The following is a 115,343-nucleotide window of genomic DNA, read 5'->3' on the forward strand; positions in this document are numbered from 1 at the left end:
CCCGATAATCATCTCGAAGGCTCCTCTCTTGAAGAGTAGAGTCGTTGCTAACGCGACGGGCTCATCCACTTTAACCGAGGAGGTTGCGATGATGTGTTATGCGGGCATTGATCTCCATGCCACGAATAGTGTGCTGGTCGTGATTGATGAAGCGGATCGAGTGCTGTATCAGAAACGCCTCCGCAATGACCTGGCCGTGATCTTCACGGCCTTAACACCGTATCAGACCACGCTGCAGGGCGTGGTCGTTGAGTCCACCTATAATTGGTACTGGTTAGTCGACGGGCTCATGGAAGCAGGGTACCGGGTCCACCTCGCTCATGCACCAGCCCTGCCGCAGTATAGTGGGCTCAAGCATGTTGACGATCAACACGATGCGCAGTGGTTAGCCCATTTACTCCGGCTAGGTTTGCTCCCTACCGGGTACATTTACCCCAAAGCGGAACGGGCCGTGCGGGACTTGTTGCGGAAGCGCAGTCAGTTGGTTCGGCACAAGACCATGGTCGTGCTGAGCCTACAAAGCCTGCTGACACGACTGACTGGCAATCGGCTCTCCCTCCCTCGGCTTCGACAGCTCACCCCAGAGGGCATTCAGGCACTTGTGCCATTTCCCGAACATGTGCAATCGGTCAGCAGTTCGTTGGCTGTGCTGCAATGTCTGGAGCACGAGATTCACACGATTGAGGGCACGGTTCGGGAAGCGGGGCGGACTCAGCCGGGCTATGTGCTCTTACAGACCGTCCCCGGAATCGGGCCGATCTTGGCGGGCACCATTCTCCTGGAAGCCGGTGACCTGCGGCGGTTTGCGACCGTGGGACACTTCGCCTCCTACTGTCGCTGTGTCGGCAGCGAACATGTGAGTAACGGCAAACGCAAAGGGGCTGGCAACACGAAGAACGGCAACAAGTATTTAAGCTGGGCGTTCATCGAGGCGGCGCACTTCGCCATTCGCTATGAGGCCGTGATTCGCCCGTCTTATCAGCGCAAGCAGGCACGGACGCATCCCCTTGTGGCGCTGAAGGCCGTGGCCCATAAATTGGCGCGGGCCTGCTATCACATGCTCCGTGCGCAGGTGCCATTCGATCTGTCCCGCGCTTTTGGCTAGGCGCGGCAGAGCTGGGGGGAGCTGGGAGCTCGCAAAGGGGTTGAGGCCACACCTCGCACTCCCGATTAGCCCCGGTCTTCCCCCTTCAACTCCCTCGCCACTGGCGTGGGGACTGAGACGCCTCGACCGTGAGCCATGATGGGGTTGGCGCCAGCCCGCTGGTAGCCAGACGTCCTGTGCGTAGGTATGCTGGACACGGCCGGGAACCGACGGTTGTCTGGGGCACGAGGTGCCAGGGGCTGGAGTGGATCCCCGACGGGGCTCGCTCCCACGCCTTGATCCTGATGGGTGACTGGTGCGGCTCAAATCCGAGCTGACACTGCTGACGACGACAACCGGGATGCGACGGAGTCACGCGACCACCATGGCGAGGGAAGACGTCGTCGGAGACCTCGCCCCGTTTGTAGGATACGGAGGGCATGATCGGCTGTGCCCTCTTGACCGGAGCCTTCGAGATGGGCGGCCCGTTTAAGTCCCCCCACGCACGGGCGTCCTCACAACAACCGGAGAACCATCATGCATTCACACCATACAAAGCATTTGTCTTCAGTCTTGGCCGTCCTACTCGGGTTTGCACTGGTCTGTGGCGTAACCACAATAACCCCGGCAACGAGTCACGCGATTCCCGTCGCTGGCGACTACACATTCACCAGCGGGTTCACCGGTACCTTCACATCCAACGGGAATGCGTTAACTGTCTGGTCATTCAGCGTACCATCGACAATCGTACTCTGGACTGATTCTGATCCATCAGTGCGTCCAGCCACCAATGGCAACACAATATTTTTTGCCGCGACGCAAGCTGGGGATGTCAGGATTGATTGGAGTAACACTTCATTCACCGCACGCCTAAACCTGACGGCTGGGGGCATAGGTAGTTTCGATGGACCGTTCAATTATCAGCCAGCAATAAATGGGACAGTGCCGGAATCCAGCAGTGCCGCCTTAACAGGCGTAGGTCTCTTGTTGCTGCTGGGCTATGGGTGGCGGCAGCGGCGTCATGCAGGGTTGCAAGTCGGATAAGCCACCTATGGCCCAGCGCTACCATCGCGACACGTAGTTACCTAAGAATGAGGCCTAGATGAGGTCTCGATCATGTTGCTCTTGAAGTCAGTGCGTAGGCTGCCTTTGCTGTTTTGACGTAGAACGGTCACAGCCGATCACGTAATAGATTGCTTGCCCATGAGCTACGGAGGGAGATGGTTCTGTTGGACATGTCCAACAGAATGCCCTCGCCCTAGAGAGTCAGGGTCTGGTTCAAGTACATCGAACTCCGACCTCTTTGAGCTTTGACGAAGACCTCTGCTTAAGCCTGGTCGGATAGCCATGGCCGATCGAGGTATCAGTTGTTGGACATGTCCAACAACCTCTCGATCCGGCTCGCGCGGTTCAAGCGAGATCTTGGCGAGATATGAGCGTGTAGAAAAACTGGTGCTGCGAGTGAAAGAGTTGTGGTGGGTGAGGATGTTCAGATTGTCCCTCTCCCCAGTTTGGATTGAAGAGAGGGACGAATTGATGAAGGACTACGGGAAAATAATCTGTTCGATGTGACAGTGCCGAGCCGGTACTTCCTCCTGCTTCCCATCCGAAAAATTGACGATCAGGTGGTTTGCTTGTTGTGGGGCACGCCGCAGATCTACAGTGCCTGATCGATCCTGAAACATGACGATCAAAGACGGCAGCGCTGGTACCGGACTATTCCTCTGTTTCTCACCACTACGTTCACTCTTTGAAGGGGCGACGGGTGTTTTCTGTGTGCCCCTCAGTTTGGCGGATAAGGCCGACACGGTTGCACGGGTGATCTCCTGATCGGTCGCACACCACCGTTCGACGTCTTTAGGAAACTCCTTATGCAGGTTCCGCAAGTCATAGAGTGTCTTGGCGGAGGAACATTTCCCTGACGTGTAAATCTCTTCGATACAAGCCGGTGGGTCAATGAGCGCCAAGTGATTCGTGACCATGGATCGGTTCACGCCGAGGAGCTCGGCAATGTGAGCCTGTTTTTCTCCTTCGTCCATCTTCTTCTTGATGAACATCGCGAGCTCACGCGGCTTCAGATCTTCCCGCTGCAAGTTTTCGATTACTTGTTGATAGTCCGTATGCGAACGATCGATGAAGGCGGGGATCGTAGTTTTTCCAACGGCTCTGGAGGCTCTGAGGCGACGCGCTCCAAAATTCAAAATCCATCGTTTCGGCTCCGTGGGATGGGGACGAATCGATATCGGTGTTTTGACTCCATGGATCCTAACGCTCTGTTCCAGTTCTTCCATGCTCGCTGCATCGAATTCCTGGCGCGGCTGTCCGGGGTCTTCGTCGATGTCCTTCAACGGAATATGAAGCGGGCGTCCCAAGACTTCAGCCGTCACGGTCCGTTCTTTGGCGATCGGATCCGGTGTCGGTGCGGGAGTCGTCCGATCAAGGGCCGTGAGATCCAACGTCGCGATTAGTGGTTTTTTCATTCCATCACCCCCATCGTATGAGCCACCTTTTGAAAGATCGGCTTCAGATGCAGCCATGCCTCTCGAGAACTGGTTTTCTGCAATGTCCAGATCGGTGCTCCCATCGCCTGTGCTTCCGCCACCGCTGTGCGTGAGGGAATGGCGGCCATTCGGCCGTCCTCTAGTCGAATGAACAGCGAGGCAAAGGCCTTACAGAGTTGGTCGAAATTCGCGCGTTGAAAGGGCGTGGGTTCCACCAGATTCGGCAGCAGGCCGATGAATCGAAGATCTTTATTTAGCGTGCTCTGTATCTTGAGGACCTGCGCCCGGAGTGCTGCGATGCCATCGACCGCTTCTTGATTCAGTTGAATAGGCGACAGCACAAAATCACCCACCACGAGTGATGCGAGCACGCGGATATCCGGGTTCGGATTCGTATCAATGATGGCCACATCGAACCGGTCGTCCATTTCGTTGAGGAACAGCCGGAGATTGTTGGCGAACTGGTTGTGATCCTCTTCTCGTCGCTCGAGTTTAAGTAGGTCGGCATGCGAGGGAATCACCACAAACGTTCCACCCTCAATGGTGGTGACCGGCTCCGTCAACAGTTGGTTGGCTGTGATGGAGGAGATGGTGGCCAGCCTGGAAGTGCCGATATTTTTCGACGTGTTTCCCTGATGGTCCAAGTCAATGATCAAGACCCGTTTCTTGAGCATTTCGACGAGGAAGTACCCCAGTTGGCAGGCAATCGCCGTTTTCCCTACGCCGCCCTTCTGATTGGCTAAGACCAATGTTTTCATCGATCGCTCTCCTTTGTCACGAGCCAGGACGTTGTCTGCTTTCTCACGACAGGCGTTCACGAATGACCAGCATGATGCCTCCCTTTATGGTTAGGTCTGCGTCATGTTTGAGAGAATGCGAGAGGCCGCTCCTGGTCGATCGATTCCATCAAGATAGAGTTGGTTCCTAATCATCTAATGGATTGCTCTCGCGAGTCGAGCACGTCATGGAGCGTGCGGCATTCTGAATCAGGCCTGCTGAACGGGACTGAGTATTTCTGCGAGTCTGTGTGGAAGGTTCTTCTCCCTTACGGTTCTCATGGGAGCAGTATCCTAGGTGAAAGAAATTGTCAATCCTCTTGCCCTAAAACCGTACAGATCGGTCATTGAATTGGGCATGACTCCGAGATGAATGTCCGGGTTGCCTTAGCGTACGCATGATTCCAGCTGAGGTTGAAAGTCGCGGCGACGCTCGAGTTCGACGAGATGGGTTGGATGACAAATTGGGTGAACCAAGCATTCTGTCATGCTCCACGTGCAGTACTGCTTGTAGCTACGGGTGCCGGCCGGCTACCGGCTACGCGTCGATAGTGTTGCCGTCCCTACGCAGCGTGGGGGGCATGGGAAAGAGCGGGATGAGATTGAGACAAGTATGGTCGTACGGTCGCTGACTGTCCTGTGAAGCAGTCTCGTGCGGCACTGGCTGATCTTTGCACGATCGACGGATTCAATAAATATTTTGTACTCCGTCCCGTTCCATCGTACCGTCACAGGTATGCCGGAACCATCGTTGTCGTTCCCGTGCGTCGCGGCCTCCGCTCGTCCCGAATGTGAACACGAACGGGAGGGTGAGCTGGAATAGCGGAGGTGTGGGGTCATCAAGCCTTCAGTTCTGGCGTTTGAAACAGATCAAATTTGAGTATCGAGGGGATGGAGGTGCCTATGACCATCGGATATCAGCGAGTCTTTCTGCTGTTGATACTCGTCCTCATGATTGGATTGGCTGGTTGTCAGCGTGAGACGCCAGTCGAGAAGTCGCAGGCTTCACAGTCGCCGTCGGTCGTTGATCAAGCGGTTCGTCAGTCTGTCGATGCGATCCAGACACCGATGGACAAGGCTCGCGGGGTGGAACGGACGCTGAGTGATGCGGCGGGTCGTACGGCTGATCGAGTTCAGGAAGGCACGCCGTAGCGGGAAGACAGAGGGCTCCTTTCCCGGTCTGGTCGATCTCAGTAGCGGGCTCTTGGGGCTCTGCGTACTCCATCTTGCAGGTTTCGTCATGACCCGTGCGGGCTCAGTGCCTTACTTCGCTCAGCACGAAACTCTTTCTGTCACATGCGCTCATTGCGTTCTTCCCACCGCGAGCATAGACTCTTTACCTAACCTTGAGCCGCGCGGGTCTTTGCGTCGGTGAATGGCACAGACCACGGTCGCGTGGCCACCCCCGAACCGTCGCATGCTATTTCCTCAGGAAGGAGAAGGTGGATGGATTTTGTTGTATTTCGTTGTATAGGGCGTGTCGTATTGTGCCTGATCCCGGTGATGGCCGTGAGTCTTCCGGTCGGCGCTGCCCCGCCTGGTCTGAATCCCTGCGCATTAGTGACAACCGCAGAGGTCGAGCAGGTCATCGGTAAGCTGAGGGGGACACCCAAAGGGGAAACACTGGCTGATGCTAAGTCGTGTACGTACGAATTTACCAATGGCCAGGATGAGTTCGAAGTCTGGATTGGCCCAGGTGATGCCTTCGCACTTATGCGGAAGGATGCGAAAAAGCCGGTGTCGGTGGGTGGCTTCGGGGAGGAGGCCTATATGGAGCGAGGCAGACTCGACCTCGGTTCGCTGGAACTCACCATGAGGAAAGGGGCGGTGTTGGCGCAACTTTCGATCAGGGAAGGCGCAGGCGACGAAGCGAAGCTGAAGGCCTTAGCGCAGAAGGCTGTGGGGCGAATGTGACGGATTGGAAGGTCATGAGGTAGCTATGGTTAGAAACTGCTCGTGGGTTTTGGTTTGGAGGGAATCGGTGCGTTACATCAAGTCATGACGGGATTCACTTCTTACTAGGAGTCTCACGATCATGAGGTATTGTGGGTATTCTTCTGCAGATGCTCACCGGGCTGATGCTCGGTTATGTCACGACCACGCTACTTGAGTCCACGCTTCATCGGGTGATCTATCATGCGGGACCACGAATCCGCCGGCTCTGGGCGCGCTATCCGAGGCTCAGTGGACCATTCAGGCGTGCCTATTTCTCCCATGGCATCGTCCATCATCGGTGGACCTTTCGAAAAGATTTTGTGACCCAATTTTCAAGCCAACAGGAAAAGGAACGGCTTGATGTGAAGCTCGGGTCTCATCAGGCTTCGTTGATTCGGCAAGAACACTATGGCATGAGCTTGAGAGGGGTTGGGATTGCCTGGTTCAATCTGCCGATCTTGCCCTGCATCCTGCTGATCGGTCTGGTATGTGGTCCATGGGGCCTGGTTGGAGCCCTTCCTGCCCTTGTGGCCTATTCCTGCTTGGCGATGTTCGTGCATCCCTATTTGCATCGACCCGCTGAAGGGGATATGACAGGTGTCTCTCCTGCCCTGCGATGGATTCTGAAGACCGAATATGTTCGGTTCTTGAGGCGTCATCATTTCCTTCACCATCGATATACAGACTGCAATTTCAACTTACTGCTGGGCGGAGATGTGGTGCTTGGTCGCTCTCGTCCACCGACGGTACAGGATTGGGATGAGATGCGTCGGCTTGGTCTTGTCGTGGATGGCGACAGAAGGCGGATGTCGTCGACCCTCATCCGCCGTGGTTCTTAATACCCTGTTCCCATCCGTAGAGAATCGCCTGCTGATGTTGATTCCACGGTCCCATGATGCCTTCATTCCAGTTTTGTCGCGCGAGCGGTTCAAGGCGCTTCCAGTCCATCTTCTGATTGTCTCGATCCTGGGCGAGGTCAAAGCCATATTTATAGGCTAGTCGATAATGTTGGTAGGTCTGCCCTGAGGTCGCATAGTGCGACCGGTAATGAGTTTCGAAAAGGGACTCGTGACGTAAGAATAGGTCGGTTTCTTCATGGGATTTATACTCTTCGGCGGACTGCATGACTCCTCGGAGATGGCTGGATCGCGAGTGGTCAGCAGGCAAGAGACGAAGCATCACCCAGGTGAGAGGAATGATCAGGATGAGGAGTCGAAATATGCTGCTAGCGCCCATGGAGACCTCCAGGCAGGGTGCGGGGCACATGATAAGTGAGATCGATTCCAACTTCCAGCCCAAGTTTTAGGCACATTGATCATGCGCCATCGGGAAGCCCCAGCGGGACACGTGGGAAGGGCATGACGTGCGTACGCGACAGTCTCGTTCATGTGCATCGTGCTTGTGTCGCGGAAGTTGCCACCTCCAGGGGCTTACTTTCTCTGACCTCCGTGTAGTACACAAGGGGTCAATCGAGATGTGGTGAAGGGGGTGCACGTATGGGACAACAAACGACTCATTTGACCAAGCCCCAGCTGTTTCTTTCGACCCTACAGGTCATCGTGCTTCTGGCAGGTGTGCTTCTGAGCGGAGGAGTGGCGTTCCCCTTCGGTGGCCAAGTGGTAACCGTGCTTGATGGTGGCACGATTGAAGTAGTGCGAAGCGGAAAGGCGCAACGAGTTCGCTTGAACGGGATTGCCTGTCCGAGGAGTGGCCAACCCTACAGCGAGCAGGCCAAACAAGCGACATCGGACCTGGGATTTAGTATGGACGTGACGCTTCAGATCTATGGTAAGGACAAGCAGGGACGTGTTGTGGCTGAGGTGCTTCTTCCCGATGACAGGAACATGAGCCAGTTGTTGGTACAGCAGGGCTGGTGTTGGTGGGATCGGAAGCAGGCCCCTGATGATACCCAGCTGGAAGCGCTGGAGAAAGAGGCACGAGAGTCCCAAAGGGGATTGTGGGCTGATCCAGATCCGGTCCCACCATGGGAATGGCGGAAGAATGCTCGGGCTACGACGCCATAGTCAGAAAATACACATGAATGGCAGGTTGTGCCGATGATTCTGCGCGAGGGGTTATATTTGCCGCGAGTAGTCAGCGGCCTGGTCGGTAAGAAGTCTTCGAGGGGGAGCGGCGGATCGAGCTGGTGCCGGTGGAGGTTGGATTGGGCTGATCGGTCTTCCCGCATGGGCATGGCCCATGCGGGAAGGAACACTGTTCAGAAGGTGTGGCGTACCCCGAACAACAATCCGATAGTGGAAGCATCCCCATTTGCATGATTCCGCTTCCAGGCCGTTTCCACATTCAGTTTCATTCCTTGTGGGGCTCCTGGGATTAAATTGGTCAAGGCATAGTCCACGCCTCCGCCAACCCGCCATGCAAAACTGTCGGACACGTTGTGTGTATTAATGTTTACACCGATTCCGGTTGTGACATAGGGAATCAGATTTCCAAAATGCCCAGGACGATACTCCAAGTTGACAGGCAGCAAGGTGACGGTATTGACGGAGCCGGTCCCAGGATCATCGACACCATGATTTTCCCATTCCAGCATCATCCCGGCCCGGAACCATTTATTGAGGCCATACATGCCTTGGAAGTTCACCAAGGGGCCGACGGTAGATACGCCGGAGCCTTGTGTGGTGAAGCTCGGTCCGACACGAAACCCTCCTGTGATTCTCCCTTCTTCAGCCATGCCTTCATGGACCCATCCCCCATCGGCGGCATCGGAAGGATGATCATCAGGGGGATGAGCCTGAGCGACGTGAGGAGTCATGCCGAGCAAGAGTGTAGCGGTCAGTATCCCCTTTAATAAGGATGGAGTAAAGCTTGTATGCATGGTGTTCTCCTAAGGTAAGCCAATGATGGAGCGAACTGTAACGGACTCCTCCCGCAGTTTCAATAGAAAGCGTGTATTGGTCAAGAGGAATCCAATCCATTTTGAATGTGAGAGCCACCACGTCATGGGATTCTACGGCGGTCGGGCATCATCATGCGTCATCCTTCTGCGCGAGGCTTGGTGAGTTCCTCCAGGAGAAACGTTCGCACTCGTTCTCGCGCGTCACGCGAGGCCTGTCCGGACTGAGCTCGCTCTTTCCACGAGCCGATCAGCGTGCTATGGGCGTGCGTCGGTTTGCCATCGATCTGATAGGCACCGGCCGGGATGGCGCCGTCGATGAAGCGATGGCCAAACATGTCGCTCAGGGTCTTGTGTTTCTCAGAAGGAGCCATGCAGTCTGTTTCGAACCGCAATCCGTACACCTTGGCGGTGCTTGTTTTGGCGATCGTGAGATCGTCTTCGGATATCCCAAGGGATGCCTTGTCATTGTCCGTGTACCACCAGAAGCGTAAGGGAAGCGCTGGTTGGGCGACCACTGCTGCAGTGACCCGAGGATGATCCAACAGAGCAAGGGGGAAGGGACCGGTCAGGCAATTGCCGATGAGACCGATCCGCTGCCCCGCATGTCGGTTTCCCATCGTCTGGACCACGCCGCGCAGCCAGTTGACGATCGGTGCGCTTCCGTGGGATGGCGTTCCCCATTCCCCACCAGGAAGAAATTCCACGACGCCTCCAAGCCAGTACGCCTCCAAGCCATGTATCGGCGAGAACTTGCCTTTCTCGCCGAACAGCAATGGGACGTAGACGGTGAAATCTTTCGAGAGCTCCTCGGCATAGGCCAATGTTCCGGGGGATAGTCCGGTCATCTCGTGGAGTAAGAGGACCGGAGGTTTGGCCGTGTCGTCATTGAGGCAGAACACGGAATGGGTGATTCCAGCGTGCGAGAAGGGTTGCTCAAAACATTCGGTCCAATTCCCAGCAGGCCTCCCCTCTTCTTTTACGTGTGGTGCGCACATCCCGAGCTGTGTGGCCCCACAGCCCGACAGGAGCATCGACAACACCACGCCATGGAAAAGCGGACTTCGGGATCTCTCCCGTGTCGTTCTGTCTCTCAAACTGGGGCAGTCCGTCTTGCGCATATGGTGTCGATTCAGTCTCATTCGCCGGCGCTAAGGCGCATCGGACGTTGTCGAAGTCGTTGTGGCATCGTGCGCAAGGTCCCTGATCAGACGCTGAAATTCTGAATTGTTCCGCAATAGACGCGATCCGGCTTGAAGCAGATGATCGACTTCTTCGTTGGTCAAGGCGAGGTTGGTGGCAATATTCATGAGGCGCGCCTCTTCCTCCGGATCGGTCATTTCTGTCAGGCTCGCGTTGATGAAGTAGATATCCGCGTCCGGCGCGAAAATGCTGGGAGCACTATCGGGCCTCTGCCTGAGCTGTAGGCGCCATTGCTGCACGGCCTGATCCAGGAGTTGCATGGTGTCTGTGGAATAGCGGTTGATCGGGATATCAATTAATGCGTGGCTTACTCGCGAAAGACCCGGGATATCGTTGAGCTGGTATTGAGTCAGATCCGGAGCGGTTTCCGCGCTCACCATGAGGTAGACCAGCTTTCGAATGTTCTTGGCTCCGAGCATCTGGAACGTTGACTCCAGATCTCCGACGAGGGCCGTCGTTTCCAAGACGGTGCGCATCCCAATATTGTCGGAAAGCCCGCCATCCAAAAGATGAATGTACGGACGTTTCTTGGCGTCGAGATAGGACCGGAGTTCCCTGGCGCGCTGGCGGCCCCATGCGGTGGGCCGCTCTTCCACCAATCTGGTCGGCGGCTGAAATCCACATTCGCCGGCATAGTTTTTAATTGAAATCGGGCTGAGCAGCAGTGGGAGTGCACTCGTGGAGGCGGCGGCGACCGACAAGGGGAGTTGGCTGAGGTCCGAACAGATGATGTTGAATTGCCGCTGGTTGAACTCGAAGCGTGAAAGAGAGGCCATGTCGGAGGCATGCAAATTAATGATGGGGCGCTGGCGCTTGGCAAGGAGATCACCAAAAGTATGGCCATTGAATAGGGCCTCGTCCAATAACTCGGCGAAGATATGGGCGCGACCGAAATATGGAGACCAGAGTCGAAGCCAGTTGGACGGAGAACGAAAAATCCTGGACCGAAGTTCGGTCTCCCAATCCTTCCGGAGAAATTGAGTCTCGAAATCCTGGAAGATACGGTCACCATAGAGCGCGTAATACACCGCAGTGAAGCTTCCGCCCGAAACGGCATTGATAATGTTCAGCTCATCGACCAGTCGTTCTTGACGTCCCTCCCAGACGATCAGAGTTCGAGCCAGCTCTTGCAACACGCCGTAGGAGAGGGCCGATGCGCGCGCACCGCCACCTGAGAACGATGCGACGATGAACAGACCGTCCGAGCTGCCGATCTTGGATGGAGGCAGGTTCGTCGATCGGTAGCCATAGGCTGGGTCCCAGTGGGACAAGGGCGCGTTCATGGTCGGGCGGACGTATTCGCAGCCGAGCAACAGCATGGCGCAGCCGATCACCATCCAGGTAACCAGCGGACGTGTAAGAGCTGTTAGGAGAGCGTGAACGGCCTTCATGAACGGGGGAGGGTACGCAGGCGGATGGATTGTGTCAACTCTATTGGGCCGGATCGTCGACAATCGAAGACTATGGCACTGTCGTTCATGACCCTGTCGGCAGTTGTCTGCTCAGCGACATTGAATCGGCGACGCTCATGGAGTATTGTTTGTGCTCAGTGCTAATACGGAGAGCCCTCAGCGCATCCGACTCTCCTGGATGGTACATACAACCGGGTGCAGTTCGCATCGGATGAAGAAGGAGCCTGTGATGAGTCACATCGGCATCCTCTGCCCCAATACCTCAGGGCATGTGAATGCCATGTTGGCGTTGGCCGATGCGACCCGTGGCCGCGGGCACCGGGTCACCTTTTTTTTATTGGGCAAACCGCCTGCATCGATCGCGGGAGCCGGGTTCGAGACCGTCCCTCTTGGCGGGACCGTCTTCCCTGCTGATGTATACCAAGCCGAGTTTCAGAAGCTCGGCTCGCTTCAGGACCGGGCAGCGCTCAAGCACACGCTTGCGATCGGTGCACGTGCGGCTGATACCGTGCTAGAAATCGGGCCAACCGTCGTACGCGATGCTGGTGTCTCGGCTTTGGTGGTCGATCAAGTCTCGTTTCCTGGTGGGACGGTTGCCGATCAGCTAGGGCTTCCCTTTGCAACGGTCTGTAATGCGCTTCTCCTGAACCCGGACCCTGCCGTCCCGCCCTACTTTACGCACTGGCAACCTCGGGATGCGTGGTGGTCGCGGACTCGCAACCGAATCGCTTGGATGGGACTGAATCGACTGTATGCGCCCATCGTGACACGCATTCAAGATCACCGCCGAAAGCTGGGGCTTCCGGTTCCAACCGGTATCCCACAGGTCTGGTCCGACAAACTCCAAATCAGCCAGCAACCTGAACTCTTTGAATTCCCTCGGCGTGAGTTGCCGATACAGGTCCGGTTCGTCGGCCCTCTCCATCGACCGGCCGGCTCTCAGCCCGTCCCGTTTCCCTGGGATCGTCTTGATGGACGTCCGTTGATCTATGCCTCGCTGGGAACACTGGTCAACCGTGTCGCAGGTATGTTCCGTGTGATTGCGGAGGCCTGTGATGGACTTGATGCCCAATTGGTTATCTCAACCGGGAATGGGGTGTCTCCAGAGACGCTCGGCAACCTCCCTGGGGATCCGATCGTGGTCTCCTATGCTCCTCAGCTGGACCTGCTCCGTCGGGCTACCCTTGCGGTGACCCATGCAGGCCTCAACACCGTACTCGAAGCGCTCAGTACCGGGCTTCCGATGGTGGCGATCCCCATAACAAATGATCAACCAGGAGTTGCTGCCCGCATCGCCTGGATCGGGGCCGGTGAGGCCGTTCCAATCAAGAACGTGACGGTTCAGGTACTGCGCTCAGCGGTGGTCCGTGTGCGGTCGGACCCATCCTACCGTGCGGCCGCCGAAAGGGTTCGTGACGCGATTGAAGTTGCTGGCGGTGCACCATGTGCGGCAGAGCTGATTGAACAGCGTTTGGCACTCAAGACCTGATGACCATGTAGCGAAGTCATGAGTCCAGGCTGCTTGTCCTCATCTTTGTAATCCTTTAGTATCGGCACCATATGCGCAGCATTCACCGTCTAAGTCATTCCACTCTCCACGACTACCTCGCTTCTCTTCTCAATGAGTAATCAGTCCGAGCGATCGACAACGGCGGGCCTGGCACTGGCTGCGCTCGGCGTCGTCTATGGTGATATCGGCACCAGTCCTCTGTATGCACTACGGGAATGTTTCCATGCCTCGCATGGATTACCCGTTGTCTTGGCAACGATCACAGGCCTGCTCTCCCTCATCATCTGGGCGCTGTTATTGGTCGTCACGGTCAAGTACTTGCTCTTTGTCATGCGGGCTGACAACCAAGGTGAAGGAGGCATTTTGGCGTTGATGGCGCTGGGGCAGCGCCATCGGGAAGAATCTGCGTTTCCCTTGAGAATTGGCCCAGTGATCGCACTGGGTTTGCTCGGAGCCTCGTTGGTCTACGGCGATGGCATCATCACGCCGGCCATCTCGATTTTGAGTGCCGTGGAAGGCATCGAAGTCGAGACGACCGCCTATCAACCGTATACATTGCCGATCGCCATTGCCGTCTTGCTCGTCTTCTTTGCGATCCAGTCGCATGGAACGGGACGGCTCGGTGGATGGTTTGGTCCGATCATGTTGCTCTGGTTCCTCACACTCGCGGCCTTGGGGATTCGGAGTGCTGTGCAGACTCCCGAGGTATTTACGGCGTTCAGTCCCACCCATGCCGTGCAGTTTCTGCTGGACCATCCCACGCAGGGGTTTGCGGTGTTGGGCAGTGTGTTTCTCGTTCTGACCGGTGCGGAAGCCTTGTATGCCGATATGGGACACTTCGGCAAAGGGCCCATTCGCCTCGGATGGTACAGCGTGGTGCTGCCGTCGCTCGTCTTGCAATACCTTGGACAAGGGGCCCTGCTGGTTCGCCAACCGGATGCGGTCGCCAATCCTTTCTACTTGCTGGCGCCCGGATGGCTGCTGCTCCCGCTGGTCGTGCTCGCGACCATGGCGACGATCATCGCGTCGCAAGCGATGCTGAGCGGTGCTTTTTCGCTCACGCAGCAGGCGATTCAGTTAGGCTACTTGCCGCGTATGGATATTCGGTACACATCCGCCTCCCAGATCGGGCAGATTTACGTGCCTGCCGTGAATGTCCTGATGCTGATTGGGACCATCAGTTTGGTGCTGTTTTTTCGCACCTCCAGCAACCTGGCTGCTGCCTACGGTATCGCCGTGGCCGGCACGATGGTCATTTCTACGCTCCTGATTTTCGTCGTGGTGCGGCGGCAGTGGAAATGGAGTTGGCCGTTGGCGGCCCTTGTCACTGGGTTCTTCCTGACCCTTGATCTTTCATTCTTCGGTGCGAATGCCTTAAAGATTCCGCATGGTGGCTGGTTGCCGCTTGCCTTTGGTGCTGGTCTGTTCCTCTTGATGGCGACGTGGAATGGCGGGCGTCGGCTCGTCGCGAAGCACCTCTGGAGTAAGATGCCGCAGCTGACCGCCTACCTGAAGGAGGTGTTGGATCAGTCGCTGACTCGCGTGCCAGGGACTGCTGTCTATTTAACGCAGTTTCCTGACCTGACGCCACCTTCGTTTGTGCAGAACGTCCGGCATAACAAGGTGCTCCATGAGCAGCTGGTTTTTCTGACGACCACGACTTCCCGTGTCCCGACCGTGACCGGGAGCCATCACGTGCGCATCGAACCCCTTGCGCCGGGTGTGCGTCGAGTTGTGGTGCAATACGGATTCATGGAGACGCCGGACATTACGCGCCTACTCACGGCATGTCGGTCACAGGGACTGGAGGTGGATCTTGAGGGAGCGACCTTCTTTCTCAGTCGTGTAAACTCCATTGCGACACCGAAGCCTGGTATGGCGCTGTGGCGAGAACGGCTCTTCGTCTTTCTCAGCCGTAACTCCCAGCGCGCGAGTTCGTTCTTCCACATTCCCGCCGACCAAGTCGTCGAGATCGGTGTGGTGGTGGAGATCTGACAGGATGTTGGGAAAATCATCGGGTTTCATTCTCGCATCGCTCAGAGGCTTAATAAATGCGGGATGCAGTGCGCCTCGCCTGTTCACTTGCTGCGGTCTTAGCTAGCGTCCTTTACTCAGTCTGCGATCTTCAGTGGGGCGAGAGTGATCAGGAATCAACATAGTTTTTCGATACTCTGGAGCTCTCAGAGACTGTCTGATAGTACAGTGCTTTCGATCGACCACTGAGGCTTTCAGGTCACGACTCTCTATGAGGTTAAGGCTTCGACCGTCCGAGTCAGAACGGCGACATGTGCTCTGGCAGTTTGACCATTGAGCGTAGAGCCTTCATGGCTCCGAACTCACCGGCGTCTGTTGCACCGAGCAGGACCAGCAGTCGGTCAAAGTCCTTCATCATCGACAGCGGGAGTGCGTATTGGTCTAGGAGTTGTCCGTCCTGGTTCACCACACGCAGTTCAATCCAGGCTAAGGCACGACCTAGCAGCACATGCTCATTTCCTTCACCCAACTGTCTCGTTCGTCTTTTTGTGCGAAGCGGACGCACCGTCCGTTGACCGGTGGCATTGAAGAGCGCGACGGCTTCTCGTTTTTTGAAGCCACGAGCCTTCAATACAGAGGCGTGGCAGGCAAGCAAGACCTCTTGGGCTGCGGCCGCATCTGAAAAATCCGGTTCAATCAGCTTCGGAGCGAACGCATCGGAAAATTGAGCCAGAATCGGACAGATCACGATGCGATAGCCAAAACGTAACAGCCGGATTGCCCAAGGCAGGAGGATGATGCAGGGAACCAAGAGCAAGATGCCCAGAATTGCCGCCACCAGGGGGCTCAGTAGGAAGTAAATGGCCAGGAAGGCCAGAGAGAACACGACCTTGCAGGTCTCGAACAGCAGATCGATGAATGGGATTGGGCTGAGCCAGATGAGCACATCCAGGGCCAACCTGGTGAGCATCATCGTGCCCAGTGAGATGAGCGCGGCCAGAATCAGGATGGCCGTGCTGGATTCAAAGCCCGAGAATAGACCTGCCTGCACGATTGAAGCATGCAGCTCCGACGAAGATGCCGTCAGACCGTTTGGCGTCAGGGCATCCGCGCCAATCATGAGGTAGATGAGGCCGACGGCGATATCCTCGGCGATACGAACGAATTTCCCAAAGGCTCCTCGAATTTTTCCTGAGTTGACCAGCCAGGTGAGCCCAGCGAGGAGGGCGAACGTGCCAAACACCCACCAATTCACATATTGTTTGGCCTGACGGACCAACGAATTTTGTCGAATCTGTTGGAGGAGCCGCAATTCCGATTTGGCAAACACCGGCTCATCCACGAGCAACGCCGTTCCGGTTAAGACCGCGAGGCCCAGAAACGGGGTGGAGGCGATGGCCGGCAGTGGCCCAAAGACCTCAATGAGCTTCTTATTCAGGTAATCCACTTGTGGACTCTGCCCATTCGGTGAACTCGTCGTGTCGTCGGCCCCATGCGACTGTGACGCTCCACAGCCTGTGACAAAAATTACAGCGAGTATCAGTCCAAACAGCTTTGACCAACGAGACAGGTCCCGCATCGCGACCCTCCCACTATTCACATCCGAAAGAAGCCTTCCAGCGAGGCTACGAGTAGTTGATAGACCTCGAAGCGGAAATGGACGTCATGATACCAAGAAAATGGACACGTGTGGTCCTCTCCCAATTGGCTTGCTGCGCCCGCATCGGATGGAGGTCGTGTATCTGATTCGATACGGCATGCTATCCAAATTGATACAGTTCAATCCTCTGTCAAAGGCGGTAATCCGTAAACACCGCGGAGATATTGACTTCCATCGATGTGGCTCACAACTTGCTGCAAGAGGTCCTCATGGGGATGAGTTGATGAGTAAGGTTGGAGCATGCTTCGAACGCACGACATGAAACTAGAGTGACCGGTCGGCATCTTGTCGATGCCCCAGAAGCCAAAGACGGAGGTGATACATGCCGCTAAAACGATACGGAGTATTGAAAGGAAGAGTGATTGCCGCCAAGCGGGAAGAAGACCAATCCTCTCCTCATTATCAGATTCATATCCAGGCTGGCTCGACGCACTACCGCATCGCGGTCAATGTGAAGTCTCAGCTCAGCCCCTCCGAGCTGCTGTTTCTGGTCGATGACCGTTTCCACCATCCCATCACCGCCGACCTACCAAGCCTGGAGGATGAGTTTACCCTGCTGTCGAGCAAGCCCGGTGGACAGGCCGTGGACTTCATTCGCGGCAATCTCTTCGATCGATCGGATATGCGGTTGCTTCCCCCGAATCTTCCCGGCCCGGATAACGATCTGAGTGATCGAATTGAACATTACGTCAAGCGTGCCATGCAGGAAGAGGATGCCCGTGTCTATGCGTTTGGGGAGCGCTGGGGGCCGGAGGGCGGGAAAGCGGACAAGATTTTTGGATTTCGACCAGGGAATGGGATTCATGACATTCATATGAATCAGGGAAATGACATGTCCCACAAAAGTGACGATGGCGTGTGGCAAGACGGAGCCCTGATGTTTCACTTCCCTTCTTCTCAACAATGGGTTGCAGTGTTTCTGGCGTTTCAGTCTCAAGCCTGGCATACCGATGATCATACCGGCCACGCCATTGTCGATGTGCCGACCGAGCTGGATCATGTCATCCGAATCGTCGGTGCGCTGGTGAACCCGGGTGGTCCCTCTCCAGAACGGGAAACGGTGACGCTGCTCAATGCGTCACCGACTGCCATTGATCTCTCAGGCTGGCAGATCGCAGACCGGTTGAAAAACAAAATGACGCTATCCGGTACGATTCACTCCGGTGCCGCGATCACGGTCAAGCTGTCACAAGATGTACAACTCGGGAATAAGGGAGGCATGATCACGCTGCTCAGTCGCAAAGGATTGAAAGTGGACGGGGTGTCGTACACGGCGCAGCAGGCGCAGCAGGAAGGCTGGACGATTGTGTTCTAGCCATAGGTGCAACGTTGGGCTCCACTGCTCAAGAGGTGGGGCCCAGGTCGGATTTGAGAGTCGGTGTTGGTCTGGACAGGCTTATTGTGTGGTAGGGAGCGTTGCAGCTTTTGCTAACACCTCCTTGGCATCAAGCAGATCCGGAACCCCCACGGGTTTTGGGTTCTTGTACAGTGTCACCGTCATGGCTGTTCGGCGCCAGAGCCCCAACACGTCTAATCGTCCACCTTGGTAAAAGTAGTCGTACCCCTCGCGGAGTGTCAGCTCTGCACAACGGCGGCGGAGATACGCGTCCAGCTGTGCTTGCGCCGTGAAGGCGCTCGTCCGATATTCCACCCGGTACGCGTTCTCTTTGAGCTGCTCAATGACATCATCTCCAGCCTCACCAAGCGGTGTGTAGTGCCCGGTGGCACATCCAGGTAGAGTGGCAACCAGCACCAACAATAGGAACTCTGTTTTCCATGGATAGGTTCGCATGAAGTAACATCGTAGCGAGACGAGTCGGCGAGATCAATGGCAGCTTTACAGCACTGCCGACTCAGCGGTGGATCCATGAGTCAGAAGTAGAGGGGACAATGAAGGTACTGAGCAAGGCGTGACTCCATGTTGCTTGGTTTCATTGCGTTGCCGAATCCCAATAATGTCCAATATCTTTGCCATTGGAGCCAAAATTATCTCTTGCTCTTTAGCGTCTCGTCGTTCCTCGGATTCGGGGAGAACTCATTCTTGTCTGGTTTATCCTGCTCGTTCCCTCTGACCCAGTCAGACTTCAAGAAGTTTGACAACCCTTCGGCCCGGTATGTGTGCTTGGGTAGCAATAAAGCATAGCGTGTTTTTTCAGGCTCTTTCTCCTCTTTCTGAACAACAACGATTTCAAGATCTTGCAGGCCTTCATCTCGACCACTATAGGCTCGTAGAAACATCGACCGGATGGCCACATCTTCGGGAGGGAACGAATATCCGACAATGAACCACTGGCTAGCTCGACGTAAGACATCCAGCGCATTACGCCAGATTTCAAGTAAGATCGGATCACGCACATCTCGCACGAATGATGGCGAGACAATCACCGCCCGGAGAGGCGAATTGCCACAATGGCATTGAGTGGCACCATTCTCTTCCAATGCCTTAAGGAAGAGCGTTTGGGCAGGATCTTGCTTCCCATCGTCAGCGGAAAGAAAGGAAAGGTATGCGATAGGTCCCACGGGATTGACGTAGATCGTGTCACAGAGGTCACACCGAAGCCAGTTCAGGGAGCCGTGCAGTTTGTACACTCCGATGTGCGCTCTTGTCGGACGGTGATAGATCTTCCCTTCAACAGGCTCTCGGACGCCCGTGCCGAAATCAACTTCACTGAATACTTGGTGGTAGCCTAATCGTTTGTAGATTTCCTGTTCTACCTCTATATCATAATTGGTTGAAATCAGAGTGACTCGTCCTTTACGTGCGATCCCCATGACCCAATCAACAATCCCCTGTACCTCTGACTCAGATTCAGGTAGTCGCTGGGACAGCAGATTGAGCTTCGTTGTTGTGTCCCATTCAGTGCGAACGCGGTCTGGCATATCCTTCATCCGCAGCCTGGTGGGTTCTTCGTTGCGTACGAGAAGTTCAAAAATAGCACGTTCCAGGAGTGTCCGCCCCTGTGATAGATCTTCCAGCCCAAATTTCGGGATTGGTGCATTAGTAGACCGAAGGAGAAAATCAATGCTGGAGAGAAGATCCGTCACTGGAGGAATGGGTTTGTGTAGTAATTCCTCGTCAGAAGCGCTGTTCATCATCTCGCTGAGACCAGGAAGAACGGCCTGAAGGCATCTATTCAGTTGCTCAATCGCAGTGACATTTCCAGCGAAGAGAGTATTCTTGCGCAGGCGAGTGAGTATCTTGGGAATAATCTCGTTTGCCAGGGGGAGGCCAATCGCTTTCGACGCTCCCGCTCCAAGGAAAACGACAGCTTCTTCCATAGTTAGATCTTCCCCTTCCCTTAGCTGACAGTGGTCTTTTGATATCCGTGCTAAGGAATTGCCGATCAAGTATTTGGTGTTTTCCCCTGGCCAATCTTATCTTTCGCGGGCTGTTCTGCCGTCCTAAAGATCGTGCTGAATACTTCGCTCAGCTTGTCTGTCGCAGTTTTTGCGAACATCCCGGTTAAAGCTGAGAAGGCGTAGATTCCCACGAGATTAAGGCTGGCAGTGCTTGAGGGACTATTCGCAATTCCGGATGGACTCAGGATGCCAACTCGGAGGAGCATATAGACAATCGGTGCGAGCGCAGCGCCAGCGATGGGAAGTGACAAGTAATACGGCAGCCATCGACGCTTGAGCTGACCATTTCCAATGTACATAACGAGTGAGAGTACAAGATGGAGTGATCCTCCTAGCGCTCCAAGGAGGATCACCATGTGGATGACGGTCCTTTCTGACGCCCCTCCTTGACCAAGTGCTGTAAATGCTTTGTCCGCATCGTCTTGGGCTGTCGCGACCTGAGTTTTCAGCTTTTCGAATCCGTTCGGCTCGGAAAGAGGGATCTTCTGGGCCTCTGTTTCATTCTGACTATTGGCGGAAGCTTGTGGGGCAGGACGAGAGGCCTTTTTTACCTCCTCTGCTAGAAGTGCCGTCCCCGTCCTCTGCACTTCAGCTAGTTTCTTGAGTGCTGCATCCGCCCTCTGAAGCTTGACTGTAAAATCAGAAGCGGTTGCCTCTTCCCAGTGGTTAACGATCGTGCCTAACAGTGTTCCGGCTATGAGAAACGAAATGAACAACCATGTAAAAATGAAGAAATTCGAGGCATAGCCTCCATACATCAGGTGCCCTTCATCAGTAGGCCCGTCGAGACCTGCAACAGATCTCAATGAGTCTCTAACCAGGATGAGGCGAGTGTAGGCAATATTCCGGTCCTTTTCGTCCATCTTCATCCATACGGCATCGTCAAGTTTTTCTGCGGGAGATGGGAGAAGGGGTTTCAGTATGTCCGCTTCTATGCTCTCAATGTCTTTTAGTTTGGTGCGAGCAACCTCGCCAAACGAGTTGATGGTGGATTTAAGCCTTATGATTTCATCCAGAATCTGCTGCGTTGTTGTGCTCGCGACGGCGGGCATGGTTTCCTCCAAAGTTGCACGTATTCAGATTGAAAAGGTATGGTCCAAATACATCATGAGGTGTCTAACCGGCGGATCTCCGCTCGTCTTTATTGGCGATAGGTCACTCGCCAACCTTTTGAGCTGCCGATTTCAATGCGCCGAATTTCAACAATGGACAGATCGTTCCAAGCTCCACTCAGTAAATCCGAGAGCTCGGAATTCTTGTCCTCATCACTTGTAAACTCTTCCGGGTCCTCGCTGTACCATTCCTTCTCTTTCAGGACTGCTTTTGATGGCATTAGTCACCTCCTGCCTGTTCAAGATCGCTTGCAAAATCGATTGCATCGCGGAGCAGCAGTTGATGGTCATGAAGCCCCTGCTCAAGCTCGGCGAGCGTCTGCGTGCTACACTGAAGTTGTTCCGCCTGGTCTGTTGGGCGTGGGTTCGGTTCGGCCTGCAAGGCAGCGATAGAGTGGCGGAGCTTTTCTCTGAAAGTCGTTACGACCGAAAAATTGCGAGGTTCTACACCTATGGGTGAGCCAGCCTGAAATTGGTCGCTTAAGGCACCATCCGGTCCTGTCTTCCCATAGATTGTGCAGGGGTACACAGCTGGAACCAGAGAAGCCAGAGCGTCTAATTCCTTCAAGAAAGTCATGGCTTTGGGGTTCTGGCCCTTTGCGGCCTCTTCCTTTATTGTCTTGTAACTACGCTTTGATACCACGCTTTTGGGGGTCCGTTGGCCGTCCGGTGAAATCTGTTGAGTGAGGATGGCGTGGGTCGGGATGGGTGGACCCAGGAACCCGTATTGATCGATTGGGAAATCAAACCCCAAGTACCCGATGACCAGTGGCCGAGGAAAGGTCTCCACTAAAGAAATAGTGTTCGCAGATGCGGCGACAACTTTGACGGTCCCTCCTGGGATCAAAGTATCCCCAGCTTTCGACAGGATGCCCTCAACCATTCGGTTGAGCTTTTCGAGATTGGTGTTGTATGCCTCCATGGAAACCTGCTGAACATCTCCACCGGCGTGTGGCATGAGTAGATCAACTGGCTTGCGAGCACCACCCCAGACCTCTCCTGCCGAGGACTTTGATGATTGCAAGGACACGTTGACACGGCTCGTGAGGTAGACCCGGCTGACAACCCGGACGAAATTCTGTTTGATCTTCTTCTGCCCATCTATTGATGGAGCAAAATTGGAGAGGAAGGACCGGTGACTGGACGCCCACTTTTGTGTGTCTTCCTCCAAAGAGATTGTGTCGATGCCATAAGTCTTCGCGTCTGCGATGACGATGCTTCCTTGCGCTGCATCGCTTGCGAGCAAGCTTAATCCCACAGGAACACCCTGGACTGGCACAGCGAGATTGAGACCGGCACCGCGGCGTACTGCAAAGGAATAGGTGGGAAAGCTTGAATTGGGAGCTGATGTGCCTGGTACACCTTGGCCAGGTGCAAACCAGTCCCGCGGGAGGATCAAATTGTTCGCGGCATGTACAGTCCTCTCATAAAATTTCCCAAAGCCGCTAGGCAGAATGCGGCCAATGTGGTTATCAAGAGGAAGAAACCCGCTCCGGTTGAAGATTTCCTGTTGCCTGTCAATTGGAATTTGCACCAGAAAAATGTCTCCAGGCTGTAAATCCTCCGTGAGCGGATAGACTGGCATGATCTGGCTTGCGCGTATAGTCAGCGACCAGTCCTTGGCTACCTGTTCCAACTCGTTCTGCTTCCCTTTCCATGAACAACCTGAAACTACGATGAGTAGAGATAGAAATAAACTCGTGTACGGGGACGCCCCGTTCGAATGTCTATTCTTTCTTGGCACCACCTTCATACGTGTCTCCCCTGCATGACTGATATGTAATCAGATCATTTAATTTCAATGCTGTACATTGCCGGGTCTTGAATTTGGCACTCACTTGCATGCTAACGCACACAGATCGATGCAACTTTCTACATGAAGTGATCTATGGAACGATCTCATCCATGACCCTGAAACTAAAATGCTTCCAGTATTGGCAGGAGCAAAGAATAGGCCACGAGGAAGATCGCGAGAACTACGTAAATCAGGAAGAATTGTGAAGTTGGTTAGGAAGAACGATCGCTAGAGGTGAATCTCTTTCGATTCAGGGTGTATCTAAATAGATTCATGGTTAGTTCTTCTGGATGGGTGGCAAGTGAGAATACCATGGGAGCCAGTAACGCTCCTACCTATCCTTTCTCGATAGCCATGAACTGACAGATGGTTCGGCACTACCACTCCCGAATTATCTTCCCCTCAGCGGTGAATAGCTGTGAGCCGGCTTCTTTGAAGACGACTTCATCTGGGGCATAGATGACCTTCCGGCCGTCTTTCACCATCTGTTCGATCTGGAACGGAATTGCAGCCAAGAATCCCTCATCATGCATGCTGGCCCTTTCGAAGAACACATCATCCGGGAACAGGCTGAGATAGGTGTCGAAGCCACCTTTGAATGTGCCAAGTTTTCGATAGGCCCACCAGGTACATTGGCGACGGTAGAGCTTGGGGTGGAGAAACCGTTTGGTCTTTTCCGGTTTGAGTGTGGCGGTTGCCGGCGGCTGGTACAGGAGTTGAGAATCAAACTCACCAATCGTACGGGTTTGATATTGTGCTACACCGTCGGTGGCAGTTTCCCCGATCGCCCACGCCTCCAGGCAGGCCTCCATTTCGGCCGGTTGCATGGAATTATACAACGCCACGATCGCGAGACCCTGTCGGAGAATTTCCAGATTGATGTCGATCTCGTTGACGAGCACATTGCCGACGAATCGCCCGTATTTATCTACGGCATCCGCCGGACCTTCATGATCCGTCACCTCTGTCTGAAATCGACAGGGGAGAGGAGACGTGCCGAACGTGCTGAGATAGCGGCCCAGTCGAACCGTGGCGGTTTCTGCCTGACGCTGGCGATATTTTTTGACCAGTCCGGATCCTCTGAGGCTGCCAAACGGCTGACCTTTGTAGGTCTTCCCCTTCATGGATTGCGGTTGATAGTGCAGTTCTGGTGCGTCGACTCCCTGTAGCCGCACGGTGATTTTCCCATTTTTAATGACCGGCTTCAGTTGGCCGAACGATTTGACACAGGCACCGGCATACTTCGTGGTGGGGCGTGGAACGTCATCGGCTGGTTGGTATTGGACGGCACTAGGAGAGACCGTCAGCACAATCTTCGTCGTATCGGCATCAGATTCTCCTATCGGCCAGAACTGTGACAGGTCTAACGTTCCATCGATCGTCAGCTTGCCCATGTCGTCTGTCTCCTTTCAGCCGGAGGGGTTGAGCCATTGAATTCCGTTGCGTAAGCGTCACCGTCTGCTTCGACCGCACGAGTGATTCCTGGTGGCAGGCTTGTGAGCTCAGGGGACTAGTCGGTGCTAGATCTTCGCAGCGGCCGCCTGGTCTGGTCTTTGATCTCATGTCAGTATCGTGAACTTGGCTCAAGACAGGGGGCAGGCCTGAAGGCTGACGGATTGCTGCATTTACTGGTGCGTTTTGCCGCAAGGAGTTTTTATCGGCGATCAGACTCACTACGAGCAATAGTAATAACCATCCAGCGCTCAACCACAATGATGTACGCATAGAAATAGTCCTTTCATTCCTTGGCTTAGCAAGGAGTAGTCTAGCAAGGAACGGGCCAATCGGGATGCAGAGAGAATCGGAACAATTGATAAAGAATGATGACGGTGGCGTATATCAAGAACCGTGCGCGGTGTATCTCTTTTGACTCAGAGTGTATCTGAATAGATTCAGTATGAGTTCAGTGAGAAGTGGGGACTCAGTTTGAGCTGTTGATACCAGGATGGCCGGTGATTGTGAGGTTGTGCCAGCCAATCATGTGTAGCGCCTGTCACATGGCGGTAAGGCTGCGTCAAGTTGGGCATGTTGCATTCGTAAGAGACGTTGAGCTTGGGCCACGGTGCACAGAATAAATCGAATGCGGTCGCCAGGAGCCAATTGTGCGGCAAGGGGAAGGTCGGCTGAAATCACGACAGCGATTTTGGGATAGCCTCCGGTGGTCTGTCGGTCAGCCATCAAGAGGATTGGCTGCCCGTCGGAGGGCACTTGCAGGGATCCCGTGGCTGTGCCGTCCGAGATAAAAGCAACAGTGTCTTTCTGGACAATCTTGGGGCCGGCCAAGCGATAACCCATGCGATTGGATTGAGGAGAGACGGTATAGGGGCTCTGCGTCAAGGTCGTGAGCGAATGCTTTTCAAAAAACATCTGCTGTGGACCAGGAATGATGCGCAGGGTTGCAGCGCGTTCATAGCGAGGACGGAGTGGGGCTGGGAATTCTGTACCGATTGGCTGGGTAATGAGTAGGGCTGGTTTTCCACCTCGCAAAACATCCCCTTGTGTCAGTGGCCTTCCATGCAGCCCTCCTGTTTCGCTTGCATAGTGGGTTGCGCGGCTGCCCAGTACCAAAGGGACGTCGATGCCGCCAGCGATCGCGAGGTATGCACGAGCTCCAGCCCGTGGCATGCCGAAGCGCAATTGACCACCACGCGGAATCAGCATACTTCTCCACATCGGCATGTTACGACCATCAAGGGTAGGGGAGATGTCCGCTCCGGTGATGGCGATGACCGTGTCCTGCTTGAACAGGAGTTCCGGCCCTTTTAGGGTGAGCTCAAGTACCGCCGCCTGGTCTGGATTCCCAACCTGCCGATTTGCAACGATCATGGAGAAGGAGTCCATTGCTCCTGAGACGGATACGCCATAGTGTTGATGGCCGTGGCGCCCCAGGTCTTGTATGGTGGTCAGCCAGCCGCTTTTCAGGACAAGGATCTCGGCTGGCTGGAGTTTCATCATGTCTGAAGCGGCTTCGCAATGCGAACTCCAGCCGATTGAATCTCTTGTCCAATAAGCTGGAGGAATTCAACTGCCTGGGGAGTGTCTAGGTGAACGCACAGGCTCTCGGCCTGGATCGCTATTTGCTGTCCATCAATGCTGGTGACAGAGCCGTTGAGGATCTCGCGCAATTGCCGACGAATGTGTTGCTTAGGCTGTAACAGCGCATGAGGGTGTGAGCGAGGAACCAAGGTGCCGTCGGACTGATACGCTCGGTCGGCGAATGCTTCCTGAATCACAGTCAGTCCAGCCGTTCTCCCGCTTGTTACCAGTTCCAATCCTGCAAGGGCAAACAGTAGCAGGTGAGCATCGAATGATGCCACGGCTCGTGCAACGGCATCGGCCACTCTACGATCTCGTGCCGCCAAGTTATAGAGAGCCCCATGAAGCTTGACGTGGCTGAGTGTCAGTTGCTCCGACTCCAGTACTTCGGCCAACGTTTTCAGCTGTGCAGATAGGAGCCATTCAACTTCGTCTGCAGACGTCCGGCGATCCCGGCGTCCGAAGTCTTGTGCATCGGGAAATCCTGGATGGGCGCCGATTGCCGTTCCGGATTGTGCGGCAAGCTTCGCAGTGCGGAGCATAAGTGAGGGATTACCGGCATGTACGCCGCAGGCAATATTCACCGAGGTGATCAGCGGCATGAGCTGAGCTTCAAGAGCGTGATACGTTTCACCCTCGTACTCGCCCATGTCACTGTTTAAATCAATCGTTGCCATGCAAGCTCTCATGGTTGAGACGATCGAACTCATGACGGTCGATTGGATTGAATTGAACGATGTCCCCTGGCTTCAGTAGGAAGGGATCGGCTCTGCCCTTGCGGTACATGGCGATCGGTGTTCGACCAATCAGTTGCCAGCCGCCTGGTGTGGCGATGGGGTAAATTCCCGTCTGGTGATCAGCAATGCCGACTGATCCAGCCGGGACTGTCGTCCTCGGGGTTGAACGGCGAGGCATGGCCAACCGCTCAGAGACGAGCCCAAGATAGGGAAACCCGGGACTGAATCCGAGCATATACACGCGGTACTGAATGGACGCGTGCAATGCGCTGGCCTCATCCGGTTGTAGACCGGCAAAGGCTGCCACCGCTTCCAAGTCAGGCCCCCATTCGCCGCCGTACAAGACGGGAATTTCGTGGAGAATGCCTTGTGGGTCAGCCTGGCCTGGTTCTCGTCGCGGTAAGGTCTTGAGTCTCTTGGCCAACGTGGCCGAATCCCATCGGAGCGGATCAAAGTGAACGGTGACCGATCGATAGGTGGGGACGATGTCGTGGATGCCTTGCCAATGTTGGTTGAAGACCGTCTTCGCGAATGCCACGACTCGGGAGTTGATTTCCGAATTGATCATGTTCCCGAACTCAATTGTGAGTGCGGAGTCGCCAAGCGGCAGAATACGGAAGCTCTCTTTCTTTGGATGATGCGGGCGTCTGGTATGAGATCGAGAAGGCACTGGACTTACCGTTGGAGCGTTACCGAGGCTTAGCCGTTGTGAGAATTGATTGGGCTGCTGCAATGCCGGAAAGGGCCGCTCCCTCCATGAAACCCTGCCATTCATAGAACGAGTTGGTGTGTTCGCCGGCGAACAAGAGATTGCCTGCCGGGAGGCCTTCCAAACCTGCCATTGTCGTGAATTGGCCTGGACGATAACAGGTATAGCTGCCTTTCATCAGAGGGTTTGACGGCCAATGTTCGAGATGTGCGCGGTACTGTCCCTGTCTATCCTTGGACGCAGCTCCAAGTGTGCCGGGGTAGACTCGATTCAAATCCTGTAAGAACTGCGCGGCGTTTGTTTGGACTGCACCTGGGTCCAGTCCAGCCCCACGAGGCCCGCTTGAATAGTCGGTGAGAATTCCGCGGTTGTCTGATCCCAACGTCGGATTGGTTTCCCATGTCGTTTGGACGTTGAGGAGATCCGCATAAGCCGTTCCGTTACTCCCCAATGTATGCCAGGGTCGGCTTGAAAAACCGATCATCATTTTGGCATTCGTTCCATACCCGAGTCCCTGAATCGCAGCACGTTGTGCGGGAGGGAGACCAAGCCCAGCATCCAAGTTCACCTGGCGGAGCGTCGTAAAGGGGATGGCCAGCACGGCGACATCATGCGAGAAGGTCACGGTACGGGAATCTTGCTGAACCGTGAGTTCGATCCGTTCATCGCTCAACTGGCGGACTCGCATGAGTCTTGAGCCATACACAATCTGTCCTGAAAGTTCGCGTGTCAGTCCTTCGGTGATTCGATCATTGCCGTCGACTAGATGATACCGTTCGTCACTGAATACGCCGAAGGGAGTGAAGTGCGAGCGCTGGTCAGCATGAATGAAGAGGAGAAACGTAAGACAGCTTTGTTCGTCCGCTGTGAGTCCATACTCAGCCTCATAGGCGGCAACAATTGCGGCCTTGGCGAGCGGCCCTGCCGAGACACCGGCTCCATTTTCTCCCTCCAGGTAGGCCAATAGGCTGATCCGGTCCAAGGCCACATCGTCCATGGTATGGGATGTAGCCGTGACTTTTCGTGATAGGTGGTTCAGGTCAATCCGCATCACCGAGATGAAATCTCGAAACTCCGCTACGACTGCTGCTTCTGAATACCGTTGTCCATAGAAGTGGTAGAAGACCTCTCCCGGCTCCTTGTTCATATCCTCCAGGCTCAGACGAAATCGCTTAGCGTAGCTCAGCATCGTCTTATGCAGCGTGTCGATGAGTTCGCCGCCGCGTTCGACCACTTGGCCTGGAAAATAACCACGTAACGTCCAACAACGGCCACCTGCTCGATTGGCCGCCTCGTAGATGGTGGCTTGAACGCCTCCGCTCTTGAGCGCATCGGCACAAGCCAGTCCGGCGAGCCCCGCACCGACAATCCCTACGGAGAGCGAGGAAGGCGATGGCTTGGCGGCGGCCGCGCATCGTGGAAGCCCCGGCATCGCCCCCAGGGCAAGCGCGACACTCGTTGTCCCGGCACTAAGCAGAAAGTCGCGGCGCGAAATCGAATGCGCAGCCCTTCGTGGAAGCCACTCTTGGATCGCTCCAAGTGCATCGACAGCAGAACAGTGCCGGCGTTCAGCCAAGAAGGCGGCTGTCGTTAAGCGGACCAACGAACGGAATGATGGAGTTCGGAACATGAGCACGTCTCCCGGTTGGACAACGATCAGGCACGGTATCTTACAGAAATGATAAGAGCTGCGGAAAGAGGGGAGCAAGGGAGTGGCGATCAATGGGCGACACGAACCGCCGTTAGAACATAGCGCAGACTATATCTGGGGCTAAAAGCGCAGGAAGAGCTGTCCAACTATTGGACAGTTGTGGGCGAAGGTTGGCTGCCATGAAAAGAGTGGGGTGATTTTATTTCTGCTTAAGTGTTAGATTCGATTTCCACGACAGAGAGATGTGACTCATTCAGTCTTCTACATGGAGGGATGGACGATGGGACTCTTTGGCACGATTATGGAGAAACTCGGATTTGGTTCCGCTGCCCACGCAGCCCCCCCGCCGCCGGCTGCGGCTCCGGTATCAAGTGCTCCGTCAGCTCCCGATGCGGCGCAGGCTGCTCCCAAGCCCGCTGCGATATCGGCGGTCGATGTCGTGGGAAAGCTTGAAGGGCTTGCTGCGCAGAATTCGCAGAAGCTGAATTGGAAGACGTCGATCGTCGATTTGATGAAGCTCTTGAATTTGGACAGCAGTCTCACGGCACGCAAAGAACTGGCGACTGAACTCGGATGCCCCGCAGACAAGATGGGCGACTCCGCCCAAATGAACATGTGGCTCCACAAAGCGGTGTTGCAGAAGTTGGCGGCGAATGGTGGGAATATTCCCAAGGAACTCTTGCACTGACAGAATGCAGAGCGAGAGGACTATGAGCTCTCTTGCTCGCTCTCGATCAAAATCGGGCGGGAGAGGCTCAGCCTTTGCGGCGCTTCGGTCAGGACCAAAGGGGTCTGCTGGAACTCATCGACCACCGGATGTGAGCCCATGTCGATCGAGCCTTTAAAAAAGGCGCCCTCTTCCATCGAGAACGACGGCGCAGAGATATCCCCAAGGACAACTGCGGGTTTGAGCAGTTGGATTTTGCTGGTCGCAGTCACGTTGCCATGGATCTTTCCTCTGGTGACGATGGTTTCAGCGACAATCGTTCCTCGGATCGTGGCATTTTCGCCGATCACCAACATCCCTTTTGCATGGATCTCGCCCTCGATGGAGCTGTCAAGCTGAACCGTGCTGTGAAAGTGGACGATGCCCTTGAAGGTGACGTCCTTTCCAAGCACGGTGAAGTGTCCATTGTCGGAATCACTCTCTCTTTTTTTGTCCCACATGATGCCCCTCTTTTCAAAGTGAGTTCAAAAAAATAGGTAGTAACCATACAGGAGTTGGAAGGAAGAATCAAAGGCTGATTTGTGGGCGGTGTGAGGATGGACGGAGTACTACCGCTTGTCGGATGGCTGATTCCGAGATGGTTTCTGTTCCGAACCATGCCCTGCCATGGATTTGGCGGTCTTGCCGATCGCCGATCCGATTTTTGGGATTTCCTTTTCGATGTTCTGTGCGGCGCTCCGCAACCCACGTGTGAGATCGTCGACGGTGAGACCTTTCTGTTGGTCGCCTCGCTGTGAGTCGGCCGCTTCGACCACGGTTCCAGTTGGGAAACCCATGCAGAGCCACAGAAGCCATCCGGTGATCCATCGGTGCTGCATACCTCAACTATATCAGATAAAGTAACGGCATCTCGGCTCCATGTCGATGGCGTATTCGCCTGGGATCGCGTATGATCGCGCCGGTTGGTCACGAGACTATTGTTGAGGAGCACTCGAGGATGGATATCGACATCTCAGCTCGTCGGTTGGTGGTCATCGGCGCTCTCAGTGCCGGGTTGGGCGTCGTCGCCGGTGCCTTTGGGGCGCATATGCTGAAGGATATGTTGGATCAACATCTGCTGGATGTGTATGAAAAGGCGACCCGCTATCAGATGTATCATGCCTTTGGTCTGGTCCTGAGTGGATTTGCTGTGCAAATCTGGCGCGATACCGGAATGGCCAAAGCTGGGTGGTTGTTTGCCGCTGGGACAATCCTGTTCTCTGGAAGTCTCTATGGAGTCTCTCTACTGGGGATTCGATGGTTAGGAGCCGTGACGCCGATTGGAGGCCTCCTCTTTATCGCGGGATGGACGGTACTCGCGTGGCGTGCGTGGCGTGAGGTCGCTTGATTATGGTTTGCAGGGCGCGAGGCGTTTACCGCTGATGGGACCCCATCCGCCGGTATTGCTCACAAATGACCCTTCGATCCTCTGATCGTCCTTGGTAAACAGCAGACTGTCTTCTTGAATGTGCCCGTTCTGCTCCCAGCGCAAGTACATGGCATCTCCGAGAAAGATGCTTTCTGCCGGCGTTGCGGCATTGGCGGATGTGGCTCCAGGTGGGGGAAAGACGATGGTGGATTTCTGTTCACCATGCTGCTGGTGATTATGAATGATCCACTGCCAGGTTCCGCAGAGTCGTGACTGGCCTTTGGTTTGTCTGATCCGATTCTTCCACCCATGGATGTTCCACCAGGCTGTGATGGCCTGGTGACTCGCTTCAAACGCCGTACGCTCTGCCGCCAAGCGCAATTCGATGTTCCGTGGCTGTGATGTTCCTTGGGCCGTCCGAGAGTCCAGTTCTTCCTTGGTCAGACGGAGCAGGTCGGAGAATGCTGCTATCTGGTTTCTGGTCCGTAACCAGTCTTGTCGTGCTGTCGGTAATGGAAGGACGGGAGTGGATAGGCCGGTTTCTTGACGAAGGGAATTGGCAAACTGCCATGTCCCCAGTGCGCTCATCAATTCAGAGACAGACTGTGACAACTCCGGCACCCCGAGTTCCTTGACCATTTTGCTGGGGAGTCTGGCACCCAAGACTCCGGCTGCATCCTTCAGTCCAAGGGCAGGTCCAATCGAGGTCGTAAACAACCGCAGTGCCCCCTCGTCTGACTCGAGTAATGCGAATTGGTCGGCTCGTTGTGTCACTACGTCGGTCAACAAGCGCGGAGAGTCCTGCCCCTCTGCCATGGCCAACGATGGGAGGAGGAGCACACCCAACAGGATGAGGAGGAAGCTGACTCTGTCCTGCCGGTGTCCGCGACCAAGTTGATGCTGATTCAGCTCATTTACCATATTGACTAGTCTGTGTGGAGAATCGTCAAAGAGAGAGCGGCGCCGACTCATGTTCCCTGGAAGCACGATTTCAGAAAGTTCGCCGTGCGTTCCCATGCGAGGGAGGTACTCTCGGCATCATAGGCACTTGGCTTCATCTCGTTGCAGAATGCGTGCGAGGCGTTGGGGTAACAATGGATGTCGACCCGCTTGCCGTACGCTGCGGAGGCGCTCCGTAGTTGCTCAACAACATCCGGTGTGGCCCAGGTGTCCTTCCCCGCCTGATGGTATAACACCGGGGGAAAGAGGTCTTTCATTGCCTCGTTTGACGTGATTATCTTGCCATAGTACGAGACGGCTGCGCGCAACCGTTTCCGGTGGCAGGCGAACCGCAGCGCATAGGATCCTCCCATGCCGTATCCGACGACTCCATGGATGTTCTTCTTGGCCATGGTACGAGTATTGAGGTATTCACAACAGGAATTGATGTCGGTGATGACCTGGTCATCATTCTGTCGTTCCAACAACGCGGCCGCCACGTCGTCGTTGGCCGTCACCATGCCTCCTAATCGACCGTAGAGATTCGGAAGAATCACCATGTAGCCTTCACAGGCCAGGCGAGCTCCCAGATCCTTCATCTGGCCGGTCAGTCCCCACCAATCATGTAAAAGGACAATCCCTGGATAGGTTCCGGCTTGCTGCGGCCAGAAGAGCAGGCAATCGACTTGGTGTTCCTTCGGCATTTTACTTTTGAAGTAGGGGTCCACCATCTGGTCGGTATGGGTGGGGATCGGAACGCCGCTTGGGAAACGGGCGGTTCCCGTACCGATTTGTTCTAAGGTGAAAGGAGTCGCTGGTGCCGTAGGCATGGTTGAGATCCTGTTACCGGATCGCTGTTGCGCTGGACATGACGGTACTATATGAAGCCGTTTGTGGGAATGTCAATTGACTGCCGGATGATGTGGTTCTACAGTGCGGGGGGGAGCGACGTATCATGAACAGAGACCGCATTGGAGTGGGACTGATCGGGGTGGGCCGGCATGGAGCCCGGTATGCCCAGCACCTTATTCATGATCTGCCGTTGGCGTCTCTCCGGGCCGTGTGTCGACGACATCCTGAGCAAGGGTTTCAGTTTCCTGGTGCCGAGTCCGTCACGGTGTACGGTGAGGCCGCTGCACTCATCGCTGATCCGTCGGTCGACGTGGTGGTGGTGGTGACTCCCCCGCTGTACTCTCCTGAGATCTGTCGCCTTGCAGTGCAAGCCCGAAAACCCCTGTTGATTGAGAAGCCGCTGGCTACAACCGCCATCGATGCCAGGACAATGGTGGCTCTGGCTCGCGAGGCGGGGATCCCGCTGATGACGGCGCAGACCCTCCGGTTCGACAAGACGATTCAGTACGTGAAGAGTTTCCACCCCTCTCTCGGGCGTTCTCAGGAACTCGACGCGGTCTTTCAGATCGAGATTCGGAACACGGCCCCCGACCATGTTGTGGGCTATGGGAAGCGAGGAGCCTTACTGGAAATCGGTGTACACATGCTTGATCTGGTTCGGTTCCTGACAGGAGAGGAGGCACAAGCCGTGCGCTGTACGATGGATCACATGCCACCGATGGCGCCGGAACGAACGGCTTCAATTTACCTTACCACCACAGGGGGAACGGTCTGTCGCATAGAAATTTCACGAGTTGTGGGCGAACGTGCGGGACGAGCCATCTGGGTCGGGTCACAGGGGCGGGTGGAGGCCGACTGGATGCGCCGGCTGATCCACTATGAAACGAGTACCGAAGCAAGGACCGGGGATATCGACATCCCTCCATCCCTGACAGTCCTCGACACCCTCTCAGCATTCCTCCAAGCGGTGCGCGACGGCACACCCATGCCGATCACGGGAGAGGACGGATGCCGAGCCGTGGAAATCGCCGAAGCCTGCTACCAGTCGGCACAGGCCGGTGGCGCACCGGTTACCGTCGATCGTCGTTCGTGAAGCGTGTTTCGCCCGCCACGATGAGACGTGCGCTCTTTCCGTCCTGCCCTTCACGCGTCACGAGGGGCACGCGTTTCGTGACGTGGGCTACGACTCCGCCACGATATGGGTGTCCGTCTCTTCGATCCCGTCGATCGAATGGATTTTCGTAATCACCACATCGGAGAGCGAGCGCTCGTCCTGGACGCTGATAAAGACAAAAATATCCGGACGGCCGAAGCAGGAGTGAGCCTGTTCAACACCCGGTATGCGCTTCAGTGCGCCGACCACGTCTTTTGTTTTCCCTGCTTTGACCTTGATGAGGATGTACGCTCTCGTTGCCATGTGATTCTCCTTCGATTAGGGTGCGAGATGTTTATAACGTCGTTCGCGTGATGCCGCTTGGTGATATGAGTTTCGTGTTGCAAGTTTCGGGTTTGAGATTTCATGTTCTTCTCCGAAGCCATCACAACAGACGAGAAACTCGAAACCAGAAACGGCGCGCTAGCGCGCCGCGCCCGGCATTGTACTCCGATGATGGGTATAGACCTCTTGAAAGGCCAATCCTTGTGCCGTGAGGGCTGATCGGCCGTCCCTCACGAGTTGCATGAATCGTCGAAAATCATCCACCGACAGATTAAATTGTCCGAGTCCCGTGGCCAGTGTCTTCCGCTCGTCAGGTGAGGCGTTGGAGTCGGCATCCGCAAGCGCTTCCAACATGTCAGCCGTCCATCCACCGGCTCGAAAGTGCTCCAGACTGGTTGCGGCGTCCGCTCCGCGCTTGTTGGTTAACGCACGTCGGGCGAATTCTTGTATTGAGGGATCTGTTCCCTTGGCAAAGATGGATTGGAGCTGGATGACGGCCTGGATGATGCGATCAGCTTCACGTGTGCCCTCCGGCGGAAGTACCGCAGCCTGCTGAAGGGTGGCCAGTACAGCCATGGCTGACCCGATGTAGGGCGATGCCGCTTTTGCTTGTTGTGCCAGTGTTGAAGAAATTTCGCTCGCGGTGATGGCCCATGCACCGTCGACCGGGAGCACGATCAGCCATAGCGCGACCGTAGGGCTCAAGATGGGGTGAGGTTGCCAGCGGAATGATGATCGACCCGAAGGAACCACTCCCTCTGGGGATGACCAGAGGCGCATGGGGAGATTATACAGAGTCGCGCGCAGAGGTTCCAGCGAGGAGCGGGCATCGGTGTGATCTATTGAAACCCTTAGAGAGACTTCCTATAATGAACACATTTTCTTTCGGTTCGGTTGGAGAAAGGCACTGAGACGTGCTTGCTAGGGTGACAAGTGCGGCGTTGATCGGTCTTGACGCACATCTGGTGGATGTCGAAGTCGATATCTCCGGTGGGCTCCCTCAGTTTTCGGTCGTGGGGTTGCCGGACGCCACGGTGAAGGAAAGTCGAGACCGTGTTCGAGCTGCGCTGAAGAACACAGGGTTTCATTTCCCCGCCAAACGCATCACCGTGAATCTCGCTCCCGCCGGGGTCAAAAAAGAAGGCTCGGGGCTCGACCTCGCGATTGCCGTCGGCATTCTCGTCGCCGAAGAAGTGATCCCACAGTCGATGCTGGATCATCGCGTCCTTGTCGGGGAGTTGTCGCTGGACGGCCGAGTGAAGCCGATTGCCGGAGCCCTTTCCTTTGCGCTGGCCTGCCGAACCGGTTACGACTTACTGCTCCCGGCAGACAATGGAGCTGAAGCGGCATGGGTCAAAGGCGTGCAGGCCTATCCGGTCCATACTCTTCCCGAAGCGGTAGAGTTTTTGAAGGGAAGCCAGGTTCTTCTTCCAAGCCCTTCACATCAGGATGTTCGGGGGGCACTCAGCTCGACGGACGATGAGGACTATGCCGATGTTCGCGGGCAGGACCATGCCAAGCGAGCCCTCGAAGTCGCGGCGGCAGGGGGACACAATGTGTTGATGGTCGGTCCTCCTGGATCCGGCAAAACCATGTTGGCGCGCCGCTTGCCGTCTATCCTGCCGTTGTTGGAATTGGATGAGGCGATTGAAACGACCAGGGTTCACAGTGTGGCTGGATTGCTCACTCCGGAACGACCGTTGCTCGCTGTTCGGCCGTTTCGAGCTCCGCATCACAGTATCTCGGACGCTGGCCTGGTCGGGGGCGGGACTATTCCTAAGCCTGGGGAGGTCTCGCTGGCGCATAATGGGGTGTTATTTTTGGATGAATCACTTGAATTTAAGCGAGGGGCGCTCGAAGGGTTGCGGCAACCGTTAGAGGACGGGTATGTCATCCTGACGCGGGCAAGTGGGACGCTCAAGTATCCGGCGCAGTTCATGCTGATCGCGGCGATGAATCCCTGTCCTTGTGGGTACTATGGAGATCGCACTCGGTCTTGTATCTGTTCCGGCATCCAGATCCGCCGGTATCGTGCGAAACTCTCTGGTCCCTTGCTGGATCGACTGGATATCCATCTGGATGTGCCGCCGGTGCCGGTTCGAGAGCTTCGTGCGGAACTTCCTCCCTCGGAAGGTTCAGCGGCGATTCGATTGCGTGTCGTCACGGCGCGTGATCGACAGCGGCAGCGATACCGATCCGAGGGGATTTATACAAATGCGCAGTTGAAGCCGCGGCTGGTAAAACGGTATTGTGGGCTCGAACAGTCGGCTCAAGAGTTGCTTGAGCAAGCGATGGCAAGGCTTCGACTCTCTGCGAGAGCGCATGGGCGTATCCTGCGTGTCGCACGGACGATCGCGGATCTGGCCGACGCTGAGAGGATTGAGGCTGTGCATATTGCAGAGGCCATACAGTATCGTTCATTTGACCGTAACCCTGACGTGTGAGGTTTCAGTGTCATCGGTACGCGTGTTTGTCTGGTGGTTTATTGTGGGTGCCACGATGGCGTTGTCTGTCATCATGGTGCAAGGGGGCATCAGAGAAGTCATGCAGGCCCAAGGGTCTGTATGGGAGCTGAAGCTTGTTGAGCTGCTGACGACGGTGATGGGGGGAGGCCTGTTGGGCGGTTGCATCGCGCTGATCCTGGATCGAATTAAGAAGTCGTAAGTGTGCCTAGTTTTCGTGCGATTCTACACGTCTCATATTTATCAACATATCTTTATCCCTTCCCGGTATCTGCGCTCAATACTCAGGACTTCTTCCCTTTTAGGGGGCGTGATTTCTCGTAAATACACAGGTAAGCCTCGGCGACTTCTCTCCTGCTTCGATAGCGGGGCTCACTATGCTGTCTTGGCGGTATGAGCTATAACGAAGCCGAAACCCGCTTCTATCTGATCGATCCGGTTCTTCGCGGAAAAAATTACAACGAGCACTGGAAGCTCAAGCTCGAAACGCCGGCCCCGGTTGAACCCACCGGAGCCAAAGGCCGCCGCCGTCCAGGAGGTGGTCTATCGTGAACAAGACAACGATGGCTTTATCATTACGGCGTTTCTGACCCGCCGCATTCGGTCTCTGGAGAAGAGGAGGCAGGTATGGCCATAGTGGATATTCAGGAGTATTTGAAGCTGATTCCAGCCGTCAATCGAGCTCCGCAGCACGCTGTCTGGCTGACGTACGACGCTGAGGCCGACACATTGTATGTCAACTACAAGAAACCTAGTCATGCCACCGACAGCGAGATGACCGACGAAGACGTGATCATCCGCTATGAGGGTGACGATATCATCGGGTTTACCGTGTTGCATGCGAGCAAGCGACTCAAAAAATCGGCTTAAATCTTCACAGATACCAGATACATTGTTATGGCAGTCATCAGAGGGTTAGGAACGACGCCCGGATCAGGTCAGGTTCTGAATCAGCGTCAATATTACGTGGTATCTGCATAGGCACCCAGACGTGTATTCCATACTCTGCCGCAGGTCAGCTTGAGCCGAGCCTTCCCCACCTACTCGTTTGACCACAAGCGATTGACTCAGTCTGTGCTCCGAATCCAGAGCGGTCTTCATTCCCCAGACGGCGAGGATTGCAAAATGGCAGAACTTGGCGATACAAGTGATGAGAACGGTAGGACTGCTGCGCTATAACCCGACAGAGGACTATGGATATCGAAATCGGTTCAAATCTCTATAAGAATTTCAACGGGACGATTGAAGTCGAGGGGGTGCCGCAACTTCAAGTAGCTCGCCATCCCTCAACTGGGGCGTTGCTGGTCAATTTTGCGCTGTTCGACTTGAATGGCCGGATGTTGGCCAAGGTGGTGGACAGCACGCTGATGTTTAACGAGCGGCGCGCCTATGAGTTAGCGAAGACCGACAAGCGTCTGACAATGAAGGAAGTGGATTCCGGAAAAGTGGTCCTCCAGCTTGATGTGAAGGAACCTCAGCCTGTCTCCCTGACTCAGGCCGAGTTCTATACAATGAAAGGCCATCTCCTGCAAGTCACCGCGACGGAGTGGAAGATCGAGAAACAGCACAAGAGCGGTCTGACACAAGACACCCAGGGCGGTGTGGTTTCTATCGGCTAGGGGCCGGTGTCTGCTCTCCCTCCGCGACTGTCGTCACAAGCGAGGCCCCATTTTTCATCTCGACTGAAGCGGTATTCCCATCCCGTAGCTCTCCCTTGACCAACAACTTGGCGATCGGTGTTTCCAGCTCCTGCTGAATGAGGCGCTTCAGTGGTCGTGCTCCGTACACCGGATCGTAGCCGCGTTCACCCAGATGCTGGAGTGCGGCGGGGGAGATGGCCAACGTGATCCGACGTTCTGCGAGTCTGTGGCGGAGCCGTTCCAGCTGGATCTCCACGATCTTGATCAAGTGTTCGGTTCCCAGTGGATGGAACACGACGAGTTCATCGACTCGATTCAAGAACTCCGGGCGGAAATGTTGTCGGAGTTCCCCCATCACGACGGTTCTGACTTGATCATAGGACGCGCCACGTTGTTGAGCCTCGAGAATGTGAGGACTGCCGATGTTGGAGGTCATGATCAGGACGGTATTCTTGAAGTCGACCGTACGACCTTGTGAATCGGTCAGCCGTCCATCATCTAGCACTTGCAGTAAAACATTGAAGACATCGTGATGCGCCTTCTCGATTTCATCGAACAAGATCACTGAAAATGGGCGTCGCCGAACTGCTTCGGTCAGCTGACCGCCTTCTTCATAGCCGATGTACCCGGGAGGCGCGCCGATCAGGCGGGCGACGGTGTGCTTTTCCATGTACTCGGACATGTCGATTCTTACCAAATTCCCTTCGTCATCAAAGAGAATGGCGGCGAGCGCTCTGGCCAATTCAGTTTTTCCGACCCCGGTTGGGCCCAGGAACAGAAACGAGCCAATCGGACGATTGGGATCCTTGATGCCGGATCGTGCACGAAGCACCGCGTCTGCCACGGCCCGGACTCCTTCTTCTTGGCCGACGACCCGTTCGTGCAGGAGATCCTCGAGCTTCAACAGCTTGTCGGTTTCGCCTTCGAGTAACCGCGAGACCGGAACACCGGTCCAACGACTGACGACCGCGGCAATCTCGTCTTCATCGACTTCTTCCTTGAGCAACCGGGTCTCGTCCTGTTTCTTCCCCAACTGTTGCTGTTCTAGCTCCAGTTCTCGTTCCAACCGCGGCAGGTCACCGTAGCGGAGTTCAGCCACGCGATTCAGGTCATACGCTCGCTCCGCCTGCTCGATCTTGAGCTTCAGCTCCTCGATGGCTTCTCGGGTCTTGCGAAGCCGAGACACAGAGGTTTTCTCCGATTCCCATCTGGTTTTCAGTACCTGCATGTCACGCTGCTTTTCGTTCAACTCCGTTTCGAGCGCAGTCAGCCGAGCGGCGCTCGCGGCGTCCTTCTCCTTCTTCAACGCCTCGCGCTCAATTTCCAGCTGGAGTACTTTGCGAGAGACTTCATCAAGTTCGGCCGGCAGGCTGTCGATCTCGGTTCTGAGCCGTGCCGCGGCTTCGTCGACTAAGTCGATGGCTTTGTCCGGAAGAAACCGATCGGCAATATAACGATGGGATAGTTTGGCTGCAGCCACCAGCGCGCTGTCTTTGATGCGCACGCCATGGTGGACTTCATAGCGTTCCTTGAGGCCACGTAGGATGGAAATGGTGTTTTCCACCGATGGCTGGTCAACCAACACTGTTTGGAAGCGGCGTTCCAAGGCGGCATCTTTTTCGATATGCTTTCGGTATTCGTCCAGTGTCGTGGCGCCGATCAAGTGCAACTCGCCTCGCGCCAGCATCGGTTTCAGGAGATTGGCGGCATCCATCGCCCCTTCTGCTGCTCCGGCTCCAACGACCGTGTGCAATTCATCGATGAAGAGGAGAATCTGACCTTGGGACGATTGGATTTCTTTCAGGACGGCTTTCAAGCGCTCTTCAAACTCACCCCGAAATTTGGCCCCGGCAACGAGTGAGCCCATATCCAGTGCGAAGAGTTTCTTATGCTTGAGGCTTTCCGGCACGTCGCCTTTCACGATGCGAATAGCCAGTCCTTCCACGATTGCGGTTTTCCCGACCCCCGGTTCACCGATGAGGACCGGGTTATTCTTTGTCCGACGAGACAAGATTTGAATGACACGCCTAATTTCATCGTCCCGCCCAATGACGGGATCGACTTTGCCCTGTCCGGCCAATTGAGTCAGATCTCGACCGTACTTCACCAACGACTGGTAGGTGCTTTCAGGATCTTGACTGGTGACCCGTTGATTCCCCCGTACCTGTTGCAATCCCGCTAAGAGCCGGTCACGAGTCAGGCCGAGCTTCTTGAAGACCCCTCCCTCCTGAACCATGGCGAGGAGGACATGCTCGACGCTCAAAAAGTCATCCTTCATCGACTTCTGCTCGTCTTCTGCACGGTTCAGCACCTGAGTGAGTCGACTCGCAATATGAACTTGACCGGGGGCTGCTCCCGAACCTTGTACTTGAGGTAGCTTTGTCAGTGCCTGTTCAGCGGCTTGCCGCACGGCAGGAAGTGCGAGTCCGGCACCTTCAAGAAGGGCCGGAGTTGTCCCTCCCTCTTGTTCGAGGAGTGCTAAAAGGACATGTTCCACATCGATGCCTTGATGACTTCTCCGCTGGGCGTGTCCCGAAGCGGACTGCAGGGCCTCCTGCAACTTGACCGTCATACGATTCATGTCCATGGTGATCCACCTCTAACTGGTGATATTCATCCTGCTGATACGACCAGTGATAATCATTTGGTTGGATAAGTCAACCTGGAAGCTCCATCGTTATTGCGACGGCGTGACTAGTGCTTGACCTCTCGCCCGATCCCGACTAGGGTACGCATCAGCATGAGCAATCTTACTTCGGCTACGGTTCAACTTTATCGACATGTGCTGCGTGTGACCTGGCGTTCGCTGACCAAAAGTTGGATAGCAATGGTCGCGCTTGTCCTCTTCGGGCTGCTATTTGTGGGTATTGCACGGATTGCTGCTCCGTTGGGTATGGCCGGCGGTTTTTTACTCGGGATGGTGAATGCCCTCCTGGTGGGAGCCACGCTCCGGTTGATCGAGCAGTCGCTGAGCGCGTCACGAACCCTTGGGTTCAAGGATGTGACGGAAAGCTTTGGGCATTACTTTTGGGATGTGATTGGTGTTGGTTTTGTATTATGGCTGCCGACGCTGTTGCTTGATTTGGGGTTACAAGCTAATCCTGCGTACGGTCAATTTCTTCTCTCCGCATTCTTGCTTTTGGTCTTCATCCTGTTGAACCCAACGCCGGAAGTGATTTATCAGGTACGACACGACTCAACCCTTGATGTATTCAAGACATCCTACGAATTTGTGGTGGAACATTGGATCGAATGGTTTCTCCCATTCGTCCTGCTGATCTTGCCGGTGGTGCTTTCTCCGAGCGGGCTGCAAGAATTTTTTTCGCTGTCCGGCCGTGCCGGTCGAGGAGCAGGGTTAGACTTCCTTCAAATTCTGATGCTGCCACTGACGGCAATCGGAGGATGGTTGTCGTACATTGGGCTCGATTCGGAGGGGCAGGAGATCGTCCTTCTCCTCCTCACTCCCCCAGTAGCCATGGCCATCTTGTTGTTCCGTGGCCACCTGTTTGCCGCACTTCACGGGTCATCCAGGAGACAGCGGCTCTTTTCTGACCAATTCGGTACTAGACAGTAACTGTCTGGGTAGATTCTTTTCTGGAGTGTCCGGTTGGTCCGAGACATTTTTATCTCCAGGCACGGGTATGCCCTTGTGGTTGGAAGCTGAAATAGTGTATGGAATAGCCTACACCTAAATTCTGCCCACCTAGAATCGAGTCCGAACGAGGCACGGACTGATGCGACTTTCAATATTTTCAAGGCTGGTTTTGACCTCCCTGGTCATTATTGCAGTGATGGGGGGAGTGAATCTCTACGCACTCTTTCAACTTCGACAACTGACGGCCATGAGTACTCAAATGGCGTCGTATCACTACCCCGCCGTCGAATCTGCTAAGAGGCTGTTAGGGTCACTGTATGCCCAACAGAATAATGAGAAGAAGTTTCTTGCCACGAAAGATCCCACATTCCGTACCAACGTGACGGAAGAAGTTGAAGAGTTTCAGCGGGTGCTTCATGTGTTGCGAGGGCAGGAAAGTTCCACACGAGGACTGACGCTTTTGCAAGAGACGGGTGAGTTATTGAAAGAGCGCGAGCGATTGTTTGACAGTGCCTTTCAGGTGGCAACGCGATCGATCCCTCCTGCGATCCCAGACTATGAAAGTAAGCGTGACAGCCTCACGGACCGCATGTCGTTCACGTTGCAGAATTATATCGATCTTCATGAAGCGAGAGTCAGCGTCGGGGTGACTGAATCGCGTGCAAGTGCCGCCCAAGCCGAGGCGGTGACGGAGCAGCTTGTTCTTGTGGCGTTGATGTTCGGATTGGGGCTGGCCGGGGTAGCGAGCTATACGATTCTGCGCCCTCTCCGCGAGCTGCAGGGACATATCAAGCAAATCGGACAGGGGAATTTTGGGGCATCCCTCAACATCAAGGCTCCGGCCGAGCTCCGTGAGTTAGTGGATTCTGTGAACTGGATGGGGCAAAAGCTCCAAGAAATCGACGAGATGAAAACGGATTTTCTCGCACATGTGTCCCATGAATTACGAACACCTATGGCCTCAATTCAGGAGGGGACAAATCTCTTGCTTGATGAGATTCCGGGGCCGCTGATGCCGGAGCAACGTATGACGCTTCGGATCATGGCTGACAGCAGTAAACGCCTGATGCATCTCATCGCCACGATTCTAGATTTATCGAAAATGGAAGCCGGGATGATGGAGTATCGGTTTGTCCCGGTCGATCTCCAGCGGATTGTCGACATCTCCATCAATAAGATTCGTCTTCTTGCCGACTCCAAGCACGTCCAATTGGTCTTGGAGCATGCAGGACAGCGGGCTTGGGTCAAAGCGGATGCATCTCGGTTGGAACAGGTCTTCGACAATCTTTTGTCCAATGCACTGAAGTTCAGTCCCGAAGGGGGCGTAGTGAAGGTATATCTGAAGCCAGATCTGCAGGCCGGTGTGCTGGAGGTTGCCGTCTCAGATACGGGGCCTGGTATTGCACCCGAGGACCTGCCCCATATCTTTGAGCGCTTTTACCAGGGCCGTACCAAGGTCAAGCAGACGGCAGGAAGTGGGTTAGGGTTGGCATTGGTCAAGAATGTTGTCGAAGCTCATGGAGGAAGAATCTGGATTGAGAGTGAGAGGGGGAAGGGGGCAACTGTACGGTTTATCCTACGGTTGACGAAGTCGGAAGCGAAAGGGAAATCGTGAAAACGAAGACATCTCTTATGCCAATCAGTTGCGGTATGCTGTCTTTCTTGCTTGCTGGATGTGCAGCGTGGACGACGTCCGTCCCGGCCTCTCATCCTTATTTCGTAACGAATCCACTAGAAGAGACTAGTTTTCAAGCGCTTGCAAAGAAACAGAAGGAATTAGTCTCGCGATGTGCTCAATCACACTCGTGTAGGGAGGTGTATTTTACGCTTGGACTCCTTAACCTCTATCAAAGTCGCGAAGTTGCAGCGAAATATTTTGAAAAAGTTCTCACTGTCGCTCCAACAGGACCGGTTGCGGAGACGAGTAAAGCCTGGCTGCAAGTCATCCAGAAATCCGTTGTTCCCGAGAAGAAGGGATGGTCTGAATCCGTATTAACTGCTCCTGCGATTGCAGAAGCACACACCTCATTAGCGATGGTGACGGATCGTCTGGTTCGGAACTTGCTTGACGAGCAGGTGTTGATACAACAATTCCATGCGTCGAAGAATGATGAGTCGGAGGCGATGGAGGCGTTACAGCGGGAACTGGCAGAGCGAGATCGAAGAATTGAAACTCTCCTTTCCAAGAAAGATTCGACAAAGGGATCGGCAGATCCAGTCGCGATGCAAAAACAACTGGCTGAACGAGAGAAGAAGATTGAAGAGCTCTCTTCTCAACTTGAGGCATTGAAACGAATTGATCAAGAGATGCGCGAAAAGGTTCGTCCGATCCGTCCCCCGCTGACGACGGTTCCTATGCCGGGCCCAGAAACGACACCCTAAATGAAAGCCAGAAGGATAAGGTGATCATGGAGTCGAAAGACATGGAGCGAGAGAACATTCTTGTCATTGATGATGATGAAGGGTTGTTGCATTTACTGAAAATGCGGTTGTCCGCGATGGGATTTTCCGTTACGCCCTGTACAACGGGACAGGAGGCTGGTGAGGCAGCGAAGCAAACGACGTTTGACTTGGCGATTACGGATCTCCGTCTCCGAAATGAAAATGGGTTGGACGTGACCGAAGCGTTGGTGCAAAACCAACCAGGGCTTCCGGTCATCATTTTAACGGCTCATGGCAGCATTCCCAACGCTGTCGAGGCGATGCAGCGTGGGGCGTTCGGGTATCTGACAAAACCGTTCGATGATAAAGAACTCAAGGAGACGATCGATAAAGCGCTCGCTCAACGGCGGATGAGTCGTGAGATTGATCGACTCAAATCGTTAGTCAAGGAGCTATACGGGCTGGAAAATGTTGTGGCGAGAAGTTCGGCGATGCAACAGCTTTTTCAGCAAATTGGTCAAGTTGCTGAATCAGATGCGACCATTCTGCTCTTTGGAGAGACCGGCACCGGTAAGGAAGTCATGGCTCGCGTCATTCATGCGAACAGTCGACGCAGTAAAGGAGCGTTTGTGGCTCTCAACTGTGCTGCCATTCCTGAAACACTGTTCGAGAGTGAATTGTTTGGGCATGTGAAGGGTGCGTTTACGAGCGCCCATGGCGCAAAGCGAGGACTCTTTCAAATGGCCCATGGGGGGACGCTTTTTCTGGATGAAATCGGAGAAATGCCGCTTTCGATGCAGGTGAAGTTGTTGCGTGCCGTTCAGGAACGGGAGATAAGAGAGGTTGGATCGGAGACGTCGGTCAAGGTCGATGTGCGCATTCTTGCTGCGACGAACAAAGATCTTGGTGAGGCAGTGAAGAACGGGACATTCCGCAACGACCTCTACTATCGGATTTCGGTGGTTCCTCTATTCATTCCCCCGTTGCGTGAGCGGCGAGATGATATCCCGTTGCTCGCTCAGTATTTCTTGAAGCAGAGCATGAAGCGATCCAACAAGGAGATCAAAGGGTTTACGCCTGCTGCGCTTCATCGCCTGATGATCAATCCATGGCCGGGTAATGTGCGTGAGTTGGAAAATGCTGTCGAAAAGGCGGTGGTGATGTCGCAGCAAGAAATGTTGACGCCGGATTTGTTTCCGGCAGTCAGTGCATCGGCTGAGTCCCCACTCAAACCCCTCACGGAGGCGAAGGAGGAATTTGAACGCACCTACCTGAAGAATGTGCTTCATTTGACCGGTGGCAACATCTCACGTGCTGCTCAGTTTGCCGGGCGATATAGGGCCGACTTCTATAAAATGCTCAGGAAGTATGGACTCCATCCGTCAACGACGAAGGGAAGACCCGACTCAGAGGTGGATGAGCTAGAGGGCGAGGAGCATTTGACGGAAGCAGAACGATAAGGTGGGTATAGCTGCGATAAGGTTTGATTTCTTCGCAGTTCTGAGCAGAAGTCAGGCCTGCGTTCATATGAATGATAGGGCGGTCTTGAAGAAGACCGCCCTATGCAATGCTCTCTCAGGATCAGTAGACGCTCTTGCTCACCTCGTTTGAATATCCACTTTCATTTCCCGCGATGTCAAAAGCCGTCACGACAAAGAAATACGTTGTCCGGGATTGAAGACCTGTCGCTTGGTACGTTGTCATATTTTTTGGAAGCAGAGCGATCAAATTGCTTTGCTCATATTTTCCAGGTACGGTTGATCGATAAACCTTGTATCCTGCCAGATCTGTTTCGCTGTTGGCCTTCCATGTCAATGTTGCGGATGAACTCGATGGCGCATTGAGCGTCAGCGTGATCGTGACGGTCTTGATGATGCTTCCACTGGCCACTGTAATTGTAGCCTGGTTCTCTCCTTGTGTTGCCTTTGAGGTGTCCACATTGGCGGTAATGGTTCCATTGGCGGACCCGGAGGTTTGACTGAGCACAAGCCAAGGGGCGGCCTTCGTTGCCGTCCAAGATCCAGCGGACTGTACGGTGATGGTCTTGCTCGACGGGTTTGCCAAACCTTGTGTTGCCGTAAAGGCGAGGCTATTTGATGAGAGGGTTAAGGAACCATCTGAGAGCGTCAGGGTCACCCCGAGAGTTCTCGTCGTGTTTCCGGCAGTCACGGAGAGGCTGGCAGTATTGGTCCTAGCCGACACACTTCCGAGATCGACGCTCGCGATGATCGTGCCGTTGCCTGAACCAGAGGTTGTGCTCAACTTGAGCCAAGGAGCGTTGACGCTGGCAGTCCAGTTGCCATTTGCGGTGACCGTCACGGATTGGTTGGCTGGATTGGATCCCCCTGATACGCCTGTATAGGTCAGTGATGACGGGCTTAGCGTGATGGAGATTGGTGCAGGCGTTACGACGAAGGTGATCGGTACAGAAACCGGCTGTGCGCCGGGCGCGCTAAGCGTGATGATGCCAGTATGAGTGCCGACGCCAAGGGATCCGAGGACGGGGGTAATGGTCACGGTGCCGTTACCGGTGCCGGCTGCGGGCGAGAGAGTGAGCCAGGCAACATTGTCACGTGCAGTCCAACTGAGTGTGCCACCGCCGGTGTTGCGAATACTCAACGGTTGGGCAGCTGGGTTGCTTCCACCCTGTTGGGCAGTAAATGACAAGCTGGGGGAGGTCACGCCAATGGCTGGAGGAACAGGCGCAGCCGTCACGGTGAGCGTAATCGGCACAGAAACAGGCTGCGCGCCAGGTGCGTTGACGGTGACTAGTCCTGTGTGAGTGCCGACCTCAAGGGAACCACTGGCAAGGCTGATGGTCACCGTGCCATTGCCGGTACCTGAAGCAGGGCTTAGGATTAACCATGATGTGTTTGTTGTGGCATTCCAGTTCAATGTTCCCCTACCTCGGTTGCTGACGATCAAGACGTGTGGAGAAGGGGGTGGACTACCCTGCTGACTAGTAAACGAAAGGCCAAGAGAGTTCAGTGCGATAGCAGGTATTGGATGGGGTGGTGTGGCAAGCCGTTTCAATGCCGGCATTCCAGACATCAGTCTTGACTTGGGTGTCGGTGACGTCGTGGTGACAGAGGGATCACCGGCTGCTGCGAAAGCACTGGGGATTGGTACATTCGTTGGTTCGAATAGAGTGGAAACCATGCAGAATCCAATAGGGAACATCAACAATTGCCGAATAGTCTGGCGCATTGCTTGGATCCTCCTTGCGAGTCAATCGTGAAGCGAACGATTCACGATGAGGCTGGATCTGGAGCAAATCGGGTGCCGTGCTTAATGGGCAAATCGGTTCAGTTGGGTTGCCACGCGTATTCGGAGTATTTTCAAGTGTTTGGATAAAAAGAGTCGTTCATGTCGTATTCAGGAGATCTATGTAGCGATACTGAGGATCAAAAAAGCGCGGTCTCAACGATTGTACAGGTAATAAAATGATTCATGTGTAAGCTGTAACTGATTGTTAATGTTTATGAATAAGTCCATGCGCACAATCATCCTCTTCTGATCGCATTGATATATCTAAGGCATCGTTCTCTGTTATATAGGGGGCAATGTGGAATTTTATGGTATGTAAGAAAGAAGAGGGACAGCGACTGCAAGAGGAAGACTTCTTAATAAAAGGCGATACAATTCTTGACGACCCACGCATCTTCTGCCATTGTTATCACCGTTCCCATCATGATTGACGCCTGGGAGAATGTGAGAAGGATATGAATAAACGGCAAGCACGCTCTATTGCAGTGGTCGGATTGGGTTATGTCGGCCTTCCGATCGCTGTGGCATTCGGGAAAATTGGCCCGGTTGTTGGGTTTGATGTTAACAAGAAGAAAATTGAGGAATTGCAGAAGGGAATTGATCGGACCGGCGAAGTGTCAAAAGAGGATCTTGGTCTCGCTCAGGTCCGGTATACTTCGGAGCCAGCTGATCTGAAATCCGCGAACTTCATTATTGTCGCTGTACCCACACCGATCAACGATGCGTTGCAGCCGGATCTGACAGCGTTGCAGAAGGCCTCGGAGCTGATTGGGCGAAACTTGTCTTCGGGTGCCATCGTGGTCTACGAGTCAACGGTCTATCCTGGGGCAACAGAGGAAATCTGTTTGCCTATTTTGGAAAAGGCTTCGGGTATGAAGGCTGGGGTTGATTTTAAATTGGGGTATTCGCCGGAGCGAATCAACCCAGGAGATAAAGAACATACGCTCGCCAAGATTATCAAGGTTGTATCAGCACAGGATCAAGACTCTCTGGACATCGTAGCTGATACCTATGCACTCGTTGTCACAGCAGGTATTCATCGAGCATCAGGCATCAAAGTAGCTGAAGCCGCCAAGGTCATTGAAAATACGCAGCGAGATTTGAATATTGCACTGATGAATGAGTTGTCGTTGATCTTTCACCGGCTGGGGATCGATACCAGATCAGTTCTCGAGGCTGCAGGAACGAAGTGGAACTTTCTCAAGTTTTCCCCCGGCCTCGTTGGTGGGCATTGTATCGGTGTGGATCCATATTATTTGACCTCAAAAGCGGAATCAGTGGGCTATCATCCGGAAGTGATTCTTGCCGGCCGTCGTATCAACAACGGGATGGGCAAGTTCGTGGCCGAGCAGACTATGAAATTGCTCAGTCAGTTATCGCGACCGGCTAATGAATTGCGAGTCGGAGTACTTGGTTTGACATTCAAGGAAAATGTGCCGGATCTTCGTAATAGCAAGGTGCCTGATATCATCCGTGAACTTCATGAATATGGCGTGCAGGTCCTGGTCCATGATCCCATCGCTGAAGAGGAAGAAGCGCTGGCAGAGTATGGCCTTCATTTGGTTGGGTGGGGTCAGCTGAAGGATCTTGATGGACTGATCGTTGCTGTCGCGCATAAGCGGTTTTCTGATATGAGCCTCCAAGACTTGTTGAGGCCGCTTCGGATCAAGAACCAGGGTGTTCTGATTGATGTCAAGAGCATCCTTGATCCAGTTCAGATCCCTACTTCCCTAAAATATTGGCGATTGTAAGTGCTAACCTGACTGGTCTGCGCTAAGGTAATTCTGTACGCACCCACGAAACTTCCTGCTCGCATCGAATGCGAGGGGACAGTTCATCTCGTCTTCAACTTCTGGCCTTTTCCTTTGAGCCCATTTTGATCCGTAGTATAAGAAAATGATGGAGGGGTGAGGGCACCCTTCGCTTCTACCTCATGGCATCCCGTATGAGAGAGGTATTGTGGCTTCTCATCGGAAAGCGTGTCGCTATCGTCACCTCGTAGGCAATGTACTGGGCGTCGGCGTCTTGTGGATCACGGGCTGTTCGTTCTTTGTCTCGCCGGACATCAAGCGTGGAGATCAACACCTCGCATCAGAGCGATGGGAGGAGGCGAGTCTTGCCTACAAGCAAGCATTAAAAGACGAGCCATTTAATGTTGCGCTTCAAGGCAAGTATGCGCTGGCTCGCGAGCGTGCCGCAGCGGGGCACGCGGAGCGCGGGCGTATACTTCTCAAGGAGAAACAGGTTGCACTCGCGTTGGAGGAATTCGAGCGTGCCCTTGCGATCGAACCATCGCGAGCCGAATATCAGGCTGGATTTCAGGACGCGACTCGCGTGAAAGAGTCTCGGTCTCAGTATCGTGAAGCTGAACGATTGGCACAACTTGGACGAACTGAGGAAGCATTGAATAGACTTTCACGCGCTGCGGAGCTCGACCCCACATACCAAGAGCCGTTAGAGAGCATCAGTCGTCTTACCGAAGAGCAACAAGCTCGTGCGAGGGCTGAGCGTTCGAGACAACCCGTCACTCTGAAGTTCAAAAACGCCGGTATCAGGGAAGTCCTGGAGGGGGTGGCGAAGACGGGTGGATTCACCCTGGTTTTTGATAAGGATGTTCGGAACGACCCGATATCCATCTCTATTCAGGAGACACCGTTTGAAGATGCCTTACAGCTGATTCTTAATAGTAACAGCCTCTTTTCAAGACAGGTCTCGCCGACGGTCTTAGTCGTCAGTCCAGATACCAGGCAGAAACAAGAACAGTATCAGGATCTGATGATCAGAACATTCTATTTGTCCACGGCCAAGGCGAAGGATATGGTGCTGTTGCTCAAGAGCATGTTGGATTCAAAGCGGATGCATGCGAACGAACAGCTGAATGCCATCGTCATGCGTGATCAGCCAGAGAAATTGGAACTTGCCGAGAAGATTATTTTGGCCAACGACCGATCCGAACCAGAGGTGCTCTTTGAGTTGGAGGTGCTAGAGGTTAATCGGACAAAAGATCAGAAGTACGGCTTAAGTTACCCCAAACAAGCCGGGGCCGGGTTGGTGGCTGCTGGGTTTGCAGGACCATTGGCGGCTGAAGCCGTGCAGATGACGTATCGGCAACTGGCTGACCTCGGTCCCAGTAACTATCTTTTTAAGTTACCGACCACGGTGTTGCTGGATTTCTTTAAACAGCAATCCGATGCCAAGACGCTCGCGTCACCGAAGGTCCGCGTCCTGAATAATAAAAAAGCCGAGATCAATATCGGCGATAAGCAACCAATTCTTCTTTCAACCACCAATGTATTGCCCGGACAAGCCACGACCGGAGCAGTTCCGACGACATCGACCGTCACATCAATAGAGTTTCGAGATACAGGCGTAAAACTGACTGTTGAACCGTCGATCCGACTTGGAAATGAACTGTCGCTCAAGATGAAAGTCGAGGTTATTCGAGTTGGAGAGAAGGAGATCCTCCAAGATGCTCCCCGTATTCAGCAATTTAAGTTTGGTAACCGTTCAGCAGAAACGACGCTGAGTATGCGTGATGGGGAGACGATTGTTCTCGGTGGGCTCCTGCAAGAAGAGGACAAACGAACAAGGGTCACGATTCCATGGATCGGAGATTTGCCGCTGATTGGAAATATGTTGAGCTCATTTGAAACAAAACGTGTCACAACCGAAGTGATTCTCACCATTACTCCTCACATCGCGCAGCCGACCTTTCCTGTCGGGTCACACAATCAGGCCTTTTGGTCTGGTACGGAATTCAACTATGCGACCCGCCCGGTCTTTTCTCGCACGTTTCCAAGGCCATCGACGTTGACGGGAGGAGATGCTGGGAAACGTATTGTTCGGGCTGAGGTGATGAGTAAAGGGAATGGAGAGGTGAACGCGGGTCGATCGTTTGCCCAGTTAGCGAGCCCCGGTCCTCAGTTGGCTATCAAGCCGGAGGACTCGATCGTGCAATTTGGCAAGGAGGTCACACTTTCCCTCATTGACGGGCAAGTTCGTCCATCTGATGAAAACGTGTACAGGTTGGAATACGACGCCACTATTCTGGAATTTAAGCGATTGGACGATGCCGAGTTGAACAGAAGCAGTGACTCTCTTGGAGCGGGTGGGGAAAGTGCTGCAGGGACGATTATGTTCCGTTTGGCTCGTCCTGCGGGACGAGCGCCAGGGGCCGTGGGGGTCACCTTCCTCGCAAAGGCGGCAGGAGTCTCCCCGGTTCGTGTGGAACTGTTGGATTCCAGTAGTCCCGCGCAGGCATTACCTGGAGTCGTGGGGGCGGGTGTGGTGCGCGTCCGGTGAAAGGGGATGGGTTCACCCTGGTTGAGATCCTCGTTGCCATGACGATTCTTGCCATTCTGGCGTCAGTGGCGATGCCACTGAGTAAGGTCTCGACGAAACGGACACAGGAAATTGAATTGCGTCAACAGCTTCGAACAATTCGAAGCGCCATTGACTCATTTAAATTGGAATGGAACCGTGACGGGGACGTGTTACTGGGACCTGCCTGTGTGAAAAATAGGTTGGTATGTAAGGAAGTTTCTGGCCCGTACGGTTATCCCAAGACCGTTGAGACGTTGTTGGGAGTCAAACTGACCGGGGAAGAGGCCACCGTTAGGGGTACGACGATGAGACGCTACCTACGGAGCATGCCGATTGATCCACTGACTGGGAAGGCGGATTGGCTACTGCGGTGTTACAAGGATCAGCCCAAGCCAATCAGTTGGTGTGGTGAAGACGTCTATGATGTCATGACGCAAAGTGAGGCGGTCGCAATTGATGGCTCCAAATATCAGGATTGGTAGAGCAGGCAGATGGAATGCAAAAGGATTCACGCTGGTCGAACTCATGATTGTCGTGTCCATCATCGGCATTCTCGCTACCATCGCGGCTCCGTCCTATCAGTCCTCGTTGGTCAAGGCGAGGGAAACGGTCTTGCGACAGGATCTATTCACGATGCGTGACCTGTTGGACCATCACCGTGCGGACCAGGGAAAGTATCCGCCATCATTGGAGGGCTTGGTGGCGACGGGGTATTTGCGGGCTCTTCCCAAAGATCCGTTCACGAATTCTTCGAGTTCTTGGCAGGAGATGAGCGATCCGGCCGAGGGTGGTATTTTTGATGTGTATTCAGGGTCGGATCTCGTTGGGACCAACGGGGTTCCCTATAACAAGTGGTAACTCAGGTATGAACTTCAACTGTCGTCCATTGTGCTGCCAATGCAAGGCGTTCCGATGGAACCAGGTATGGAGAAACTTGGGCATTGGGCTGATTCTACTTAATCTTGTAGCCTGTCGTTCTCTTGGTGCTCCAGGGCTGTCGGATCTTCAGCTCACGGTCGATGTGCTCAACGTATCGTTGAAAGATGCGCAGCAGGCAATGGCAGAATTGCGTGCAGAAGTCGAGGTGCGGAACCAGGAGTTGGCTGAGACGCAGGTGATGCGCGCGCAGCTCGAAGGGCGGGTTCGAGAAGCGGAGAGCCGGTTGAGCGAGGCTCGCCATGTGATTGCTTTGCAACGGGAAGAGCTAGCCGAATCCAGGGCTGATCGGGAGCGAATTGCCCGGACGAGAGCAGCACTTCAGAGTCAGCTCAAACAGCTGCGAAAACAACTATCAAGAATCGAGAAGCAGGCATCTGGAAGTATTTCTCCAGCCATCATGGATTTTCAGGAAGAGAGGCTGCTGAGGCCAGTGCCGGCAGGTATGAAAGAGGCTGTAACGTTTGGTGATTCGCTAGAAGATCGTCGAGCCTTTCCGCCATCGGATGAGGTGATGTCTGGGGTAATGTCGGTTGATCGAGGGGAGGGACTGGCTCAATCGTCGATACTCGTCACACCATCACGAGTCATGATCAAATCTGGAGATACGCTGTGGAGTCTTGCCCAACGATATCGTACCTCTGTGCATCAGCTCATGGCCGTCAACGCGCTCTCCACAGATTATATTCAAGCGGGGCAGAGTCTCTGGTTGACGGAGTCGGTGGTAGACGGATCAGAACTCAAACAACGGTAGTCATGTCGAAGGGCCTGAGCTATGGCTGTATTTGCATACAGAGTTGCACGATCTGACGGATCCATGATCCAAGGCTCTTTGGAAGGAGAAGGGGAAGCGGCCGTTCGCGCGAAACTCGAATCGCAAGGACTGCTGGTTTTTTCCCTCAACCGACGTGGTGCGCACTCAATGCCAAGCCCACGATCTTGGTCATTCGGTGGGCTTCCTCTCGGGCAGTTCATGATTTTTAATCAGGAATTATTGGCGCTTATCAAGTCTGGGTTGCCGATCTTACGAGTCTGGGACTTGCTGATTGATCGCGCAGGGCATCCAGGGTTTCGGCAAGTGTTACGCGACGTAAAAGAAGACATCCGAAGTGGTGCCTCCGCATCGGAGGCGTTGGCAAAACATACCGCCTATTTTCCGGATCTGTATGTGGCGACCATCAAGGCTGGTGAGCAGTCGGGCAATCTTTCAGAGGTGCTGCAGCGGTATGTTGTGTATCTGAAGCTGATGATCGGGCTTCGTCAAAAAATGACGAAGGCGATTTCTTATCCGATTTTCCTTGTTGTAATCGGCGTGGCCGTGATCGGTTTCTTGGTGGCCTATGTCATGCCCACGTTTGTGTCTGTGTATGGAGAAACGGGGAAGACCTTACCATGGGCGACACAGCTGTTGTTGCAGCTGGTTGCACATGCAGAGGCATGGGGCTTGGCTGCGACGATCATCCTGGTTGGGTTAATACTCGGTATTCGTACCTATTATGCCACTTCCGCCGGGCAGCTGATGATTGACCGTTTCATACTGCATCTTCCACTGGTGGGAACAATAGCGGTTAAACATAACACCGTGCAGTTCACGAGAACATTGGGGACTATTCTTGCCGGAGGAACCCCACTTGTGGATGCCTTGCAGGGGGCACGGGCAGCTGTCTCAAATCGTTTTGTCTCCTCTCGTCTGGCTGGAGCCGTTGAGGAGATTCGGGAAGGAACAACCTTAGCAGATGCCTTGGAGCGCTGTCAGGTGCTGCCCAAGCTGGTGATTGAGATGCTGTCGGTCGGTGAGGAGACGGGGTCGCTCGAAGCGATGCTGAAGGATGTGGCGGAATTTTACGAAGCGGATATGGATACGCAACTCAGCCAGCTTACAACCTGGATGGAGCCAGCGTTGTTGCTTGTGATGGGAGTTCTGGTGGGCGGGATTGTGATCGTGATGTACCTTCCCGTTTTTCAAATGGCTGGAACAGTGGGCGGGTAGACTGCGAGGAATCTATGAGGCTTTGGGAGTCTGTATATGTTGCGTAGCCTAGCGCGGCCCAGCTTGGCGGAGGTCTTGGTCAGTCAGGGTGTGCTGACAAGGCATAAGGTGGACGAGGTGTTCCGTCGTGTGAAGGGAGTGCCGGCTGCTTTAGGGAAGGCCTTGACCGATGAGGGACTTCTGTCGGAAGACCAGCTCGCTCAGGCGTTGGCCAGTCAATACGGGCTGACGTACGATCCATTGACGAACTTTCGGATCAATCCTCAGTACTATGAGTCTATCTCGATTAAATGGATGCAGCGCGCTCCTTTTGTGCCTCTGAACGAGCAGGCCGGGGTGTTGACGATTGCCGTTGCGGAACCCCACAACCTGCTGGGCCTGGACGAATTGGAACTGTTGGTTGGAAAACCGTTGGAGCTTGTTGTCAGTCCCAGAAGCGCCATCATGGCGGCACTGGAACGCAGTGAAGGGTCGAGCCAAGTACTCCGCGAGTTTGAAGCAGAATATCGATCAGTCTTGGTCAAAGAAGATGAGCGAGGGGAAGAGATACTTGCGCTGGATCATGCCGGAGAAGACCAGAGCCCGACGGTCAAACTGCTGGACTCAATCTTACTGAACGCCATGCAACGCCGAGCGAGCGATATCCACATCGAGGCGGCGGATCGTACGACCAACGTCAAATTGCGTGTCGATGGGATTCTTGTTCCAGCCATGGAGCCGTTGGACATTCGATTACACGCTCCCCTAGTGTCCCGCCTCAAAGTCATGTCTGAGCTCGACATTGCAGAGCGTCGCGTTCCTCAAGATGGAAGTTTCCGCATGAGACTGGATCGAAAAACGGTAGATTTCCGTGTGTCCATCTTGCCGAGCGTCTTTGGGGAGTCCGTGGTGATCAGAATCTTGGATCGAGATTCCATTGCGACCGGAGTCTCAGACTTGAAGCTTGAGCGTCTTGGTTTTAATCCGGAAGATCTGAAACGATTTCGAAAATCGATCACACGCCCGCATGGCATGGTGTTGGTGACCGGGCCGACCGGAAGTGGGAAGACGACGACATTGTACGCCGCCATCTCGGAAATGAACACGCTGGAAGACAAGCTGATCACGATCGAAGATCCAGTCGAATACCAGTTGTCGGGCGTGGTGCAGATTCCGGTGAATGAAAAGAAGGGGCTCACCTTTGCCCGAGGTCTTCGGTCTATTCTCCGTCATGATCCGGATAAGATTATGGTTGGCGAAATTCGTGATGCTGAGACCGCACAGATCGCTATTCAGTCTGCGCTAACAGGACATCTGGTCCTTACGACGGTTCATGCCAACAACGTCTTTGATGTCATTGGACGGTTCGCCTCGATGGGGATTGACGCCTATAATTTTCTGGCTGCGCTCAATTGCGTGTTGGCTCAACGACTGGTTCGAATCCTGTGCCCATCCTGTCGGACCCCGGGAAAAGCACCACAGGCTCTGATTGAAGAATCAGGGTTGGGCTATGAGCAGTACAAGGATACGTTATTTTACGAGGGGCCAGGCTGTCCGCAATGTCATGGAACTGGATATCGAGGGAGAAAGTGCATTACGGAATTTCTGGATTTGACAGATGAGATTAAGGAGATGATTCATGCGGAACGACCACTCTCCGAGATCAGGTATCGAGCCGTAACCGGTGGAATGATTACGCTTCGGCAGTCGGCTCTCAACAAGGTGTTGAACGGCGAGACATCACTTCGTGAGATCAATCGTGTCACGTTCAGCGAGGAAGGGTAGCGAGATGTGGGATTGGGCCAGGCGTCGCCCACAACGGTGTTTGAAATTCGGCACTGACTGCCTCGGATGGGCGGAGTGTGAGCGAAGCTGGTATGGGCGTCTTCGCCAGAGATACGGCATGTCTCCCCTCGAAGTAGGCGCGATGAGGTCTTCACCCACAGTTGACAATGTGTCACAGCCATCGACCTTGGCTTCACAGGTTTGTGCATTAGCCGGTGTAGACGGGAAGCGTTCTTTCATGAGAGGAGCCTTTTTCTCAGAACTTCCTCGGCGCATTGCGGTCTTGCTTCCTGACACAGCGGTGCGAACAGCGGTTTTATACCTCGATGAGATTCCGATCAGACGTGAAGAGCGCGATGCGTTGATTCGGTGGCGATTGGGACAAGAGCAGATCTTCCCGCTGAATAGCGCGAAGATTGTGTCGCAGGTTTTTGGGGGTCATGGAGAAGGTCTGGAGCGTAGGTACACGGTCCTGGCGGTGGCCGTTCAAGAGTCGATTCTCAGTCAATACGAATCACTCTGTGAATCTGTTGGCTTAATTCCTTCCGAGGTGGGAATCACGAGCTTGCGGCTGTTTGACCTCTGGAAGAGAATGTCACGGACGGCGGGTTGGTTACGCCACGATGTCTTGTGGATCACGCTAGCCGACCGATCGCTGACGATCATGGTCTTTCAACGGGGGCAGATCGTGTTCTACCGTTGCAAGCTATTGGGGGGGGACGCTTTAGAGGTTCTGGCTACAGCCGATTTACAGAATAGAATTCTTGATGAGTGTCGTGCTTCCCTTGAGGTTTGTCAACAGCAGCATCCCTCCGTCGAGATACATGACGCGGTGATCTGTGGCGATGGGGAGATGGCCTCGTTGCAGGCGGAGCTTCAGGGGCAACTTCAGCTTGCTGTGCAACAATTCGGTTGGAAATCAGTCGAAAAGCTTGGATGGGGAGCGAAGGGGAGCCAGCAAGGCATGGCCGCACTAGCCGCAATAGCAGGGGTTTCATAGCATGGCAGCGAATAGTGCGTGGAGCAAATGGCCCGTTGAATTCCTTGCTCAGATTCAATCAGGGAATCGTACCGGTCGGCAGTTCCAGATCAACTTATCCAGCCGGTATCGGGCGGGGATGACAACGTATCGGACATGGTTGATCAGCGCATGTATTGGACTGTTTTTGAGTATCGTCTGGAGCCTCTGGCAAGGAGTCTTGCTCTATGAGCAAAGTCAGATCATCGAGGCTGAACTGGAGCGAGTTCGCCAACTCGATCAGACGGTGATGGCTGAAGCCAGGAGGGAGGGGATTGATCTGTCCGAAGGTGCGTTGAAACGATTGTCCTCCGAAGTTGACCTGGCGAATCAGCTGCTTGAAAAGCGGACATTCTCTTGGACCACGTTTTTAGGGGAATTGGAGCAAACAATCCCTCCACGTCTTGCGCTCACGAGCATTCGCCTTGATCAGGCCGGCAAGACTGTTCAACTCACCGGAATGGCAACGGACTTAGAAGAGATCACGGCGTTTACGGTTGGGTTGCAAAATCATGCCACATTCAAGGATCCAGTCTTGGCTCAGCATCGAGTGGGATCTGGCGGGCTGGTTGAATTTGACGTGACCGTGCGGTATCGACAAACCGGAGCATGACGGATGAGAAAGCGTCTGATCGCATTGCTGCAGCATCCCTTTGCTCCATTACTTCCCTGGGGCGGCATCGCGATTGGGCTTTTTGTGGCACTGATCTTTGTACAGTCTATTGGGCTCGCAGATCTGCAAGCCAAGCGTCAACGGGTAGAGGCAGAATGGGAAACTGTTCGCCAGTCGTTGGTGCATCACCGAGAAGCGAGGAATGCCGCCAAGGATCTAACTCAGGTATGGGCGTTGCTTCCTGGTGAGCGAGACTTTGGCCCACTGGCATTGGGGATTTCGGATGAGGCCAAGCGTGAGGGGGTTGTTCTACCGGCGTTGTCCTACAAGACGGAACCTACCACTGTCGCCCATACGACCAAAGGGCTATTACAGGGGTCGATGAGTGGGCGATACGAGGATCTCCGGCGATTCATCCATGATCTGGAGACTGCAGACGAGTTATTGTTCATTGAGGATCTGGAGTTGAATCGAGCCGGGAGTCTACAGAATGCAGCTCTGACCTTTAACATAAAAATCGCAACCTATTTAAGAGCGGATCACGAGAAACGGAACATCCAGGAGATAATTCACTAGCCATGGATGCAACGAAGAAGGTGATGATGGCAGGCTCGCTGATCCTCGTATGGGCTGCGTTGGCAGTTTGGCAGTGGAATTTGCTGGAAGCGCCAGTTCGTGTTCCCCTGACCAATGTCACAGGTCCCGGGACAGGAGGTCGTCAGTCGGACGGAAGAGGGGCGGGGTTGCATGTCAATCTGAGCCTGCTTAAGGCCACAGCGATGGAACGTGATGCCACCCATATGATGCCTCGGAATATTTTCTCAATGACATCTGTCGAGGGAACACTCCCGGTGAATTCTGATGTGGTCGTGCCTGATCAGGAAGAGACACATGCAACGGAGACTCTCACGGATCAGGGTGGTGTCGCAGAGTCGGGGCCGATCAAATATTTGGGGTTCCTGCGCATGGGGGAGGGGGTAACGACCAGTCCGTCTGTGGCGGTACTTCGCAAGGATGACGATGTCTTGGTGCTCAAGGCCGGTGATCGTATTGACAATCGGCTGGTGCTCAAAAAGATCACGCCTGAGAATGTAACCGTGCGGGATTCTGGTACACAAGTAGACCAGATGGTTGGGTTGTCGGACGAGGCAGAAGCCCAGGAGTGACACAATGATGCGGCGTTCTGCAGCATGGTCGAGAGGGACTGAGACAGGGTTTTCCTACCTCATGGTCATGCTGGCCGTGACCCTCATGGGGCTGCTGATGACCGTCGCCGCGAAGCAGTGGAAGACGATAATCCAACGGGAACTCGAGATGGACTTACTGGCCAAGGGCATGGAGATTCAAGCGGCGTTGGCCCTGTATTCGGCGACAGCGAAGGCAGGCAGGGTCATGCCAGGCGAGATCTATCCTCACACGCTCGCTGAGCTGACACGGCCCCCCAAACCGTTTCTCAGGAAGGTGTATCTTGATCCGATAGGACATGGCGAATGGGAACTGTTGCGAGCCCCGACGGGAGGAATCATGGGGGTTCGAAGCACGAGTAAGCTCAGGCCCATCAAACAGAACAACTTTCCATTGGTCGTTCGTCATTTTCAGGGTAAACCGACTCACCATGACTGGGTCTTTCAACATCCCAGTCCCTCTCAGGGAGGGGTGCTGGGGCCACCCATGCCTGCGGGTGCGGGACCAGGACGGATACCCACAGTGAACTAGGTTTTTGTTTGGATACAGATAGGACGTTCCCGATCTCGATCGTTTGCTACATCGGTGGTGACATAGGTACAATCATGTGCTGTCGAGTGTGACCATGCAGAAAGTTTCTCGTGTCTTTATGGGGGATAGCCACGTAGTGGGAGGAATGTAAGATATGCGTATATTGATCACAGGCGGGGCAGGATTCTTGGGGAGCCATTTGGCCGAGTCGCTCGTTGGGCAAGGGCATCAGGTTATCAGTATGGACAATCTCAGCACCGGCAAAGTGGAGAACGTCGCCCATTTGATGGGGAATGAGCTGTTTTCGTTCGTGAAGTATAACGTCTGTGATTATATTCATGTCGAGGGCCATCTTGATGCGGTAATGCATTTTGCCTCGCCTGCGAGTCCTCAAGATTATCTCGACATGCCGATTGCGACGATGAAGGTCGGTGGATTGGGAACACATAAGGCCTTGGGGTTGGCGAAAGCAAAAGGGGCGCGCTTTCTTATCGCAAGCACATCGGAAGTCTATGGGGATCCTCTGGTCAACCCGCAACCCGAGTCCTACTGGGGGAACGTCAATCCCATTAGCCCCCGGGGCGTCTATGATGAAGCGAAGCGTTTCGCCGAGGCAATGACCATGGCGTATCAACGCTATCATGGTCTCGATACAAGGATCGTCCGTATTTTTAATACGTTCGGCCCAAGGATGAGACCGAACGATGGACGGGTGGTCTCGAATTTCATCGTGCAAGCTATTCAGGGGAAGCCGCTCACGGTGTATGGCGACGGCAATCAAACCAGAAGTTTTTGTTATGTCGATGACCTCGTGCGTGGGATCATTGCCCTGCTCCTTGTGGATTCCGACAAGACGGTCGAGCAGCGGACCGACCGAAAATCGTTTTTCATTAAGCAGGAGTCCAACCAAGTCAGCAGTGTTCATGACCCGGTCAATATCGGGAATCCTAGGGAACTGACGGTGCTGCAGATCGCCAAGGAAATTCTGAAACTTACTCGCTCGTCGAGTCAGATTACCCATCATCCCTTGCCGGCCGATGATCCGAAAGTGAGACGACCGGATATTACTCGGGCGAAGATGTTTCTGAAGTGGGAACCTCAGGTCGAGCTAGAGGATGCGTTAGTGAAAACCATCCAATACTTCAAAAAGGCTTTGGCAGGTTGCTGAAAACCTCCATGGTCGCGCATTCTGCCTCGATAGCTTGATTCAAAAGGCTCGCAAGGGGGGAGCGTTCAGGAAATCGAGACCATTTAATAAGGTCGCATGCTCGCACCCGATTATTGGTATCATTGCAAATGAACAAGGTCACCGGACAGTTCAATATTCTGCTAAGGTGGCGGACATCAATGGGCTGAATGTCTTCTCCGATACCACGCAGTGGTCGAACTCTTGACCTCTTTCTTATCCACGCGGTATTGTCTGCATCCTTCCCAATTGTGAGTCGCCGGGGAGAACTATGGAAGCGCTGAGTCAAGCCGTTTCAGAACCAGGTAGTGAACCATCGAAGCCATTGCCTACGATGGAATATGTCGTTGACCTAGTGTCCAACGCGAAACGGGCAGCCAGACGACTTGCCGCGCTACCGACATTAACCAAGAACCAAGCATTGTTGGCGATGGCGGATGCGTTGGAAGCCAAATCGGACGAATTGATCACGGCAAATGAGCGCGATCTCGAGGCCTTTGGGGCTGCCAATGACAAGAAGGCCATGGCGGATCGCTTGCGGTTGACCGACAAACGGATCAAGGAGATGGCAGCGGGGATCCGCGAGGTGGCGCAGTTGCCGGATCCTGTGGGGATGATGTCTGCCATGTGGACAAGACCCAACGGGATGCAGGTGGGGCGGGTTCGCGTGCCGATCGGGGTGATCGGAATCATTTATGAGTCGCGTCCGAATGTGACAGCTGATTCCGCTGCGCTTTGCCTCAAGTCGGGGAATGTCTGTGTGTTGAGAGGCGGCAGCGAAGCGATTCATTCCAATACGGCGATCGCGTCCATTCTCTCCGACGCGTCACAAAAAGCCGGTATCCCACCGGGTGCGATCACGTTCGTCGATCGCGCGGATCGTGAGATCGTACAGGTCTTGCTCAAGCAGGATCAGTGCATCGACTTGATCATTCCCCGTGGTGGCGAATCGTTGATGAAACTCATTGCCGAACACTCGACCATTCCCGTAGTCAAGCATGATGCGGGTGTCTGTCATATCTATGTCGATGCTGCAGCCGATGTCGCCATGGCGGAAGCGATTTGCCTCAATGCGAAGGTGCAGCGCCCATCAACCTGCAACGCTATGGAAACACTGCTGGTGCACCAGTCGATTGCGCGCACGTTCTTGCCGGCGCTGGCGGCTGGTCTCCGGGCAGCCCATGTTGAAATCCGAGGCTGCGCCAAGACCTGTCAGTTGATCTCGGAGGCCAAGCCGGCCAGTGAGAACGATTACGGGAAAGAATTTTTGGATCTCGTCCTGGCCGTGAAAGTCGTGAAGAACATGGATGAGGCCATGGAGCATATCGCGCAGTATGGCTCGCGACATACGGAAGCGATCGTGACGTCGGACTATGGGCGCTCGATGCGATTTCTTAAAGAGGTTGATGCCGGTGCGGTGATAGTGAACGCTTCTACGCGCCTCAATGACGGATATCAGTTCGGTCTCGGGGCTGAGATCGGGATCAGCACGTCGAGGATTCATGCTCGGGGCCCGATGGGATTAGAAGAACTGACCTGCTCAAAGTTTATGGTTTTAGGGAGCGGCCAGCTCCGCGAGTGAATGTCCTCGGATCCCATTGCATGTGCCCTGTTCGCTCCAGGCCATCTCCGATTTCCTTCCACCCGTGCGCTTGCTGAATCCTTCCACAAGGTCGGCGGACACGTTAGAACGTTACCGACCGGGCACCTCGTCTTTTATCGACCTGATGGCAGACGGTTCCTTGCCACCGATCCTACAGGCCACCCGCTCCATGAGTGCGAATGGGACGTGAGTGAACTGGGGGTCGTGTCCCTCAAGCGCGCCCGGGTCAAGCTGGATTGGGGGGGCTGGGTCGGAATAGTACCTGCCGGCTTGGTAAATGAAACCCGAGTGAATCTTGCCACGAGGTCCAACTGGCAGCGGACTACTCCCGAGGATCTTCGTAGTTTGGCGGCAAAGGCCTTACGGGTGCCAATTGAAGAGGTGCGGTGGTTTTATCGGGATGAGGATTTTTCCATTGAGCCCACCGGGCTGGCGACGATCCGCCAACGAAAAGATGCGTTCTATCTGTTGGACGATGGCGGGTTTGAAACCGCACGCTTTATGTCCTGCATGGGTGCGATGCACTGGGAGGCGATTGATTTCCTCCCGGTCGTTGAGCTGTTCAAATCGCTGCTACCCGGGACGGGTTCAGCGGTGTTGGAACTCATTCGCGGACTGTATGACGATCAACAACAAGGGCATTCGGCGCCACGACCGTTACGGTATCGTGGCATCCCTCCCTATCCATCTGAGGCGGCGTTTCGGCTGTTCAGCACCTTTTTCACGCCTCACTCATCAGGGACCGGGGATCCCTTTGTCGACTTCATGAATCCCTCGAAATCGCACGTCGTCGCCTGGCTGCCTGCCGATCATCCACCGGTACGCTATTTTGACGAACGCCAGGGGGTATGTATCACGATGAAAGATGGGGTCGCGCAGAAGGCAACCCTTGCGACGGATACGGGAGGCTTGGCCTACGTCAATCCACTGGGTCGTCGCGTGCTTCCCCTTGATCGCAGTATGCGAATAGAAGGCCAGCAGATGATTCTCAAGGATCGTGAACAAGAAACGATCATCTCTTTGCCGGTCGGTCTTCATGTTCGGACGGCCCCATCGTTTGAACGACCGATGAGCCCTGTCGACTGGCGGACGGTCTTTGTGCCGGAGCCTCCTGCCCTTCATCCGCGTGAAGCGTTTGGCGCTGTGCTGTTGTATCCGGAAGGCCACGAGGAGATCAGTGAGCTTGCGGCACAACCCTTTGTCGCCGACTATCTGGATGATCTCGGAGAGCAGGACCGTGAGATCGGCAGACTGCGATCGCTGGCGGAACGCGTGCTCATTGTGAACGGAGATGCCGTCATTTCGACATGCGTGCTCTTCGACCGACCACGCGACTATACGGTGAGAGTCCACTATGGAGCGTATGCCCAGCGGCAGGCGCAACAGCTCTGGACTCAGTGTGCAGAAATCAATCGATGGGACTGGCTGCCACGAATACGTATGGGCGCCGAAGATGTGGTGCAGGAGTCAATAGCTCGTCATGGGCTGTATGATCTCCTGTATCTCTGGCTCTCCTACGACACGTTTGGGTCGCTGACGGCAATAAAGACAACTCTCGCCAATGCAGGCCAAGCGTTGAGGCGGGGAGGTGATGCATTTGTCGTCGGCCCCGTCGATATACCGGCGGTCCTGGCATCGGAGCTATGGCAGCTCTGTTGGAGCGAGTCAGTAGCGGCGCTGCCCACGTTTGCCATGCATAAAACGATCTTGCCGAAGGCCAGAGTCAAAACAGGGCTGACGCTGTTCCATCTCAGGCGGGTGTAACTTCATCCGAGAAAGAGTTCCCGGAGTGACTGGGTAGAGTGGTTTTCTTCACGAGAAGCCTGGCTTGTCGGGGACGAGTCTTGTAGAATCCGAATCGTCTGCCCCGTACTCGTTCGTGCAACACTGTAGGTAGGATGAGCGTGTAGATAATGGATGGAGGAGGAAGATTATGCCAAGTGTGTTGGATAAGGTGATTGAGAGAGAATTGAGAAAAGAGCTACGGGATGCCTTAGTCAGGTTTGAACAGCAACTTCGGCAATCCGGTGTGAGTGATGACAATATCAAGAGCAGACTCCGGGGAGCCAAACAGTTTGTCGCGTTTCTGTATGGGCGATACCTCGGATAGTCGCAGTTCGGTCGCTTTGATCGCGGATGAGGCCTGCCCATGAGAAGCGTGCAACATCACCTGCCATTACATCGTAACCGTTAAGGTGCGAATGCCTGCTAACAACAAGATGCGCACTCATGGGCAATGCGAAAATGAAATGAGAACCGGATCCTGCGATTACGGAAGCGGCACCTCTGTGCTAATCCTTGAAAGTATTTGGCCATCGCCAACCTGTCCCCTAAGATGGCTGCATGTCAGCTGCTTCGGAGACAACCTCTTCCCAGCAATCTGATCCGATACTGTCATCGCTCGAGTCGGATGAGTCCGATACCGGATTGCGATGCCTTCTGATTATCGCGCGGTACTATGACCTTCCGGTCAATGGCGCGCAGCTTCGACATCAGTTTGCCCAGCCTGGACAGAAACTGTCCGACAGTGAACTGCTCCGCACCGCCAAGAATCTTGGATTGAACGCCGGTCTCGTCACAAGTGAGTGGCACAAGCTGCAAGGAGCCTCTCTTCCCGCCATGGCCAAGCTCCTGGATGGAGGCTATGTGGTGGTGTCCAAGATCGAAGGCGAGCAGGTGCTGGTTCAGAATCCTGTGGAAGGTTATTCGCTCGTCCTCTCTCGTGACCGATTCGAACTGATCTGGACGGGAGAGTTGGTGCTCGTGACGAAGCGAGTCACGATTCGTCTTCATGATCTCAAGTTCGATCTGACCTGGGTGATCCCGGGGATCGTCAAGTATCGGAAGTTGTTCGGTGAGATCTTGATCGCATCGGCGTTTCTCCAATTCGCGGCCCTCCTCACGCCGTTCTTGACACAACTGGTGATCGATACGATTCTTGTGCACCAGGAGTTGAGCACGCTTTCGTTGATGGCCGGCGGCCTCATCGCACTGACTATCTTTGAGGGCATCCTGGGTGGGCTCCGCACCTATCTGTTTGCTCATACAACCAATCGCATGACGGTCACTCTGGGAGCTCGACTCTTTCGCCATATTCTGTCGCTCCCTGCGACGTATTTTGATGCCAAGCGCGCGGGTGATACGGTCGCTCTGGTGCATGAGTGGGAACAGCTGCGCCAATTCGTCGGGAGCCACTCCATGACGATGCTCTTGGATGTTCCCTTTGCCGTGGTCTTTCTGGCCTGCATGTGGCTCTTGAGCCCCCCGCTCACGCTGGTGGTCATGGTCACATTGCCGATCTATGCGCTGTTGTACTCCTCTATGGCCCCGTCAATACGGGCCTGTCTACGCGATCTCTTCAATCGTGAAACGGACAATCAGGCATTCGTGGTCGAGGCCGTCAGCGGCATCCAAACGGTGAAGGCCATGGCGGGTGAGCCGTCGCTCTGGCGGAAGTGGGACGCACAGCTGGCCGGTTATGTGCAGGCGAGTGTTCGTGCCACCAGCCTGATCACGATCGCACGGTACATTGCGACGGGGGTGTACCACGTCACCATGGCGGTGGTCTTTTGGCTCGGGGCCTCTCGCGTCATTGAAGGGCAGTTGAGTATCGGGCAGTTGATCGCGTTTGTCCTGTTGTCGGCTCACGTGATGGGCCTCCTTCTGAGATGGGTCACTCTTTGGCAGGAGTTCCAGCAAGTGGGTATTTCGGTCCAGCGGTTGGGGGACGTACTGAACAGGCCGCCAGAGCCCTCCTATCACCCGAATCGGATCACGATTCCACAGGTCCAGGGGCGGGTGTGTTTTGAAATGGTCACGTTTCGCTACAGGCCGGATGAGCCATCGGTCATCCGCAAGCTGTCGTGTTCAGTGGAGCCGGGTCAGATTGTTGGGATCGTGGGGCGTTCAGGGTCCGGCAAAAGCACGATTGCCAAGTTGCTCCAGTGTCTCTATAGGCCTGAACAGGGACGAATTCTGGTGGATGGTGTGGATCTCGTACAGGTCGATCCGGCTTGGCTGCGTAGGCACGTGGGTGTCGTGCTGCACGAGAATGTCCTCTTCAATGGTTCGGTTCGGGACAACATCGAGATGAGCAATCCCGCCATGCCGAGAGAGCAGATTATACAGGCGGCAACGTTGTCCGGAGCGCACCAGTTTATCGTCGAATTAGAGAACGGGTATGACACGCAGATCGGCGAGCGCGGCTGTCTGCTCTCGAGTGGGCAGCGTCAACAGATCGCGATTGCCCGTGCCCTTGCCGCGAATCCCCGCCTGCTGATATTCGACGAAGCCTTGAGTGCGTTGGACGAGGAATCCGAAACGGTGTTTCAACAGAATATGGGTCAGATCGCTCAGGGCCGTACTGTATTCATCATGACCACTCGGTTGAGTTCACTGCGCCAGGCCCATCGCCTTTTTGTCCTGGATAAAGGTGGGATTATTGAACAGGGCACCTATGAGGAACTGCGCGAGCAGGAAGGGACTTCCTCACGCCCCTTGGTCTCTCACGTTGGAAATCAATCATGAGGCGTCGATGGCCTTCGGTACAATAGAACGACAGTGGATGGTCTGGAAGGCGGCCTGGCAGGCTGAATCAGGACAGCCTCCCAATAGAGCCGTTCCGGAGGGACCGGCCGCAGAGTTTCTTCCTGAGGCGTTGGACATTCAGGAGACGCCTCCCTCTCCGCTCGGCCGAGCGTTGTTCTGGACCATCCTGATCGCCTGTGTGGCCGGAGCGGTATGGACCACGGTCGTGAAGATTGATACCGTGACGATGGCGCAAGGGAGGGTCGTACTGGGTGGGGACTCAAGGGTCCTTCACCCGCATGAAGCAGGGGTCATTACAGCCATTCACGTCCATGATGGACAAGTGGTGAAGTCGGGCGAGGTCTTGATCGAACTGGATCTGACCAGGAAACTCACGGAAGCCGAGCCGCAGTCTCACATCCTGGCCTCAGATGCTCAGCAGACGACACAGACGAAGCCACCCGCGCTCGAAGCCAACGCCGCATCCGTTTCGCAAGCGATCACGAAAGTCGAACAGAACGCGGGAGTTCAGCGAGTGCTCTCACCGATTGATGGGGTAGTGCGGCAACTTGCGGTTCAGGCAGTGGGCAGGGTGGTGACGCCGGCACAGCCGCTGCTTACCGTTGTGCCTCTGAAGCACTCACTGGAGGTCGAGGCGCGGATCGAGAGTAGGGATGTGGGGATCGTCCACAAGGGACAGTCGGTTGCGATCACGCTCGCCACGATTCAGCCGGTGTATCAGGAGACCATTCCCGGTTATGTAACGAGGGGGCCTAACAAGAGCACGTCGAACACACACGTCGGGCTTGTTTCGTCTATCAGGGTCGGTCTGGATCATTCGACGACTCGCGTCGGGAGCGCAGAGGTCAAGCTTGTTCCCGGTATGGCGGTGGCGGTTGAGATCAAGACCGGTCAGCGCCGCATGATCGAGTACCTCCTGGAGCCCGTCCACCAGCTCATGAACGAACGCATGCGGGAATGGACCGCGCTCATTCAGGCTGTGCGCAGTTTCATCGAGCGCCGGAATCTCTCGTGAGATCTGCTGAGAGAGGCGTTCCAACCGGCAAACAGGCGAATGAGGTAGGGGTGAGAGGACGCGCGTCAGAGATGAAACTCAAGATTGGCACGGGGATCGTGCTGCTGATGGTGGTGAACGGATGGGCTGCTGAGCCGGTGACGGGGATCGGTTCTCTCTTAATCAATCCCAGTGCTGTGCATCGAAAGATCGTCAAGCTGGAAGGGGTGGCGAAGAACGTCGTGGTCCATGCCGGAAGCGAACTGGCGACCAAGCAGTCGTTGTGCGGAGCTGAATTCGAACTCGAAGATAGCAGTGGAACCATTGCCGTGTTGTATCGCTCCCGATGTCAAGTCGGAGCGTTGCGCGCAACCGTGGTGACAGAACGAATGCCGTGCGTGGTGGAAGGGTATATGGAAGCACCGCCGCCGGTGCTACGAACGCCGGATGGAAAAGACCTCGGTGTTCGCATTATCGCCCATATGGTGACCCCGGTACAGTAGCAGAGAGAAGCACAGGCGATGTGGTGATCGCCCCAAAGCAAGTCACTGGGGGCAAATGGGCGTGTTGGCGGGTAGTAAGCGTGAGACGGCAAGTGCTGAAGAGTCTTGTCAAAGACCACCTCGCTTGCTCAGTCGTCGCCAGAAAAGACGCGGCAAACTAGGAAATCGAAGGTCAAGGCTCCCTATGCAGTAAGCGGTTGGTCCTTGTGATCGATGGTTTCATGATCTCTTCACAGAACGCCTAACCTACATCTCTGCTATTCTACTCCCCCGGCTTTTGTGGGATGGCGCGGTCTACGGATCAGACCGTATCCTGACCCGCATGACACCTCAGCACGAGCCCCTTCCATGGAGAGCCATCGCACGCGGGATAGTCATTGTCTACGGTGTGATCTTTCTCGCGGGTATGTTGCTCGCCGCTCTTGGGATTACACCTCAGATTGATCCTGGGATGTATCCGCTGCTTGCCCTGCTGGTGGGGGCGATCAGTGTCGCGGTGGCACTCCGTATGACAGACACCACCAGACCCGCCTGCCTTGTCGTCATGGGTGGAGGAATCTGGCTCCTCAGTGGGACAGCCGTGCTCCTGGATGCGCAGTCACTTGCGGGCTGGTTCCAGAGCAGTCTGTCCATCGCTGCGACAATGTTTCTCGGGCGGCTGTTACTGGGGACCCTGCACGAGACTCCCGTTCAATCGTCTTATGCGCCCATCGTGCGGAGCATGACGCAGCCCCGTCGATAGCTGTAAGACAGTCATCACCCGATGTTACGGAGGGTGTACATCTTTTCCATCTCGTCGAGCCGCGTGAGTCCATCACCTCGCCACAGTATTCATGATGGTCTCCTTACGAACCGTGATGAATCATGCGGGCCAGAAAACTGCAGATTTGAATTCAGCGACCTCTGAGCCGCTCTGACTCCAGGGAGTTCACTCTTATAAGCCAGTGACGTTAGGAATACTTGTAATAAGTTATGCGGAACCGAATACTATCATTATTACGTCTTGTACTTTGCCGGCATTGCTCTTAAGATGCGGCCATCCTCCATTTCAAACCTGACTCCAGAGCCTGACGGTGTACTGACGCCACTGCAAACCACCTTTAGTTGGTGTTTCATGTCAACGAAGCCAATCAGGCTTGGTGATAAGGAACAGAAACGGAAGAGGAGTCTCCAGCGCCGAGTCTTACAACACCTCAAGCACCATGGACCGAAACATTATGATAATCTTTTCCTTCTCTTTGACCCACACAGAACGGGAGAGACCGGTCTCGCAGTAGAGGCGCTCAAGAAACGGCACTATCTCAAGATAGGCCAAGACGGAATGGTTCAGATTACAGGATCAGGATTACGATTTCTTGAGGAGCAGATCTAGCTTCAATCTTGTAATCACCTCATATGTCTCGTCGTCCCCCTCCCCCCCTGCAATACGTCCCACTTCCACTACAGGATTGTCAGCATGTCTCCGGTGTCGTGAATGTTCAGGTGGCCGATGCGGTAGCCCTTGAAAATACCGTTGACCATCAGGCTGTACGTGTCTAACTCTTCCGCCCTTCATGTTCAGGGAGCGACTCGACCGTTTCCCCCTCTTTGGAATACTGTTCGGAATGGTTCGCCTTCCTGTAGATTTCGGCAACGATGCCTCGCAATGACCAGGCTGTTCGGCAGCTCATGGTACTCAAGCGGTTAGAATCCGCACGCCATGGACTGACGCTGGAACAACTGTCCGAGGGGCTTGACCCTGCGGCGACCCGACATCCCCGAACGCTGCGCCGTGATCTCGAGGCGATTGAATCGGCCGGGTACCCGCTACTGACGGAACGGGTTGATGGGCGGACACGGTGGAAACTGCTCGATGGGGTACGGCAGGCGCCGGCGTTGCGTCTGTCGCCCACTGAGCTGATGGCCCTCACCCTCAGTCGTCGCCTCATTGCCCCACTCGAAGGCACAGCCCTGCATGCCTCGTTGCAATCAGCGTTGAGCAAGGCTGCTGCAGCGCTTCCGCAGGAAGGGCTCACGCTGGTCCAGCAGCTTGAATGCACGTTCTCCATTGGGCTTGGTCCGCATAAGCGATACAAGCGGCACCGCGAAGTCATCGAGCGTGTCACGCACGCCATCGCCGACAAGACGCGGATCCAAATGCGCTACGATTCGGCTGCACGTGGGCGGGTCACCCGGCGTGAGGTCGATCCCTACCGGCTCTGGTATGCCTCCGGCGGCCTGTACCTGATCGGCTATTGCCATCTTCGCAACGAACCGCGCATGTTTGCCGTCGAGCGTATTAAATCCGTGACGCCGACCGACCTCCCGTACCAAATCCCACTGCATTTCGACTTTGATACCTTCGTGGAAGACTCGCTGACGGTCATGAGGGGACCGCGCATCGAGGTGGAACTGGTCTTTGAGAAAGGGACGGCTGCCTGGGCGAAGGATCGTGTCTGGCATCCCAGCCAACAATTGAAACGGCTGCCTGGTGGGAGGCTGCGGATGATCAGCACGGTCGCCGACAGCCGCGAACTCGTCGGCTGGATTCTCAGTTTTGGAAGCGGCGTCCGGGTCGTGCGGCCGGAGTCGTTGTGCGCGACAGTTAAGCAGGAGGCGGCCAAGATATCCGCCAATCCGTGACCTCGGATGTCCGGAGTGTGTGTGACGCGTTGGTCTGGGGAACGCTCCACAACGAGGAAATCGCGCATCGAAGGCAGGATAAAAATTATCCCAGAGCGTGACCTCCGATGTCACAGTTATCCGGTATCGTATCCCGTGACGTCATCATAAGGAGGGTTTGATGAAACACCGGATACTGCTGATCATGGTACTCCTGACGTGGACGACAAGCAGTCATGCGGAGATGGGTTTTGATGAACGGTACGAGCGCGAGTACAACATCTTCAACCCGGTCAACCGGTATCAGGTCGACAATCCCTTGAACCCAATCAACAAATACGATCCGGACAGCGCCTTCAACCCCGTGAATCGGTACGATCCCGGCAATCCAGCGAACCCTGTGAACAAATACAATCCGAATAATCCATTCAACTCGGTGAACCAGTATCACCCGGACAATCCGTTGAATCCGGTGAACAAGTACAACCCGACCGTGCCGTTCGCGCCGCTGGGCCGAGGGTGGAAGTGACGCTGGCGTGATCATGCGATCAAGGAATAGGATGTTGCGATGAACAACAAAGAAGCATTTGCACGGTGGTTCCGGCAAGCGACTGAGAGGGAGCCATATCCATTCCAGATTCGATTTGCCTGTGAGCCGACTCTACCCGAATTGGTGGACGTGCCGACGGGGATGGGCAAGACCGCGATGGCGGTGTTGGGATGGTTGTGGCGGAGGCGTTTCGCTGAAGAGACAGTTCAGAAGGCAACGCCAAGGCGATTGGTCTATTGCTTGCCCATGCGAGTGTTGGTGGAGCAAACGGTAGAGAGTGCTCAAACATGGCTCAAGAACCTAGAGCTACTTACGGAACTCCGAGAGGGTGAAGTCTCTGTGCACACCTTTATGGGCGGCGACATTGACAATGACTGGGACGCTTATCCAGAGGCAAATGCGATCCTGATCGGTACCCAAGATCAACTACTTTCGCGAGCTTTGAACAGAGGCTATGCCATGAGTCGTTATCGGTGGCCCATGCACTATGCCTTACTGAACAACGACTGCCTGTGGATTATGGACGAGGTTCAGTTAATGGGAGTGGGGCTGACCACAACGGCTCAATTACAAGCCTTTCGGGAGAAGTTTGGTACCTTTGGTCCCGCACAATCCGTATGGATGTCGGCCACCCCAAAAACAGATACTTTGGGCACCGTTGATTTTGCAGAGCGGGCAAAGAATCTTCCGCGTCTCTCCTTGATTGCCGATGATGTCGAGCATTCGGATATCGCCAGACGTGTCAAGTCCGTGAAACTCTTGCACAAGGCTGAAACGATCTGGACGCAGGGGTCTGAAGGCGAGTACCCAAAAAGATTAGCGGAGGAAGTATGTCGCCATCATCAGTCAGGTACCTTGACCGTTGTGATGGTCAATCGAGTAGGGCGCGCGCAAGATGTCTTTGTCGAGTTACAGCGACAATTGAAGGGTGTGCCTAACCAGCCAGAACCCTGTTTGATTCATTCAAGGTTTCGCCAGGCGGAACGAGTGCATCTCCAACAACGACTGAAAGAAAAACCCGAGCATGGTCGAATTGTAGTGGCAACTCAGGCAATTGAAGCTGGGGTGGATATCTCCGCGCGGACTCTGTTTACGGAGCTGGCTCCTTGGTCATCGTTGGTGCAACGGTTTGGACGCTGCAATCGGTATGGAGAGTGGGAACCGAAAAATGCAGCTCACGTATTCTGGATCGACCTGGAAACCGCACTGGTAGATAAGAAGGGGGAACAACAATTAGTCCCTGAAGCGGCTCTCCCTTATGAGATTGACGATCTGGATTGGTCGAGAGGCCAGCTGAATTATCTCAAAGAAGTGGGGCCGAGCAAGGTGTCGAAGATTACAGCTCCCAAAAAAGACGAGGTCGGGTATGTGCTCCGCCGTCGTGATGTGGTGGATCTGTTCGATACGACACCAGACTTGGCAGGGAACGATATTGATGTCTCCCGATACATTCGCGACGGAGAAAATAACGATGTGCAGGTCTATTGGCGGCAGTGGGACGGGGGAAAGCCGTCGGCTGATATGCCTGCGCTAAGACCTGAAGAGCTTTGCGCGGTGGCAATTGGGCGAATCAAAGAGTTCCTGAAAAAAGATGTCCTGGCTTTTCGATGGGATGGGTTGGAACGTCATTGGCTTCCGGTTAAAAAAGACAATGTCTGGTCCGGCTTGACCATACTGCTGCATGTCTCCGAAGGCGGCTATGCGGAAGACCTTGGCTGGACAGGAAAGAATGACGGTGCGGTGCCAGCCGTGCCATTGCTTCCTGAATTGCCCTCCAACGACGCGCTTGATGAAGACCGGTTCACCTTTATTCATCGGTTTGTTCATTTAACGGAGCATGCAACGGATGTAGCTCAAGAAATGAAATCCTTGAAAACAACCCTCGATGATCCGACTCTCACAATTCCGTGGAGCGAATTGTTCACGGCAGCTCGGTGGCATGATGTGGGAAAAGCCCATGAGGTCTTTCAGAAGATGTTGACCAACCCATTACTGCCTAACAATCCTCGTAAGTCCGGCGGCCCCTGGGCTAAGTCCGATCATAAGAAAGGCCGCCCAGACCGCAAGCATTTTCGCCATGAACTGGCTTCAGCGTTGGCCCTCTTGCTACACAAAGAATCGGACCTAGCGGCCTATCTGGCTGCTGCACACCACGGGAAGGTCCGACTCTCAATTCGGTCCTTGCCCGATGAGGAGGTCCCGCCGGAAGTGCGACGATTTGCGCGTGGCGTCTGGGAGGGCGATCAATTGCCGGCTGTGGATTTGGGAGATGAGATATCTACGCAGGCAGTGACACTCACTCTAAGTTTTATGGAGATGGGGGAGGGACCGCATGGCCCAAGTTGGCTGGAGCGGATGCTTCGGCTTCGGGATCACTATGGCCCATTCAGATTGGCATGGATGGAGACTTTGGTGCGCGTTGCGGACTGGCGCGGGACTGCGAAAGAGGGAGGGGTAAATGCCTGATCTCCAGATTACAGGATGTCGGCCAGAACCGTTGGCGCATTATCTGAAGGCCCTGGGCATTCTTCGTCTCGTAAGCGAACAAGCTGATCCTGAAGTCCGTGGGTGGTGGGTTGATGACGAGTTTAGGTTGCGCACGAAACTGAGCCGTGAGGAATTGGAAAAGTTCTTCTTGGAAAAATATCAACCCACTCCGATTGTCGGTCCATGGGGTGCTCGATCAGGATTTTACCCTGGCTCATCTGAGAGTGCAGCGCGCCAAGCATTAGCTGAAATTCAAAAGAGCAAGATGGACCGCCTGCGGTCATTTCGAGAAGTGATCGAAGCAGTTCAGCACCTGCTGGACCGATTGGGAGTTAAGGAAAAGCCGGAGACGGATCAGGAGAAGCTCAGATTGATGCGGGCGTGTCGTTCATATCTTCCTGATAATGTAATTCCTTTCCTAGATGCTGCTTTTGTTTTGACAGAAGAAGGGAAAAGCTACCCACCAATTCTCGGCACAGGAGGCAATGAGGGTAGTGGTAGTTACATGTCTGGTTACTCCCAGCAAGTCGTCACGATAATTATTAAAGGTGAAGGGGAAAACGCTCTTCATGCTGCACTATGGGGAGTGCCAATGCCTGAGGCAACATCTCGGCAAACCCCAGGCCATTTCGCCCCATCGGCTGTTGGTGGAGCGAATGCGTCAACGGGGTTTGCAGGGCCTGTTGTGACCAATCCATGGGATTATCTTCTTCTCATGGAAGGTGTGATGGTTTGGTCAACAGCCACCGTCAGACGTTTGGCCACTCAAACGCCAAGCAGGCTTGCGTCACCATTTACCGTTCTTCCGTCTGGGGCTGGATATGCTTCGGCAACACTGTCTGATTCGGTGAAACCGGCTCAGGCAAAGCGAGAGCCGTTTGAAGTGTGGCTACCTCTGTGGAAGTCTCCATCCATGTTTGAGGAAATTAAAGCGCTCTTCTCAGAGGGACGAGTAGAGGTTGGGAAACGTCAGGCAAGAAACGGGGTAGATTTTGCCAGGGCTGTAGCGAGTCTCGGAATCGCGCGTGGAATTGCGCAGTTTTCGAGGCACAGCTTCCTTATGCGGAACGGCCAGAATTTCTTTGCAGCTCCACTTGGCCGATGGAACGTTGTACAGCAACCCGAAATAGACCTGTTAAAGGAAATAGACGTTTGGTTTGGCCAGTTTCGTCGGGTTGCCCTAGGAGACAGGGTATCTGCTCACATGGGGCAAGTGCTTCGAGGCATAGAGCGGGCCATCATGGAGTATTGCCAAACAGGCGATGCGCCAAGAATGGCGAACATCTTGATCGCTCTCGGTGAGGCCGAAGCAACTCTTGCGCAATCTCCCCTTCAGTTTCGAGAAAAACATTTTCTCAAGCCTATCCCACTTCTCTCGACAAAGTGGCTAGAAGCCACTAACGACGGGAGTGTCGAATTTCGGCTGGCTGCATCCCTGGCCTCTGTGGGCCTTCGCGAGAATATGGAGCCTGTGCAAGTTAGAGCGGCGTGGGCTGCGTGGCTTGATACCGATACCCATCCCCGAGTTATTTGGGGCCATGGATCACTGATCGACAACCTGACCGCTGTGTTGTCTCGGCGATGTATGGATGCCCAGCGTGAACAGCGAAAGGCGTTGCCGTTAGCGGGGAAGTATCCAGCGTCCCTCAATGACATTCACGAGTTCGTGGTCGGCAATGTGGATGAGAGTCGGCTAGAGATGCTTTTGCACGGACTCACGTTAATCAATTGGCATTTGGTTCAAGAGTCAGCACAGGGAACGGACGATCATGAGAGCCTGTTGCCCGCACTCTATGCCTTGCTCAAGCTAACGCATCTGCCACATCCATTCAGAGGCATCCCAATGCCCTATGTGCCTGCGATCATTGTCCGATCAATTGCGGGGCAATCCGGTGAAGCATCACGCCTAGCAGTACGGCGCCTACGCGGGTGTGGATTCATACCTGCAGTGGAGGTCATCTCCGAACCAGCCAATGTCACCCGTCGCATTGCAGGCGCTGTTCTTTTCCCTATTTCAAAGCAGCAGGAAGCGAGTCTGGCCGAGAGAATTCTCAGCTCACAGAAGCTACAGCACAACGAAATAATGTGATTTTCGTTTAACGCGAAAGGAGACTGCGCATGGCATCAGGATTGGATTTCAGCAAACTGCAGAATGCTCCTCGGCTATTGATAGAGGCTGACCTCCAGCCTATTCAAGGGACGCGCTTTCAACCGACAGGATTCCCAGACTTGGGAGCGGCAACGTATACGCTGCACGATGGTACGGAGATGTTGTTGGTGGAGTCGCCACAGAGTATGGCGAATCGATTCGAATCCGTCTGTTGGGATTCCACGAAAGGGGACTTGGTTGAACCATTAAAAGGACTCCCATACGTGGTGTCAAAGTTGCCAGGTGGTCAGACAACCAATTCGATTTTGGAAGCCCACAGACTCAACTCGGCCTACATTGTTAATTCCAGGGAATTCGAAACCATCAAAGTCGAGGTCGATTACGATTCCAGCAAGCCTTTTGATCGCTCAAAGATGATCAAAGCCCTCCTAAAATATGACCCAACCAGCCTCCTCCATGGGATTTTTTGGGAAAAGATAGGAGGAGTTGTTCGTGTGGCAAGAAGTCTGTCGGCATCTATCGAAGCTTGTAATGTCACTGTGGTTCAAAACGGTGGAGTGAAAATTGACCGTGTTACACCGGGCAAGGAAGGCAGTGCTGGAGATGCTGCAGAAGGGTACAAGAACATTCCATATCATAAGACGGACTTCGCCGCCGAAAGGCTCACAGCTTTTATTAACCTCGACCTTTTTCAGATTCGTGGATTTGGAGTGGGAGAGAATGCAGAGCGTCTACTGATTGTTCTTGCACTTTTTAAGATTGAAAAATTTATGAGTGAAGGACTGCGTCTTCGGACTGCTTGTGATTTGAAAGTTGTCCGGACAAGAGTGATAAGTCCAGAGACTTTTACACTCCCGAATATCGAGATCCTAACCAAAGAGCTTTCTGATCTGATCAAGGCGGTGGAGTCAGAAGGTAGGTTTGCGAAGCCATCTATAACCAACGTTTCGTTTAAGGGGTGAAAAGAAATGATCGCCCTGCGCATCCGGTTCATAGCTAGTCGGTATCATGCGACTCCCTGGGGGCGGCATGTAAACGAGGGCGCTGTCGAATGGCCTCCGTCGCCATGGCGGATTTTGCGGGCGCTGATTGCCGTGTGGCACCGAAAGTTTTCAGGGGACATCCCGGAGGCCTCTGCCAGACGGGTGCTCGAACGGCTGACCGAGCTCCCCGTCTTCCAATTGCCGAAAGCTACATTAGGCCATACGCGCCACTTTATGCCGCAAGAACCTCCGGCAACGCCTTCCAGGACCAAAGTGTTTGATGCCTTTGTTTCTCTGCGGCCTGATGATTGCCTGGTTGTGGTCTGGCCTCACGTAACCTTCAGTCCAGAAGAGCGAGAGGTACTGACGAGCCTGGCTTCTGGGCTGAGCTACCTAGGACGTGCAGAAAGTTGGACAACGGCCGAAATGTTGGATCAATGGGATGGTGACATCAATTGTCGTCCGATTGAGGCCGGAGTGTCAGTCGAAGGAGAACGAGTGCGTATGCTTGCCTCGATGACACCGGACAGCTTTGTCACATGGAAGATGGGTTATGAGGCTAAAGTTGTTGGGGATACCAGCATAGCGACGAAAGGGGCGAGAAAGAAGAAGGCAGCTCAGAGTTCAGTCCCCTCTGATCTGTGGAGCGCATTGCACGCAGAGACTAGCGATCTTCAAAAGCAGGGCTGGTCCGCTGCACCTGGAAGTCGGTGGGTAGATTATGTGAGGCCGGATGATGCGTTTCGCGTGACGTATCAACGAAAAGTAAAGATCGAGCAAATTCGACCAACAGTTGCCCGGTTTGCTCTATCCAGTGCGGTGTTACCTTGTCTGACTGATGCCGTGCTCCTTGGGGAGCGGATGCGTCAAGCTTTGATGGCGAAGTCTCGCGGACTCAATGGAAGCGAGCATGCTCTGCCCGTTTTCTCAGGTAAGGGACCTGATGGCCTTCGATTAGATGACGATCATTCGCACGCCTTCTATTTGCCCAGTGCCGAAGGAAGATCCAACAGCCGGATTGACCATATCACCGTCTATGCTACTCAGGGGTTCGACAAGCAGGCGCAGCAAGCTATTGGCAAGCTCAAGAAGCTCTGGGGGGCCGGCGGACACGACATTCACACGGTACTCATTGGGACTGGCCAGCCGCAGGATTATGGCGGATTTGTGATGCATGATGGACAGGCGCCTGCATTGGCTCAATCTCGAATCTGGCGGTCAGTGACTCCCTATGTCCTAACTCGCCATCCCAAAAAGAACGGCAAGGATTCCCCAATTTCACAGGTTGTGAGAGACCTGCTGCGTCGAGGGTTCCCGACGCCTGAGCACATAGAACATCAAGATCACACAACGATTATGGGCAAGAAAGTTCGCTGGTTGGAATTTCGACGTTTCCGGTGTGGAGGCGGAGGCCAATTTGCCGATTCTCGGGGATTCGGGTTTGACATTGTTTTCGCTGAGCCCGTTCGAGGCCCCATTGCCCTCGGTTACGGCTGCCACTTCGGCCTCGGCCAATTTGAGGCTGTGCCAGATGAACACTTGTAAGTGATGAGGTATCGGCCGAGCCGGCCTTGTTCTTTGACAACTGAATAGCGAAAGGAGGGTGTGATGAGTCTCGAAGCTGGTGAGACGGCTCTCTTGGTAACGGGGGAGCCGTTGCTTCCTGTGCGGATGCTGAATGAATTCGCCTACTGTCCTCGCTTGGCGTATCTGGAATGGGTACAGAGCGAATTCGCCGACAGCGCCGATACGGTGGAGGGGCGGTTCCACCATCGTCGAGTGGATGAAAGTCCCAAACGGAAACCACCGGAGGAGGCGTCACCACCGAATGACGACACGGTGATCCATCAACGCTCAGTCTGGTTGTCTTCGGATCGACTTGGTATTACGGCCAAGATCGATCTGGTGGAAGGTGTCGGCCATGCGGTTGCGCCCGTCGATTACAAGCGAGGGAAGCGGCCGCATGTCGACAAGGGCGCGTGGGAGCCGGAACGTGTGCAGGTCTGCGCGCAAGGGCTCATCTTGCGAGAGAACGGCTACGAGTGCGACGGCGGGGTTCTCTACTTTGTGGGGTCGCGGGAGCGGGTGGTGGTGGCGTTCGATTCGGAGCTGATCGAGCGGACGTTGGAGCTGATTGCGGGCATGCGACGGATGGCGCAGGGCGGTGTGATGCCGTCTCCCTTGGTAGACAGTCCCAAGTGTCCACGCTGTTCTCTTGTGCGTATTTGTCTGCCGGATGAAATCGGATGGTTACGGCACCATACTGATGATGAACAATCAGCCGCGAGGATCCGTCGCCTGCTGCCTGCTCGGCATGACGCCTTGCCGTTATATGTGCAACAGCCCGGTGCCCGGGTTGGGAAACAAGGCGATTGCCTGAGAGTGATGGACCGCGATGTGGTCCTGATGGAGGCAAGGCTGGTAGAAGTCTCACACCTCGTGCTGTTCGGAGCCGTTCAGGTCAGCACGCAAGTGGTCCAGGAACTCTGTCGTCGAGAGATTCCTATTTCGTATCTGTCCAGCGGCGGGTGGTTTTATGGCATCACGACCAGCCTCATGCACAAGAACGTCGAATTACGGCGTCGACAATATGCCGCAGCGACGAGTCGGTCTTTCTGTCTCGGTCTGGCGATTCGGCTGGTACAGGCCAAGATTGTGAACTGTCGGACGTTCTTGCGTCGAAATCATGCAGCCGCACCGGAGACGGTGTTACTGGATCTCAAGCGGGATCATGTGCATGCGGCTCAGGCGCAGTCCCTGGAAGAACTGCTTGGCATTGAGGGCACGGCTGCCCGTCGGTACTTTGCGGAATTCAAAGGAATGCTGAAGACGGAGGGGATATCGGACTTTGAGTTCGATGGGCGAAATCGTCGGCCGCCGAAGGATCCGGTCAATGCGCTCTTATCGCTGGCCTATGCGATGCTGGCGAGGGAATGGACGGTGACGTTGCATGCGGTGGGGTTGGATCCGTATCTGGGGTTTTATCATCAACTGCATTATGGGAGGCCGGCCTTGGCCCTTGATGTCATGGAAGAGTTTCGTCCGTTACTTGCAGACTCCGCTGTGCTGACGGCGATCAACAATGGTGAGGTGCGGTCGGAAGATTTCATCAGGCGCATGGGCTCCGTGGCGCTGACACCGGAAGGTCGACGTCGATTCATTGAAACGTACGAGCGCCGGATGAGCCAAGAGATCACGCATCCGGTCTTCGGGTACCAGGTCAGTTATCGACGTGTCTTGGAAGTCCAGGCACGGCTGCTCAGCAGATACTTGTGCAGTGAGATCCCTGAGTATCCGGCTTTTACTACTCGGTAAGCCATGCGAAGATTGTATTTTGTCACGTATGATATCCGCGATTCTAAGCGATGGCGCCGCGTATATAAGACGATGAAAGGGTTTGGCGAGCATCTCCAGCTCTCGGTATTTCAGTGCGAATTGCCGGAAGTGGACTACATCAAGATGAAGGCAGCATTGGGCGAAATGATCAATCATCACGAGGATCATGTTCTGGTTGTAGATCTCGGTCCCACGGAGGGGCGTCCCATCAAGAGCATCGAATCGTTGGGCGAGGCCTTTGTGCAAGTGCAGCGCCACGCGCACGTAGTGTGATGGCCTTGTTTGCCCTATCACGCGAGCAGTCCTATGCCGGCTGTACCGGTGAAAGCGCTCGCACGATTGTAAGCGCATGAATTTGTAGGCACTTGCATGGAAAAGAATGTGGTGTAACTTGTTCGCTGTGGAAGTGGTTTCGTGCAGAAAGGAGGGCGCTCGCATCATGAGCGAGAAGCTGAGGAAGATCAGACGTTTCTATGAAAACTATTTCCGCAGCTGAGATGCTGCGGCCCCATTGAAGCGTCAGCGCCTGCGCGAGATCGGTTTCCAGCGCCTGGCCATTTCCGCAGCTGAGATGCTGCGGCCCCATTGAAGCGCCACCTGCTGCGCCGACTTCGACGCCCCCATCGCCAATTTCCGCAGCTGAGATGCTGCGGCCCCATTGAAGCTACTCAGCCGAGGAACGTCAGAAACTCTACGCCAAAATTTCCGCAGCTGAGATGCTGCGGCCCCATTGAAGCACGGTATCGGTGGCGCGCGCCCGCTTATAGCTCGGCGTATTTCCGCAGCTGAGATGCTGCGGCCCCATTGAAGCGGTAATGTTCAGGCAGATTAATGTAGCTCATATGGTTATTTCCGCAGCTGAGATGCTGCGGCCCCATTGAAGCAAATAGATTCTGGCACGGTCTACACCAGTTCGCCAGATTTCCGCAGCTGAGATGCTGCGGCCCCATTGAAGCGAGTGGCACAGGCGCTTCATCGGGCACCATTTCCAATCATTTCCGCAGCTGAGATGCTGCGGCCCCATTGAAGCGCATTTTCGCTGGAACGAGTGTGAGCCGCCTTTGCACATTTCCGCAGCTGAGATGCTGCGGCCCCATTGAAGCTCCTTCATAAATGCCCATTATTTACCATCTTTTCTTATTTCCGCAGCTGAGATGCTGCGGCCCCATTGAAGCCAGGTGGAGGATGTCGCGAGGTTTTTCGGCGTGCCTATTTCCGCAGCTGAGATGCTGCGGCCCCATTGAAGCAACGCCGTCGCCGCCACACCGACACGATCCATCGCAATTTCCGCAGCTGAGATGCTGCGGCCCCATTGAAGCGTATGACGTGGAGAATACCACCTGCGTGGAGACGGTGGATTTCCGCAGCTGAGATGCTGCGGCCCCATTGAAGCCATACCTTCGAGAATGATTTGCTCTCTAGTTGGGTCATTTCCGCAGCTGAGATGCTGCGGCCCCATTGAAGCCACAACTAGTGGATTCAACTAGTGTTTTAGTCACGCGATTTCCGCAGCTGAGATGCTGCGGCCCCATTGAAGCGGTCTCGCTGCGGACTGGGCCTACATCTCACAGCATGATAGTAAGGGGTCGGATACCTTTGTTAAAGGACACAGTTGTGCATGGCTCTCTCCTTCGGTACTCAATTCGAATTGTGGTTACGACAGCAAATCCGCGACGGGTATTCCGGAATCGGGAGCGGCAAGGGGGGCGAGAGAGTCGGAAGGGCTGCGCTTGTAGGATGAACGATATGAGTTGCTTGGGCCGGTCGAGGTGACCGGGTCTCGGTACACCTCCACGCAGTGCTCGGCAAGGTTGACGATCTAGTATTCTCGGATGCCGGCGCAGGCGTAAATTCTCGCTTTGTACGTTCGGTCTTTGGCGAATGTACTATCTGCGACCTCGATGACTCATACGGCTGTGCGAGGGGGCTCATGAACGTAGTCTCGTGGGGAACCATGCACCACCGCAAGCTCCGGCTCCGGTTCTGAATCCGGGTCCACGACGAGCGGCAATTGGATGCGAATCCAGTAGGAGGGACCAAAGGCTTGTCTCAACGCTTTATCGATCAATCCAATACAAGCCGAATGTGGGCTTTGCTGAGGTGTCATGGTGACGATTTCTCCTTCAAGCAATTCTACACGTTCATCAGGGCCGAGTACGCCTGCTTCGGCCATCCGGTCGTATTCTCGGCGAGTCCAGCGCTTGATCTGTACGGCAGGTGCAGCCATCATTACCTCGCATCGGCTTGAGCCGAGTCTAACAACCCGCGAGTCTGATCACACACAATCCACTCTGTTCTAGCAAGGACCTGTCTGAGGGGCCACTGGTAGTAGTGAAAGCAGATTATCCACGTCTGACTCATACGCCTATCCACCTCCAGAGCGCTACTTGAATGGTTCTACGTCAGTCTTCTATGGCGCCCCCCTCTTTTGAGTACTGTCCAGCCTAGTTTGTGTTCCTGTAGATTTCGACCACTTGGCGTTGGTCTGCCGTTGTGAACCACGGTTCTTGACAGTGCCGTAAGGGATTCTTAGACTCACGCACCTCTTTTATTAGGAACACACATGAAGCCGAGTGCTTCGATGCTGGTGTCATCCTCCTGGTCTGTCCCCCATTACAAAGGAGTGTGCGTCTATGCGTGAATCGAACGATACCCCCTGTGCATTAAACGTCCGAGTGAAGTCATCCAGGAGCGTGTCGATAGGGACAGCCAGCCGGATGGGGACACTCGTGATTGGTCTCGTGCTGGTGATGCTCACCGGCTGTGCCGCATCGTTCTTTAAAGAGGAGACGGTCGCGGACAGGTTCGACAAGGCGATGAAAAAACTAGCAGAGCGCTGCGCCAAAGAACCGCCAAAACGCGGTGACACTACCTGTGATCCGTTGAAGCTCAAGCCGACTGATCCATTGGCCACAGAGGAAGGGCGGTTTGCTCACAGTATTAAGATCCCGAATCCGTTGCCGGAAGACAGTGGGTACAAACCAGGAATGACCACGAAAGAATACTTCGATCATTTGTGTAAGAACGAAGCAGGGGAGTTCATTTTTAAGACGGTTGAGAATGTGGAAGGCATCATGCAAATGCGACCGAGGACCGAGGCGACTGACTACATGTTACAGCATCTCTATGCATTAGAAGATCCTTATGGGGAAGTATATGGCGAGGAATTTAATGCGGGGCCAGACGCCATCAAGGCCGGAATTCAAAATGGATTTGTGAATCCACGCTATTCGGATGCTGCAAAAACAAAAGATGGTAGCAAGAGAGCATATCGTGTTTACAGGCCAGACCGGAACTATAAATTTCTTGAAAAGCCTATTCCTGTATCCATTCAGAGTCCAACCGATGGTTCAAAATATCTTCGGTACACCAGACCGAACACGGACAAGCTGGTACTTGAGGATGGCCAATACCTCTATCCAGGTGATCAACAGCCAACATTGCTCGAAGAGTGGGTCAAACAGCCAAAAAGTGAGTATGGATTCACTTGGCGTGGAATTACTCGTCCGCATGATCGTGAACTAGGAATCGCTGGAGGCGAAGTCATCATTCTGGATTTACAGACCAAAGAGGTGTTGGCGGTTAAGCGAGGTTATTTAGCAAGCGGACGGAGTTTGCAAACGGTCGGTAGGATCTGGTGGCTGGGGGCTACGGCCTGTCCGCCAAGACCAGTTACAACCAGAAAAGAGTTTATTCACAAAGTGTTGAAACCTTCGCAGTCTGTTAACTAGAGGAGTTCGAGCATGCCGGATCTTACGCTAATGCAGTTGAAACAAGCTTACGATGCCGCGCTTGAACAGCTCGCTGCTGAGTCATTCCTCTTTCAAGGGATTGATCCCGAAGAATATGTTCTTGCATTAGGGCGTGGTAATAACCCGGGCGCTGATCCGAATGCTGATGATTTGCCAGGCAAGTTGCGTATGACCTTGGAGCAGGCTCAGGCATTCGAAAACCGCTACTTAGTCATCGACGCCTATCAAAACGATGCGACAGGTTTCTCGGCGGTCGCATTGCGTGATACAGCTACTCCAGGCCGTGTAGTTCTCGCCGTCCGCAGTACCGAGCTTCTCAATGATCAGGATCGCGATGTAGGGGCGGATTTCCAAGTCTTCACAAGCGGCTTTGCCTTCGATCAAATCCTTTCAGCCGAGGATTTTCTTAACCGCGTCCGGCCTCAATTGCAATCTGGAGAGACGATAGACCTTGTCGGCTACTCATTGAGCGGCAACATCGTCCGTACCCTGGCTGCCATGTATCCGGACGTCATCAATCAAACCCCGGGCAGCAACGTGGTCTTTAATGCGACAGGGCTTGGCGAGTTTCGTGATCCATCCGGGGAAAACCGGCCCCGCAGTGTCGTGCTGCAAGAAATGATGAGTCTGTACCGCCAGGTTGAAGCTGACCCAAACAGCGCAATGGAGGTGCCGATACAACTTTCACTCTTGCAATTGGCGGCGATTAACGCATTGCCCATTGATCGCACTGATCCAAATGGGAATATCTATTCTGCTCCACGGCAAGATTTTGCTCAGGCCTACATTCAGAACAGATACGGTACGTCTTACAATGACTTTGGTGCCACCGTTGCCGAACCCTCTTTTGCCCAATATTTTGGGGTCGCCCTCTCAGGGTTCGATGCGACAGCCGTGGCCAATTCTGGAAGTCATCCGGTTTCTGTCGGCCTCCCGATTGAAGGCCAACCGGTCGTAGAAATTCCTGGTCTGGCCCCACGGTTCGACTATCTCAATACCCACAGTTTGGCCCTGATCGCGGATTCGTTACGTCTTCAGGTCCTCTTCAAAGAGATTGATGACTCAATTGCAATCGATGCGATCCAAGCGATCTTTCAGGCGTCCTCCGCCAGTGCCGCCAATACTTTACTTGGACGAGCCGAGAAGGACTCACTCGAAAACGCACTCGATGCGATTCGGAGAGTGCTGTTACCGGTCGATCAGAACTTTCAACCCACACCATCCTCCGATGTGGCAGGCAGCTTCGGTAACATGGCCAACCGTACGGTCTTTCACAACAACATCACGGCCATTGAAAATGTACTGCCTCCACAGCCAAGCCTGTATCGCATTGAGGCATTGGTCAATCAGCCGCTTGAAGAAGTGAAAGGCAATGCTCTCCTTGACGATGAGGCAGGTAAGGGGCTGGCGTATCGCTACGCCCTCACTGCGCTGAATCCGTTTGTGATTATTGGCCCGACCTATAGTCAGCACAATACCAATGGGGAATTGGCACTCTTTAACTCGGTGTCAGGGCTGGGCGCAATCACGACCGACTACATTCAGGATCGCAGTTTATTTCTCGCGGCAAAAGTGGCGTTGAATCAAGCCAATATCGATGGGCCACTGAATCCCTTTGCGCGTACGCACTATCATGACAACACCACGGGGTATGACATACCATCCGGGCTGAGTATCCCCCCGGCGGTGCAGCGCGAATATATTTTCGGGTCGGATAACGCAGAAACGATTGCCGGCGGACCGCTCTTTACCAATGACCATCTCTATGGTGCTGATGGAGTCGATACGCTCTTGGGTCATGGTGGCAATGATTACCTGCAGGGGGATGCCGGCAATGACACCCTTGATGGTGGCAGCGGAGCTGATCGGATGCATGGCGGTCACGGGAACGATACCTACATTGTCGACAATCTCGGTGATCAGGTAGTCGAAGTCGGCGACAATGGGCGTGACAGGGTCGAGAGTTCCGTAACCTTCTCTCTCGTCGGCACCACGGTTGAAGAGTTGATATTGACGGGATCCGGAGATCTCAACGGCACCGGCAACGATCTTGACAATCTCCTTACCGGCAACAGCGGCATGAATCGCCTTGAAGGCAGGGATGGCACGGATCATCTCATCGGCAACGACGGCGACGATGTACTGACCGGCGGGACCGGTGATGGGGACCTGCTTGAAGGTGGAAGTGGTTTCGATACCTATTTCTACAACGCCGGTGATGGGTTGGATCGGATTGAAGATTCCGATGCCCAGGGACAAATCATTTTCAACGGTCACCGCTTGCTCGGCGGGATCCATCACTCGAACGATTCGCTGAATACCTATACGAGTCTGGATGGTCTCACGACCTATGCGCTGTCCGGCACAGATCTCCTCGTCAACGGTGTACTGACCGTCAATGAAAACTTTCAGAGCGGGCAGTTTGGGATCGAACTGCGCGATGTGCCAGATCCCAATTGGGAGAACGACTATCTTGTCCTCATCGACTTCGAGGCCAATGGCCTCGTGAATGACATTGTGAATTATTCGGACGCGGATAGTTTCGGGTTCGGTGAGCGGGGAAATGACCAGCTCTTCGGTAATGGGGGCAACGACACGCTTTCGGGATTTAGCGGGAATGATCGACTCTATGGAGGTACGGGGGATGATGCCTTGGATGGGGACTGGCGTTTCATCCTCTTCGATCCCTCGGATCCACCGGTTGATCTCGGCACGGATTTGTACTATGGCGATGATTGGGTGGAGGGTGGAGACGGGAACGATACGATTTACGGATCATGGGGCGATGACGTGCTGTACGGAGGAGCAGACAATGACCTCCTGTACGGCGATCACTTTTTGAAGGATCGGTTCACGTTTACCGCGGACGATTTCCTCGACGGCGGGGAGGGCGATGATGAACTGCATGGTATGGCCGGCGACGACGTGCTCGTCGGCGGCGACGGGAACGATACGCTCTTAGGCCAGGAGGATGATGATTGGATGGACGGTGGTGGTGGAGCGGATGTGCTGTGGGCGGGCAGTGGAATGGATTCGCTCTCCGGTGGCAGCGGCGTCGACATCCTGCTGGGTGATCTGGGCAACGATCGGCTCGATGGAGGAAACGAAGCCGATTCCCTCTACGGTGGAGATGGTGCCGATGAACTCTTTGGTGGCGCGGGAAATGATCTTCTCTTCGGCGATGGTTTGAATACTCCGGAGGCGGCTGGGGTGGCTGGCGGGAACGACTTCTTAGACGGCGGTGATGGGGACGACGAAGTCCAGGGGATGATCGGAGATGACTCCCTCTTCGGGGGAGCGGGAAACGATGTATTGCTTGGGCAAGAGGGTGACGATACGGTCTTTGGTGATGCCGGCAACGACCAAGTTGTGGGTGGAGCAGGAGCCGATCTGCTCTACGGCGATGCGGATGATGATGTGCTCAATGGCGGTACGGGTAACGACAGTCTCTTCGGCGGGGATGACAATGATGGCATAGCGGGCGAAGAAGGGAACGATGCGTTGTACGGTGATGCGGGGAACGATACGTTGCAAGGTGATCAGGGGAACGATGCGCTCGTCGGCGGGGCGGGCAATGACATCTACAACTTCAGTCTCGGTGACGGACAGGACACGATCACGGATGCAGCAGTGGGAGCAGAGGGAAATGTCATCAATTTCGTCGCTGGGATCACGCCGGACGCGTTGACCTTCGTGCACGATCCAGCGCAACAGATGCTCACGATTCAGGTCGGCGGCGGGGCTGATTCGATCCGCCTGCTTGGGTTTGATCCCAACACCTTCCAGTATGTCGTTGAGACGCTTCGATTCGCCGACGGCTCGTTTGTGGCGTTGGCCGATCAGTTGCCGCTTCCGGGAGGGGTGGTCGAAGGGACGGATGAGGCCAACATCATTCGTACCGGTTCGGGCGATGATACCGTCTTTGCCGGAGCCGGTAACGATGTAGTGTACGCGGGGGCTGGAAATGACCTCCTCGTGGGAGGTGACGGTGCTGATACCTTGCAGGGAGGAGCAGGGCAGGACCAGTACCTGTTCGATATCGGTGATGGAGCGGATACGATCGTCGATACGGCAGGCGAGGGCAATCGGTTGGTCTTCGGCGCGGGGCTGATGTCGAGTGTTCTCACGTTGGAGAGGGGGACCAGCAATACCCTGGAGATTCGCGGGCCGTTGTCAGGTGACCGGCTCCAAATCGGTGCGCTTGTTCCCGGTGCCTCGCCGATCAGTACCTTCGAGTTCGCTGACGGTACCGTGCTGACCTTTGAACAGTTCATCGCACGCGGGATTGATCTTCGTGGGACTCCGGACGCGGATGTGATCACAGGTACGAGTTTTGTCGATCGAATTGCCGGAGAGGCCGGCAACGACATCCTCCAAGGCGAAGCCGGCAACGACGTGCTCGATGGTGGGGCCGGTGACGACCAGCTGTACGGCGGCGAGGGAGCCGACCAGTTATTCGGTGGTGCCGGCGATGATGTTGTCGTCACCGACGCGGATGACACGGTCCGAGACGGCGGAGCCGGTATCGATACGATCAGCTTCCAGGGCGTCTTCGGCATCACCTTTGACCTTGGAACGTCCAATTTTGAGAACGCGATGGGAACGGATGGGGATGATACGCTCACCGCCGCTTCCGCCGTCGGCTCGGTGCAGCTCGTTGGAAACGGAGGCAACGATATCCTGACAGGTGGGTTTGGTGACGATGTGCTTGTGGGCGGAGAGGTGTTTGTCGGCGAGGGGGCGGCCGATACACTGACGGGCGGGGCCGGCAACGATCGGCTTGAAGGTGGAACGGGTGACGATGCCTATCGATTCAATCTTGGGGACGGACAGGACCGGATCGTTGATTCGGCCGTGCGTGAGGATCCATTCGGTGGTGGTGAAGGAGGCGGCGGAGGAACGATTCTCGAACACAACCGTCTTGTTTTTGGGGAAGGAATCAACAGTCAAGCGTTACAGCTGAGCTTTGGGCCTGGCGCGATCCCGCTCATCGATGGAATTGCGGCGGGCAGTCTACGCCTGAGCGTGGGAGCCGGCGACTCGCTGGTCTTGTCGGACTTCGATGCTGCCGATCTCTTCAGCCGGTACACCATCGAATCTTTCGAGTTTGCCGACACCACCTCGTTGACCTATGCCCAATTGGTGGAGGAGAGAGGCTTCGACGTCATCGGGACGGATGAGAGTGATATCGTGACGGGGACAGCGGTTGCAGATCGGATCAATGGTTTCGACGGGCAGGATGTACTTCGTTCCGGGCTGGGTGCCGACCAGCTCGATGGTGGGGCCGGGGACGATCAGCTTTTCGGCGGATCTGGTAATGACACGTATGTCTTCGGCGTGGGGACCGGACGGGATGTGGCGTTTGATCCGACTGGGTTCGACACAATCCGTATGGGTGAGGGGATCGCGCCGACGGATGTGCGGGGAGCTCGTGAAGGGAACGATCTCGTCCTCTCATTATCGAGTACGAACGATAGCCTGACACTTCAAAACTTTTATCTACACTCCATCTTCCAGGTGGAGCAGGTGACATTCGCGGATGGGACGATATGGGATCACGCACGCCTGCTGGCGAGTACTCGGCGTCAGATCGACGGCAGTGCCGGCGATGATGTGCTGACGGGCGGGGCGACGGACGACACGATCGTGGGATCGGCTGGTCACGATGCACTGATCGGCCAAGCGGGGGATGATGTGTTGGACGGCGGGACCGGCGCTGATGTCATGACGGGCGGGGACGGAGCGGATACCTATGTGGTGGATGACGCCGGAGATATCGTGATTGAATTGGTCGGCGAAGGAATAGATACGGTGTACGGCGGAATCACCTATGCGTTGACCGCCAACGTCGAGAACTTGATTCTGACCGGCCCAGCGGCGATTGAGGGCACTGGAAATGAACTGGACAACATGCTGACCGGCAATGCCGGAGTCAATGTACTGACCGGTGGCGCAGGGAACGACACCTATGTGATCGGGGCCGGTGATCTGGTGGTAGAGGAGGCCGGCGAAGGCGTTGATACAGTCGTGACCGACCAGAGCTATGTACTTGATGCGAATGTCGAGAACCTCACGCTGACAGGAACGTTCGCGCGTAACGGTACGGGGAATGAACTGGACAATGTGCTGACCGGCAATGCCGGAGTCAATGTGCTGATTGGTGGCGCGGGGGACGATACCTATGTGATTGAGGCCGGTGACCTGGTGGTGGAGGCTGCCGGCGAAGGCACGGATACGGTTGTCACGGCTCAAGACTATGTGCTTGGGGATGCGATAGAAAACCTGAGGCTGACGGGAAATCGGTCTGTCAACGGTGTAGGGAACGAGCTGGACAACAGGCTAGTTGGAAACGCAGCTGCGAATATTCTGCAAGGTGGGCTCGGCAACGACACCTACGTGGTCGGGTCGGACGATCTCGTAGTGGAGGCGGCGGACGCAGGCGATGATACCATTGAGGCTGCTGAGAGCTATGCTCTGGGAGCACACATCGAGAATCTCACCTTGCTCGATCCGTTTCCGACTCTTCGTGTCGGGCTCACGCCAGGAACCGGCGAAAGTGCTCCGGCGGGGCCGGAGAGTCATTATTCTGGAATCGGCAACGAGCTGAACAACGTTCTGACCGGTAACCGTGGCGACAATGTGCTCGAGGGTTTTGGCGGAAACGATGTGCTCAATGGGCGAGGTGGTAACGATACGCTTAAAGGTGGTGAAGGTACCGATACGTATCTGTTTGGAGTCGGCGACGGACAGGATCGGATTGAAGACCGCAGCGTGAGCGGCGAGACCGATAGCGTGCAACTGGTGCCGGGGCTCGCGCCAAATCAAATCGGGGTGGTGCAGTCGGGAAGCGATCTGGTCCTGCGGATGCCTGGTTCCATGGATTCGTTGACATTCGCCGATTTCTTCGGCCCTCCTTCCGCCGCACAAAAAAATGTGCGATTCCAAGATGGCACGGTGTGGGATGAAGCGATTTTGCGCGCGCTGGGCGCCGACCCTGGACAAGGCCTCACCATCGTTGACACGGATAGCGGCGACAATGTGCTGTTAGGCAGCAGCGGACATGATGTACTTACGGGCGGCAGCGGCAATGACACCCTGACCGGGGGTGGGGGCAACGATATCCTCAAGGACTTGGCCGGGAATAATGTGTATGACGGGGGGAGCGGTGATGATTCCCTCATCGGCGGCGCCGGCAATGACGGCTTCATGTTCGGCCGCGGGTATGGCCGCGATATGGTCCTTGTGGATCAACTCTTTAACGATGCCTTCACCACAGATACCGATCATGTTCAGATGGTGGGACTGAACCCCAGTGATGTCATCATACAAAGGCAATCCTCCGCTTCAGGTCAGCTGAGCTTTGTGATCACCGTGCTCGATACGGCGGATCAGCTTACGGTGCGGTTTCGAAACGGTATCTACGGGTTTGCTCCCGCACCGGTCACGCTCAATTTTGCCGATGGCACGAGTCAAGAACTCGGTCTGTTTACCGATTTCCCCGCTGCGCCGTCCCGGACAGTGTTCAGTTCCGTGGACTATGCGCTGGGGGGAGATGAAGACAATCTCGTCCTTGTGGATAGTCATAGCCCGGTGGTTCCGGACTCCCGCGTAGGAATCGGCAACGGTTTGGATAATGTCATGCTCGGGAACACTGCGGATAACGTGATCGAAGGCGGTGCCGGGCATGATGTATTACACGGGGGGTTCGCGCGATCGGTGGAAGGTGTTTTCTTCGTCGATACCGGCAGCGACATTCTGATTGGTGGAGAAGGGAATGATACGCTCATTCCCTTCGGTGATTCGGCATTTGCCTTCGACGTTGGAGTCGGTACTGACCCCAATCCATTCAACACTCCGGACGATGTTCTCATTGGTGGGCCTGGGAACGATACCTACTATATTCGGCATGCCGGTCAGACTCTTGTCGAACTGCCGGAAGAGGGGGTGGACGCAGTGCACAGCACGGTCAGCTATTCCCTGCCTGACAACGTCGAGAATCTCGTCCTCACTTCCACATGGAGTGAGGACGTCGGGTTTATCTCGCTGACCGGGACCGGCAATGAGTTGGACAACGTGCTGGTCGGTGGTGCCGGCGCAGATCTGCTCAGCGGTGGTGCCGGTCATGACACGCTCTATGGAGGACGAGATGCGACGTTTGACGACGGCACTCCGATAGGGCTTCCTTCCAGCGATACTTTGGTCGGAGGTGCCGGCAACGATGCCTATCTCTTCAATCTCGGTGACGGCATCGATACGGTCGAGGATGTCGCAGCTGTCGGCGAAGGGAACCGGATTCAATTTGGAACGGGGATTACCCCAAACGATCTCACCTTCACGCGGGATGATGCGGCCGGGATGCTGACCATCGAGGTGGGCGCAAGCGGGACGGACCAGCTCGTGCTCACGAACTTCGACCCAACGGGAGTGAATGGCTCGTTGGTCATTGAGAACGTGGCCTTTACGGATGGGAGCACGGTTAGTCTCTCATCCTTACTCGGTGGCCCAATCAACCATGCGCCGTCGGTGGTGACGTCGCTCGAGGATCAATGGATTACGCAAGGCAGTCTCTTCAGCTTCGTCGTCCCCACGAACACGTTTGTGGATCAGGATGCCTTGTATGGGGACAGCGTAACCTACGGTGCGACACAAGCCGATGGCACCACCCTGCCCACCTGGCTCACGTTCGATCCAAGTACCCGCACGTTCAGTGGGACACCACAAGGTCCGGATATCGGCACCGTCGATGTGCAAGTCACTGCGACCGACATAGGGGCGCTGAGTGCCGGCGATGTGTTTACTTTGACCATCCTGCCGATCACCGGTACGGAGGGGAATGACACCCTTATCGGGACCGGCGGTGATGATGTCATTCAAGGCTTGGCGGGAGATGATGTTCTGCAGGGACTCGCAGGCAATGATCTGCTCGATGGTGGACCGGGGATCGACTCGATGACCGGCGGCCTGGGCCACGATACGTATGTCGTGGATGTGGCGGGCGAGGTGGTCACGGAAGCCCTGAACCAAGGAACGGATACGGTCCACAGCAGTGTGACGTATACCCTGGGTGCGAACGTTGAAAATCTGGTTTTGACCGGCACGGGTGCGATCAACGGAACCGGCAACAGCCTCAATAATCGTCTTACCGGTAATAGCGCCAATAACCAGCTCAATGGAGGGGCAGGTGCTGATACCATGACCGGCGGACCGGGCAATGACATGTATGTCGTCGCGAACATCGGTGATGTCGTGATCGAGCTGGCCAACGAAGGCATTGATCTGGTGCAGAGCGCCATCACCTATACGCTCGGTGCCGACGTTGAGCACCTCACCTTGACCGGCTCAATCGCCATCGACGGAACCGGGAACATCCTAGACAACATCATCAAGGGGAACAGTGCAGCCAACATCCTCAGTGGTAGTGCGGGAAACGACACCTATGTGGTGGCCACTGGTGATACGGTGGTCGAGCTGGCGAATGAGGGGATCGACACGGTGCAAACGGCCGTGACTTGGACTCTGGGTGCCGATGTGGAGAACCTCACGCTGACCGGCACTGGAGCGATCAGTGGGGGCGGGAATTCTCTAGACAACATTCTGACAGGGAACCGCGGCGCCAACACATTGGATGGTGGAGGAGGAGCTGACAGCTTGATCGGCGGTCTCGGCAACGACACGTACGTCGTGGACAATGCGGGTGATGTGGTCATAGAGAACGTCAACGAGGGTGTGGACACGGTGCGGAGCGCAATGACGTACGTTCTCGGGACGGATGTAGAAAACCTTATGCTGATAGGTTCCACCGCCGTCAATGGGACCGGCAATAGTCTCAATAACATGCTCACGGGCAACGGCGTCGCGAACACCCTGACGGGGTTGGACGGAAACGATACGCTCGACGGCGGGGGCGGCACCGATATCCTAACGGGTGGCCTCGGTCACGACACCTATGTGGTTGATGATGCCGGCGATATCGTGACGGAGAACCTCAATGAGGGGACTGATCTGGTGCGGAGCGGGGTGAGCTATGCCCTCGCGGCCAATGTGGAACACCTCACGTTGACTGGCATCAGCGCTATCGACGGCATCGGCAATACTCTCAACAACAAGCTCACAGGCAACAGTGCGGCGAATCAACTGGCAGGTGGGGCGGGCAATGATACCTATGTCGTGAGCACGGGAGATACCGTGATCGAATATGCGGGTGAAGGCATGGACACCGTGCGGAGTAATGTGAGCTGGATGTTGGATTCAAATCTCGAACATCTCACGCTCACGGGTACGGCAGCGATTAATGGAGAAGGCAACAGTTTAGCCAATACCTTGCGTAGCAATGATGCGGCAAACGTGCTCATTGGAAGGGCGGGCAACGATACCTATGTCGTGAGTACAGGGGATACCGTGATCGAATATGCGGGTGAAGGCATGGACACCGTGCGGAGTAATGTGAGCTGGATGTTGGATTCAAATCTCGAACATCTCACGCTCACGGGTACGGCAGCGATTAATGGAGAAGGCAACAGTTTAGCCAATACCTTGCGTAGCAATGATGCGGCAAACGTGCTCATTGGAAGGGCGGGCAACGATACCTATGTCGTGAGTACAGGGGATACCGTGATCGAATATGCGGGTGAAGGCATGGACACCGTGCGGAGTAATGTGAGCTGGATGTTGGATTCAAATCTCGAACATCTCACGCTCACGGGTACGGCAGCGATTAATGGAGAAGGCAACAGTTTAGCCAATACCTTGCGTGGCAATGATGCGGCAAACGTGCTCATTGGAGGGGCGGGCAACGATACCTATGTCGTGAGTACAGGAGATACCGTGATCGAATATGCGGGTGAAGGCACGGATACCGTGCGGAGTAATGTGAGCTGGATGTTGGATTCAAATCTCGAACATCTCACGCTCACAGGCACGGCGGCGATCGATGCGACAGGGAATATGCTGAACAACAGACTGACGGGCAACAATGCGGAAAATCAACTCGTCGGTGGGGTGGGCAACGACACGTTGCGCGGTGGGTTGGGCAACGATACCTATCTCATCACTCGTGGTGAGGGCCTGGATGTCATCGTCGAGAATGACAGCACGGCCGGCAACAGTGATCGACTTCAGTACGGGGCGGCGATCAATCCGCTCGATCTGGTCATCAGTCGTCAGGTCGACGATCTGCGGCTGGCGGTGCATGGTACCGCCGATCAGGTTACCATTAAGGACTGGTATGTCGGCACCGATCATCAGGTCGAGACGATGCAGGCCGGGAATGGCTCGCTGTTGCTCAGTACGCAAGTGGATCAACTGATTCACGCCATGGCTGCGTTCAATCAGCAGACTGGTCTGACCTGGGACCAAGCGATTGATCAGCGTCCCCAGGATGTGCACGCTATCCTTGCCGCAAACTGGCAGTAGCGGATAGAGGGGAGTGAACGGTAAACAGTAAGAAGCACGTCGCGAGGGGGGGGGCTGTTAGGTGCAGGGTCCCCCTGTCTATTTTGTGATCATGCTTGTGTGTTTCAGGTAGAAAGGCCCTTGCAGAAAAGATCAACCGTTTTCTGAAAGCGAAGGAGGGCGATGTCTTACGGTGACGCGGCAAGGGCTTCGCGAGCGCTGGTCTGAATGGTTTCAGTTGAGAGGCGGTGATGGCGAGCCACGAGGAATGCATCGTCGAGATCGATCTCTGTTCCTCGACGAAGCTTGGTAATCACGAAATCGATAGGAGACAAGACACGAATACGAAGGCGAGGTTCGTGAATGACATCGATGGCACGATCCCTATATCCCGGTGGCATGGCGACCACCGACCAACCGGAGAAATTTTGGGTCAGATCAGCGGGGATCTTTCGGGCTGTCAGGTAATCCCTCAGCGGCATGAGAGGGCTTTGTAGCTCGGCGTCGACATCGAGCGTCACCCGATTGGACACGCCGTAGGCGTGGAGGGCCAACCCGCCGACGAGGAGTAGGTCGACCGGGGTATTAGTGTCGGCGACGTACTGAGTGAGAAGTTTAACGAGATACTCAGCGGTGAGCGTAGGCAAAGTAGACCGCCTCGGCGAATGTTCGATACTCGCGGAAGTCAATCGGACCGGGGTCGATCGGAAGAGGGGCACGGTCGAAGAGATAACTGAGCAGGCGACGGTAGTGCGTATACCATCGGCAGGCTGTTCTGTGCGCGTCTTGTACCACCGGATCGGATTGCCAGGGGATCAGATCCAATTGGTCGTTCAATAAGATTTCAAGCCAGAGCACCCGCCGTCCTCTGGCGGTTTGAGTGGCTTCCTGAATCGACGTTGTGCCAAGGTAGGCCGGGAGCAGTTTGAGCGTCGGTGTGGGCGGTTGTGTAGGCCTGTCTGACATGGTGTTAGTGTAACATAGCCGTAAGCAGATCTATATCGGAACCGTCCGAATGCTTCCAGATTGACCGTGGAGGGTTCATTGCCCGGTCGATGGGCAGCTTCCATAAACACTGGCGTGTGCAGCCACACCGCTGGACGATGCGTATGGAAGGCCATCAAGCTGTCACGATTCCCCAACTATATAGGAGTGTCGCCATATAAAAGAAGCCGGGAGCCTATGTCGAATATTGGCGCACCCGGCCTTTGCCTGTCCCAGCGGAGGGCAAATCCATCGCCTATGTAGGCCTGTGGCCCAGTCTGAAAGTACAAGTGGGTGGCTCTTCCGTTGTGGCTGCGCCTGAGTGCTGATGAGATTACCGAAAAGCAAGGCTCAGATAAATCACCTACTGTGCATCTGTCCCAATCCTCGAAAAGGTTTGGCCATCAGGCAGCCCTATCCTAAGATGGCTGGATGTCAGCCAATGCCGCGCGGGTTCCCTCGCATCCACCGGAGTGCGAACGTTCTGACACCTCTTCAGTTGAGACAGATACCGGACTGATCTGCCTCCTCATTCTTGCGCGTTTTCATGATCTGCCTGCCGATGGTTCTCAGCTGCGGCATCAGTTTGCCCAGTCTGGACAGACCCTATCCGATACCGATCTCCTCCGTGCCGCCAAACATCTGGGTATGAAAGCCGGGCTGGTGAAGATCTCATGGAGCAAACTGTCCGGAACCCCGTTGCCGGCGATAGCCAAGCGAACGGACGGGCGATATCTTGTCTTGGCCAAAATCGAAGGAGACAAGGTGCTGGTCCAAGATCCCGTTGAAGGACGCCCCCTTGTGTTTGGTCGCCAAGACTTCGAGGGGATGTGGGCCGGTGAATTGTTGCTCTTTACGAAGCGGGCTCATGTCCGCCTCCAAGACCTGAAGTTTGACTTCACCTGGTTCATCCCAGAAATCGTCAAGTACCGCAAGTTTTTTGGAGAGGTCTTGGTTGCCTCGTTCTTTCTGCAGCTCTTTGCCCTGCTGACACCGCTCTTTACACAGGTGGTCATCGATAAGGTGCTTGTGCATAAGGGATTTACCACGCTCCATGTGCTGGCCATCGGGATGGTCACGCTGGCGGTCTTTGAGGCGCTCCTGGGAGGGCTTCGGACCTATCTGTTTGCCCATACCACGAATCGGATTGATGTCAGCCTCGGGGCTCAGCTTTTCCGCCATGTCCTGGCGCTGCCTCTTTCCTATTTTGAAGCAAGGCGCATCGGCGATACGGTGGCACGGGTCAGGGAGTTGGAGCAGATCCGCCAGTTCTTGACCAGCCATTCCGTCACCGTGGTGCTCGATGTGCTCTTTACTGTCGTGTTTCTGACCGTGATGTGGTTCTACAGTTCGACCCTCACGCTCGTGGTCATGGCGTCGTTGCCGATCTATGCATTGTTGTCCGTGGCGATTACGCCGGCGATCAGGGCTCGACTACATGAGAAGTTCAACCGAGGCGCCGAGAATCAAGCGTTCTTGGTGGAAGCCGTCAGCGGGATTCAAACCGTGAAGGCTCTGGCGGTGGAGCCGCCCCTGTTGCGGAAATGGGAGGAACAACTGGCCGGCTATGTGCAGGCGAGCTTTCGTGCTACGAGCATGATGACGATTGCTGGTCAGTCCGCAACCGCCGTGCAGAAGGTCACCACGGTAGCTGTGCTGTGGCTTGGAGCCTATCGTGTGATCGGCGGCGATCTCAGTATCGGTCAATTGATTGCCTTCAACATGCTGTCAGCCCAGGTCACCGGGCCAATTTTGCGGCTGGTGAATCTCTGGCAAGAGTTGCAGCAGGTCGGTATTTCGGTCGAGCGTTTAGGAGATGTGCTCAATACGTCGCCGGAGCCGTCCTACAATCCGAACCGGACGACCTTGCTCCATGTCGTCGGTCGCGTGCAATTCGACGACGTGACGTTTCGGTATCGACCTGATGGTCCAGAGGTCGTCCGCAAACTCTCTTGTCGTATTGAGCCAGGCCAGATGATCGGAATTGTCGGTCGATCGGGCTCGGGGAAAAGCACGATCGCGAAATTACTGCAGCGGCTCTATGTGCCGGAGCGAGGACGGATCCTAGTCGACGGCGTCGATCTGGCCCAGGTCGATCCGGCTTGGCTGCGACGACAGGTGGGTGTCGTGCTCCAAGAGAACTTCCTCTTCAACGGGTCAGTGCGGAGCAATATCGCGTTGACCGATCCCGGTTTGTCGATGGAGCAGGTGATTCAGGCGGCGAAGTTGGCCGGCGCCCATGAATTTATCCTAGAGCTATCGGACGGCTATGACACGGTAATCGGTGAGCATGGGTGTACCTTGTCCGGTGGCCAGCGGCAACGGGTCGCCATCGCTCGGGCCTTGGTTGCGAACCCTCGGATTCTGATATTTGACGAAGCCACTAGCGCACTGGACTCTGAATCTGAGGCGGTGATCCAGCGGAATATGGCAGAGATTGCCAAGGGGCGGACGGTCCTGGTGATCGCCCATCGGCTGAGCACGGTGCGGCCAGCTCATTGCATCTATGTCGTCGAACGGGGAGAAATTGTCGAGCAGGGGTCGCATGATGACCTACTCAGCATTGGCGGAGCGTATGCGCGGTTGCATGCTCACCAGCTCGGCAAGGGATAATCGACAAAGACCGTCCGCAGCGTTCTCACGTCGCTCGAGGCTCAACATACGGGACAGAGTACGATTCGCCTCTTCGCTCGCTGCGGCCCTGCTGGACGGTCTTTTGAACAGTCCGGGAGGCATTCCGATATCGTCGGCCACCAGACGTGTCCCGATTCATTGCTCAGGTGACCAGGGTTCGTCCACACACTGATCGTCAACGGAAACCGAGAGAGACTATGGCATTTGGCGGGCTGTCACGACATTGGACGGTCTGGAAGGCGGCTTGGCAGGCTGAATCACGTCAACCGTCCGGCACGGTTGCTCCTCGCGGGCGTGCCTCAGAATTTCTGCCGGCGTTGTTGGAAATCCAGCAGGCTCCTCCCTCGCCGATCGGTCGTGCGCTTATCTGGACGATTGTCGCAGCGTTCACTGCGTCCTTGCTGTGGGCCTCCTTCGGCTGGATCGACATTGTTGCGACTGCGCAGGGCAAGATCATTCCCAGCGGCTACTCGAAGGTCATCCAACCCTATGAAACCGGCGTGATTGCCGCCATTCATGTGCAGGATGGACAAGCGGTGCAGCAGGGGGATGTGCTGATCGAGCTCGATGCGACGCTCAATCGAGCCGATCGGGATCGAGTCGCGAACGAGCAGCGAAAGTTGATGCGGCTCGGTTACGGGCCCTCATCAAGGGCGAGGCTGCCTTTGATGCTCCCGCCGATGCCGATCAGGCATACGTCGGGCTACAACAACAGTTGTTGCGTGATCAACTCGCTGAGTATCAGGCCAAGGTGGCCGCGACGCAGCATCTTGTGGATCAACGCCAAGCGGCGCTCGAACAAACCAACGAGAACATTCTCCGTTTAGAAGCGACGGTGCCGATGGAGGTTGAGCGAGCGGACGCCTACAAGAAATTGCTGGAACATGAAGCCGTGACCAAGATGGACTTTCTCCAGGCAGAAGGTCAGCGGATCGACAAGGCACAGGAACTAGCCGGACAAAAGAAAAAGCTACAGCAAGATCGTGCGGCGCTGGCGGAGGCTGAGAAGCATTATCGAGCCACGGTGTCGGAATTCCAACAGAACAAGCAGGCCGAGTTGTCGGTGCTGGAAACCAAGGTGGCCTCGCTCGCACAGGAGGTGACGAAGGCCGGCCAAAAGGCGGGTCTGCAGCGGCTGATGTCCCCTATTGCCGGTGTGGTGCAGCAGCTTGCGGTCCATACCGTCGGTGGTGTCGTGACGCCGGCTCAACAGTTGCTTATCGTCGTGCCACGTGACCATCCGCTGGAAGTCGAAGCGCAGGTAGAAAATAAGGACGTCGGGTTTGTGAAGGAAGGGCAACCGGTCGAGATCAAGGTCGAAACGTTTCAGTTTACCTTATACGGGACGATTCCAGGCCATGTCTTGACGGTTTCCAACGATGCGGCTCCGATTGAAAAGGTTGGGCTTGTCTACCCCACCAGGGTCAGCATGGATCGGTCGGTGATCCACGTCGAAGGCAAGCAGGTGAACCTTTCTCCGGGTATGGCGGTTACGGTTGAGATGAAGACCGGTCAGCGACGGATCATCGAGTATCTGCTGAGCCCCTTGCTCAGGTCGGCACAAGAGAGTCTGAGAGAGCGGTAACAGGAGGCACAACCCGTGAGGTGTCGGAGGTAAAGAAGAAGTGAAACGTGAGAGGTCAAAGGTGAAGAGTGAGAGAGGGGCAGAAGAGAAACTGTGCCTCCGTGATCGATGTAGAGTGCTCGGTGTTGCCATCGTTGCTGTTGTAGCCACGACGAGTGCGGTTTGGGCGGGGGAGGCGGGGAATTCCGATCGGTTGATCCCGTCGCCGATGCTCTCGTTGACGTTGCGCGAAGCCTTGTCGGCCGCTGCCGACAGCAATCCCGATGTGCTGCTGTACAAGGAACGGATTCAAGAAGCCAAAGGCCAGGTGCAGACACAGTTGGGAGCCATGTTACCCAATCTTTCCGCCGATGTTCGACAGAGCCGGCGGACACAATTTCTTGGGACTATCGGTCTCTCACCCGTGCGTACAGATCCCTTCAGTATTTTCGATGCCCGGATCAGTGCGACGCAAAATCTCTTCAGCCTCAGCTTGATTCAGCGGTGGCGGGCTTCGCGGCAGTCACTACAGATGACGGAACAGGAGGCGGAAGCCAAGAAGCTTGACACAATGGCCACTGTGGCATTGGCTTATATGGAAGGGCTGAAAGCGATGGCCCTGATCAAGGCGCATGAATTGAATCAGCAGATCATGGAGGAGTTACTTGGAACGATTCGACAGCGGCAGCGTGGGGGCCTGGCCACAGGGCTCGATATTGCACGACTGGAAGCCCAACTAGCGGCAGAGCGGCAGCAGAGTTCCTCGGCTGGGTATGAGCTCGACCATGCCAAATTCAGCCTGATCAATCTGCTCGCGTTACCGACGCACAGTGCCGTGGCGCTGACCGATCAGTGGCGCATGGACGTGCCGGAGATTCCACGGTCGCAGAAGGCTGTCGAGGATGCGCTCGGTCAACGCCCCGAGGTCCAAGCGCAGTCTACCCGCGTACGAGCGGCTGAATTGATGTATGCCTCCATGACGGGGGAACGGGTGCCGTCACTCGTGGCACAGGGTGACTATGGGCTGGTCGGCAATCGCTGGAGTAATACGCTTGATACTTACAGTATGGCGCTCATTCTTCAGATTCCCATCTTCGATGGCGCACAACGTGAAGGGCGCATTGTTCAAGCGCGAAGCCAGTGGCAACAAGAGGCTCTTCGGATGAGGTCTGTGCTCAACCAAGTCACCATGGAAGTTCAAGATGCCCTGGCATCACTGACTGCGGCGAAAGAACAGGTGGGGATCGCCCAGGCTGGTCTCCGGATGGCGACGAAGGAGCTTGATCTGGCCCGGGAACGCTATGCCGTCATCACTTCCGCCAGCCACTTTGAACTGACGAATGGACTCTCGGCTGTCGCCCGTGCGCGAGAAAACCTCGTCAACGCGCTCTTTCAGCTGAATGCCGCCCGCATCAATCTCGCCCGTTCGACCGGGAGTCTGGAGACACTGAACTAGTGGCATGCGGAAACAGTCCGTCGGCGATGCTTTCGTCTCTGTGCTCGCGACGGCCTTTCTGCTTTCGATAACGATCCTCTCGGCGTATAAGTCGCGCTGAGAGGGTGCAGCTGTGTCTTGATTGATTCACCTTCGAAGGTGGATAATTCCTGGGAGAGGGTTGGGTTATGCCTGCATCCCGAGTTCGAACCTGGGTTCTTGCAGCTGGTATTGCCGCACTGCTGCTCCATTTTCCTACAGAAGTGGCACAGTATCTCCTGGCCCTTGTTCCGTATCAGCGCTCGACGCCTTTCGAGCTGGAGACCCTCACAGAGGTCGCACATGAAAATATCACCACGTTCTCACCTCGAACGTCCGATGAGTCAGTGTGGAAGGCCGTCATCACCCGGGTGTTTGGCATGGCGTTGATCGGACTGCCGGTTTGGTATTTCCTGCAGCGTCGAGAGCGCGAAGAAGAGCTACAGCAGCTTGATAAAGGCTGGGCCGCGCGCTTGCACGCACGCAGCGAAGAGTTAATGGCCGTCAATCACGCACTCGTCAGCGAGGTCTCGAAACGAATTGATACCGAACAGTCCCTGGAGGCCAACCGACGGGATCTGCGCATGCTTGCTTCTCAATTGCTTCGCCTTCAGGAAGAGGAACGACGGCGAATCTCACGTGATCTGCACGACGATATCAATCAACGACTAGCGCTCTTGTCGATCGACATTGAAATGTTAGAACGGCAGCTCTCACACGCGGCCGTCGGGACTGTCCGAACGGTGCGCAGCATTCAGGATCGTATTGTCGAACTGTCCGAAAGCGTTCGGCGTCTCGCCTATCAGTTTCATCCGTCCGTCCTTGATGATCTGGGCTTGTCTATTGCGCTCCGACGTCTTATTGATGATTTTCAGACTCGTACCGGTCTCGATGCTCGGTTCATCAGCAAAGAGATCCCGCAGCACCTGGCGCAGGACGTGGTCACATGCTTGTACCGTGTGACACAGGAAGGGTTGGCAAACATCGCGCGCCATGCGAGGGCACAAACCGTGCTGGTCGAACTGATGCGAGTGCGAGACGGGTTGCAGCTTCTGATACGGGATGACGGAGTGGGGTTTGACGTGAATCATGACGGCGGTCAGCGAGGTAGTCTCGGGCTGTTGAGTATGAAGGAACGAGTTGCGTTAGTTGCTGGGACGTTCACGATAGACTCGACACCGGGTACAGGAACACGTATCCGTGTCTGGGTTCCGTTTACACAGGAGTCTGTATGAGTAAGCCTCGCGTACTCTTGGCGGATGACCACGCCCTGGTGCTGGAAGGGTTCAAAAAGCTGCTGGAAGAGCATTGTCAGGTCGTCGGGTCCGTAGAAGATGGTCGTGCGTTGCTCGATGCAGCGGAACGCTTGCAACCGGACATTGTGGTCTTGGATATTTCGATGCCTAAACTGAACGGTCTCGATGCGGCGCGTCGGTTGCGAAAGATGGTGCCTCGACCACGACTGATTTTTGTGACGGTGCATGCGGATCAGGACTATGTCACTCAAGCTTTCAAGGCCGGCGCTTCAGCCTACCTGCTTAAACGGTCGGCGGGATCCGAGCTGGTACAGGCCATTGAAGCTGTGATGCACGACAATTATTACGTCACGTCGTTGATTGCCAAGGATCTGGTCCACGCTGCGATCGCGGACACGGAGTCGGACACCGGCGTGCAGGATCGCTTGCCGATGCGACAACGAGAGATTTTACAGCTTGTGGCTGAGGGACTGACACTCAAGGAAATCGCCTCAACGCTAGGGCTCTCTCCCAAGACGGTCGAGTATCACAAAGCCAAGCTCATGGAGCAGCTTGGCCTTCATACTACCGCTGAACTGACAAAATACGCACTCGCTCACGGGCTTACACCTTCCTCCGAGTAACAGTCTTCGTTTCCTCATTTCTTGGTGCATCCATTCCAAGGGAATTTCCGTCCCGACCCTAGGCATGTCCCGTATGGCACAGACCATGAGGTTTTGCTAAGTATGAGACAAGCTGCGGCGGGTCCTATGAAAAGGAGGTTTGTGGTGGCCTCCGGAGGAGACCCGAGGTTGTCGCCATGTTGATACAACAACTCGGCTCTTCTTCAATCGATGGGTCACCTGAAACGTATCGACCTACGCATGCGAATAATCTAACAGGGAGGTATCGTCATGGCAGCATCAAGTGAGCGAGGGTATGACGTCTCGCAGTGGTACGATTCGAAGCCGGTGAAGATCGGCTGGTTTGCGATGTTGGCGATCGGGGTGTTTTGGGTCCTGTACCAGCGAACCTTCGGGTATTCGCATGGGTTGGATTCCATGACCCCGGAGTTCGAGTCGGTGTGGATGGGGCTGTGGCGGTTTAACATTTTGGCCAACGCCATCTTCTTTGCCGTCTCGATCGGGTGGATCTGGGTGACGCGGGATCGGAACCTGACGAACCTGGACCCGAAGCTGGAGCTGAAGCGGTACTTTTACTGGATGGGCTGGTTGGTGTGCTACATCTGGGGCGTGTACTACGCGGGGAGCTACACGTTGGAGCAGGATGCGGCGTGGCATCAAGTGATCATCCGGGACACGAGCTTTACGGCGAGCCACATAGTGGCGTTCTACGGGACGTTCCCGCTGTACATTACGTGCGGGGTGTCGAGCTACCTGTATGCACAGACGCGGTTGCCGCTGTATAGCCAGGCGACGTCGTTCCCGTTGGTGGCGGCGGTGGTGGGGCCGATGTTCATTCTACCGAACGTGGGGCTCAATGAGTGGGGCCATGCGTTCTGGTTTGTGGATGAGCTGTTTGCGGCGCCGTTGCACTGGGGCTTTGTGACGTTGGGCTGGTGCGGGTTGTTCGGCGCGGCCGGTGGAGTGGCGGCGCAGATCGTGAGCCGGATGTCGAATCTGGCGGACGTGATCTGGAACAACGCCCCGAAGAGCATCTTGGATCCGTTCCCGGCCCAGGTGCAGAGCGCCAGCGCCAAGAGCGTGTACTAAGCAGATCGGTCGGTCTCGGAGGCGAGCCTGGGTGGTCGCGCGAATAAGCAAGGCTCAGGCCGCTTCTGATCGGCTGAAATGACGGAGGATGTCAGTTATGTTTAGAACCGATGAAATTATCAAGGCCTCGAAATTGCCGCCGGAAGGGGTGGCAATGTCTCGGCACATTGATCACATCTATTTTATCCCAATTTTGTTCATCACCATCGTCGGGACCTTTCACATGCACACCGCGTTGCTGTGCGGGGACTGGGATTTTTGGCTGGACTGGAAGGATCGGCAATGGTGGCCGATCGTCACCCCGATTACGACCATTACGTTTTGTGCGGCCCTGCAGTATTACAATTGGGTGAACTATCGTCAGCCGTTCGGGGCGACGATTACGATTCTGGCGCTTGGGTTCGGAAAGTGGATTGCCGTCTATACGTCGTGGTGGTGGTGGTCGAATTATCCGCCGAACTTCGTCATGCCGGCGACACTGCTGCCGAGCGCATTGGTCTTGGACATCACGCTCTTGCTCACCAGGAACTGGACCTTGACGGCGGTGATCGGCGCATGGATGTACGCGATTCTGTTTTATCCCAGCAACTGGCCGATCTTTGGCTATAGCCACACCCCGATCGTGGTCGATGGCTCGTTGCTCTCATGGGCCGACTACATGGGCTTCATGTATGTCCGGACCGGGACGCCGGAGTACATCCGCATGATCGAGGTCGGGTCGCTGCGCACCTTCGGTGGGCACAGCACCATGATCTCGGCCTTCTTCTCGGCGTTTGCCTCGTCGCTTGTGTACGTACTGTGGTGGCAGTTCGGGAAATTCTTCTGCACCTCGTACTTCTACTTCACGGATGACAGGCAGAGAACGGTCAAGGTGTACGACGTATTCGCCTACGCCACGTTAGCACACGGCGATAAGGCAAAAGTTGGGGGGAAAGCATGAACGCCACATCTCGAACACATGATTCGGAGAGTCATGTAGAGTCGGCGTTCTAAGTAGGGGCTGGTAAGAACCGGCGGGCTCGATTATCCGAGCTCGCCGGCTTTGGTGGTCTGAGTATGACGGTGAATGTCAGCAATAGTGAAACGGACATGAACGGTCCACACAGCGTCTTATCGTGTGGACACGCATCACGGTGATCGGCCCTCTATCGTGGCGGATCCTCTGGGAGGCTAGAAGTGAAAAGCAAGACGCAAACCATCGTATTTTGGATGATCGTGGGCCTGTCGATATTCTTTCTTCTCAACCTCTGGAATACACCTACGCGTGCGGTCGTAGAGGAAGAGATTATGTTTAGCGACTTCATGGCAAAACTCGACCAGGGTGCTGTCGAGAAGGTCACCATGCAGGGACATCGTCTCACCGGCGTGTTGAAAGATAACTCCCAGGTGCGAACCTACATGGCGGACTATCCTGATCTCGTCCAAATGCTGCGCGAGAAGCATGTTCAGATCGAGGTCAGGCCGCAGGGTGAAAGTGCTTGGTATGTGACGGTGCTCATGACCTGGGGGCCGTTCGTGCTTTTTCTCGGGGTGTGGCTGTTCATTATGCGCCGAATGCAGAATGGGAACGCGGCCTTATCTCTCGTGAAGAATAGGGCCCGCATGCTGACGGATGAGCGGAAAAAAGTCACGTTTTCCGATGTGGCGGGCATTGACGAAGTGAAAGCGGATGTGCAGGAAACGGTCGAATTTCTGAAGGACCCCAGGAAGTTCCAAAAACTCGGCGGGCGCATTCCCAAAGGTGTGTTGGTCGTGGGCCCGCCTGGGACCGGGAAGACACTTTTGGCGAAGGCGATTGCCGGCGAAGCGGGCGTACCGTTCTTCAGCATTAGCGGTTCAGACTTTGTGGAAATGTTTGTGGGAGTCGGAGCCTCCCGTGTTCGCAGTATGTTCGAAGACGCAAAAAAGCATGCTCCTTGTATTATCTTCATTGATGAAATCGACGCAGTCGGACGATCACGAGGAGGGGGGATTGGGGGCGGCAACGATGAACGCGAGCAAACACTCAATCAGTTGCTGGTTGAGATGGACGGATTTGATACGACAGAGGGCGTGATTTTGGTGGCGGCTACCAATCGGCCAGATGTCCTTGACCCTGCTCTGCTGCGGCCAGGTCGATTCGACAGGCAAGTCGTGGTGAATCATCCCGATCTGAGGGGCCGGACGGAGATCCTGAAGGTTCATGCGAAAAAAGTTCCGGTGGCAGCAGACGTGGACCTGCAAACAATCGCTCGAGGAACCCCGGGATTCTCAGGCGCCGATTTGGAAAACCTCGTCAATGAGGCGGCGCTGTGGGCAGCTCGTCAGAGCAAAGACGAGGTGGGGTCCGCGGATTTTGAGAAGGCGAAGGATAAGATTCTGATGGGTGCCGAGCGCAAGAGCATGATATTGACGGACGAGGAGAAGCGTGTCACCGCGTATCATGAGGCTGGTCATGCCTTAGTAGCGCAACTCCTGCCTGGTACAGATCCCGTTCACAAAGTATCGATTATTCCGAGAGGTCGCGCACTGGGGGTGACCTTACAGTTGCCGACCAATGACCGCCACAATTACTCCAAAGAGTTCTTATACAACACGCTCGCCATTCTTCTTGGGGGCAGGGTGGCCGAAGAGCTGGTGTTCAACCAGGTGACAACCGGTGCTGGCAACGATTTGGAACGGGCTACAGCCCTTGCGCGGCAAATGGTATGCGAATGGGGTATGAGTGAAACGCTGGGACCTCTCACGTTCGGGCAGAAAGAGGGAACAACATTTCTGGGACGTTCGTTTTCGACGAATCGTGACTGCAGTGATCAAATGGCAGCGGAGATTGACCTGGAAATCAAGCGTCTCATCACAGAAAACTATGCAAGGGTCAGGCAGGTGTTGACGGAACGGATGACGACCTTGGTTGCGCTGGCAGAAGCACTTCTGGAAAAGGAGGTGTTGGATGCAAGGGAGATTCAAGAGGTTCTTCTGCGGTCGTCTTAAGATGGTTCGATCTAACGCGCAGTATTCATGAACGCTTCTCTTGGACCCCGTATCGAACCCGTGAAGAAACGTCTGAGGAAAGGGTAATCAACGGCGGAATACACCCGGCATCATTGTGGTGATGTCATTGGGTCGTTTCACGCCGCTATCACCAAGCTCGACATCTTCTTACCCTGACGCGTGGAGATCGTTACAGACCTGTTGATTGTGGTGTCTATAGCCAAGCCCTCAATTACTGATGGACATAGGCAGTGGACTTTAGCGATCATGCGGGCATGAGATGTTCACCAGATTTGCGCCAGCGGGTCGTGGATTTTGTCCGAAGTGGGGGAAGCAAGGCCGACGCGGCTCGGCGGTTCAAAGTCGGTGAGGCGAGCGTGTACCGCTGGCTCAAGCCTGGTGGCCTAACGTACCAGCGTCCTGGTCCTCGTCGGGCCCACAAATTGGATTGGGAGCAGTTACGCCGTCATGTGGAGGACCATCCCGATCGGATACAAGCAGAACGGGCGCGGCATTTCCACGTCTCCCGACATTGCATCTGGAACGCGCTGCGCAAACTGGCCGTCACGCATAAAAAAAAGGATGGGCTACCAAGAACGTGACCCTCTCCAACGACGACGGTTCCTCCGTCTTCGTGAACGGTTTCTGCGACGCGGCAAACAGCCCGTCTACATCGATGAATGTGGGTTTGCCCCGTCGACGGTGCGGCGCTATGGATACGCGCCGAAAGGCCAGCGTGTAGATGGCCTGGTGTCCGGGCATCGACGGCCACGCACCTCGCTCATTGCCGCTCGTATGGATGGGCAACTGGTAGAGCCCTGTCTGTTCAAAGGCACCTGCGATACCGTGGTCTTCAACGCGTGGCTGCAGACGAGATTGTGCCCGCGCCTGACCGCCCACCATCTCGTCATCATGGACAATGCCACCTTTCATACCTCGCCCGAAACAGCGCAGCTCATCAAGGCGACTGGGGCGACCTTGCTATTCCTTGCACCCTATTCCCCCGACCTCAATCCCATCGAGCGGGACTTCGCCGTGCTGAAGAAACGCCGGGAATATCAGGAGCAAGCCACGCTCGACGACATCGTCAAGGCCTATCAATGATTGTGAACTTAGCTATAGTGTTTTCCGGGGTGTCTTATGCTCGATCTCTCACGCGCAGTCCCATACCTATGTCGGCTATCGACCGGTGGTAGAATGCTCTCAGTTCATTCCACAACTCCCCAGGCTGATCGTTACTCCGGGATGTTTACTTTTCCAGAAGTTGAATGCCTCATCATCGATAATCTCAAGTGTTTTATGCCCTCGCTCACAGGTATGACCTGATTCATGGGTAAAGAGAGCAAAGTAACATGCCTGACGGTCTTCAAGGTTTGGGAGTGCCCGTACCGTGGTGAGAAAGCCTGGACACATATGGCATTTTTTCGTCAAAGGGCTTGCCCAGCCATTCGCACCTTTGCACATACCGTCCATTGTTTTTTCGCACACCACTTTCCCATTCTTCTTGAAGCGATCTTCTAGACAGCTCCCTATATTGACCGGCCAACCTCGAATCCCTTCAAGGGTCTTTTCAAACTCAGTCCAATTATCGGCTCCCCAGTCGATCGCCTGTCCGATTTCCGTCGTCTCCTGTGATGAGCAGTCTGTAACATTCGATGCTGCGGGAGATAGCTCCTCACTACTGATCGTGACCGTCTTTCGCATCTTATCCGTACACGTGAAGTCATCCGTGACCGTACTCACGGCATCTTCCCATTTCGTCCCTCCGATATGCCGCTGGTATGTCACCTTAAATTTTGTTGTATCTTTTTCTATGTGTTCCAGATCCTGCTTTTTGGTCCACTCCTTACCAGGTAAAATCTTCTGATGTCCATCTACACCAAACATGGATTCCGTGCGCCATTTGTCGGCCTTATAATCATAGTATTGAAACTTGGTTACCTTGATTTCGTCCGCCGTGTCGTTTTTAAAGGTGATGTCGACATTGCTACAGACATCACCGATTGCCAGTGCCTGTTCCGTCATTGATATAAGGCCCATGGATATTGCTGCGACAAAGAAGGCTGTTCTGTACATACGGTATCTCCTTTCTGCGGTTCATGCCGATCAGGCGAAAGAATACGTTGTAGGTGTTCCTGAGTGAATCTCCTGTTTTTAGCTGGCTTCGTCTAAGCAAGTTACCTAGCAATAGACGTGCCTCACCGAGCAGAAGCCAGGACTGGTCCATTTCACCATCTGGAGTGGTGGATCTTGCTGGAAATGGGGATATAGATGGGATGAACCTCAGCACGAACGGATCTGAAGGAGTCGGATATGTGAGTATCAAAAAGGATACAGGGATGTATCGTTTTTTTGAGGAAGCAGAAAGTTGATGTCCGAGAAGAGGTGAGGTTGATGGCACTCGATCTTGTTCGATAGTGCGTATCGTGTACAAAAGGTGATCGGTGCTCTGGTCGATCACACAACCTAGAAGAGTTTTTTAGAGAAAAAGATGAACGAGGCTAGCCATCCAGATGGTGACGAAGAAGCTCGATTTGGCTCGCCACGCCACCATTGTTTCCACCAGCCACTTTGCGCTGACCAATGGACGCACCGCGTCTTTCGCGTGAGAGAAAACCTCGTTAACGCACTCTTTCAGCTCAACGCCGCCCGCGTCAATCTCGCTCGTTCGATCGGGAGTCTACAGACCTTGCAGGAGCGGGCTCTGATTCGCCATCCATTCGCCGTACTATCGAGCCGTTGAAGAAGCAACGATTCATTGCCCTTTAATCCTGTTGCGTTACGATAAGTCATCCACATTGTCTGAGGACTATCTCCGGCATTGACTTGATTCGACCCTTCACGCACACTCCCGGCATGTACGATCAGTCTGAAAGTGACCTCTTACGGATGTTGGCCGATCGGGCCGGCATTGCGGCGGACTACTACGACATTGCCGGCACCCAGCATGTGACGACTGATGAGGCCCGACGTGCCATCCTCGGTGCCATGAATCTGCAGGTTGGCACGCGTGAAGAGCTCGTGGCGGAACTCGAAGCATGGGATGATCGCTGGTGGTTGCGAGGGTGTGAACCGGTCCATGTGTTGCGATTGGGATGTCCGGCGGGAACTTGGTCGCTGTACGTGCCATGTGAAAGTTCAGACGAGTCCGATTTGTCCGTCAGATGGACCGTCACTACGGAGCAGGGAGATGCGCGATCTGAGCAGATGGAGGGGCAGGGCTTTACGATTGAAGAGAGCCGAACGATTCAGGGGCGGCGGTTTATTCGCACCACAGTGGCCTTTCCGCAAGATCTCCCGCTCGGGTATTACACGCTGACCGCCCAGACCAAAGGGGGCCGCACGAACACGGACGTGACCTCTCGCCTCATCGTCGCACCGGAACGGTGCTATATCCCTGATCCGCTGCAGCAGGGGATGCGATGGTGGGGCGTCGCTCTGCAACTCTATTCTTTGCGGAGCCAGCAGAATTGGGGGATCGGGGATTTCCGTGATCTCGGTGCGGTCATCGACTGGGCCGGCAAACAGTTGGGCGCCTCAGTGATCGGGCTCAATCCGCTCCATGCGCTTAAGAACACGAAGCCCTATCACATCAGTCCCTATTCACCCACCAGCCGTCTCTTCCTCAATGACGTGTATATCGACATCTCCCAGGTTTCGGAGTGTCGGACGGATGCCGAGGTACAAGCCCGGTTGGCTGATCCCACGGTTCGTGCTCGGATCGATGCGGCGCGGCAAAGCGAGTTAGTGGACTATGAGGCGGTGCAATCGGTCAAACGAGAGGTTCTCGAGCTGTGTTATCGGGCATTTGTCCGGGATAACTTCGATGGGGTTGAACCGGAGTTATGTCCGACCACCGATCGAGGGAGAAGTTTTCAAGACTTCACGGAGCGAGAGGGTGAGTCGCTTCTACGCTATGCGCTGTTTCAAGCGTTGGAAGAGGCGCAACGGGCCGCTCAATCTCCCCCCATCACCTGGGAGGATTGGCCTGAACCCTATCGCACGCCGACATCGGAAGAGGTGGGAGCATTTCGCCGTTGCCATATGCATCGGGTGCGGTTTTTTGAATATCTGCAATGGTTGGCAGCTGAGCAATTACGCGGGCTGGTCAAGCAGACGCATGATGCAGGGATGCCGATCGGTTTGTACCATGACTTTGCCTTGGGTAGCGATCGCTACGGCGCCGATGGGTGGTTGAATCGAGAGGTGCTCGCCTTCAAGGCCGACTGTGGAGCCCCGCCCGATGCCTTTGCGCCGGAAGGACAAAATTGGGGTTTTTCCCCTCTCGACCCGTTGCGACTGCGTGCGAACGGGTATCGGTATTTTAGTGTGTTGCTCCGTAACAATCTCCGCTATGGAGGTGCGATACGGATCGACCATGTCATGGCACTCTTTCGACTGTTCTGGATTCCCCGTGGACTTCCCCCTGCGATGGGGACCTATGTGTATTATCGAGACGACGAACTATTGGCCATCCTGGCGTTAGAGAGTGTGCGGGCAAAAGCACTGGTGATCGGTGAAGATCTGGGTACCGTTCCTGATTGGGTGCGTGAGCGACTCGGACCGGCCGGGGTCTTATCCTATCGAGTTTTCTATTTTGAGCGAGAACATTGGGGAAGATGGAAGCCTCCGGCTCAGTACCCTGCGCAAGCCCTCGCGGTGGCCACGACACACGATCTGCCGACGCTGGTGGGATACTGGGAGGGTGCGGATATCGAAACTCGATCCGCACTGGGCTTGTTTCCTTCGGAGGATGCACGGCAAGCGATGTGGGCGGACCGGCAGCGAGAGAAGAGTGGAATCCTCGCGGCCTTGAAGTCGGACGGCCTGCTGCCCTCCTGGGTCTCCGATGATCCGGCGTACACGCCCGCCATGACGTCTGAACTCGTGGAATGTATTCATCAGTATCTGGCCCGAAGCCCTGCCTGGCTGGTCTTGGCCAATCTCGAAGATATGATCGGCACCCGACTCCAGACCAATCTTCCAGGGACGGTGGATCAGCATCCGAATTGGTGTCGGAAATTGAGTGCGACGGTGGAGGACTTGACTCAAGATCCTCGCCCTCAACGGCTTGCGGCCCTGTTGCGTTTGACCCGCCCTCTTGTGTAAGTAGTACTGTGAAGGAATCCTCACGGTCGTGAGGCTCTCGATGCAGAGCCCGTGGGACAAGGCAATGCAATGGCAGGCATGACGCATCGCGACCGTATTGTACTGGCTATCGCCGCCGCCTGTTTTCTGATCATCCTGATCATCGAGCAGTTTGCTCCGGCCAACGTCGTCGTGGCCTATGGATACGTGCTGCCGATTTTGCTGGTCGCGACCTTTCGGAATCGCACGATGATGCTGGTCACCGTCTTGGCCTGTGTGGTCGCAACGTATTCGGGCCTTCTCCAACCCACCAAACCTGGGCGATTTCAAGCGGCGTTGATCAATCGGAGCGTCGTCGTCAGCGTCTTATTGCTGGTCGCGTATCTCGGCATGAGTTGGGAGGAGCGAAAGGCGCGGGAGGAGGCCGCGCGAGCGGCCTTGGCCAATGAAACGGAGAGTCTCCTCAAAGCCAATACGCAACTGGTGCAGGCAAAGGATCAACTGAATCGGTCGGAACGACTCGCGGCGGTCGGGCAGCTGGTGGCCTCCGTCGCACATGAAGTCGGTACCCCGCTTCACTCGATTGCCTGGCATGTGCAAGCCTTGGCTGAAGAGCCTGGTGTGACCCCCGACATGAAGAAACGGGTAGCGGTCATTGACGAACAACTGGCGCGAGTGGTGCGCATCATCCAGGACTTGCTTTCCTCAACCCGTCCTCGACAGCCGGAACCGGAGTGGCTGTCGGTCGGAGAAGTGGTGAGTCCTTCGGCGGTGCTGATGGAGCCGGCGTTTCATGAAAAGGGTCTCACGTTGACGGTCGAGATTCCCAAAGACCTTCCGTTCGTGTGGGCGGACAAGGAAAAGATCCATCAAGTACTTGTGAATGTGTTGGCGAATGCGCTCGCCGCAACCCCTGCACATGGGACGGTCACCGTGACTGCGGGATGTCGCGAGGCGTCAGCCGACGAGCTCGAGCGCGGTCGGCTCGTGGCCGATGGCATGTCTCCAATGGTGGTGACCATCCTGATACAGGATACAGGGTGTGGAATGCCGACAGCCGATCTGGAAAAGGCGTTCGAGCCGTTTTTCACCACCAAGGCGGTTGGCAAAGGCACTGGCTTGGGACTATTCTTAAGCCGCGAATCAGTTGTGGCGCATGGTGGAAGCCTGGTGCTCGGCAGTGTGATCGGGCAGGGCACGACCGTGACGCTGACGTTACCGGCAATGCGACGTGCCTCTGTTCCTGTAAAGGGAGAGACATGACACACTGAACGATTCTGGTGGCCGACGATGAT

94 protein-coding genes, 1 pseudogene and 1 CRISPR repeat array (1 of these 96 running past the window's edge) are annotated in these 115,343 nt (G+C 55.0%); of the genes and pseudogenes, 66 read left to right on the forward strand and 29 right to left on the reverse strand.

The window, feature by feature from the left end; translation table 11 throughout:
• Window positions 1-88: 88 nt before the first annotated feature.
• Both COMA1_RS16815 and COMA1_RS20690 read left to right on the forward strand, forming a co-directional pair.
• Window positions 89-1,105 (forward strand): IS110 family RNA-guided transposase, encoded by a 1,017-nt coding sequence (locus tag COMA1_RS16815; protein ID WP_090750700.1) that lies wholly within the window; start codon window positions 89-91, stop codon window positions 1,103-1,105.
• 516 nt (window positions 1,106-1,621) lie between these two features.
• Window positions 1,622-2,128: a hypothetical protein gene (locus COMA1_RS20690; RefSeq protein ID WP_141654386.1), complete on the forward strand. Its 507-nt coding sequence runs from the start codon at window positions 1,622-1,624 to the stop codon at window positions 2,126-2,128.
• Window positions 2,129-2,628: 500 nt separating this feature from the next.
• Here the strand turns inward: COMA1_RS20690 and COMA1_RS16825 are convergent, their stop codons facing one another.
• A complete protein-coding gene (locus COMA1_RS16825; RefSeq protein ID WP_176698136.1) occupies window positions 2,629-3,564 on the reverse strand; it encodes a ParB/RepB/Spo0J family partition protein in 936 nt (311 codons plus the stop codon).
• The gene (locus COMA1_RS16830; RefSeq protein WP_090750703.1) at window positions 3,561-4,343 is read right to left on the reverse strand and encodes a ParA family protein; all 783 of its coding nucleotides are present in this window, start codon (window positions 4,341-4,343) and stop codon (window positions 3,561-3,563) included. The genes COMA1_RS16825 and COMA1_RS16830 overlap by 4 nt, the downstream gene beginning before the upstream one ends.
• A 921-nt stretch (window positions 4,344-5,264) precedes the next feature.
• On the opposite strand from COMA1_RS16830, the gene COMA1_RS16835 reads away from it, so the two are divergent.
• From COMA1_RS16835 to COMA1_RS16845, 3 genes are all read left to right on the forward strand, one after another.
• Window positions 5,265-5,513, forward strand: a complete 249-nt coding sequence (locus tag COMA1_RS16835) for a hypothetical protein (RefSeq protein WP_090750704.1) — start codon at window positions 5,265-5,267, stop codon at window positions 5,511-5,513.
• 294 nt (window positions 5,514-5,807) lie between these two features.
• Window positions 5,808-6,275 (forward strand): DUF3558 domain-containing protein, encoded by a 468-nt coding sequence (locus COMA1_RS16840; protein WP_090750705.1) that lies wholly within the window; start codon window positions 5,808-5,810, stop codon window positions 6,273-6,275.
• 131 nt (window positions 6,276-6,406) lie between these two features.
• Window positions 6,407-7,135, forward strand: a complete 729-nt coding sequence (locus COMA1_RS16845; RefSeq protein WP_090750706.1) for a hypothetical protein — start codon at window positions 6,407-6,409, stop codon at window positions 7,133-7,135.
• Here the strand turns inward: COMA1_RS16845 and COMA1_RS16850 are convergent.
• A complete protein-coding gene (locus COMA1_RS16850; protein WP_090750707.1) occupies window positions 7,116-7,532 on the reverse strand; it encodes a hypothetical protein in 417 nt (138 codons plus the stop codon). The two genes, COMA1_RS16845 and COMA1_RS16850, sit on opposite strands and share 20 nt — an antisense overlap.
• 260 nt (window positions 7,533-7,792) lie before the next feature.
• On the opposite strand from COMA1_RS16850, the gene COMA1_RS16855 reads away from it, so the two are divergent.
• Window positions 7,793-8,320, forward strand: a complete 528-nt coding sequence (locus COMA1_RS16855; RefSeq protein ID WP_090750708.1) for a thermonuclease family protein — start codon at window positions 7,793-7,795, stop codon at window positions 8,318-8,320.
• A gap of 194 nt (window positions 8,321-8,514) precedes the next feature.
• On the opposite strand, the gene COMA1_RS16860 is transcribed toward COMA1_RS16855, so the two are convergent.
• From COMA1_RS16860 to COMA1_RS16870, 3 genes are all read right to left on the reverse strand, one after another.
• A complete protein-coding gene (locus COMA1_RS16860; RefSeq protein ID WP_090750709.1) occupies window positions 8,515-9,135 on the reverse strand; it encodes an outer membrane beta-barrel protein in 621 nt (206 codons plus the stop codon).
• Between the two features lie 158 nt (window positions 9,136-9,293).
• The gene (locus COMA1_RS16865) at window positions 9,294-10,187 is read right to left on the reverse strand and encodes a hypothetical protein (protein WP_141654387.1); all 894 of its coding nucleotides are present in this window, start codon (window positions 10,185-10,187) and stop codon (window positions 9,294-9,296) included.
• Window positions 10,188-10,304: 117 nt separating this feature from the next.
• Window positions 10,305-11,693, reverse strand: coding sequence for a patatin-like phospholipase family protein (locus tag COMA1_RS16870; RefSeq protein ID WP_176698137.1), 1,389 nt, complete (start codon window positions 11,691-11,693; stop codon window positions 10,305-10,307).
• Between the two features lie 304 nt (window positions 11,694-11,997).
• On the opposite strand from COMA1_RS16870, the gene COMA1_RS16875 reads away from it, so the two are divergent.
• Window positions 11,998-13,257 (forward strand): glycosyltransferase, encoded by a 1,260-nt coding sequence (locus COMA1_RS16875; RefSeq protein ID WP_176698138.1) that lies wholly within the window; start codon window positions 11,998-12,000, stop codon window positions 13,255-13,257.
• 132 nt (window positions 13,258-13,389) lie between these two features.
• Window positions 13,390-15,273 (forward strand): potassium transporter Kup, encoded by a 1,884-nt coding sequence (locus tag COMA1_RS16880; RefSeq protein ID WP_090750713.1) that lies wholly within the window; start codon window positions 13,390-13,392, stop codon window positions 15,271-15,273.
• 277 nt (window positions 15,274-15,550) lie between these two features.
• On the opposite strand, the gene COMA1_RS16885 is transcribed toward COMA1_RS16880, so the two are convergent.
• Entirely contained in the window at window positions 15,551-16,831 is a 1,281-nt protein-coding gene (locus tag COMA1_RS16885) for a hypothetical protein (RefSeq protein ID WP_090750714.1), read from the reverse strand.
• Between the two features lie 403 nt (window positions 16,832-17,234).
• On the opposite strand from COMA1_RS16885, the gene COMA1_RS16895 reads away from it, so the two are divergent.
• Window positions 17,235-18,227 carry a DUF2278 family protein gene (locus tag COMA1_RS16895; protein ID WP_090750716.1) on the forward strand — a complete coding sequence of 331 codons (993 nt, stop codon included), beginning with the start codon at window positions 17,235-17,237 and terminating at the stop codon, window positions 18,225-18,227.
• Between the two features lie 81 nt (window positions 18,228-18,308).
• Here COMA1_RS16895 and COMA1_RS16900 read toward each other — a convergent pair whose 3' ends face one another.
• From COMA1_RS16900 to COMA1_RS16945, 10 genes are all read right to left on the reverse strand, one after another.
• The gene (locus COMA1_RS16900) at window positions 18,309-18,704 is read right to left on the reverse strand and encodes a CC0125/CC1285 family lipoprotein (protein WP_090750717.1); all 396 of its coding nucleotides are present in this window, start codon (window positions 18,702-18,704) and stop codon (window positions 18,309-18,311) included.
• A gap of 194 nt (window positions 18,705-18,898) precedes the next feature.
• Window positions 18,899-20,191, reverse strand: a complete 1,293-nt coding sequence (locus tag COMA1_RS16905; protein ID WP_090750718.1) for a hypothetical protein — start codon at window positions 20,189-20,191, stop codon at window positions 18,899-18,901.
• Window positions 20,192-20,256: 65 nt separating this feature from the next.
• Window positions 20,257-21,324, reverse strand: coding sequence for a hypothetical protein (locus COMA1_RS16910; protein ID WP_090750719.1), 1,068 nt, complete (start codon window positions 21,322-21,324; stop codon window positions 20,257-20,259).
• A gap of 89 nt (window positions 21,325-21,413) precedes the next feature.
• Entirely contained in the window at window positions 21,414-21,605 is a 192-nt protein-coding gene (locus tag COMA1_RS16915) for a hypothetical protein (protein WP_090750720.1), read from the reverse strand.
• Window positions 21,605-22,969, reverse strand: a complete 1,365-nt coding sequence (locus COMA1_RS16920; RefSeq protein WP_090750721.1) for a hypothetical protein — start codon at window positions 22,967-22,969, stop codon at window positions 21,605-21,607. The genes COMA1_RS16915 and COMA1_RS16920 overlap by 1 nt, the downstream gene beginning before the upstream one ends.
• 587 nt (window positions 22,970-23,556) lie before the next feature.
• The gene (locus tag COMA1_RS16925) at window positions 23,557-24,573 is read right to left on the reverse strand and encodes a thermonuclease family protein (RefSeq protein WP_090750722.1); all 1,017 of its coding nucleotides are present in this window, start codon (window positions 24,571-24,573) and stop codon (window positions 23,557-23,559) included.
• A gap of 583 nt (window positions 24,574-25,156) precedes the next feature.
• Window positions 25,157-26,134 carry a 5-oxoprolinase subunit C family protein gene (locus COMA1_RS16930; RefSeq protein ID WP_218055415.1) on the reverse strand — a complete coding sequence of 326 codons (978 nt, stop codon included), beginning with the start codon at window positions 26,132-26,134 and terminating at the stop codon, window positions 25,157-25,159.
• Complete coding sequence (locus COMA1_RS16935; RefSeq protein ID WP_176698139.1) at window positions 26,131-26,892, reverse strand: LamB/YcsF family protein; 762 nt, start codon at window positions 26,890-26,892, stop codon at window positions 26,131-26,133. Before COMA1_RS16935 ends, COMA1_RS16930 begins: the two co-directional genes overlap by 4 nt.
• Window positions 26,879-27,622, reverse strand: coding sequence for a 5-oxoprolinase subunit PxpB (pxpB, locus tag COMA1_RS16940; RefSeq protein ID WP_342672708.1), 744 nt, complete (start codon window positions 27,620-27,622; stop codon window positions 26,879-26,881). The genes COMA1_RS16935 and pxpB overlap by 14 nt, the downstream gene beginning before the upstream one ends.
• A gap of 19 nt (window positions 27,623-27,641) precedes the next feature.
• Window positions 27,642-29,291, reverse strand: a complete 1,650-nt coding sequence (locus tag COMA1_RS16945; RefSeq protein WP_090750725.1) for a flavin monoamine oxidase family protein — start codon at window positions 29,289-29,291, stop codon at window positions 27,642-27,644.
• Between the two features lie 301 nt (window positions 29,292-29,592).
• On the opposite strand from COMA1_RS16945, the gene COMA1_RS16950 reads away from it, so the two are divergent.
• Window positions 29,593-30,000, forward strand: a complete 408-nt coding sequence (locus COMA1_RS16950; RefSeq protein WP_090750726.1) for a DUF3597 domain-containing protein — start codon at window positions 29,593-29,595, stop codon at window positions 29,998-30,000.
• Window positions 30,001-30,020: 20 nt separating this feature from the next.
• On the opposite strand, the gene COMA1_RS16955 is transcribed toward COMA1_RS16950, so the two are convergent.
• Both COMA1_RS16955 and COMA1_RS16960 read right to left on the reverse strand, forming a co-directional pair.
• Window positions 30,021-30,479 carry a bactofilin family protein gene (locus COMA1_RS16955; RefSeq protein ID WP_090750727.1) on the reverse strand — a complete coding sequence of 153 codons (459 nt, stop codon included), beginning with the start codon at window positions 30,477-30,479 and terminating at the stop codon, window positions 30,021-30,023.
• Between the two features lie 108 nt (window positions 30,480-30,587).
• Window positions 30,588-30,857, reverse strand: coding sequence for a hypothetical protein (locus COMA1_RS16960; protein ID WP_090750728.1), 270 nt, complete (start codon window positions 30,855-30,857; stop codon window positions 30,588-30,590).
• Between the two features lie 119 nt (window positions 30,858-30,976).
• Between COMA1_RS16960 and COMA1_RS16965 the strand changes: the two genes are divergently transcribed.
• Window positions 30,977-31,366 (forward strand): DUF423 domain-containing protein, encoded by a 390-nt coding sequence (locus tag COMA1_RS16965; protein ID WP_090750729.1) that lies wholly within the window; start codon window positions 30,977-30,979, stop codon window positions 31,364-31,366.
• On the opposite strand, the gene COMA1_RS16970 is transcribed toward COMA1_RS16965, so the two are convergent.
• Window positions 31,367-32,308: a hypothetical protein gene (locus COMA1_RS16970; protein WP_090750730.1), complete on the reverse strand. Its 942-nt coding sequence runs from the start codon at window positions 32,306-32,308 to the stop codon at window positions 31,367-31,369.
• Window positions 32,309-32,355: 47 nt separating this feature from the next.
• Entirely contained in the window at window positions 32,356-33,156 is an 801-nt protein-coding gene (locus COMA1_RS16975) for a dienelactone hydrolase family protein (RefSeq protein ID WP_090750731.1), read from the reverse strand.
• 125 nt (window positions 33,157-33,281) lie between these two features.
• Between COMA1_RS16975 and COMA1_RS16980 the strand changes: the two genes are divergently transcribed.
• On the forward strand, window positions 33,282-34,271 hold the full coding sequence (locus COMA1_RS16980; protein ID WP_090750732.1) for a Gfo/Idh/MocA family protein: 990 nt from the start codon (window positions 33,282-33,284) through the stop codon (window positions 34,269-34,271).
• 87 nt (window positions 34,272-34,358) lie between these two features.
• Here the strand turns inward: COMA1_RS16980 and COMA1_RS16985 are convergent, their stop codons facing one another.
• Both COMA1_RS16985 and COMA1_RS16990 read right to left on the reverse strand, forming a co-directional pair.
• Window positions 34,359-34,595 (reverse strand): Lrp/AsnC family transcriptional regulator, encoded by a 237-nt coding sequence (locus COMA1_RS16985; protein ID WP_090750733.1) that lies wholly within the window; start codon window positions 34,593-34,595, stop codon window positions 34,359-34,361.
• 159 nt (window positions 34,596-34,754) lie between these two features.
• A complete protein-coding gene (locus COMA1_RS16990) occupies window positions 34,755-35,321 on the reverse strand; it encodes a hypothetical protein (protein ID WP_141654388.1) in 567 nt (188 codons plus the stop codon).
• 209 nt (window positions 35,322-35,530) lie between these two features.
• On the opposite strand from COMA1_RS16990, the gene COMA1_RS16995 reads away from it, so the two are divergent.
• The 5 genes from COMA1_RS16995 (at window position 35,531) to COMA1_RS17010 (ending at window position 38,697) form a co-directional block, all read left to right on the forward strand.
• Complete coding sequence (locus tag COMA1_RS16995) at window positions 35,531-37,060, forward strand: YifB family Mg chelatase-like AAA ATPase (protein ID WP_090750735.1); 1,530 nt, start codon at window positions 35,531-35,533, stop codon at window positions 37,058-37,060.
• 7 nt (window positions 37,061-37,067) lie between these two features.
• A complete protein-coding gene (locus COMA1_RS17000) occupies window positions 37,068-37,280 on the forward strand; it encodes a hypothetical protein (RefSeq protein ID WP_090750736.1) in 213 nt (70 codons plus the stop codon).
• A 191-nt stretch (window positions 37,281-37,471) separates the two neighbouring features.
• Window positions 37,472-37,630, forward strand: a complete 159-nt coding sequence (locus COMA1_RS21160) for a hypothetical protein (RefSeq protein WP_176698135.1) — start codon at window positions 37,472-37,474, stop codon at window positions 37,628-37,630.
• A 75-nt stretch (window positions 37,631-37,705) separates the two neighbouring features.
• A complete protein-coding gene (locus COMA1_RS17005; RefSeq protein ID WP_090750737.1) occupies window positions 37,706-37,948 on the forward strand; it encodes a DUF2283 domain-containing protein in 243 nt (80 codons plus the stop codon).
• Window positions 37,949-38,271: 323 nt separating this feature from the next.
• Window positions 38,272-38,697: a hypothetical protein gene (locus tag COMA1_RS17010; RefSeq protein WP_090750738.1), complete on the forward strand. Its 426-nt coding sequence runs from the start codon at window positions 38,272-38,274 to the stop codon at window positions 38,695-38,697.
• Here COMA1_RS17010 and clpB read toward each other — a convergent pair.
• Window positions 38,687-41,305 carry an ATP-dependent chaperone ClpB gene (gene clpB / locus COMA1_RS17015; protein ID WP_090750739.1) on the reverse strand — a complete coding sequence of 873 codons (2,619 nt, stop codon included), beginning with the start codon at window positions 41,303-41,305 and terminating at the stop codon, window positions 38,687-38,689. The genes COMA1_RS17010 and clpB overlap by 11 nt on opposite strands.
• Window positions 41,306-41,458: 153 nt before the next feature.
• Between clpB and COMA1_RS17020 the strand changes: the two genes are divergently transcribed.
• The 4 genes from COMA1_RS17020 to COMA1_RS17035 all read left to right on the forward strand — a co-directional run bounded on the left by COMA1_RS17020 (window position 41,459) and on the right by COMA1_RS17035 (window position 46,155).
• Window positions 41,459-42,292, forward strand: coding sequence for a hypothetical protein (locus COMA1_RS17020; RefSeq protein WP_141654389.1), 834 nt, complete (start codon window positions 41,459-41,461; stop codon window positions 42,290-42,292).
• Between the two features lie 160 nt (window positions 42,293-42,452).
• Window positions 42,453-43,928, forward strand: a complete 1,476-nt coding sequence (locus COMA1_RS17025; protein WP_090750741.1) for a sensor histidine kinase — start codon at window positions 42,453-42,455, stop codon at window positions 43,926-43,928.
• A gap of 200 nt (window positions 43,929-44,128) precedes the next feature.
• Window positions 44,129-44,695 (forward strand): AAA family ATPase, encoded by a 567-nt coding sequence (locus COMA1_RS17030; protein WP_090750742.1) that lies wholly within the window; start codon window positions 44,129-44,131, stop codon window positions 44,693-44,695.
• 26 nt (window positions 44,696-44,721) lie between these two features.
• Complete coding sequence (locus tag COMA1_RS17035) at window positions 44,722-46,155, forward strand: sigma-54-dependent transcriptional regulator (protein ID WP_245631138.1); 1,434 nt, start codon at window positions 44,722-44,724, stop codon at window positions 46,153-46,155.
• 121 nt (window positions 46,156-46,276) lie between these two features.
• Here COMA1_RS17035 and COMA1_RS17040 read toward each other — a convergent pair whose 3' ends face one another.
• A complete protein-coding gene (locus COMA1_RS17040) occupies window positions 46,277-47,902 on the reverse strand; it encodes a BACON domain-containing protein (RefSeq protein WP_141654390.1) in 1,626 nt (541 codons plus the stop codon).
• 515 nt (window positions 47,903-48,417) lie between these two features.
• Here COMA1_RS17040 and COMA1_RS17050 point away from each other — a divergent pair.
• From COMA1_RS17050 to cas2, 29 genes are all read left to right on the forward strand, one after another.
• Window positions 48,418-49,713 (forward strand): nucleotide sugar dehydrogenase, encoded by a 1,296-nt coding sequence (locus tag COMA1_RS17050; protein WP_090750745.1) that lies wholly within the window; start codon window positions 48,418-48,420, stop codon window positions 49,711-49,713.
• A gap of 208 nt (window positions 49,714-49,921) precedes the next feature.
• Window positions 49,922-52,264 carry a secretin N-terminal domain-containing protein gene (locus COMA1_RS17055; RefSeq protein WP_090750746.1) on the forward strand — a complete coding sequence of 781 codons (2,343 nt, stop codon included), beginning with the start codon at window positions 49,922-49,924 and terminating at the stop codon, window positions 52,262-52,264.
• On the forward strand, window positions 52,261-52,767 hold the full coding sequence (locus COMA1_RS17060) for a type II secretion system protein (protein ID WP_090750747.1): 507 nt from the start codon (window positions 52,261-52,263) through the stop codon (window positions 52,765-52,767). Before COMA1_RS17055 ends, COMA1_RS17060 begins: the two co-directional genes overlap by 4 nt.
• Window positions 52,742-53,143, forward strand: a complete 402-nt coding sequence (locus COMA1_RS21885) for a prepilin-type N-terminal cleavage/methylation domain-containing protein (protein WP_090750748.1) — start codon at window positions 52,742-52,744, stop codon at window positions 53,141-53,143. The genes COMA1_RS17060 and COMA1_RS21885 overlap by 26 nt, the downstream gene beginning before the upstream one ends.
• A 76-nt stretch (window positions 53,144-53,219) precedes the next feature.
• Entirely contained in the window at window positions 53,220-53,975 is a 756-nt protein-coding gene (locus COMA1_RS17070) for a LysM peptidoglycan-binding domain-containing protein (RefSeq protein WP_141654392.1), read from the forward strand.
• 63 nt (window positions 53,976-54,038) lie between these two features.
• Window positions 54,039-55,211: a type II secretion system F family protein gene (locus tag COMA1_RS17075; protein WP_176698140.1), complete on the forward strand. Its 1,173-nt coding sequence runs from the start codon at window positions 54,039-54,041 to the stop codon at window positions 55,209-55,211.
• Window positions 55,212-55,247: 36 nt separating this feature from the next.
• Complete coding sequence (locus tag COMA1_RS17080; RefSeq protein ID WP_176698141.1) at window positions 55,248-56,975, forward strand: GspE/PulE family protein; 1,728 nt, start codon at window positions 55,248-55,250, stop codon at window positions 56,973-56,975.
• 238 nt (window positions 56,976-57,213) lie between these two features.
• Window positions 57,214-57,975, forward strand: coding sequence for a type IV pilus biogenesis protein PilM (locus COMA1_RS17085; protein ID WP_090750752.1), 762 nt, complete (start codon window positions 57,214-57,216; stop codon window positions 57,973-57,975).
• 1 nt (window position 57,976) lies between these two features.
• Window positions 57,977-58,606: a PilN domain-containing protein gene (locus COMA1_RS17090; protein WP_090750753.1), complete on the forward strand. Its 630-nt coding sequence runs from the start codon at window positions 57,977-57,979 to the stop codon at window positions 58,604-58,606.
• Window positions 58,607-58,609: 3 nt separating this feature from the next.
• On the forward strand, window positions 58,610-59,182 hold the full coding sequence (gene pilO, locus COMA1_RS17095; protein WP_090750754.1) for a type 4a pilus biogenesis protein PilO: 573 nt from the start codon (window positions 58,610-58,612) through the stop codon (window positions 59,180-59,182).
• A gap of 2 nt (window positions 59,183-59,184) precedes the next feature.
• Window positions 59,185-59,772 carry a hypothetical protein gene (locus COMA1_RS17100; protein WP_090750755.1) on the forward strand — a complete coding sequence of 196 codons (588 nt, stop codon included), beginning with the start codon at window positions 59,185-59,187 and terminating at the stop codon, window positions 59,770-59,772.
• Between the two features lie 4 nt (window positions 59,773-59,776).
• Entirely contained in the window at window positions 59,777-60,322 is a 546-nt protein-coding gene (locus COMA1_RS17105) for a hypothetical protein (protein ID WP_090750756.1), read from the forward strand.
• Window positions 60,323-60,476: 154 nt separating this feature from the next.
• A complete protein-coding gene (locus tag COMA1_RS17110) occupies window positions 60,477-61,490 on the forward strand; it encodes a UDP-glucuronic acid decarboxylase family protein (protein WP_090750757.1) in 1,014 nt (337 codons plus the stop codon).
• 289 nt (window positions 61,491-61,779) lie between these two features.
• Window positions 61,780-63,090 carry a glutamate-5-semialdehyde dehydrogenase gene (locus tag COMA1_RS17115; RefSeq protein WP_218055417.1) on the forward strand — a complete coding sequence of 437 codons (1,311 nt, stop codon included), beginning with the start codon at window positions 61,780-61,782 and terminating at the stop codon, window positions 63,088-63,090.
• Complete coding sequence (locus tag COMA1_RS17120; RefSeq protein ID WP_090750758.1) at window positions 63,091-64,875, forward strand: hypothetical protein; 1,785 nt, start codon at window positions 63,091-63,093, stop codon at window positions 64,873-64,875.
• 169 nt (window positions 64,876-65,044) lie between these two features.
• Window positions 65,045-65,221, forward strand: a complete 177-nt coding sequence (locus COMA1_RS21165; protein WP_176698142.1) for a hypothetical protein — start codon at window positions 65,045-65,047, stop codon at window positions 65,219-65,221.
• Window positions 65,222-65,454: 233 nt separating this feature from the next.
• A complete protein-coding gene (locus COMA1_RS17125) occupies window positions 65,455-67,638 on the forward strand; it encodes a type I secretion system permease/ATPase (protein ID WP_090750759.1) in 2,184 nt (727 codons plus the stop codon).
• Window positions 67,639-67,645: 7 nt separating this feature from the next.
• The gene (locus COMA1_RS17130; protein WP_176698143.1) at window positions 67,646-68,674 is read left to right on the forward strand and encodes a beta-barrel domain-containing protein; all 1,029 of its coding nucleotides are present in this window, start codon (window positions 67,646-67,648) and stop codon (window positions 68,672-68,674) included.
• A gap of 71 nt (window positions 68,675-68,745) precedes the next feature.
• Complete coding sequence (locus tag COMA1_RS17135) at window positions 68,746-69,156, forward strand: hypothetical protein (RefSeq protein ID WP_090750761.1); 411 nt, start codon at window positions 68,746-68,748, stop codon at window positions 69,154-69,156.
• A 322-nt stretch (window positions 69,157-69,478) separates the two neighbouring features.
• The gene (locus COMA1_RS17140; RefSeq protein ID WP_090750762.1) at window positions 69,479-69,898 is read left to right on the forward strand and encodes a hypothetical protein; all 420 of its coding nucleotides are present in this window, start codon (window positions 69,479-69,481) and stop codon (window positions 69,896-69,898) included.
• Window positions 69,899-70,270: 372 nt separating this feature from the next.
• Window positions 70,271-70,528 carry a hypothetical protein gene (locus COMA1_RS17145; RefSeq protein WP_090750763.1) on the forward strand — a complete coding sequence of 86 codons (258 nt, stop codon included), beginning with the start codon at window positions 70,271-70,273 and terminating at the stop codon, window positions 70,526-70,528.
• Window positions 70,529-70,791: 263 nt separating this feature from the next.
• Complete coding sequence (locus COMA1_RS17150; RefSeq protein ID WP_090750764.1) at window positions 70,792-71,778, forward strand: helix-turn-helix transcriptional regulator; 987 nt, start codon at window positions 70,792-70,794, stop codon at window positions 71,776-71,778.
• Window positions 71,779-71,938: 160 nt separating this feature from the next.
• The gene (locus COMA1_RS17155) at window positions 71,939-72,286 is read left to right on the forward strand and encodes a hypothetical protein (protein ID WP_090750765.1); all 348 of its coding nucleotides are present in this window, start codon (window positions 71,939-71,941) and stop codon (window positions 72,284-72,286) included.
• A 39-nt stretch (window positions 72,287-72,325) separates the two neighbouring features.
• Window positions 72,326-74,773 (forward strand): CRISPR-associated helicase/endonuclease Cas3, encoded by a 2,448-nt coding sequence (locus COMA1_RS17160; RefSeq protein ID WP_090750766.1) that lies wholly within the window; start codon window positions 72,326-72,328, stop codon window positions 74,771-74,773.
• Window positions 74,766-76,883 (forward strand): type I-G CRISPR-associated protein Cas8g1/Csx17, encoded by a 2,118-nt coding sequence (gene cas8g1, locus COMA1_RS17165; protein WP_090750767.1) that lies wholly within the window; start codon window positions 74,766-74,768, stop codon window positions 76,881-76,883. Before COMA1_RS17160 ends, cas8g1 begins: the two co-directional genes overlap by 8 nt.
• A 29-nt stretch (window positions 76,884-76,912) precedes the next feature.
• Entirely contained in the window at window positions 76,913-77,866 is a 954-nt protein-coding gene (cas7g, locus tag COMA1_RS17170; RefSeq protein ID WP_090750768.1) for a type I-G CRISPR-associated RAMP protein Csb1/Cas7g, read from the forward strand.
• 6 nt (window positions 77,867-77,872) lie between these two features.
• Entirely contained in the window at window positions 77,873-79,432 is a 1,560-nt protein-coding gene (gene csb2 / locus COMA1_RS17175) for a type I-G CRISPR-associated protein Csb2 (protein WP_090750769.1), read from the forward strand.
• Between the two features lie 63 nt (window positions 79,433-79,495).
• A complete protein-coding gene (gene cas4g/cas1g / locus COMA1_RS17180; RefSeq protein WP_218055418.1) occupies window positions 79,496-81,202 on the forward strand; it encodes a CRISPR-associated endonuclease Cas4g/Cas1g in 1,707 nt (568 codons plus the stop codon).
• A gap of 3 nt (window positions 81,203-81,205) precedes the next feature.
• Entirely contained in the window at window positions 81,206-81,496 is a 291-nt protein-coding gene (gene cas2, locus COMA1_RS17185; protein ID WP_090750770.1) for a CRISPR-associated endonuclease Cas2, read from the forward strand.
• A gap of 209 nt (window positions 81,497-81,705) precedes the next feature.
• Window positions 81,706-82,761: direct repeats of the CRISPR family, unit length 36 nt; unit sequence ATTTCCGCAGCTGAGATGCTGCGGCCCCATTGAAGC.
• Window positions 82,762-83,129: 368 nt separating this feature from the next.
• Here cas2 and COMA1_RS21420 read toward each other — a convergent pair.
• Complete coding sequence (locus COMA1_RS21420; protein WP_218055419.1) at window positions 83,130-83,453, reverse strand: Uma2 family endonuclease; 324 nt, start codon at window positions 83,451-83,453, stop codon at window positions 83,130-83,132.
• A 403-nt stretch (window positions 83,454-83,856) separates the two neighbouring features.
• On the opposite strand from COMA1_RS21420, the gene COMA1_RS17195 reads away from it, so the two are divergent.
• Together COMA1_RS17195 and COMA1_RS21665 are read left to right on the forward strand one after the other, a co-directional pair.
• Window positions 83,857-84,954 carry a hypothetical protein gene (locus tag COMA1_RS17195; RefSeq protein WP_141654394.1) on the forward strand — a complete coding sequence of 366 codons (1,098 nt, stop codon included), beginning with the start codon at window positions 83,857-83,859 and terminating at the stop codon, window positions 84,952-84,954.
• 12 nt (window positions 84,955-84,966) lie between these two features.
• Entirely contained in the window at window positions 84,967-96,387 is an 11,421-nt protein-coding gene (locus COMA1_RS21665) for a calcium-binding protein (RefSeq protein ID WP_090750772.1), read from the forward strand.
• Between the two features lie 167 nt (window positions 96,388-96,554).
• Here COMA1_RS21665 and COMA1_RS17205 read toward each other — a convergent pair whose 3' ends face one another.
• Both COMA1_RS17205 and COMA1_RS17210 read right to left on the reverse strand, forming a co-directional pair.
• Window positions 96,555-97,013 carry a DUF6036 family nucleotidyltransferase gene (locus tag COMA1_RS17205; protein ID WP_090750773.1) on the reverse strand — a complete coding sequence of 153 codons (459 nt, stop codon included), beginning with the start codon at window positions 97,011-97,013 and terminating at the stop codon, window positions 96,555-96,557.
• Complete coding sequence (locus tag COMA1_RS17210; RefSeq protein WP_090750774.1) at window positions 96,994-97,332, reverse strand: hypothetical protein; 339 nt, start codon at window positions 97,330-97,332, stop codon at window positions 96,994-96,996. Before COMA1_RS17210 ends, COMA1_RS17205 begins: the two co-directional genes overlap by 20 nt.
• Before the next feature lie 450 nt (window positions 97,333-97,782).
• Here COMA1_RS17210 and COMA1_RS17215 point away from each other — a divergent pair, with 450 nt between their 5' ends.
• From COMA1_RS17215 to COMA1_RS17265, 11 genes and pseudogenes are all read left to right on the forward strand, one after another.
• A complete protein-coding gene (locus tag COMA1_RS17215) occupies window positions 97,783-99,963 on the forward strand; it encodes a type I secretion system permease/ATPase (RefSeq protein ID WP_090750775.1) in 2,181 nt (726 codons plus the stop codon).
• A 218-nt stretch (window positions 99,964-100,181) separates the two neighbouring features.
• Window positions 100,182-100,544, forward strand: a pseudogene (locus COMA1_RS21670) (hypothetical protein); the annotation flags it as partial.
• A gap of 86 nt (window positions 100,545-100,630) precedes the next feature.
• On the forward strand, window positions 100,631-101,569 hold the full coding sequence (locus COMA1_RS17225; protein WP_245631148.1) for an HlyD family type I secretion periplasmic adaptor subunit: 939 nt from the start codon (window positions 100,631-100,633) through the stop codon (window positions 101,567-101,569).
• 61 nt (window positions 101,570-101,630) lie between these two features.
• Complete coding sequence (locus COMA1_RS17230) at window positions 101,631-103,004, forward strand: TolC family protein (protein ID WP_141654396.1); 1,374 nt, start codon at window positions 101,631-101,633, stop codon at window positions 103,002-103,004.
• A gap of 167 nt (window positions 103,005-103,171) precedes the next feature.
• Window positions 103,172-104,257 carry a sensor histidine kinase gene (locus COMA1_RS17235; protein ID WP_090750779.1) on the forward strand — a complete coding sequence of 362 codons (1,086 nt, stop codon included), beginning with the start codon at window positions 103,172-103,174 and terminating at the stop codon, window positions 104,255-104,257.
• Window positions 104,254-104,901, forward strand: coding sequence for a response regulator (locus COMA1_RS17240; RefSeq protein ID WP_090750780.1), 648 nt, complete (start codon window positions 104,254-104,256; stop codon window positions 104,899-104,901). Before COMA1_RS17235 ends, COMA1_RS17240 begins: the two co-directional genes overlap by 4 nt.
• Window positions 104,902-105,171: 270 nt before the next feature.
• Window positions 105,172-105,990 carry a bacterial ammonia monooxygenase, subunit AmoC gene (gene amoC / locus COMA1_RS17245; protein WP_090745593.1) on the forward strand — a complete coding sequence of 273 codons (819 nt, stop codon included), beginning with the start codon at window positions 105,172-105,174 and terminating at the stop codon, window positions 105,988-105,990.
• 97 nt (window positions 105,991-106,087) lie between these two features.
• The gene (gene amoA, locus COMA1_RS17250; RefSeq protein ID WP_090742150.1) at window positions 106,088-106,930 is read left to right on the forward strand and encodes a bacterial ammonia monooxygenase, subunit AmoA; all 843 of its coding nucleotides are present in this window, start codon (window positions 106,088-106,090) and stop codon (window positions 106,928-106,930) included.
• Window positions 106,931-107,199: 269 nt separating this feature from the next.
• Window positions 107,200-108,960, forward strand: a complete 1,761-nt coding sequence (ftsH, locus tag COMA1_RS17255) for an ATP-dependent zinc metalloprotease FtsH (protein ID WP_090750871.1) — start codon at window positions 107,200-107,202, stop codon at window positions 108,958-108,960.
• A 275-nt stretch (window positions 108,961-109,235) separates the two neighbouring features.
• On the forward strand, window positions 109,236-109,562 hold the full coding sequence (locus tag COMA1_RS17260) for an IS630 transposase-related protein (protein WP_141654397.1): 327 nt from the start codon (window positions 109,236-109,238) through the stop codon (window positions 109,560-109,562).
• A complete protein-coding gene (locus COMA1_RS17265; protein WP_090750782.1) occupies window positions 109,543-110,064 on the forward strand; it encodes an IS630 family transposase in 522 nt (173 codons plus the stop codon). Before COMA1_RS17260 ends, COMA1_RS17265 begins: the two co-directional genes overlap by 20 nt.
• A gap of 99 nt (window positions 110,065-110,163) precedes the next feature.
• Here the strand turns inward: COMA1_RS17265 and COMA1_RS17270 are convergent, their stop codons facing one another.
• Window positions 110,164-111,036, reverse strand: a complete 873-nt coding sequence (locus COMA1_RS17270) for a hypothetical protein (protein WP_090750783.1) — start codon at window positions 111,034-111,036, stop codon at window positions 110,164-110,166.
• 780 nt (window positions 111,037-111,816) lie between these two features.
• Here COMA1_RS17270 and malQ point away from each other — a divergent pair.
• The 3 genes in view from malQ to COMA1_RS21195 are tightly spaced (at most 51 nt apart) and all read left to right on the forward strand, a layout consistent with a single transcriptional unit that may run on beyond the window.
• On the forward strand, window positions 111,817-114,069 hold the full coding sequence (gene malQ / locus COMA1_RS17275; RefSeq protein ID WP_090750784.1) for a 4-alpha-glucanotransferase: 2,253 nt from the start codon (window positions 111,817-111,819) through the stop codon (window positions 114,067-114,069).
• Window positions 114,070-114,120: 51 nt separating this feature from the next.
• On the forward strand, window positions 114,121-115,311 hold the full coding sequence (locus COMA1_RS17280) for a sensor histidine kinase (protein WP_090750785.1): 1,191 nt from the start codon (window positions 114,121-114,123) through the stop codon (window positions 115,309-115,311).
• A 17-nt stretch (window positions 115,312-115,328) separates the two neighbouring features.
• Window positions 115,329-115,343 carry the 5' end (the start) of a hypothetical protein gene (locus tag COMA1_RS21195; protein ID WP_176698144.1) on the forward strand. It continues 153 nt past the right edge of the window, so the window shows 15 of its 168 coding nt (coding positions 1-15); the start codon lies at window positions 115,329-115,331; its stop codon lies beyond the right edge, outside the window.

Origin of the sequence: Candidatus Nitrospira nitrosa (assembly GCF_001458735.1) — a bacterium.
Classification (GTDB): Bacteria; Nitrospirota; Nitrospiria; order Nitrospirales; family Nitrospiraceae; genus Nitrospira_D; species Nitrospira_D nitrosa.

What these genes read in the sequence shown, in the direction of transcription:
- COMA1_RS17105 (WP_090750756.1), top strand. Translation starts at nt 59,777, where the DNA reads ATGATGCGGCGTTCTGCAGCATGGTCGAGAGGGACTGAGACAGGGTTT.
- COMA1_RS16835 (WP_090750704.1), top strand. Translation starts at nt 5,265, where the DNA reads ATGACCATCGGATATCAGCGAGTCTTTCTGCTGTTGATACTCGTCCTC.
- COMA1_RS21160 (WP_176698135.1), top strand. Translation starts at nt 37,472, where the DNA reads ATGAGCTATAACGAAGCCGAAACCCGCTTCTATCTGATCGATCCGGTT.
- COMA1_RS16905 (WP_090750718.1), bottom strand. Translation starts at nt 20,191, where the DNA reads ATGGAAGAAGCTGTCGTTTTCCTTGGAGCGGGAGCGTCGAAAGCGATT.
- COMA1_RS17265 (WP_090750782.1), top strand. Translation starts at nt 109,543, where the DNA reads ATGGGCTACCAAGAACGTGACCCTCTCCAACGACGACGGTTCCTCCGT.
- COMA1_RS17215 (WP_090750775.1), top strand. Translation starts at nt 97,783, where the DNA reads ATGTCAGCCAATGCCGCGCGGGTTCCCTCGCATCCACCGGAGTGCGAA.
- COMA1_RS17100 (WP_090750755.1), top strand. Translation starts at nt 59,185, where the DNA reads ATGGATGCAACGAAGAAGGTGATGATGGCAGGCTCGCTGATCCTCGTA.
- COMA1_RS16850 (WP_090750707.1), bottom strand. Translation starts at nt 7,532, where the DNA reads ATGGGCGCTAGCAGCATATTTCGACTCCTCATCCTGATCATTCCTCTC.
- COMA1_RS17040 (WP_141654390.1), bottom strand. Translation starts at nt 47,902, where the DNA reads ATGCGCCAGACTATTCGGCAATTGTTGATGTTCCCTATTGGATTCTGC.
- COMA1_RS17115 (WP_218055417.1), top strand. Translation starts at nt 61,780, where the DNA reads ATGGAAGCGCTGAGTCAAGCCGTTTCAGAACCAGGTAGTGAACCATCG.
- COMA1_RS17005 (WP_090750737.1), top strand. Translation starts at nt 37,706, where the DNA reads ATGGCCATAGTGGATATTCAGGAGTATTTGAAGCTGATTCCAGCCGTC.
- amoA (WP_090742150.1), top strand. Translation starts at nt 106,088, where the DNA reads ATGTTTAGAACCGATGAAATTATCAAGGCCTCGAAATTGCCGCCGGAA.
- COMA1_RS16870 (WP_176698137.1), bottom strand. Translation starts at nt 11,693, where the DNA reads ATGGTGATCGGCTGCGCCATGCTGTTGCTCGGCTGCGAATACGTCCGC.
- COMA1_RS16830 (WP_090750703.1), bottom strand. Translation starts at nt 4,343, where the DNA reads ATGAAAACATTGGTCTTAGCCAATCAGAAGGGCGGCGTAGGGAAAACG.
- cas2 (WP_090750770.1), top strand. Translation starts at nt 81,206, where the DNA reads ATGCGAAGATTGTATTTTGTCACGTATGATATCCGCGATTCTAAGCGA.
- COMA1_RS17010 (WP_090750738.1), top strand. Translation starts at nt 38,272, where the DNA reads ATGGATATCGAAATCGGTTCAAATCTCTATAAGAATTTCAACGGGACG.
- COMA1_RS17145 (WP_090750763.1), top strand. Translation starts at nt 70,271, where the DNA reads ATGTCAACGAAGCCAATCAGGCTTGGTGATAAGGAACAGAAACGGAAG.
- COMA1_RS16965 (WP_090750729.1), top strand. Translation starts at nt 30,977, where the DNA reads ATGGATATCGACATCTCAGCTCGTCGGTTGGTGGTCATCGGCGCTCTC.
- COMA1_RS16875 (WP_176698138.1), top strand. Translation starts at nt 11,998, where the DNA reads ATGAGTCACATCGGCATCCTCTGCCCCAATACCTCAGGGCATGTGAAT.
- COMA1_RS17235 (WP_090750779.1), top strand. Translation starts at nt 103,172, where the DNA reads ATGCCTGCATCCCGAGTTCGAACCTGGGTTCTTGCAGCTGGTATTGCC.
- COMA1_RS20690 (WP_141654386.1), top strand. Translation starts at nt 1,622, where the DNA reads ATGCATTCACACCATACAAAGCATTTGTCTTCAGTCTTGGCCGTCCTA.
- COMA1_RS16945 (WP_090750725.1), bottom strand. Translation starts at nt 29,291, where the DNA reads ATGTTCCGAACTCCATCATTCCGTTCGTTGGTCCGCTTAACGACAGCC.
- COMA1_RS16915 (WP_090750720.1), bottom strand. Translation starts at nt 21,605, where the DNA reads ATGCCATCAAAAGCAGTCCTGAAAGAGAAGGAATGGTACAGCGAGGAC.
- COMA1_RS17085 (WP_090750752.1), top strand. Translation starts at nt 57,214, where the DNA reads ATGAGAGGAGCCTTTTTCTCAGAACTTCCTCGGCGCATTGCGGTCTTG.
- COMA1_RS16955 (WP_090750727.1), bottom strand. Translation starts at nt 30,479, where the DNA reads ATGTGGGACAAAAAAAGAGAGAGTGATTCCGACAATGGACACTTCACC.
- COMA1_RS16925 (WP_090750722.1), bottom strand. Translation starts at nt 24,573, where the DNA reads ATGGGCAAGCTGACGATCGATGGAACGTTAGACCTGTCACAGTTCTGG.
- COMA1_RS17110 (WP_090750757.1), top strand. Translation starts at nt 60,477, where the DNA reads ATGCGTATATTGATCACAGGCGGGGCAGGATTCTTGGGGAGCCATTTG.
- COMA1_RS16895 (WP_090750716.1), top strand. Translation starts at nt 17,235, where the DNA reads ATGCCGCTAAAACGATACGGAGTATTGAAAGGAAGAGTGATTGCCGCC.
- COMA1_RS17035 (WP_245631138.1), top strand. Translation starts at nt 44,722, where the DNA reads ATGGAGTCGAAAGACATGGAGCGAGAGAACATTCTTGTCATTGATGAT.
- COMA1_RS16930 (WP_218055415.1), bottom strand. Translation starts at nt 26,134, where the DNA reads ATGATGAAACTCCAGCCAGCCGAGATCCTTGTCCTGAAAAGCGGCTGG.
- COMA1_RS17160 (WP_090750766.1), top strand. Translation starts at nt 72,326, where the DNA reads ATGAACAACAAAGAAGCATTTGCACGGTGGTTCCGGCAAGCGACTGAG.
- COMA1_RS16865 (WP_141654387.1), bottom strand. Translation starts at nt 10,187, where the DNA reads ATGCTCCTGTCGGGCTGTGGGGCCACACAGCTCGGGATGTGCGCACCA.
- COMA1_RS16855 (WP_090750708.1), top strand. Translation starts at nt 7,793, where the DNA reads ATGGGACAACAAACGACTCATTTGACCAAGCCCCAGCTGTTTCTTTCG.
- COMA1_RS21665 (WP_090750772.1), top strand. Translation starts at nt 84,967, where the DNA reads ATGCCGGATCTTACGCTAATGCAGTTGAAACAAGCTTACGATGCCGCG.
- COMA1_RS16910 (WP_090750719.1), bottom strand. Translation starts at nt 21,324, where the DNA reads ATGCCCGCCGTCGCGAGCACAACAACGCAGCAGATTCTGGATGAAATC.
- COMA1_RS17210 (WP_090750774.1), bottom strand. Translation starts at nt 97,332, where the DNA reads ATGTCAGACAGGCCTACACAACCGCCCACACCGACGCTCAAACTGCTC.
- COMA1_RS17155 (WP_090750765.1), top strand. Translation starts at nt 71,939, where the DNA reads ATGAAACACCGGATACTGCTGATCATGGTACTCCTGACGTGGACGACA.
- COMA1_RS16975 (WP_090750731.1), bottom strand. Translation starts at nt 33,156, where the DNA reads ATGCCTACGGCACCAGCGACTCCTTTCACCTTAGAACAAATCGGTACG.
- COMA1_RS16935 (WP_176698139.1), bottom strand. Translation starts at nt 26,892, where the DNA reads ATGGCAACGATTGATTTAAACAGTGACATGGGCGAGTACGAGGGTGAA.
- COMA1_RS17075 (WP_176698140.1), top strand. Translation starts at nt 54,039, where the DNA reads ATGATCCAAGGCTCTTTGGAAGGAGAAGGGGAAGCGGCCGTTCGCGCG.
- clpB (WP_090750739.1), bottom strand. Translation starts at nt 41,305, where the DNA reads ATGGACATGAATCGTATGACGGTCAAGTTGCAGGAGGCCCTGCAGTCC.
- COMA1_RS17050 (WP_090750745.1), top strand. Translation starts at nt 48,418, where the DNA reads ATGAATAAACGGCAAGCACGCTCTATTGCAGTGGTCGGATTGGGTTAT.
- COMA1_RS16825 (WP_176698136.1), bottom strand. Translation starts at nt 3,564, where the DNA reads ATGAAAAAACCACTAATCGCGACGTTGGATCTCACGGCCCTTGATCGG.
- COMA1_RS16980 (WP_090750732.1), top strand. Translation starts at nt 33,282, where the DNA reads ATGAACAGAGACCGCATTGGAGTGGGACTGATCGGGGTGGGCCGGCAT.
- malQ (WP_090750784.1), top strand. Translation starts at nt 111,817, where the DNA reads ATGTACGATCAGTCTGAAAGTGACCTCTTACGGATGTTGGCCGATCGG.
- COMA1_RS17090 (WP_090750753.1), top strand. Translation starts at nt 57,977, where the DNA reads ATGGCAGCGAATAGTGCGTGGAGCAAATGGCCCGTTGAATTCCTTGCT.
- COMA1_RS17240 (WP_090750780.1), top strand. Translation starts at nt 104,254, where the DNA reads ATGAGTAAGCCTCGCGTACTCTTGGCGGATGACCACGCCCTGGTGCTG.
- COMA1_RS16900 (WP_090750717.1), bottom strand. Translation starts at nt 18,704, where the DNA reads ATGCGAACCTATCCATGGAAAACAGAGTTCCTATTGTTGGTGCTGGTT.
- COMA1_RS17195 (WP_141654394.1), top strand. Translation starts at nt 83,857, where the DNA reads ATGCGTGAATCGAACGATACCCCCTGTGCATTAAACGTCCGAGTGAAG.
- cas7g (WP_090750768.1), top strand. Translation starts at nt 76,913, where the DNA reads ATGGCATCAGGATTGGATTTCAGCAAACTGCAGAATGCTCCTCGGCTA.
- COMA1_RS21420 (WP_218055419.1), bottom strand. Translation starts at nt 83,453, where the DNA reads ATGATGGCTGCACCTGCCGTACAGATCAAGCGCTGGACTCGCCGAGAA.
- COMA1_RS16985 (WP_090750733.1), bottom strand. Translation starts at nt 34,595, where the DNA reads ATGGCAACGAGAGCGTACATCCTCATCAAGGTCAAAGCAGGGAAAACA.
- csb2 (WP_090750769.1), top strand. Translation starts at nt 77,873, where the DNA reads ATGATCGCCCTGCGCATCCGGTTCATAGCTAGTCGGTATCATGCGACT.
- COMA1_RS16920 (WP_090750721.1), bottom strand. Translation starts at nt 22,969, where the DNA reads ATGCCAGTCTATCCGCTCACGGAGGATTTACAGCCTGGAGACATTTTT.
- COMA1_RS17260 (WP_141654397.1), top strand. Translation starts at nt 109,236, where the DNA reads ATGAGATGTTCACCAGATTTGCGCCAGCGGGTCGTGGATTTTGTCCGA.
- cas4g/cas1g (WP_218055418.1), top strand. Translation starts at nt 79,496, where the DNA reads ATGAGTCTCGAAGCTGGTGAGACGGCTCTCTTGGTAACGGGGGAGCCG.
- COMA1_RS16860 (WP_090750709.1), bottom strand. Translation starts at nt 9,135, where the DNA reads ATGCATACAAGCTTTACTCCATCCTTATTAAAGGGGATACTGACCGCT.
- amoC (WP_090745593.1), top strand. Translation starts at nt 105,172, where the DNA reads ATGGCAGCATCAAGTGAGCGAGGGTATGACGTCTCGCAGTGGTACGAT.
- COMA1_RS17140 (WP_090750762.1), top strand. Translation starts at nt 69,479, where the DNA reads ATGACACCTCAGCACGAGCCCCTTCCATGGAGAGCCATCGCACGCGGG.
- COMA1_RS17135 (WP_090750761.1), top strand. Translation starts at nt 68,746, where the DNA reads ATGAAACTCAAGATTGGCACGGGGATCGTGCTGCTGATGGTGGTGAAC.
- cas8g1 (WP_090750767.1), top strand. Translation starts at nt 74,766, where the DNA reads ATGCCTGATCTCCAGATTACAGGATGTCGGCCAGAACCGTTGGCGCAT.
- COMA1_RS17270 (WP_090750783.1), bottom strand. Translation starts at nt 111,036, where the DNA reads ATGTACAGAACAGCCTTCTTTGTCGCAGCAATATCCATGGGCCTTATA.
- COMA1_RS21885 (WP_090750748.1), top strand. Translation starts at nt 52,742, where the DNA reads ATGGCTCCAAATATCAGGATTGGTAGAGCAGGCAGATGGAATGCAAAA.
- ftsH (WP_090750871.1), top strand. Translation starts at nt 107,200, where the DNA reads ATGATCGTGGGCCTGTCGATATTCTTTCTTCTCAACCTCTGGAATACA.
- COMA1_RS17150 (WP_090750764.1), top strand. Translation starts at nt 70,792, where the DNA reads ATGCCTCGCAATGACCAGGCTGTTCGGCAGCTCATGGTACTCAAGCGG.
- COMA1_RS16885 (WP_090750714.1), bottom strand. Translation starts at nt 16,831, where the DNA reads ATGCGGGACCTGTCTCGTTGGTCAAAGCTGTTTGGACTGATACTCGCT.
- COMA1_RS21165 (WP_176698142.1), top strand. Translation starts at nt 65,045, where the DNA reads ATGCCAAGTGTGTTGGATAAGGTGATTGAGAGAGAATTGAGAAAAGAG.
- COMA1_RS17020 (WP_141654389.1), top strand. Translation starts at nt 41,459, where the DNA reads ATGAGCAATCTTACTTCGGCTACGGTTCAACTTTATCGACATGTGCTG.
- COMA1_RS17080 (WP_176698141.1), top strand. Translation starts at nt 55,248, where the DNA reads ATGTTGCGTAGCCTAGCGCGGCCCAGCTTGGCGGAGGTCTTGGTCAGT.
- COMA1_RS17125 (WP_090750759.1), top strand. Translation starts at nt 65,455, where the DNA reads ATGTCAGCTGCTTCGGAGACAACCTCTTCCCAGCAATCTGATCCGATA.
- COMA1_RS16960 (WP_090750728.1), bottom strand. Translation starts at nt 30,857, where the DNA reads ATGCAGCACCGATGGATCACCGGATGGCTTCTGTGGCTCTGCATGGGT.
- COMA1_RS17120 (WP_090750758.1), top strand. Translation starts at nt 63,091, where the DNA reads ATGTCCTCGGATCCCATTGCATGTGCCCTGTTCGCTCCAGGCCATCTC.
- COMA1_RS17025 (WP_090750741.1), top strand. Translation starts at nt 42,453, where the DNA reads ATGCGACTTTCAATATTTTCAAGGCTGGTTTTGACCTCCCTGGTCATT.
- COMA1_RS16815 (WP_090750700.1), top strand. Translation starts at nt 89, where the DNA reads ATGATGTGTTATGCGGGCATTGATCTCCATGCCACGAATAGTGTGCTG.
- COMA1_RS16880 (WP_090750713.1), top strand. Translation starts at nt 13,390, where the DNA reads ATGAGTAATCAGTCCGAGCGATCGACAACGGCGGGCCTGGCACTGGCT.
- COMA1_RS17130 (WP_176698143.1), top strand. Translation starts at nt 67,646, where the DNA reads ATGGCCTTCGGTACAATAGAACGACAGTGGATGGTCTGGAAGGCGGCC.
- COMA1_RS16950 (WP_090750726.1), top strand. Translation starts at nt 29,593, where the DNA reads ATGGGACTCTTTGGCACGATTATGGAGAAACTCGGATTTGGTTCCGCT.
- pilO (WP_090750754.1), top strand. Translation starts at nt 58,610, where the DNA reads ATGAGAAAGCGTCTGATCGCATTGCTGCAGCATCCCTTTGCTCCATTA.
- COMA1_RS16970 (WP_090750730.1), bottom strand. Translation starts at nt 32,308, where the DNA reads ATGGTAAATGAGCTGAATCAGCATCAACTTGGTCGCGGACACCGGCAG.
- COMA1_RS16840 (WP_090750705.1), top strand. Translation starts at nt 5,808, where the DNA reads ATGGATTTTGTTGTATTTCGTTGTATAGGGCGTGTCGTATTGTGCCTG.